Raw genomic sequence first — 115,343 nt, 5'->3', positions numbered from 1 at the left:
CTATAAGGGGATGTTCAATAAAATTAGGAATTGTTTGTATGGATTTCTTAGGTAAGGAGGAATTTCAGAATGGAACAAAATAAAAAAGCACCTGAACCCCAAGGTGATTTCTTTGATCAGCTTATGTTTGGGCCACCACCAGGGTCAATGACAGAGAACGAACAACAAGTAGCTCCGGAAAACGACGAGTCACCTAACCCAGAATTATCTGATTCAACTAATCCCAATACTGAGCAAATGTCCAATCAAGAAACTAGTCAATTAGAACATATCATCCAAATTGCTCAAGTGGTCGGTCCATATCTCTCAAAACTTTCACCCATGCTTTCAAATCTTCAATCCTTTTTCTCAAATAAAAAATAAGAAAAGGCTGACGCTAAAGTGTCGTGTCCCTCAGCTTAACTACCTTCTGAGGGACATGACACTTTTTAATAGCGCCAGCCTTTTACTCTAATTATTTATTTATTACCAGAAACCCCCGCCGAATTGTCCGCCAGGGCCGTATTGTGGACCGAAACCAGGACCGTACTGTGGACCGTAACTTGGGCCAAATTGTGGGCCGTATTGTGGTCCAAAGCCAGGGCCATATTGTGGACCATAATGAGGACCGGCAAAACCACCACCGCCTAATCCACCAAATAAGAAAGGACTTACTGCTAATCCAGCTAAAAACGGCAGTACAGGGAAATGACGATGGTGACCATGACCATACCCTGAACCATCTCTATACATCGGATAGTAGTTCATGAGACAAAACTCCTTCTTGTGTGTTTTCACTACTTATCCTATGTACTCGCCCTCTCGAATGAGCATGTCCAATTTATGCAAATTTTTATTTGTTGCTTTCTTCTTTACCTAGTTCGTATGCTTCATTCATTACTTTTACAAGCATGTTTACCATCGGTTGAAGATCATCCATATTCAACTCGATCCCTTTTTCGTCAAGCATCGCTTTTCCTTCAGGCATATACTTCATGGCAATTTGCATAAATTTCATTTGTAACTCTGGATTTACATTCATATTATTATTCACCTCGTCCATTAGTCTTCTATAGGTAATTTACCTGTATTTACATAGCTCTCAATCGCTGAATGAATTTCAGCTTGAAATTCTTCAGGGATAATCGAACTAAATTCACCTAACGTAATTACTTCATCCTCAAAATCATAAAAGAGATTTCCGGTATCTAATTCACCGCGATTAAAACGCTCTGCTACGACCTGATATAAATGATCCACATGCTGAACGGTACTCGTTAAAACGGTGGAGTCTCCTAGATCTGATTGATCACTTACAAAGCCTATAGCGAATTGGCCATTTTTCTTGATCTCCTCAATGACAGGAATATGAAAACCGTCACCCGCTGGGTAATACACATCAATACCATTCTCATGCATCTTTGCTAAAAGATGCAATGCTGTATCGACATCTGCCCAATCTTTAACATAATCAACACTCACATCGATTTTGTTATTTTGAAATTTTGCTCCTTCTATAAACCCCTCGATTTCAGGTTGCCAAGAAAATGCGGCAATTACACCGATTTTGTTTGACTGCGTCATCTCGGCTGCGACCATCCCTGCAAAAAAGCCCATCGCATGACTGTTGAAGTGTAAGCTAGTTACATTGTCCCCAGATACTGTTCCGTTAAAACTAACAAAATGAATATCAGGGTACTTACTATTAATCTCACTAAAATAATCACTGTATACACGACCATGACCAAAGATTAAATTAACACCTTGTTCTTGGTACTCTTTTACCGCTTCTAGTACTTTAGGAAGTGAGTCAATTTCTTCTTTAAAATAAACGTCAACATTAAGTTCAGAATGAATTTTTAACAACCCTTGATATCCTTTGAAATTCCAACCTTTATCATCAATCGTATCTTCAAGTAATAATCCAACCTTTTGTAAATTAGAAGTTGTTGTGTTGCTAGCACAACCGCTTATAATTAAAACGACAAGTAGTAATAAAATGAACCGCGTTTTTTTCATAATGTAGTCACCTTAAGTCAATAACTTAATCATTTTCATAGTATAGTATGTTAATGACTTGCTATAATCCTTTCTAGATCGTTTTCTTACGATATAAATATTCAATTAAAAATCCAACTGCTAAAGAAATAATAACTACAATTCCATCGTTTATATCAGTCATATAATCTATGAGGAGAAAACTAGCAATTGTAGTTATTGAGAAAAGCAAAAAACCTATAATAACTGTTTTTGTGTTCAATTGTTTCCCCCATTATTTTATTCTACTTCAATTTTACCTAATATTTTAATAGAAGGAAAGCTAACGAATGTACCAAAATTGTCCTATTGCTAAATCTATTGTTTTCGATTTAATCGTTTCTTTAAATATTCTTCTTGTTTCTTTATTCCTTCCTCAACCGTTGTACATGGGTTAAAGCCTAATTTATCCAAACTTTTTTGATTGGAAATGAACACTTCTTCTCTAGCATTTTTCCAGCCTTTATCTTTAATTCCCGTGATCATTTCTTTTCCTTTAAACCACTGCCTTTTTTTCCCTGATGAGAAATTATAAACTTCATTCACAAACTTTGTTCTTCCTGCCAATAGTAAACCTTCAACAACATCTTCAATATATAATATATCATAAGTTGACCGATCAACAATTTCTGGAAAAGGTTTGTTCTGGATTTTTGCTTCTAACAGCTGGTGAAAAGTCATATCTTCGCGTTGCAGGGGACCATATACAGTTGGTAATCTAACGATAACAACATCCAGATCACTTTTTTTACTCTCCTGGATTAATAGTGATTCTCCTGCCATCTTCGTCAGACCGTATGGGTTAATAGGATTAGATGGTGTTCGTTCTGTAATCATTCCCGTACGTTCCCCGTACACCTGAACCGTGGAACTATAAACAATTCTTCCTTTACCAGTTACAGCTTTAATGAGATGCTGGGTAGCCTCCACATTGTGATAGATCGTCTCTCTTAAACGATTCCACTGATGATCAGTTTGAGTAGATGCTGCTAGATGAAATACCACGGTATCTTCTTCTAACATAGAAGCAAAATCGACAGCTTCTATCGGTTGTTGAATATAATGGAATAAAGAATTTCTTCCAATATGAAGCAACCTTTCCTCCCCTTGTCTTTGTTGTGTATCATTAATCAAAGAATCGATCCCAAAGACTTCAATCCCTTCTTCTATTAATCTAGAACACAAGTGAACACCAATAAACCCAAGGGCTCCTGTTACGATTGCTTTTTTCATATAATTCCTCCATTCTTTAAGAAAAGCGCAATGTTTCACGCTTTTTACGGCTGACCGTAAAGGAAAAGTGCACGACTACTGGATGCTGAGCACCGGAGCTAGACATCACCGAAAAGCGCAAGGTGCCTGCTTATCGGCGACCAGCGCTCGAGGTCCAGCAATTAGTGTCCTGGGTTCGGACACGTTTGATGGACCGAAGCGACCTCGAGCCGATGGCGCCTGGAGCTAGACATCACCGAAAAGCGCAAGGCGCCTGCTTATCGGCGACCAGCGCTGGAGGGCCCGCAATTAGTGTCCTGGGTTCGGACACGTTTGATGGACCGAAGCGACCTCGAGCCGATGGCGCCTAGAGCTAGACATCACCGAATTTTATACTTTCTATCTTTGAACAAATCCTCTCTAATGAAAGCCATCAGAGAGGACTTGATAATTTTTGTTCATATTTACGTAAAAATGAGAATATGGGCTTACTAAAATATGAAATTGATTTTCCAGGTAAATATAATTTTAAATTGATAGGACTCTTTTCTTGTAATCGATACTTTTCATACCGTTTACTGTGTTCCTCAAACCTATACTTTCGGAAACTTGTTTCATGAAATATATACAGGGGGATATTATTGTGAAACTTCCATGCATTATTTTTCTTTAAAACTTTTTCCTCGACTAATTCTTTTTCGATTTGATGTGCAGCAGACAGTTCAGTGAGTAAACGCTTATAAAACAAACGATTGTTTCGTTCATTTTTATAATAACGATAAAGGTGTAAGCACGGGTTAATCATAATAGTGGAACGAATGTTATTCTTCATTTTTTCAAAAAGTTTCAGTGCTAAAAGTGCTCCCATTCCTTCTGCAATAATATGGATATGAGGATTTAATATTTCACGTTTTAAAATATAATAGTATAGGTTTTCTGCTAACTCACAAGCTTTTTTACTCCCCCAATGCCTTCCATAGAAATTTGAAGTAAAGATCGTATATCCTTCATTTCTTAACGTATCTATAAACTTTAAACGTTCTGGATGTTGCATCCACAATGACGTTTTTTCATTTACATAATGGTCCGTATCGCCTATTAAAAGGATTGCAAATCCATTCGGTTTTTCTGGTAAATGGACAACACTCCACTGTTCATGGATACAAAAAAACCGTTCGCTTACGCTCATTTTTTCCTCATCCTCATGAATTAATTTCTCGAAGCCGCTCTATTTAATTTATGCAATCTTTCGAGAAATGCAATAACAGAACGTCAAGATTGGTTATGAGGCTACTCTTCTTCACTGATTACTTCTTGTAAAAGTATCTCTAAACGATTCTTCCCTGTTTCCGTTAAATTACTTTCGCTTTGATTTAATAACGCATCTAATTCAGCTTTTAACTCTTCCATAAAACCCTCCACGCTATGTCCCTACTTCTTATTATTCATATGTATAATCCTTAATAAAATGCTCCTATTGTAAATTTTATGTTTTATTTTTGTGTTCTTAAAATTGATAGCGGTGACTCAATATTTTCCCACTCTCACTAATGGTCTAAATAATTAAGTCACCTGTTCTAGCCTATGGCTTACGTTTTGGCATCCATTTTCTGTTTTGGTTTGATGCTTGAGGGAACGTATCTCCAGCTTTTAATTTTATTGACTTTGGATTTTGTACCATGCTTCCTGTTTCCCCTATTTCAACGTATATACCGTTATTCGGAACTTTTTGTCCAGGTACAAATTGGTGGTTTTGTCCCATCATTTTCACCCCTTTTCAATGTACATTTTTAATATAACCACTTGCTGTTTGTTTTACGTACCGTGTTATAAATTAGCGTTTTTTACTAAAAGATCTCTTTGGGAATAAAAAAAGCGTAACGGACTGCTTAATCCGTTACGCTTTTCATTTACTTATCTTCTTGAGGATTGAATTCATTTAGAATTGATTCCATAAGATCCGGTAAAACTAACAGTATGCATGAGCACTGATATTACTTAATTACCGATGCAAGAATTGCCTTTTGAACGTGTAAACGATTTTCGGCTTCATCAAAAACGACAGAATGTTGACCATCGATAATATCTGCTGTTACTTCTTCTCCACGGTGGGCAGGAAGACAGTGTAAGAATATATAATCGTTCTTTGCATGGCTTACTAATTCACTATTTACTTGATAGGGTCCAAACGCTAGCTCACGGTCTTTTTGCTCTGATTCATAACCCATACTTGCCCAAACATCAGTATAGATAATATCAGCATTTGTTACAGCTTCAACAGGATCATTCGTGATTTTAATCGTTGAACCTGTTGACTTAGCTACTTCAAACGCTTTCTCGACGATGTCTTGGTTCATTTCGTACCCTGCCGGTGTTGCTACTGCAACATCCATCCCAACTTTTGCAGCACCAATAACGAGGGAATGTGCAACGTTATTCCCGTCTCCAACGTATACGAGCTTATTTCCTTTAAACGTGCCCTTTTGTTCATAAATCGTTAATAAATCCGCTAATGCTTGGCATGGGTGGTAATAGTCTGTCAGCGCATTGATAACAGGAACTGTTGAATATTTTGCTAGTTCTTCTACTTTTTCATGACTATTCGTTCGTACCATGATCGCATCAACATATCGTGATAAAACTTGTGCTGTATCCGAAATAGGTTCTCCACGCCCAATCTGTAGATCACGAGGACTTAAAAATAATGCATGTCCTCCTAGCTGGGTCATACCAACTTCAAAGGAAACACGAGTTCTTGTCGAAGCATTTTCAAAGATCATTCCTAAGGATTTTCCTTGTAAAACATTCGAACTCTTTCCTTCTTTTTGCTCTCTCTTCATTTGACTTGCCAATTCTAATAAGTAAAAAATTTCATCCGAACTAAAATCAAGTATTGTCAAAAAATCTTTTCCTTTTAGTTGATTAGCATCGATTTTCGTTTCATATTGAAGCATACGATCACATCCTTATACACTTGATTTTGTACGGTGCATCCATTCTTGAATGGAAATTACCTCGTCCGCTTTTCCATTTATACTATTTAACATCATCGCTAGCGTTGTCGTCTCTGTAATGACCGAAACCCTGTGCTTTAATGCTTGCTGCCTTTGTTCTTTCCATGTTTTATAACCCTTTTTTGGAATACTAATATAAGCTGCTGCATCATCCTGCTCCACCCACTCTTGGAAAGGAAGTTGTTTTTCTTCAACAATTGTAAAACCTAGTTCGATAATCTTTTGCGCAAGAGGTTGGAATTCCGCCAGTTCTTCCACAGCAACGTCAACAAACATCGTTCCTTTTTGACGATATACAGGTGGAATATGTCCCTCACTCCAAGCAAATGCTTTCTTCATTGCCTCTTCAACAGTATTACCGATACTGATTAATTCTCCAGTCGATTTCATTTCAGCTTCAAGTATCGGATCTAAACCGGAAAGTTTACTGTATGAGAAGATCGGTGCTTTCACAGTGTAGTAATTTGTTTCAGGCAGGTACCCTGTCGGTAAGCCGAGACTTCGTAACGATTGACCTAATAAAAGCTTTACAGTTACATCCACCATGTTCAATCCTGTTACTTTACTTAAGATCGGAACGGTTCTTGATGCACGCGGATTTATTTCAATTACATAGAGTTGATTTTCATAATGAACAAACTGAATATTGAAAATGCCTTTAAAATCCATACCTGCAGCAATCTTTTTTGTATAGTCATATACCAGCTGCTTTACTTGTTCAGCTAATGAAAATGGCGGTGTCACTGCCATACTGTCTCCTGAATGAACACCTGCTTTTTCAATATGTTCAAACATGCCTGGAATTAAAATATCATCCCCGTCTGTCAAAGCATCCACTTCAATTTCAATGCCAGGATAATAAGCATCGATTAAGATTGGAAAGACAATCGCTTGATCTTCTGAATTAATATAATCGATCATTTCTTCACGACTTGTGACAATCACCATTCCTTGGCCACCAATAACATAAGATGGACGCAGTAAAACCGGATAGCCGATTTTCACCGAATGCTCCAGCAATCCAACTTCATCGTAAGCTGTAACACCTGGGATATGCGGGACATTGACACGTTTCATAAAATCATAAAAACGTTTTCGGTCTTCAAGTTGGTCTATCGTATCCATCGTCGTTCCATAAAGCTGAACTCCAGCTTCCTCCAGCCCTTGAACAAGAGAAATTGCAGTTTGGCCGCCTAACTGTACGATGACACCTTCTACATTTTCTAGTTCCACCACATTTAAAACATCCTCAACAGTTAGCGGTTCAAAGTATAATCGATCTGCCATTTCATAATCCGTACTTACTGTTTCAGGGTTATTATTCATAATGATGGCTTCATAGCCGAGATTTTTTAAACTAATCGCACCATGAACCGAGCAATAATCGAATTCTATTCCTTGCCCTATGCGAATAGGTCCTGAACCCACAATTAATATTTTCTTCTTTGTACTTGAGACATCAACATCATGTTCACCATGCCAGCTCGAATAATAATAAGCTGTATTCGCTGTAAACTCAGCTGCACACGTATCCACCATTTTATAAGAAGGGAAAATACCGAATGCTTTCCTCTTCATTCGAACGTCGTGTAAAGATACATTCCAAACTTTACTTATCCATTCATCAGAAAAACCGTAGCGTTTATATTTGATAAGCTCATCTTCTTGGACTTCACTTAAAGATGTCTTGCTAATTTCTTCTTCAATCTCTATAAGTTGCTTAAAACTATTTAAAAAGTATAAATTAATCTTTGTTCTTTCATGTATACTGTCAATCGTAATTCCACGACGTAACAATTCTAATATGGAAAAGAAACGGCGATCATCTGCCTTTTCTACAACTTCCCACAACTCAGCATCCGACCATTTTTTTAGAGCCGGTAAAAGCAAGCCATCTGCTTTTATTTCTAAAGATCGAACCGCCTTTTGGATCCCGCTTTCTAAATTTCTTTCAATCGCCATTACTTCACCGGTTGCCTTCATTTGGGTTCCTAAGCGTCGGTCAGCATTGACAAATTTATCAAACGGCCATCGGGGAAATTTTACGACGACATAGTCAAGGGCAGGTTCAAAGCTTGCGTATGTGTGTCCAGTTACTGGATTAAGAAGTTCGTGAAGATGATAACCTATACTTAACTTCGCCGCCATACGAGCAATCGGATACCCGGTTGCTTTTGATGCAAGTGCTGATGACCTGCTGACACGCGGATTTACTTCGATTAAGTAATACTGTTTACTTTCAGGATCCAGTGCGAATTGAATATTACATCCCCCAACGATACCTAATGCTCGAATGATTTTAACTGAAGCAGATCTAAGCATCTGGTATTCAACATCTGTTAACGTTTGTGAAGGAGCTACAACGATGGAGTCACCTGTGTGAATACCGACTGGATCAATATTTTCCATATTACAGACGGTTATGCACGTATCGTTATCATCACGCATGACTTCATATTCAATTTCCTTAAATCCTGCAATACTTCGTTCGATTAAGCATTGCGTTATCGGGCTGGCAGCAAGACCACCTTTTACGATATACCGAAGCTCATTTTCATCTGCCGCGATACCGCCTCCAGCACCACCTAACGTATAAGCTGGGCGGATAATAATCGGGTATCCGACAGAATTGGCAAACGATACAGCATCCTTTTCTGTTGAAACGATTTGACTTTCAGGAACAGGCTCGTTCAGCTCATTCATTAAGCTGCGAAACTCTTCCCTGTCTTCTCCTTTCATAATAGAAGCAATAGGTGTACCTAATAGTTGAACATTATACTTTTCTAAGATCGCTGCTTTATGAAGAGCTAGTGCTAAATTCAGTCCAGTTTGACCACCTAGTGTTGCTAATAGACCATCTGGCTTTTCTTTTTGAATTATTTTCTCAATACTCTCAACTGTAAGCGGTTCGAAATAAACTACGTCTGCACACGCTTCGTCAGTCATAACAGTTGCTGGATTGTTATTTACGAGAATAACGCGGATTCCTTCTTCTTTTAGTGCGAGACATGCTTGTGTACCTGCATAATCAAACTCTGCTGCTTGCCCGATGACAATTGGACCTGAGCCGATTACAAGCACTGACGATATCGACGTAATTTTAGGCATAAGCTTTTTCTCTCCTCTTGCTGCTCATTTCTGTTATGAAAACCGAAAAAATTTCTTCACTATCAGACGGTCCAGGGTGTGCCTCAGGATGGAATTGTACAGACGCTACTGGTAACTCTGTATGAATAAGCCCTTCAACTGAACCATCATTAATGTTTTTATATCGTGCAATTAATCCCGTCCCTTGTAATGAAGCATCTTTCACTACATAACTGTGATTTTGTGACGTCATATATACTCTTTTCGAATATAAATCTTGGACAGGTTGATTCGCACCGCGATGACCGAAGCGAAGCTTCTCTGTATCAGCCCCGAATGCTAACGCTAACAGTTGATGTCCTAAACAAATGCCGAAAGTTGGATAGTCCATTGCAAGTTTTTTGATATCATGGAGTTGAGTTGCCATCTGTTTGGGGTTACCGGGACCATTGGATAATAAAATGCCGTCAGGTTTCAAACCTGCGATTGTTTCATACGTTGTATCATAAGGTACGACCGTCACTTTGCAGTCATATTTCAGCAAAGTATCCACAATTGATTTTTTAAATCCGAAATCAAGAAGAACGACATGTGAATCCCCTTCACCATAAGTAACAATCTCTTGAGTAGAAACTTCTTTTACAAGGTTTAAGTTTTCAATCGGCTCATATTGTTCAAAGTTCACTCGACTTAGATCTGTCGTTAAAATCGCTCCCATATCACCAAGTTCACGGATACGTTTAACAACTGCCCGCGTATCAACTCCAGTTAGCATAGGAATACTCGATTGCTGGCAATTGTCTTGGAATGAGGATTTTGATTCATAATGGAAACCACTTGAATTACATTCACTCATAATTACACCTGAAACTTGAGGTTGAAGACTCTCATTATCTATATCATTCACTCCGTAATTGCCGATCAGCGGATACGTAAATACAACAATTTGACCTTTAAATGAAGGGTCGGTTATTACCTCTTGATACCCAGTCATTCCCGTAAAAAAAACGACTTCTCCATACACATCCGCTTCCGTGCCGATCCATTCTCCTTCGAATGTTTCCCCTGTGGAGAGCACTAAATAGCCTTTCATTCCTTTTCCTCCTCAGCACACTCAATGTCCGTATATTTATTTCTGTTAAAGTATTTTTATTCAATTATCTGTAAAAAAAATTCTATTTCCCTCTAATTCTAGTCCTTCTTTATAACACTTCAGCTAGAACTGTTGCTGCTTGTTCTAGTTGCTCATTCGTCACTGTTAACGGCGGTAATAACCGGATAACAGTTGGACCAGCACTTAGTGCAAGAAATCCCTTTTCACGCATCTTTGTTATCAACGTTCCGACTTCACCGTCACATTCAATACCAATCATTAATCCTTTACCTTTAATTTCTTTAACAAAATTAGAAGAGGTTAATTTTTCATTTAATAATTTTTTAAAATAGTTGCCTTTTAATTCTACTTCCTGAAGAAATTCCGGTTGGAACACTTGTGACATAACCGCACACGCTGCTGCAGTTGCTAATGGATTCCCACCGTAGGTTGACCCGTGGCTTCCTGGTCCAAAAGCTTCCTTTAGTTTTTCTTTTCCGATAACTGCACCGATTGGAAAACCGTTTCCTAGTCCTTTCGCTGAAACGATAATATCCGGTGAAAGATTATAGTGCTCATAAGCGAACGCTTTCCCCGTTCTTCCGATACCTGTCTGTACTTCATCCACAATCAATAATAGGTCATGATCTATGCAAAGCTGTTGAAGTTCTGCCATAAATTGTGGATCTGCAGGGTGAACTCCACCTTCTCCTTGAATGACTTCAATCATAACGGCAGCCACTTTGTCATCTATTAAACTTTTAACTGATCCAATGTCATTGAATACGGCATATTCAAACTGCGGAAGTAACGGTCCATAACCTTCATGGATTTTTTCTTGTCCTGTTGCAGACATCGATCCGAATGTACGTCCGTGAAAAGACTGTTTAAAAGATATGATCTTCCACTTTCCTGTATATTTTCTAGCGAGTTTGATCGCTCCTTCATTTCCTTCAGCCCCGCTATTACAGAAAAAAACATAATCGCCGCAAGAGTGTTCCGTTAGCATTTGTGCTGCTTGCTCTTGAGTAGGTATATGAAATAAATTAGAAACGTGCCACACTTGATCTAACTGTTCTTTTACTTTTTGATGAACGACTGGATGGTTATGACCTAAATTACATACACCAATTCCAGAGGTAAAATCTAAATATTCTTTTTCGTTCGTATCAATTAATATTGCACCTTCTGCTTTTTGGACAGTTACATCCCATCTAGCGTACGTTGGAAAAATAGAACTCATGTTAAAGCCACCTTTTCTTTAATAACTTTCGTCCCAACGATTGAGCCGTGCTTCGTTAATGAAGTTCCTTTTCCATTGACAATCATCACCGCTTCAATCTTTCCTTGCAGACTTTTTATGGCTGCTTTCACTTTCGGAATCATGCCACCGTAGATCGTCCCAGTCTCAATTAAATGCTCAACCTCTTCTGTTGTCACTTGTTCAAGTAAAGTTCCATTTTTTAAAATACCAGGCACATCGGTTACAAACAACAGCTGTTTGGCATTTAAAGCGTCTGCAATCACTCCAGCCGCAGTATCGGCATTAATGTTGTAACGTTCTCCGTCTTCTCCTATTCCTATCGGTGCGATAACAGGAACTAAGTCGTTTTCGATAAGCTGTTCAAGCATTCCCTTATTTATTGAGACAGGTTCTCCGACAAATCCAAGCTTTTCTTTATCAATTGGTGCAGCTGTCATTAACTTCCCGTCACATCCTGATAATCCAATACTGTTTAATCCAGCAGCTTGTAATTTAACCACTAAATTTTTGTTAACTTTTCCGCAAAGAACCATCTCTGCCGTATCTAAAACATCTTTTGTTGTTTTGCGTAAACCGTTAATAAATTCACTTTCTATTTTCATTACTGTTAATAGCTTATTAATCTCAGGGCCACCTCCATGGACGATCACTGGTGCTTTTCCTGCATCTTTTAAAGATTTAATACTAAGAAAAAACTCATCTGAAAGTTCCCCGATTGTACTACCTCCACATTTAACAACGACAATCTCTTTCATAGTTCTCCCCTCATCGTTATCGCTTACGTACGATAACCTGCATTTATTCTGACGTAATCATACGTTAAATCACAACCCCAAGCTTTACCAAAACCATCGCCGACATGTAAATCTACTTTTATAATAATATGTTCATTGTTTAAGTAAGCCGTTGCTTCCTCTTCAGAAAACGAAACTGGTTGACTCATCTTCAATGTTTCAATCGGCCCTAACGCAATATCTATTGTTTCTGGATCAATGTCAGCACCACTGTAACCTATTGCACAAATAATACGTCCCCAGTTTGCATCCGTTCCGAAGATAGCTGACTTGACTAAGTCGGACCCTACGATTTGCTTTGCAACCTTCCCCGCTTCCTCGTCACTTTTAGCACCCTTCACTTCAACTTCAATTAATTTCGTTGCGCCTTCACCATCACGAGCAATCTTTTTCGATAATCCTTCACACGTCTTCTCTAGTGCTGTGAGAAAATCTGACCAATTTGGGTGCTCTTCAGTCAACGGATCGTTATTCGCTAAGCCGCTAGCCATAACAACGACCATATCATTTGTTGACGTATCTCCATCAACAGTAATTCGATTAAACGTTTTGTCTGTAACATACGATAATGCTTTTTGTAAATCTTTTGGTTCAATGTTTGCATCTGTTGTTACAAAACCAAGCATTGTCGCCATATTCGGATGGATCATTCCGGACCCTTTTGCCACGCCGCCAATCGTAATTTCCTTCCCATCGACAAGCGTCTTATAACACGCATGTTTCTTTACGGTATCTGTTGTTAAAATAGCCTCATTAAAACGATTCGCACCCTCAAATGATGCTTCAGGCTCTAGTTCTGCTATCCCTTTTCTAATCTTATCCATCTGTAAAAATTCGCCAATCACTCCAGTTGAAGTGACGGCTACCTGATGAACAGGTATTGAAAACTTCTCTGCTCCAAGTTGACGCATTTCGTATGCGTCTTCCAACCCTTTTTTTCCTGTACAGGCATTCGCATTTCCGCTATTTACAATTACAGCTCTAAGCTTTCCTTCAGTGGCAATGCTTTCTTTTGTTACTTTTAATGGCGCTGCTTGAACTTTATTTAATGTATAAACAGCTGCACTGCTAGCAGGTACTTCACAAATGATTGCTCCTAAATCGAGTCGTCTCTTTTTAACAGCTGTATACACTCCTGCTGCTGAAAATCCTTTTGGTGTAATAACTGTTCCACCGTCAACTGCAGTCACTGTTTCCACTTTATTACTTAACGTATTCATTCTGTAATCCACCTCTCGTTATTCCAATGGCTTAAGGGTATGTCGGGATATAGTTTAATCCTGAAGTCTCCTCAAATCCGTTCATTATATTTAAGTTTTGAATTGCCTGACCTGCCGCGCCTTTCATTAAATTATCAATGACTGAAACAACCGTTATTCTCCCCGTTCGGTCATCATATGTCACACCAATATCACAGTAATTAGTACCGTATACTTCTTTTGTCGATGGGTATTCCCCTGTTTTTCTAACTCTGACAAACGGTGCATTCTTATAGGTTTCTTCAAAGAGGTCGCGCAGCTCTTTTTCGGTTAATTGGCTGTTCGCACTATTCATATAAATAGTAGACATGATCCCTCTTGTCATTGGTACAAGATGTGTACTAAATGTAACAAACGGAACCTCACTTCCATAAACATTTAATCCTTGCTCAATTTCAGGGATATGTTTATGTTGATTGACTTTGTATATTTTAAAATTATCATTCATTTCACTAAAGTGAGTAACCGGTGAAGGTGACCTGCCTGCACCTGAGACTGCTGACTTAGCATCAATGATAATGCTTTTATTATCAATTAAATCATTTTTCACAAGTGGTAATAACCCTAGTAGTGTTGCTGTTGGATAACACCCTGGATTGGATATTAATTCAGCTGATTGTATCTTTTCTTTTTCCCATTCTGGTAAACCATATACTGCTTTTTCTAGTAGACTAGCATTTGCCGCATCAATTCCATACCATTGTTCGTAGACTTTTCCATCGACTAACCTTAGATCGCCAGATAAATCAATGACTTTCAGCCCCGCCTCTAACAGTTGACCGGAAATGTCCCTTGATACTCCTGGTGGTGTAGATAAAAATACAACGTCTGCCTGCTGTTTAATTAGTAACGGGTCAATGTCTTGTAAAACTAAATCTGTGATGCCTTGCAGATGCGGGTAACTTTCACTTATCTTAATTCCTTGTTGTGAGGAAGAGTGAACAGAACGTAACTCAACCTCTGGATGATTATGTAATAGCCGGATTAGATCTGCTCCGCCGTAACCTGTTGCTCCGATAATTGCTGCTTTCATTGGTTCTCCTCCTCCAAAAAATTGTTTAAAAATTTTCAACCAATTCCATATTCTTCACGTTGTGTATTATTATAATTATGAATAAAAATAAATGCAACTGTATTTTTATTTTTAGTTGAATTTTCTTACACTTGTTTTTATTTATCCTATACTAACAACAAAAAGTATGATGAACTCGGACATTTCTTGCCGATTTATCATCATACACTTCTATTCTTTTTCATAATTTATACAGAAGCACAAAAAAACGTGTAGAAATTCTCTACACGTTCTTTTAATAAATATAAATCTCTTAATGATAGCAAGTTAATAGTTTATAAGGTAGCGTTTAGAATTTGAGCCGTCAATGCCCTTGTAAATTATTGTTGTAAGTATCGTTTTATATCATTGATAATCGGTTCTGGGTCTGCTTTTAAACCATCGTACGATCGAATAACATTTCCTTCTTCATCCACTAAATAGAAACTCGTCCCATGCATAATATCCTCACCGTCTGGTAATGGCTGAACGATCGTTTGGAAAGATTGTTTGGCGATCTCTGTAATTTCCTCTTCTGAAAATCCAGTTAAAAACATCCAGCGTGAAAAATCAGCATCATTATTTTCACCATACTTGTTTAATCGTTCAGGGGTGTCAAATTCAGGATCAACCGTAAATGATACCATCTTTACGTCTAAGCCTTCTTCTTCAAGGGCATATTGCAAGACTCTAAAATTCGGTGTCATTAAATTACAAACAGTCGGGCAGCGTACGAAAATCATATTCGCAATCCACATGGTACCTTGTAAATCTTCATTTGTGACCGTTTCTTCAGATTGGTTCACAGCTGTAAAAGGGATAATTGATAATTCAGCTGGAGTAAGATCTACAACACTGGCATCCTTCTTGTCCGTGTGATAGATCCAACCACACCCACTCAGGAGAACAGCAAATGCTAGTACTGGTAAGAGTATCTTACATTGTTGAAATAGATGTTTAAAATGACGTTTCATAATAACAACTCCTATAATAAAACTTCAATAAGTGAGGACGTTACTCCCCACTCATTGACAAAATACTATAAATTAATTTTTAATCGTATGAGTAGCTGGAATATCACTGATTGAAGGTCCTTCAGATTGCTTTTCTTTCTTAATCCATTGCTTAAATACATAACCTAGTGTAAACCCGTACGTAATTTCCTGCATGATTTTCATCAATATCCCTGCTAACTGCTGATCAGATCTGGGGTTAATCGGTGAAAATGGATTGGCACCACTCGAAAATAAATTGTATGGAATTTCAGCACCTGCAGGTAAACAAAACGCCATTACTGTTGCCCATGTATTTGGATCGGTATATACACTATACATAGCTGTCGGCGCGAAGATAATTAGTGCACAAGCTGGTGTAATTAAAATACCATTAGCAAAGATATAACCCATTCTGCGTAAATCTGAAAGCTGCGCCTTGCTCGGTATCGGTGAAATCATATGCCACCACATTAGTGTTGCAGCAACAAACAACAGCATTTCATAACCACTATGAAGAACGATGTTTTTCATTAAGAAATCAAAGATGTTTGGTAAATGATAAACAGAGAAAAGAAAATTGAAAAATAGCACGCCAATAAGCGGGTTAAAAAATAACTTCCCTACTCTTGCAAAGATGGTGCCTTTTGCTTTTTGAATAATGGCACGAAAAACCCATTTAGGCATCCCTAAAATAAATAAAGGTACTGCTATAAAGTAAGCAAAAACCATTTGGGCCATATGGAAGCTAATCATTAAGTGGCCAGCAACATATAAAGGGCTTCCCCAACCAAGATAAAGAGCAAACAAACCAAGGATGAAATACGTTTTTTGGCTGGTTGATACAGGCTCTGACCCTACAAAGCGGTTTCTCCATTTGCCGACAAGTCTAAAATAAAGAAAACCGACTAAAATTAATATAATGATGAGCTCTGGTGTCCATAGCGCACGAAAACCAAAGTTTGTAAATAATTGTTGTAACACTTTGCCTTCCTCCTATCGAGTGCATTTCAAATTAAATTATAGGGAATAAAATAACCATAGATAGTTTAAATAGAAGATATATGATACTCTCGTTAATAACTATAGCACACTTTACTGCTTTTCCTAAGCTGTAAAGTGATGGCTAATTTCTAACAATATTTTGAACATAAAGGAGCTATATTATGAGCAATACTCATTTAATTGCCCTTGACCTAGATGGGACACTATTAAAGGACGATAAAACAATTTCAGAACGAACGAAACAAACGATTGAGTTAGCGAAAGCTCAAGGACATATTGTCTGTATCTCAACAGGAAGACCATACAGGGCGAGTGTACAATATTATAATGAATTAGCACTTACAACACCAATCGTAAATTTTAATGGGGCATTTGTTCATCACCCTTTAGATCATTCGTTTGGTTACTTTCATACTCCCTTAGATGTGAAAACAGCAAAGACGATTATTGAAACGTGTGAAGCATTCAGGGTCAATAATATTATGGTAGAAGTCATCGATGATTATTACCTTCGTTATTACGATGAAGTTTTTATTGAAAATTTTACATTAGGACAAAACCCTGTTGATTATGGAAATTTACTTAAAATCCTTCAAGATGATCCAACATCTGTACTTGTCCATCCGAAAGATGAGCATGTTAATGACCTTCGAAATTTATTAGATGAAGCTCATGCGGAAGTGGTTGATCAGCGATCTTGGGGTGCTCCATGGAACATTATTGAAATTATCCGTGCAGGAATGAATAAAGCAATTGGTCTGAAACGAATTGCGGATTATTACCACATACCGAAGGAAAGGATTATCGCATTCGGTGATGAGGATAATGACCTTGAGATGATTGAATTTGCTGGCACCGGTGTTGCGATGAAAAACGGCATATCTCAATTAAAATCGATTGCAAACGAAATTACGTTAAGTAATGAAGAAGATGGTATCGCCATCTATCTGGAAGAAAAGCTTAACCTTAAAACTACATAAGACGCGTGCTCCTCGGAAAAAATATGATTGCGTGAGAAGTATTTCTCTCTTCAATCTTTTAAAAAGGAGCAAACACACATGAGTAAACGATCACGATCAAAGCGCGAAATTCAACAAGGCAAAGATGCTGTTCAACCGAATAATGAACGCTACAATAACGTAACAACAATGGCTGAGGCTGAAAAAACAAATCGTAACACAGGCAGGGACTGCGATGAGTAATCAACTGTTACAAGAAGCTAGAACTGCTGTTGAATTAGCCGAGCAAATGACGCAGCACGCTGTTACACCAGAAGAAATGCAAGCTGCTCAAATTCAGGTTGAAAAAGCTAGAAATAATTTACTCTCAGCTTTTGCCAATTCAACGACAGCTCAAAAAGAGCAATTAGAAGAAATTCAACAGTCACTTAACCAAATTGATAATGAATATCAGTAAAAACTAGTCAGAACCTCACTTAATCTTGGTTTCCCCTGATATAAGTGAGGTTTTTTCATATTATAATGATAAACAACTTTTCACTTCCACATCTCAATACTGTTTAGATCATTTTCTGGGTAAAATGACACCAGACTATCACATCTTCATTATTAAAGCAGCTAAATGTAAATTAAATCCATTTTAACTAACAAGATTCGACTTATTACCCTACCCCCTCTATAAGTTTTATGTTAATCTATTAAATGGAGAATCGTTTAAAAGATGTGAACTAGTAGTAATTTATAGACTAGTATTGAATATACTTGTCTTGAATAGGGGGACTAGGGTTTATGAAAATTTTTGAAGTTCCAACAGATGCAGATCAATCTTTACGCATTCGTATCGCCGATCTTCTAATGGGACAAATGGAGACTTTGGGTAAAGAGGATGCTTATGATCTACTTTTAGAGGCTATTAATCTTGCTCTCCAAGAAGGTTCTTCTGCACATATTTTTGTAGCAGAATTGGAGGGGGCAATTATCGGTGCTGCATTTTTTAATATTGGAATTAGTATTACAAAAGGCGGCCATTATATATGGTTAAACGACTTATATGTTCATAAGGAATACAGAAATCGCGGAATTGCCAAAAAGCTCCTGCTCAAAATCATTTATTGGTCAGAAAATGAAGATATTAAAGGAATTGAGTTAGAAACAGGAATTAATAATGAAGCAACCAAGGCTTTATATAATTCTTTAGGCTTTTATGACATTATTTCAAAACGATACGGGTTTAGGTTTTAGAACTGTTGAATTCAAATTCAACAGTTTTATTTTTTACTTCTTTTTTATTTTCGTTGTTCATAGTATAGTAGCAACCTTTAGAAATCTCAGTCATGACAGCGATAAAGGAGTGTGGCCCGTGTCTTATTATTACTACGAAGCAGAATTTAGCAACCTTCATGTGGAACTGTCCAAGCATGCACTCCATCAGTTTATTAAAAAAATGATGAATGAAAATTTCTCACTCTTCTGGCGGTATGAAGACGATACGATCTTACTCATTATTGACAACCATGAAACACTTTACGAAATACCATTCATCCGTAACAATGATTTTCTTACATTGGATGTCGACTACTTGACTGTAAATGACGAAATCATTGTGGAAGCACTCGAAGTCATCATCTCTCGGTTCAATGGGAATGGAGTAGTAAAAAAGTTCACTGGTACTGGGGGCCCCCATTACATCACTAGTTATAAGACGGGGAGTATTCAGTCTATTATCGAAATTGATGGGAGTGAAAAAATTATTATGAATAGGAATGGTTCAATTGTAGAATATAGGGAGTATGGTCATAATCTAGAGCCTCAAACGGTTTACAACATTACAAAAATGGAGATTGATTACGAACTGATGGAATTACATGAGGCAATTCAAGAAAACGATGAACAAAAAATAAAAAACCATAAAAAACGACTGAGGAAATTACTTAACCGCAAAGAAGAAGTATCTCAACTTTTATAAGCTAGTATATACACCCTTAGATCAGCAACGTTTGTTAGAACTTCACTTCCAAGGTTTTTTCATTTAAACTTACCTTTACGTTCATTACATTCCATGGAACAAAAAAAGAGGCTGACTCTTAGTATGTGTCAGATTCCTCTTAAACAACGATAGCTGCTACATAAATGTAGGAACTATCTTTAATAGGAGGAACACATATTTCAGTCAGCCTCTATTTCCATCAAAGCTTCTCAGTGCTCTTTTTTAACTTCCCCTCGCAAGTTTTTTCATTTTACGCTTAGCTATAGCTGCGTATAGTGCAGGCACTAAAAGTAAGGTAAAAAACGTCGAGAAGAATATTCCTGAAATGATCGAAATCGCTAACGGTGTAAACAACACATCGCCGCTAAGTGCTATCGGAACTAGTGCCCCAATTGCCGTTAAAGCCGTTAGTAAAATTGGACGTAATCTTGCTCTCCCCGCCTCAATAACTGCTTCTTTTAATGACGAACCAGCTCTAATTCTCTGTTCGATAAATTCAATAAGAACAATAGAATTACGAACTACGATACCAGCTAACGAAACAACCCCCATCATCGCCATAAAACCTAATCCTGTTTGAGTGATGAACAGACCAATGACAGCACCTGAAATGGCCAGATACACCGTACTCATCACCAGTATTGGCGTAGATAAAGAATAGAATTGAAAAGCCATTACGATATAGATAAGAAAGACAACTACAATGAAAAGTTTTCCTACTTCAATAAAGAAATCACTTCTAGCTTCAGTTTCCCCGCCGACAATTATCGAATAATCTTCACTCAATGAATAGCCTTCAATAACGTCATCAATTTTTGCTTCTAGTGATGTTTTCATATCTTCTCTTGGATAAACTCTTAAAGTTACTGTTCTTTCCCCGTTCTCATGCGGGATGCGTTGTATTTCTTCTGAATATTTCTCAGTTAACAACTCATCGAAACCAATGAAAGCAGGCGGTCCTTGGGCTGTTTCAACTGGAACAAAAAGCTCAGATAAATCGAGATCACCATTTGTAGCAGCCCCCTCAATGATTAGCCTCATATCATAATAATTGAAACTATCGTCAAATTGACCTACTGGAATACCTTCTGTTACTAAACGAATTTGTTGACTGATTTCTTTCATTGTAATTCCGTATTCATCTAATTTACTACGGTCGGGGTCCAATACAGTTGTTGGCCAAGGCTGACCGACATCATCAACAACAATCCGTGTTTCTTCCATTTGAGCAATGGAGCTTCTTAAATCACCAGTGATTTCAAGAAGTGTTTCAATTTCCTTACCTGATACTTTAATAGCAATTGGCGCACCGACTGGTGGACCTGCCTCAATTGTTGTTAACTTTGTTTCAACTGATGGATACTCCTCTTGTAATATGTCACTCCACTTACTAATTGTTTCTTCTGCTGACTGCTCTTCTTTATCGACACGTACGAGTAATTGCCCTGTATTTTCACCAGGTCCTGTTAACACTGAACCGAATAATGGCGGAAGTCCCGTACCTGTAAAGCGAGATACTTCAATAACTGATTGATCTTCCCTCATTCGCTCCTCGATTGATGCTAACAGTTCATCTGTCTGTTCGATCGTCATTTGAACGGGCGCGATCACATCAACTGTCACTTCTTGACGATCTGCACTTGGAAAAAAGACAACCGGAATAAACGGAACCAAACCGTATACAGCTGTACATAAGATAAGACCCAATATTCCAATTCGTAAAGGTTTTCGTACAATGTTTCCGAGGACCTTATCTGCATACCAGTCGGCAAGCCGGTCAATAGGTTTGCCAAGTAAACCATTATCAAACTTTTCAACCCTTTTTCGCTTTTTCTGACGCCATACACGATAAATAGGTACTAGTGTTAGCGAGATGATGGTGGAAGCAATAATGGTAGTAATGAGTACACTTGGTAGTGCACGAATAAAATCACCGCCGCTTCCGGTAATAAAGACAAGTGGTAAAAATGTAAAAACAATCGCTAACGTTGATGTGATAATGGAGACTCTGACTTCTCTCGTACCATTTAAAGCCCCTTCTAGCGGCGAGTCACCGAGTTTATATCGACGTTCAATGTTATCATTTACAACGATCGCATCATCGACTAAGATCCCTAACGCTATAATAAATCCAATAATTGATATTTGATTTAAATCTACCCCTAAATAAGGTAATGGAATTAACCCTAATAAAATAGAAGTTGGAATTGCTAGCGCAACAATAACAGCTGAAGCAAAGTTTAATCCTAACAGCGTTACAATGATGACCACACCAACAGCGATTGCAAATGAAATTGCTAAATCAGTGAAAATTTCTGTGACAATATTATCTTGAGTATAAAAAAGATCGACCGACACAGAAGCTGGAAGACTTTCACTTAACTCAGATACTCTTTCATCAATCGTTCGGTGAAGAGAAGGTACATCAATTCCTTTCTCGGGAATAACTGTAAATGAGATCGCTCGTTTTCCTTCATACGTAATAATATCTGTTGGTTTTTCATACCGAAGTTCAACTTGACCAAGTTCATTCAACGCAATTGGGTCTCCTTCATTTGAAAACCCTACAACCAATTGACTGAGTTGATCAACATCTTTTACTACTGGCAGCTTTAATTGGGTTATACTACCGTTGCGTTCCTGTTTCCCCAGTGGAACTTGATCAAATTCACCTTCTAATGCTGCCAAAATACTTGGAAGGAATATACCGTTTTCATTCATCTTTTCTTGTTCAAGTGTTATAAGTAACTCTTGAACCGGTACTCCTTTTACTACCGTTCCTTTTATTCCTGGAACCGACTCAATTGTTCTTTGCCAATCCGCGATTTGCGGCTGCAAAGCATACAACTCTTCGTAACTCCCATCTGTAACGAGATGGTACGAAGATAACGCACCTAACGCTCGATCATCACTAATAGAAGAAGATAAGGCGCCTTCAGGAAATGAACCTGAGATATTTGCTATTGATTGACTGACTTTTGATAAAACCTTTTCTTGATCCATTCCTTCATCTAATTCTATGACGATTGTAGAAACACTAGCTGCTGAAATCGATGTGTGTTTATTAATCCCTTCTATTTTATCTAATTCTTCCTCAATCGGTACGGTTATCGATCGCTCGACTGTCTCTGGATCAGCCCCAGGATAAATCGTTGAAATCGAAGCTACAGGCAGTGAAATCTCGGGTATTTCACGTTGCGGCAATTGAAAGAAAGTAATTAAGCCTACCAGTGTTAAAAAGAATAAAAGCATTAACGTAATTTTTGATTTTTCGATTAACCAATCGAACATAGCTTCCGCCCCCTATAATAACAAACGTTATACATTTGTTATACAGCATGATCAACATAATTACAACTAATATTTCTCAACTAACAAAACAAAGGGCACGATAGCTTGTTACAGTGAATAATAAATAATCATTGTAGCTATCGCATCTTCTTCGCCTTTATTAGCGTAATTATGCTTATAATGGGCAGAAAAGCGAATTCCCTCACCCTCGCCTACTGTAAACGTTTCTTCAGCAATTTTAAGTTCCATCGTTCCCTTCTCAATGAATATATATTCCTCTACTCCATAAGCATGAGGGTCAGATTGATGATTACAACCCGGTTGGAGAATAAGAGAAAATATTTCGAAAGGTTTTTGATACTCCTTCGGAAACAGCGGGTAAACTTGTACAACTCCTTTTTCCTCGATTAACGGCTCAATTTCTCTTCGATTTACTTTTTGTATAAACGGTTTTTCTTCCTCTATGAACGTTGTAAACGGTACTTTTAAACCATTTGCAATCTTCCATAGTGTACTAACGGTAGGGTTGGATTCACCGCGTTCAATTTGTCCAAGCATTGGCTTACTAACTTCTGTTAACTGAGCAAGCTTATCTAGACTCAACCCTCTTTCCGCCCTTATTTGCTTTAACCTTTTACCTATAATTTGATTTAAATTCACTTTACTCATCTGGAAAAATTCTCCTTGAAATTATGTATATTATAGTTTACAATTCAGTATATCATAACGTACAGATCACTGCTTGTTATTCACATGCTTTACCATCCTAAATAAAACCTACAATTATATTATTCTAGAAGTGAGGGAATAGAATGGCAACATTAGTAAGCGCTAATCAGCCAAACAACTCTTTTATGAAGGGGATTTTCGCCGGTATTGGAATAGCCATCGGTTATACACCAGCAGCCATTACATTCGGTCTTTTAGCAAAAAGTACTGGCTTAGGTTTTACAGAGACCGTTGCGATGAGTATGTTTGTATTTGCTGGAGCCGCACAATATATGGCGCTTAATTTAATTGCAATTGGTACAGGTGCTCTTGAAATCATATTTACGACGTTTATCGTTAATATTCGTCACCTGCTCATGAGTGCTGCTGTAAGTGAAAAAGTAGAACACGAACATCCGATAAAAAAAGCATTGTACTCATTTGGAATTACAGATGAAGTATTTGCAGTTACGACAACCCAAGAAGGTACTGTTAAAACCGGCTTTATCGTCGGCGTAGCTTCTATTGCCTATGGTAGTTGGGTTATTAATTCCGCACTAGGGTATCTTGTCGGTTCAATCCTTCCTGAAACATTGCAACAAAGTATGGCGATTGCTTTATATGCCATGTTTATCGCTTTATTAATGCCTTCGTTGAAAAAGCATCGGAAGGTCGTCTCTTTAGCTGTCTTTGCTGCAATTCTTAATCTTATATTATCTCAATTCATCCCGAGTGGTTGGGCGATCATATTGGCAACATTAACCTCTTGTATTGTAATTGAACTCATTGTCGGAAAAGCGGAAGGGGTGTCAAACAGTAATGGAGACTAGTATTCTTCTTATTATTGCTGGGATGGCTCTAGTAACCTACATTCCTAGAATGTTACCGCTTGTGTTTCTTGATGCCAATAAAATTCCACCGAAGCTGCAGGCCATCTTGCGAAATGTCCCTTATGCAGCTTTAGGCGCTTTAATATTTCCAGGTATATTAACCGTACATGAAAATATCATGTTTGGTATTATCGGCGGTATTACAGCAGCTGTCATTGCTTATTTAGGTGCAAATTTAATCGTTGTTGTGCTTAGCAGTATTGGAATATTAACCATCATTTCTATGTTCTTTTAAATAGTATCTATAAAACTTTTAAGACTGACGGATAACCATCAGTCTTTTTCTATGTTCTTTAATTTTTGTACAGTTTGACTGGCTTGTCCCATTACTCGTTGAATAATTTGTTCAGCGCTTTCAGATTGAGCAAGTCGCAACCCTTGTCCCGCCCACATCGACAACCACTCACCCTTTCTTTGGTTAGCTGCCTCTTTCCGCAACGGTTGAGTTAGTGCATTTTGTATTGGATAATCAGGAACTTGTACGTTTGGTACATCGCTCAAACGCTCAATGTAAGCATTTTTTAGTCCTCTTGCAGCCTTCCCTGAAAATTTTATTGTAACTGTTGTCTCCTCTTCCGTTGCTTCCATGAGTGACTTTTTATATAAAGGGTTGGCTCCACTTTCTATAGCTGGCAAAAATACAGTTCCCATTTGAACGCCACTGGCACCAAGCGATAGACAGGCTATTAAGCCCCTTCCATCCATAATTCCACCGGCCGCTATTACAGGAACGTTAACCGCATCAACCATTTGCGGAACAAGTGCCATAGTCCCAATCATTGCATCTTCAGCCTGGCAAGCAAACGTTCCGCGATGACCACCTGCTTCACTCCCCTGAGCAACAATCGCATCTACTTTTATTTCTTCTAATAACTTTGCTTCTTTTACAGTAGTTGCTGTTCCGATAACTATTGTGCCATTTACTTTTAATTTTTCGATCCAATGATGGTCTAAAGTTCCAAAAGTAAAGGAAAACACAGGAACCTTCTCTTCTATTATTACTTCCATTTGTTGTTGGAACTGGCCCCCCCACTCAGTTGGCAGTTTCGGTTGTTCGATGCCTAACTCATCATAAAATGGTTGCAAAGTATGACGCATCTCTAATACTTTTTGTTCTTCCAGCTTGACGGTTTCCGGTATGAATAAATTAACTGCAAACGGTTGATCCGTTAATAGCCTGATGTTATGTATCGCTTTTCTCATATCTTCAGGTGTCATATAACCAGCACCTAGTGTTCCGAGTCCCCCTTGATTCGAAACGGTTGCGACCAATTCCGGTGTAGTCGGCCCGCCAGCCATACCCGCTTGAATGATTGGCAGTCTTATATTTAATATTTTTGTTAAACTCGTTTCATACCACATACTTATTCCCCCATATTTTTGCGCTTTAGCTAGTTGCAATTACAACAACTTAATAAAGAGATAGAAGGAATGTAATCAATTCTTCTACCTCTTTACTTCTATGTTAAAAGAACAGTAGTTCAGTTTAAGATTAACTGTTTATTTTCTTGAAGCTCTTTAATTGCTCGATTAACGGCTGCACGATGTTTCCATAATAGTTTTTTTACATCATCATCTTCTAGGATCGTTTCTGCGAGATCACAATATTTATCACCTTTTCCGTGAATAGACCAGCGACCTTCAGCTTTCATTAATGTAATCATTCCACCACGTTCTTTATCAGCAAATACAAAATAATTTTTAAATTGAATAGAGTCATATTCAGCCCAATCACAAAAAGACTCCAACAAACGTTCAATGTGCATCTTGTTACGTATACTCATTCTACACTCTCCTCTCTATTCATATTAAAATCATCATATGTTTTCATTCTTTATTCTTTAGGTAATTCCTTCTTTATTTTTAGGCATCTTACAAGCTTTTTTGTTACTATTGTTATATTGAAGTGGTTTTGACCATCCTAATAATTAGTTAACTAAAAGGGTTGATATAAATGCTTAATTTAAAACCATATGATAATTATGAAATAGACGACCTTGAAAGTGATATCCTTGATTTATATAAAAAAATAGCTGCATCCAATTACTTAAAGGATGTACAAATTTCTGAACTAGTAAATCAAACGATTGATAAACTCCTAATGCAAAGTTATGAACCCCTGTCTTTTGTCGATAAAGCTCTGATGATCATGAACGGACTGTTATCATTAGGAATAAAGTTTACGACGTATGATTCGTTTGAGCGGAGATTCGAACAATTTTTATCGATACTTGGCAATCGCGTCAATGGAATACTAGAAGAACAGCAATGTGAACTATCGTTAGAAGAAAAACAAGCAATTACTGAAGCTTTTGTCCTTTTGTACACGAGATATATGGACGTTGGAAGTTCCAGTTGGGCCGAAATGCTTGCAAAATGGTTCATACAAAATGAACAAGAACAGTGGGTTCATTCCTATTATTCATATTTCAAACAACTGCATGAAAAACACAATGCATCTTTTCACTTATCCATGATTACAAGTTTATTAGCATTAATTTGCCAAGATGGTGTTGGATCTCTTACTTACCTAAGAACTCATAAACAGAGACTAGCCGCCAATGATTTATACTTTCATTTCACTTTACTAAACCATCGTCAGGAATGGGATACGATGCAAAGATGGTTTGACCTCTTTTCAACGAGTTGGAACGGGGCATTCGGCAGCCTCCAGCCTTTTTATCATACATTAGAGAGGAAAAAAAGTAAGTCTTCCAATTTTTCGAGTCAATTAAACAAATGGATGACCCGTCCTGCGCTTGCATCCTATAAAGATTTATCTGCTTCACTAGAAGAGTCTGAACGAAACCTTTTATTTAATAAAGTCCAAGAAAGCCTAAATGATCAACTAGCCTATCCGCCGATACAAAATTTATGGACGCAAATTCTTCAATATGAAAGACGGTGGGATGTGGCTATCGATTATTTTTTAAACAAAGAGCATCTTCCATTTCAATTAAGCGAAGAAAAACAACAGTTACTAGCAGGGCTGGAAAAACAAGTTCCAAGTGAGACTATCCGAATTTACCACCAATTTATCGTCCGATTAGTCGAGAAAAAAACACGCTCTCACTATTCTGAAGCTGTTTTCTATATGAAAAAGTTGAAGAAATTATATGAGTTAATGGACCAACGTGAACGTTTTAACCAATATATCACCCTCTTTAATCAAACATATAAGACGTATCGTGCGCTAATCCAGGAGATGAAAACGATTGATGAGTAATTATAATCCAAATAACGTCCTTATTCATGGCGGGTGGTTAGGTGACTTGTTTTTTATATGGGGCGAACAAAAACAACATAAAAAATACAAAGACTACTTAAACTTCCAATATCCCTTTTTATATTCACCATTTGAGTTGAAGTTAACCCTTTTTCAAAATGATCCTGATACGTTTTATGGGACATTTGTACAAATGAAAAAAGCATCATTGAAAGCACCAGTTGAAGAACGTGTGTTTTATAGTGAAATCGATGAAACACTCGTATATCAGGCGAACACAACAGCCACTGAATTTGTATTCCCGCTTGAGGGAGTTGTCATTCATAAGAAAGACTTACCCCGCTATGTTGAACTTATGAAAAACTGGAGCAGCCTGCCAAAAATAACTTTGGCTCATGACTTTACCTATTGGTTAACTGTTTTTTCAACGATACAATCAAAAATTATTAACGGCAAGGTCATACTAACACGAACTGGCTCTTGGGAATTAACGAACTGGAATTGGAGTGATTGGGAAGGAACGATCCCCCCTGTTTCTCTTTCTTTAATGGAGTCTGGCTTGCATGTTCACCATTCACAGCCAAAGACCTACTCGTTTAAAGAACTAGCAAACGAAATTTGCAGTGACTTTATTCAACATTTAATTACCAGATATCCAGCTGTTCAAAAAGCATTTGAACAACTTCATATTTCTAAACACTACTTATTAAATAAAGCGGGACCAGCTACGGACGATAAGACATTTCTTGAGGAACTCGGTGCAATACCAGCTGTACCTTTTCAGACAACCCTAGTAATTGAAGAACCGATACAAAACGAAAAAGAAGAAAACTGGACGGTCTTGCTCTTCTTGCAAGACCGAAAAGATCCTTCTATTATTATTTCATTAGAAGATTTGCATGGGGGGCATCACCCTTGGAGGATGAATCCTATTACACGACTTAAAGAGGATATTTCAGAAATCATTCAACTCATTCCTGAACTATCTTCCTTATCAATTACGAATCCATCGTCAAAAGTTTCTAAAGATGTCATATACAACTTGTTAACTAATCAATATGATCAATTGCGTGGTCTAGGTATCGGTGTGGTTGTTCCAAACTGGCTCAAAAAGAGACCAAATCACTTTCAAACCAATGTTCACGTCAGCGATAGGCCTGCTGAATTTTCAAGCTCTATTGAGTCATTATTTAATTGGCAAAACATAAGTGACTTTAACTTTGAAATTGTCCTTAATGGTGAAAAGTTAACACATGAACAGTTTACGAAACTAGTTGATTTGAAAACACCTTTTATAAAGTGGAACGGAAAATGGCTGTATTGGGATCCTAAGGAAGCAAAGCATTTAAAGACCTACTTAGATCGAAAAAAAGATAATGAAACTTCTCTTCTTGAAACGTGGAAATCATATTTGGTAGAAGATAACGAAGAAAATGAAGGACTTTCTATTTCAATTCAATGGAGCGAGAAACTGTCTAGTGCTATTCATGCGACCTTGAATAAACAAATTCCATCCATACTTCCTCCTTCTACTTTAAAAGGCGAACTTAGACCTTATCAATTAGAAGGAATGTCATGGTTAGTTCATATGCGAAGTGTCGGATTTGGAGCTTGTTTAGCTGATGATATGGGGCTAGGAAAGTCTATTCAAACGATTGCTTATATGTTAGCCGTATTCGAGCATCGTACAGAAAATGGATCTTCGTCACCCTTTCTCATCATTTGTCCAACATCACTAATCGGAAACTGGGAAGAGGAATTAAAGCGATTTGCTCCCCACTTATCCGTATTTGTTCACCACGGTAATGAACGACTTACAGAAGAGGATGTGAAGGAGTGGGAGTATGATATAATCATTACTTCCTATGCACTTGCTTTTCGTGACGAAGATATTTTTTCAAATACACTTTGGAACGGGTTAATTCTCGATGAAGCACAACAAATCAAAAATGTGGAGACCAAACAACGAAAGGCCATTAAACGCATTAAAGCTAAACACAGAATGGCACTAACAGGTACGCCGATTGAAAACAAACTAAAAGAGCTTTGGTCCATCATGGATATGCTCAATGATAAATATTTAGGAAACTTCCAACAATTTCAGCGAGCTTTTATTAGAGAAATTGAGAACAATTCTCCAAACGAGAAAAAAATGGAACAGTTACGATTGCTCATCTCACCTTTTTTATTAAGAAGAAAAAAATCGGACGAAGCTTTAGAGCTTCAATTACCCGATAAAACTGAACAAACGTATATCGTTGGGTTAACTGCTGAACAAGCTTCCCTTTATCAAGCTGTCGTCAATCAATTACTAACTTCAATTGATGAAAAAAATTCAATTGAACGACGAGCAACGATTTTGAGCAGCATTACGAAACTCAAACAAATTTGTAACCATCCCTCTCAATTTTTAAAAGATCGCGGCCAGCTTCATCATCGGTCGGAGAAATGGGATTTACTGTTCACTCTTGTTGATCAAATTATGGACACCGGAGAAAAAATGTTAATCTTTACACAATATCGTGAAATGGGTGAGTTATTACAGGACGGATTGTCGGAACAACTAAATATAAAAGTCCCATTCCTGCATGGTGGTTTATCGCGAGCTGAACGTGAGAAACTAATTACAGAATTTAAGACAAATAAAGAAATACCCATCTTTATCTTATCTTTACGGGCTGGTGGAGTTGGGCTGAATTTAACCGCTGCAAACCACGTCGTGCATTATGACAGATGGTGGAATCCAGCAGTTGAAAATCAAGCAACTGACCGAGCTTATCGCCTAGGCCAAACTGAAAAAGTAACAGTGCACAAGTTAGTATCGAAAGGAACGATTGAAGAAAAGATCGACAGGCTGCTAGCGAAGAAACAGTCACTTTCTGACGATGTGTTGTCAGTTAATGACCAGAGTATTTCTGAACTATCAACGAATGAATTAAAATCTTTACTTGAGTGGAGTGAACCCTCATGAAAACTAAATTACCGCCAACATTTACTGAATATTGGAGAGGAAAAGCCGAAGTTATTGACATTCATTCAACTAAAACAGAACAAAAAGAAGTTCAGCCAGAAGACCTCGGGAGAGAATGGCGCGAATTACTTGAGGCTGTTCAAACGGCAGCAAAAAGAGAATGGGAATAAATAAAGATAAGCTATAGTGGGTGCGGTCAACATTCTTTTTAATGTGACCGCGCTTTTTTTGACTTTCATAACTCAACCTTAGGGCTCACCCAGCCAACTAAGCCCGCCCCATATCCCCTTGCTTTATCTTTCTTAATTTGCAGAATATATAATATTGAAAATAAAAAGGATACTGATCGAAATCAGTATCCTCCTAAATAGGTTAATTTAAGAAGCTTTATGTTCTTCAGATTGGTCTTGAGCAGGTGTTTGATTATTTTTACCGATTAATAGGAAGTACAGGACAAGTCCTGCTCCAATACCCCATGCTGGACCAACAAAAGCAGTAAGCATTCCGATCGCTAGTGCATAGCCGCGAGTCGTATTGTCATTAACCATCGACATAGCTACATATGCACACGCAAAACCAGTTAATAGTAGAGTTAAAGATAAAGCAACTGGTAGTAATGGCACGATAATCCCGATGATCGGCATTAAAAATCCTAATGGAAGTGCGAACAAGTACCAGCTCATTGTACCTGAAAAAATGGAATCCATTGCTTTTCTTCCCGTTTTGTACCGCTCCATAATGAAGACTTGAATTCCTGTCCACATTGGACCGTGAAGTGGAATTAGCACCCCGCCGGTGAACATTTGACCTAGGTTACGAATAGCTAATGCCCAGTGAGTACGAGTGTGATTGACGTCTACTTTTTCGTCTGGTCTTACTTTAGAAGCCTCTTTTAAAAGTGTATCTGCAACTAGCAAGTCACCAAATACTAGAACGTAAACCATAATGGAGATCGGGATTGCTGCCAAAATGATGGACCATGATGGCATTCCAACACCCCATGGTGAAACCGTTGCAAGTAATTCACCAAATTGTGGGATAAAGAAACCCCATTCAATGTTAAACGTAAGTTCTCCTGTCAACGTTCCGACAATACCTGCAGCAATGAAGCTGACAAGCATGGCGTTAGACATAACTAAAAGTTTTGCTTTTGTGTTTGGTAGTTTACCAAACGGGATAGAAAACATGAGTACTAATACGACAACCCATGACGTAATTAACGTAAATGGTAAAGTTTGAACTCGGTCGATTTCCGACATAAAGGCTGCGATCGCTGCCCCAAGAATAATCCCCGCTTTTAATGCGTTAGGTACAAGCTGATTGAACTTTTCCCCCAGACCGGTTATGGCAAAGAAAATGAATAAGAACGAAACAACCAATGTTATTGCAATCATTGCCTGTACGGCTTCAGGTCCCGGTGTAAATCCTCCTAAGAATACTAAAACGAGAGGTAAAGCTGGGGTTATCCACCCTGCTGCATATGCATCACCGAATAAAATGGTCTGTGACCATACCCAGAATAATTGAATCGTTAAAATTGACCATGCGACTTCAAACGGAATGTCAAAGAAATTCATCATTAAAGGTGCTAAAGCTCCACCTGTAGCTAAAGATAAAAATGCCCCCTGTATAGCCTCCGGCCAAGAGATTGGAGCATGTACTCCTGGTAATCTTAACGTAAAAGGTCCCCACTTAATACCTGGCTGAATACCGCCGTATGTACGCTTTTTCCCCATGTTATTCCTCCTAGATTAATAGATTAAGATTAGTTCTGCTGTTGGGAATTTCTTTATTATTTATCCTATAGGTAAATTTCTTGTACCGATATCGAACTACATTAAAGCAGTAGCTCGATACCGCAACTAGTTTCATAATTTTCTGAATACTAATTGCAAAATAAAATATCTTAGGATAAAAATAAAAAACCTCATTTCCACTACTTCAGTATTCTGTAGCCCTCCTCTCATACGTAAACGCTTTCAGTAAATGGAAATACTTACTAACCGGTTGGTATGTCCTTTTCTAAGTCAACTTTAAAATAAATTAGCACATAGTGTCAACACCTTGTTTGAAATTTCTGATAATTCGACAAAAGTATACAAATTACTGCTTTCTCTTTTCGTTTTTTCTCCTCACCTCCAAAGTTAAATCCATAGACAGTCCCTGTTGTCCCTGTTACCAAAAAATGAAAAAAGAGAGAGCCGCAACCCCCTCTTACTCGTTCATTATGTTAGAAACTTGAAGACATTTATTCAACATTGTTTTTTTAGGAAAGTGTTAAGCTTAAAGTTACTTCATTTCCTGCTCATTCTATAATAACATCTTCTTCGACTAGGAATTGTTCTCTAAAAGCCTCACTGCCATTGACCGTCATAATTGGCAGTTCACCGAGTACTCGATAACGACCAGGTGGAACTCTCTCGCCATTCATCATTAAATCCCACTCATCCGTAAATGTCATCGTTTCATTTGCACCTAATTGTTTTTGAACAATGGCCTGAGTGAACATCATTCCTTCTGAATATTTATAAACGACTTCACTTTTTTCATTGACGACGATAAAGTCAAACAGCTGCCCCGTTGGAAACTCTAAAGTTACTGTTTCATCCCCTTTATTTGTAAGTGACAATGTAAAAGCTAATTGATCTTCTTCTTTATCTACTCTTAATGAGGTTGCTAGTGTGCTCACTTCTTCTCCCCCTTGTTCTCCTTCACTAATTGTTTCCGTTACTTCATCAGACGTACCACAGCCGACTAGGGCTATCATCATGATTAACCATATGCAAAGGATTTTCTTCATATTCAACACCCTTTCTAACCTTCTTTTCTAAATAAGCCGAATATGCCTGCAGTTTCAACAATGTTTGTAAAAGCATTTGGATCTACTTCTTGAATGACTTTCTTTAACTCATACAATTCATATCTCGTAATAACAATCATTAACATCTCTTTTTCTTCTTGTGAATACCCGCCTTTAGCAGGTACCCGGGTAATTCCTCTAGTTATTTGGGTATGTATGGCGTCTTTTAGTTTATCAGCATTTTTCGTAATAATAAAAGCGGTCAGCTTCACATGACGTGTATATATCGCATCTATAACCCGTGAACTTACATATAAAGTGACAAGTGTATAGAGTGCTCTTTCCCAATCAAATAATAATCCTGAAGTTATAACGATTAACGCATTTAATACAAAGAAGTAAATACCGACGGGACGATCACTCTTCCGCGATAAAATAAGAGCAATAATATCCAATCCCCCGGAAGAAGCTCCAACTTTTAAAGTAACCCCCGCACCAAGCGCAAGGATCACACCTCCAAAAACAGCGTTTAAGAGAAGATCTGTTGAAATTTCAATGATAGGAATGATTTCAAGAAAAAACGTTGTAAGTACTACATTTATAAAACTATAGAGAGTAAAAGCTTTTCCAATTTTAATCCAGCCTAACACTGCTACTGGTATATTTAAGAGTAATAAAAGGATCCCCGTTGATAATGGGACGACAGTTGCGATAAGCTGAGCTACCCCTGTAAAACCGCTGGCGAACACATTCGCTGGAATTAAAAAGACGTTTAATGCTACTGCAATTAAAACTGCACCTACGACATTTACAATTAATTGTTTTGCAATTTCCATTCATCCACCTACTTCTAATTGCTACTTGTAGTTTTAACTTTTACTGTATATATTAAACACAAAACAAAGATAAAGCTCACCGAAATCAGCGAGCTTTGTCCTTTGTACGTATCATTTGCAAGTCAAGCCACTCAACTAGTGATAACAGCCCTTCTCTGGACACTTTATGATCAGCTAATGAATCGCTCATAAAGGTTAGGTTTCTTTCCTCTTCAGGTAATGTCTGTTCTACTCTCGCAATAAATTGCTTCGTCATTGAATACGGAACAACATCATCCTTTTCGCCGTGCCAAATGAACAATGGTTTATGACGGATTTTATCTAATTGCTTGCTCAGATCATAATCGGTTAAAATATTAATTTTCTCTTGAATTTGACTTAACAACTGATCGCTTACTTTATTTTGTTTTTCCAGTAGGCTCATATGCGTCTTGGCCAGGTCTTCATAATTGGGACAGCCCATCAAAGATATGCCGGCCTCGATCCAGTCATATTGTGTTAACGCACCGAAGGTTACAATTCCCCCCATCGATGTCCCGGCTAGTGCTATCTTATCTCTTTGGATGAGCCCCCTGTTATCAAGTTCTTCCTTAAGCTGCCCAATTTCTTCTATACTTCTCAATACTATATCCCAAAATAGTAATTCTCTTTGTTCATATGGAATATTATTTTCGCGTTCGCCGTGATGGATCGCATCTGGCAAGACCACGCGGAAGCCCTTTTCTGCTAATAAATACGCATAATGAAGGTTATGTTCTTTTGCACTTGTATAGCCGTGCTGAAATAAAATTAGCGGTAAGTTGTGATGAAAGTTTTCGGCTTTTGCTACATGTAATGTTGGTATTGAAGCTATTGTTTCACGGACAATTGAGTACATGGTAACCTCCATTTAGAAAATTTATTCTAATATACTTTCATTCATTTTACCGCATCTCAATCGAAAGGAGAAACAAAAAGAGCTGAAATCACTCAGCTCTAATTATGGTGGGAACGCTTTTTCTTTTTATAATCATCAACTTCTTCATTGTACCGTTGCACCGCATATAAGGCTCCTTCACTTACCATCGTGTTATCATTTATATCATAAGGGTCTGGGTGTCCGGCATTTTTATCAATCTCAACTGAGTTTGCAGACCGTTTTTTCTGCAGCTTATTTTTAGCCTTGTCTCGTTTACTTTTATCGTTTAATGCGTAGATGACTGTTCCTATTGCACCTGCTGCTACTGCTGTCGTCATAACCTTTCCAATCATTAATGATCCCTCCTAGTGATTTATTACTTTTCTAATACCCACACGATGAATCGTTAAACATTCGGATGAATTCATATCGCGTGGATACAATAAAAAAGAATCAATATTGAGGGAGTGAATTAAATGTCTGTGACAAAAGACGATGATAAAAAGAAAAAAGATAACAATGCCAAACGACAACAAAAGAACACCCTACGTGAGAAAAATGCAGAACACGGTAAAAGACAATACTCTAAAAAGACAGATCACCTGTAAGCCAATAGACAATAAAGAAAGGATGACTCCTATATGTCATCCTTCTTCTTTATTATTTATATAGTTCTTTCACATCAGAGACGACACGTTCCATTCCTGTTGCAAGCTCACCTTGCCAAGCAAGCATTCCACCTGCATAATTAGATACTTTTTCAAAACCGCGATCTTTAAAAAAGTGCGCTACATTTTGACTTCTATTGCCGCTGCGGCAAACGAAAAGATACTCTTTCTCCTTGTCAAATTCATCTATTAAAGCTGGTAAGTTATGCATCGGAATCAGAGGAATATTTGCGATATGCCCTTCCACATATTCTTCGGGTTCACGAACATCAATAACGATTGGTTCTGACTTTCCTTCATTTATAATTTCCTGCAATTCATTAAATTCAACCTGTTTGATACCATCAACTTCGTATGACATGAAATCACCTCACCGTTAGAATTAGATTATTTTACCACGTAGTATCTCTTTACTCAATCGGATACCTTTTCAGCTTCCATAATCGGTAAGTATGACTGACAATTACTTTTCCGACTGCGTAGGTTGGTACAGCTAATATTAATCCTAATAAGCCAGCAAAACGACTAGCCACTAATAAAAGTAATATAATCGTTAGCGGATGGACGGACAATTTTCTGCCCATAACTTGCGGTGAGATTAAATTACTTTCCACTTGTTGAACTATTACAATGACGATAATAACGAGGAATACCATTAAAGGTGAATGAAAAATGGCTACAATAACACTCGGTATTGTTCCAATCCAAGGTCCAACAAAAGGAATAACATTGGTGAACATGGCAATTAATGCTAACACAAGCGGATAATCAATCCCGATAATGAGAAAACCAATATAACATAACACCCCAACACAAATACTAACTATAATCTGCCCTTGTATATAAGAACTCAATGCCGTGTCCATATCACTTAAAATGTGTCGCCCTTCCTGTTGCTGCTTCCCAGGTAATAAACGTAACACTTGTTGTGGTGCCTTCTCTCCTTCTTTTAACATATAGAACAATACAAACGGTATAATGATCATAATTATTAGGATGTTCGTAATAAATCCGATAAAAGCAGCGACATTTGTTCCAATAGCTGCAACAATCTCATTTAAGTATTCAGCCAATCTTGAAGTTAATTCTTCTACCGTATAATTTTCATTTTGCTGAAACCTTGCAACCCATTCATTTTCTTGTAAAAGAATAAGGAGATCTCGGATTTCGTTAACAAATAAAGGCATATTTCGTACTAAGCTGTTAAACTGACGCTGTAGTTCAGGACCAATTAATAATACGAGTATTGTGACAATAGAAATGGCACTTAAGTATAAAATTAATATTGAAATTCCTCTTGGTATCCATCTCGACAGTAAGTTGACAAACGGACGAGACAAATAATACAACACACCTGCAATAATAATGGGTGCAAATAATGTCTGTACAAGGACCACAATCGGTCTAAAAATAAATTGTACTTTCGACCCTAAGAAGATAATTAAAAAAACTAAAATAACTCCATAACAAAAGTAGAAAAATTTGCCACGAGGCATATTCTCACCCCATATGAAAAATAGTAATAACAATAACCATTATATCACTTATACGGATAGATTTAGCAACTTACCACTATATTTCTCTTTATAAAATAATTTAAACCATTCTACGATATGTATTAAGATTTGTTTTATACTGTCTTTTATGGGGTAACAAGCTTAGTAAGCATTAAAAGAGCTTGGAGGGATTATGATGAATAAAAATGTTGATGTACAAAAGAGAAACATTGAGAAAAAAGAAAATGCTAGTATGGTTGTCGCCACTTTCATTAAATACTTTGCTTATATTGTTATCTTTTTTGGGTTTCTTTGGTTTCTTGTTCAATACGTATTTCCTCTTTTTCAAAACTAGTAAATTCTAAGCACTTGTGCCCAGCGCTACATATCAATTGCATAAAGCATAAAAAATACTGTGCCCCAAAACATTTGGATTTGTTCGAATAAAAGGATTGAATTTTAGCCCCTTTATTGTAAAATAGAGAAAAATTGGCTTTATTTATGGACTAACAAAGTCAATGTATCAGAAGTAGTAAACCAGGATTTACTCTACTTACTTCTAATAACTAGGGGGATTTACATGAAAAAGTCATTACAATTATTGCTTGTATCGATCCTTACTGCACTCGTTTTAACAGCTTGTGGACAAGGTGAAGGTCCGGTTGAGCCTGAGGAAAGCGGCAGTGGAATTGACTCAGATCACAATGAAGAACTAATTGAACAAGAAGAAATAGCAGCTGAAGAAGAAGTAGTAGTTGAACCCGTTACAGAAGATCAGGAAACAAATGATGAGGAAACTACAGAAGCAGTAACAGAAGAAACATTTCATCCAGTTGAATTATATTTTGCTGATACTCAAGTTGAGGATATGTATAAAGTAGAGACGACAGTTGAAGCTGCAAAAGACGAAGTTTCTGTTAAAACGCTAGAAGCTTGGATTGCCGGCCCTTCGAACCAGGAACTAGTCTCATTAGTACCATCTACCGTTAAAGTAGATTATGTGACAGAAGTGGACGGGGTCGCTCACGTTTCATTTTCAAAAGAGTTTCTTGAGACCAATGTAGGGTCAGGTCCTGAACAAATGTTACTTCAGCAAGTAGCACTTCTTATGAAGCAATTTGGCTATAATGAAACACAAATATTAATCGAAGGTGAAATTAGAGATATGTTATTTGGACATATAGATACTAATGTCCCAATTCAAGCTATGGATCCGAACCAAATTGAGAAATTAAATGAATAAATAGTGACTTTAAAATACGGTAGTATAATTTCTACCGTATTTTTTATTGTTATGATTTTGAAACACTCTATTTATATAACCAGTACCTGTTTTAAGCTAAAACAAGGCATTTATTGCTATAAATATATAATTTTCTAAAAATTCCTTAAATTTAGTAATTCTAAAGAAATTTGACAGAATACCCATCATATATATATATTATTAATGATTTGCTAAATATTATAAAAGGGGGCTTTTCTATGATGCAAATGAAAAAAATGCTATTTCTATTTGTGACTCTGTTAGCCATGTTAGTTTTTGCAGCATGTGGAGCAGCAGACGAAGGTGGAGAAGGAGCTGGAGAAGGTGCAGCTGAAGATACACCAGAAGTTACAGAAGACTTCAGAACAGATTTACAACTAGGAACAGGTAGTACAGGTGGTACATACTATCCACTTGGTACTGAAATCGCAACAGTACTAAATGCGAATGTTGATGTTGAAGGATTTAATGTAAGTGCCATTGAAACAGGAGCTAGTGTTGATAACTTAGCTCGTATCGCTCGAGGAGAAATTCAACTTGGAATGACGGTTCACCTTCCAGCACTTGATGCTTTAAATGGTCAAGGTGAATTTGAAGGTATGAACGTTGAAAACTTCGGTTTCATGGGACACATCTATCCTGAAGTAATGCAAATTATTACGGTTGATGGAACTGGGATTGATTCAATTGCAGACCTAGAAGGAAAACGTGTTGCCATTGGACCTCCTGGTAGTGGTACACAAGCGGCAGCTAAAGCAATTCTTGCAGCTTACGGTATCGAAGATGGAGACTATGACTCATTTGAAGAAGGTTTTGGGGACGCAAGAGATCGTCTACAAAACGGACAAATTGATGCATCATTCGGTCTTTTAGGATTACCTGCTTCTGCTGTTGAGGAATTAGCTATTCAACGTGATGTTAAAATTCTTTCAATTGATGATGAGCAACTAGCTCAAATTGAAGCTGACAGTGGTTACTTAGGATATGAAATCCCTGCTGATGCATATCCATTCTTAAATGAGTCTGTACAAACTGTTACAGCTTATGCTGTATTAGTTGGTTCAACTTCGCAAATTAGCGAGGAATTAGGTTATGAAATTACAAAAGCATTATTTGAAAATGCTGGAGACATTACACACGCGCAAGGACAACATTTAACAAAAGAAAATGCATTAAATGGAGCTGAAGGTTTACCGCTTCACCCAGGTACTGAGCGTTACTTTGAAGAAGCTGGGTTAAACTAATAACAAATGCCCTGAAAGAGGATGACACAAATCAAACGGTGTCATCCTCCTTCTTGGCTTTAAATCTTTAATAATACTTATTGAAAATGAGGAAACTACTAAGAAAAGTTTCACTTTATTTTTCTTACTCGACAATATCATGAAATTCTCGACGAAAAGGCAGGAACGTTCCTACCCTTTCGTCGAGAAATTTATTTATAAGGTGGTGACTTCCTTGGCAGAAAATAACAATAAAGAGTTAGAAAAAGAACAAGAACTTCTGGCTAAATATGATAAAGAATCAGCTTATAGGCAAGCTCTTGGCAAATGGGGTTGGATTGTAGCAGTTATTGCCATTTCAATGACGTTCTTCCATTTATATACTGCCTTCGTCGGTCCTTATCGTTCGATGATACAAGGAGCTATTCATGTTGGTGCCGGTCTTGCTCTAATCTTTCTTCTTTACCCTGTAAAACGAACATTAATTCAACGACCTGGAGTTGCTTGGTACGACATTGTCCTTGCAGGACTGGCCTTGTACGTAAACTTTTATCTCGTATGGAACTACGAACGCTTAACAACTCGAGCCATAGTCTTTGGGTTTGAAACGATTGACATTATCGTTGCTACGCTAGGGATTGTATTAGTCCTTGAAGGAACTAGGCGTGCTGTTGGATTACCAATTGTCATTATTGCTTCAGCTGCACTTGCTTATGGTGTATGGGGGCAGGGAATTCCTCATTTTGGGCACGCAGGATTTGATTGGTCTGTTTTATCGGTAAGAATGTATTTTAGCTCAAGTGCGATTTTCGGTACACCAATTCAAATTTCATCTACGTTTATCTTTTTATTCTTATTTTTCGGGGTCATGCTTGTTCATACAGGAATTGGGAAATTCTTCAATGATTTAGCATTTAGAGCTACAGGTAAATATACAGGTGGAACCGGAAAAGCTGCAGTAACAGCCAGTGCACTTCAAGGTATGGTTACTGGTAGTAGTGTAGCGAATACCGTTGCCTCTGGTTCATTTACAATTCCGATGATGAAACGTGCTGGTTTTAGACCAGAATTTGCTGCAGCATCAGAAGCTAGTGCTTCTACAGGCGGGCAAATTATGCCGCCAATAATGGGTGCGGCTGCATTTATTATGGCTGAATATACAGGTACGCCGTATAGTCAAATTATTATTATAGCAATTATTCCCGCACTATTATATTTCTCTGGTGTTATGATGGGTGTTCACTTTGAAGCTAAGAAACACAATATTTTAGGATTACCAAAAGAACAACTTCCACCTATTAAAGGTTTATTAAAAAAGCTGGACTTGATATTACCGCTAGTCGCCATTATCGGTATCTTATTAGCCGGCTATACGCCGACATTTGCCGGACTTGCTGGTATAGCAACCGCATTTATTGTCAGCTTTTTCCGCAAAGATACTCGACTTGGCTTCTGGAAAATACTTTACGTATTAGAACAAGGTGCCCGCGTCGCCCTTCCTGTAATTGCAGCCTGTGCTAGTGCAGGAATCGTCGTTGGTATCGTAACAATGACTGGACTTGGCGGTAAAATTGCTGGTGGTATTTTAGACCTTGCTGGCGGATCATTTTTCTTAATACTATTCTTTACGATGTTAGCATGTATTTTACTTGGGATGGGCCTTCCAACGACTGCAAACTACGTAGTAACGGCATCGATGGCTGCACCGGCTCTAATCATGTTTGGAGTACCGGATATTGCTGCCCATATGTTTGTCTTTTACTTCGGAATCGTTGCTGATATTACACCTCCAGTTTGTCTAGCTGCCTATGCTGGAGCCGGTATTGCCAGAGCGAATCCAATGAAGTCCGGGGTGACCGCCTTAAAGCTTGCTATCGCGGCGTTTATCATACCTTACGCCTTTGTTTATAATCCTGTCCTTGTGTTACAAGATGCTACATTTACGACATTATTACCGCCATTAGTGACCGCCTTTATTGGGATGATGGCCATTAGTGCCGGTATGATGAATTACTATATTACAAATCCAAAGCTTATTGAAAGACTTGCACTATTTGTTGCTGGAATTATGCTTATCTACCCTGGAAACTTAATGGTTTCATTCGGTGGTATCGGACTTCTCGCTGCGATTACTGTTATACAAACACTTCGTAAGAAAACAACAGTTACGAACACTCAATCATAAATAAGAAAAGCGCAAGCGCCCTGTTTAGCGACGTTCGGACTGGAGCCCACCGTATGAGATAAAGGAAACACGGTGATCGCTAGTGAGCCGATGTTGACTTATCGTAAGGAGGAGGGCGAAGTCTCGCTAGTCGCTGGGCGCTGAAGCTGAAGCTAGACAAAGAAAAGCGCAAGGTGCCTGCTTATCGGCGACAAGCGCTGGAGGGCCAGCCATTAGTGTCTTGCCCTTTAGACACGTTTGGTGGACCGAAGCGACCTCGAGTTGATGGCACCTGAAGCTTGACATCTTCGAATTTTATACTTTCTTATCTTTTCATAAGAAAGAGGCTGTTTAAAAAGTACTGTGTATGCAAGCATACAGTAACTTTCTAGCAGCCTCTTCTTCTTTATTCATCATAAAATACATCGAAGTTATCCCATAACTCTTCAAGTTGATTTAAACGTTTCTCAACTTTTTCGTGGTCTGAACGTGTGACGGCAGTGATCAGTGCACTTATCACACTGAATGGTGCGGAAAATGAGTCTATAAATGAATTGATCTCTGTTGCTGTAATAAGTGTTATATCCCCATATGGAACAAGTGGCGACATCAGATGGTCAGTAATTACAATTGTTTTGGCCTCGCGTTGCTTAACATATTTTAGTGCCTCAACCGTTCGCTTTGTATAGCGAGAAAATCCAAAACCGATGACTAAATCATCTTTTTTTATATCTAATAAATGTTCACTCATCCCATCAGATTGATTAATCATCTCTGTATTTTGTAAAATAAGATCTAAATAAAATTGTAGAAACATTCCTAAACTCGTTGCACTTCGATAGGCAATGATATAAATTCGATTTGCCTTCTTAATTTCTTGTACTGCTTGCTCAAAATTTTCAGGACTGATTTGATGTAATGTATTCTTAAGATTTTGGATATCATCAGATAACACTTCTTTTAGAGAGTTTTCAGGTGCATCTTTTTCATCGGTCGTTTTCATAAACACTTCAGCTGATGTCCATTTCCTCTTTAGTGCGTCTTGTAAATGTCGCTGAAAATCTGGATATCCTTTATAGTTAATAAAAACGGCAAAGCGAATGACTGTTGCTTCGCCTACTCCCGCATTTTTAGCTAATTTAGAAGCAGTTAAAAACGGTGCCGTTTCCGTATTATTAATAATGTAATTTGCGATCTTTTTCTGAGATTTACTCATTTTGTCGAGACTATCTACAATCCTTTGGTACACATCACTCTGAAGCATAAACCTCATCCCTTTGAGTACCGAGGTCCTCCGTACAACCTTTTCAATACTTTTTCATAAGCAAAAATCGTCATTTCTACTTCCTTCATCGTATGAGCAGTTGACAAACTATAGCGATTTAATGGTTTCGTATAAATCCCTTCCGCTAGTAAATAAAAATCGATCTCTTTTCTTGTCGTTAGATCGGTTTTTTGAAGGTCTCGATAATTTAGAATTTTATCTTTCTCAGTCAATATTACACTAAATATGGAACCCGTGCCAACCGCTTTCATTGGAATATTATAGGATTTAAATAACTTCTCTAACCGCATTTTTAATTCATCGGTTAACAAAATTACACGATCCAATTCTTTTTCTAAAATTTCAATGGTTCTTAGTCCTGCAGCTAAAATGGTTGGATGTCCATTATAGGTTCCACTATGGAACAGAACATCTTTAGCTGAAGAGTTCTTACTTTGGCTCGTATCGAAAACATCCGCTGCAATGGTTGGAGCGCTCTCCATCATAATTTCTTTCTTTCCTCCGACAATACCAATTGGATATCCCCCACCGACCACTTTTCCTAATGTAGTTAAGTCAGGTTTTACATTAAACAACTGTTGTGCACCACCAAGTGCTAGTCGATAACCTGTTTTAACCTCATCAAATATGAATACAATCCCTAATTGTTCGGTTAAATCTCTAAGTTGATGGACAAAGTCCTTTTCTGCTAACATAAATCCACCTTGAGCAGGTTCTAAAACAAGTGCTCCTATTTCATCCTTATTTGCCCTTAAAATCTTTTCACATGCTTTAAAATCATTAAATGGAAGAATAATCGTATTTGTTTGATGAAAGGTATCCATCCCTTTCGACTCCATAACTGCCTTTGGGTTCTTAGCGTCTCCTGCATCTTTTAGAGAAGGATTTACACTTAACAAAACTTGATCATAGCCACCATGATAGTGCCCTTCAAATTTAGCTATTTTATTCTTTCCTGTATATGCTGCCGCAAGTCTTAAGGCAAGTTGTGTAGCTTCAGTACCTGAATTGGTATAACGCAATAATTCAATACTTGGGTAATGTTCTTTTATTTTCTTTCCCATTTTTATTTCAAGACTGTGTGGAGTTCCAAACAGATTGGTTCCATTTTTATCTAATTGTTCAATAACAGCTTCATTAATTCTTGTATCCCCATGTCCGAGCATAAGTGCCCCGTAAGATAGTAAATAATCAATATACACATTTCCGTCTAAATCAGTAACATATGCACCATTTGCCTTTTCCATCACGATTGGATAAGGTGCAAAGTACTTGATGTTAGCAGTCACTCCACCTGGCATTACCTCTTTGGACTGCTCAAAAAACTCGTAAGACTTTTTTGTCTTCTTTGACAGTTCAACAATTGGATGTTGATCCACTCTTCTAATAGCCAAGGTATTTTCCCCCAATGTATTTTTTCACTTCACGACTTTTTAAAAATGAAGGGTACATTTCATAATTATATACTTCTTCAAAAGAATATGAATTATTTTATTCATTTCTATATATTATGAAGTAAAAAATTCAAACTTGAACAATCCGATTACATTTGGGCCTGAAATTTAGCCTATTTTATTTTGTACTCCAACACAATAATGCCACTACCCCACTCCAAATGAAATTTCACTTTCATCTATCATCTATTAATTTAAATGAATGTCAACTATCATTAAAAGCATTTCCTTTATATTATTTGAATTAAATCCTTCATTTCATTTATATTTCTAATCATTTCTTTCTTTTTTGACGTTTTTCTACTCCCCTTGCTATAATATTGCTAGAATACGAATATTGGAGGTTGATAGTTGTGGCTCAGCCAAAGTACATTATGAACATAGACAAACTTGAGCAAATTCCAAAAGAGGAAAGAGAAAAACTTAAACAAATTACTGATAAGTTTGTTTTCAGAGTTAATGAGTACTACTTAAGTTTAATTGATTGGAATAATCCGAACGATCCTATACGGAAGTTGGTCATACCGAACGAGAACGAATTAGATGAGTATGGGCGCTGGGATGCTTCCGATGAAGACACCAACTACGCAGTTCCTGGGTGTCAGCATAAATATAAAACAACAGCACTACTTATCTGTTCTGAGGTTTGCGGAGCGTATTGCCGATATTGTTTCCGGAAGCGTTTATTCCGTAACGATGTTAAAGAAGCGATGTCTGATGTAGATCCAGGGTTAGAATACATTGCGAATACTCCAGAGATTAATAATGTTCTACTTACTGGTGGAGACCCGTTAATTCTTGCGACGAAAAAACTTCGTTATATTTTAGAAAAACTACGTGCAATTGATCACGTAAAAATTATCCGTATCGGTTCTAAATTACCAGTATTTAACCCGATGCGTATCTACGAAGACGAAGAATTATTAAATTTAATTCGTGAATTCTCAACACCAGAAAAACGGATTTATATTATGGCACATATTAACCACCCAGTAGAAATTACAGATGAAGCGAGAAAAGGATTCCAAGCTCTTCATGATGCGGGTGCCATTGTAGTCAACCAAACTCCAGTATTAAGAGGAATTAACGATGACCCAGTCGTTTTAGGTGAATTACTAGATAAGCTATCTTGGGCTGGTGTAACACCATACTATTTCTTTGTAAACCGCCCGGTTGCAGGAAACAAAGATTTCGTATTATCACTCGAGGAAGTATATAATATCGTTGAAGGCGCAAAAGCTCGTACATCTGGTTTAGGTAAACGAGTTCGCTTATCAATGAGTCATACTTCAGGTAAAATCGAAATTTTAGCAATTGAAAATGGAAAAGCCTACTTAAAATACCACCAATCACGTGACAATGAGTATGGCAAATTTATGGTCCTAGACTGTCCTAAGGATGCTGCTTGGTTTGATGATCTACCTGGAAACGAGCAGTATTGGACCAAACCAACAAAGAGAACGGATAAAGTTGTCTCTGTTAATGAACTACCTGATGTACCACAAGCAAAAAAAGGTAAAGAACTCGTTAAATAAGTAAGAAAAGCGCTAGCGTCCATGAAGCTAGACATCTTTAAAAGGCTGACAAAAACTGTCAGCCTTTTTTCTATTATTTATTTACTATTCGACAAAAGCAGAAAATGATAGAATAGAACTATCTTTATTGTGAGAGGTGTGTGTCATGAAACTTCGGATTTATTCTTTTCTATTTATTCTGATATTCATCCTAAGTGGTTGTAACTTAGGGAATCCAACGAATGCATCTAAATCAACGGCCTCTCCTTCACATTTTGAAAATCAACATCTCTCAGTCACATATGACGGCCACTCTAGTACCCTTTTAAATGATGATAATGGGTTCTATCTGTCTTTTGAAGTTATACCGATTGGTCCGTTTCCAATTGATGAAAGTCATTTCTCATTTGCTTTACAACGAGTCCTTGAGGATGACTTAGGGAATCAATATGAAAGTATTAAAACAGAAATTATCTCGACCAACGATGCTGGGGAACCTTTTCCTGAAAATAAAGTTTATTTCAAACAATACTTCCAACCCGAATTAGACAAAGATAGTAAGGAATTGTCAGTGATATTCTATGCCAAACCTCTTTATTACCGCCAGTCTATCCTGTTTGAAAATTTGAACCATAACAGCGAACATAACATGTTAAATGATTTAAACATAGCTAAAGTTCAAACGGAAGGCAAGAAATTGACTCTCTATATTGAAGATGTGCATCAAATTCAAGGTCTGGAAACGACTATGATCCATTCAGGTGAAGAAGTCTATCCTGTTTTCACTTCTACAGAAGTTGGTAAATTCAATCATTCTCTAATAGCGAATTATGAATTTGCTATGGAAATTCCCGACCCATTCACTATAAAAATCAAAAGACACCGTCTCCAAGATCAACTTTGGGACTTTCCAATAACGATAACATTTAAATAGGCTAAATCCTTAGTCAGCCCCTCCTTCCTTTTGAAAATTGAATTACAAAAGAGTATGGGTCTGACTAGCTGGACTTAGCCTTCTATTAACGTCATTGAATTGTATTTGTTAAGACACCTAATTCATCTACACGAATTTCTATTTCATCACCAGACTTCAAGTATTTAGGTGGACTAAATCCACTTCCTACACCTGATGGAGTACCCGTTGCAATAATATCACCAGGCTCTAACGTCATTCCTTGGGAAATAACCGAAAGAATTGTCGGAATAGAGAATATCATCTGGTCTATACTTCCTTTTTGTCTCAATTCTCCATTTACTTTCGTTTCTATTTTTAGCACACTGTCCTTTACTAGGCTCGAGTGAGTAATCCATGGCCCCATAGGGCAAGTCGTATCTAAACTTTTTCCAAGAAAGAATTGTTTATGCTTCTTTTGAAGGTCTCTTGCAGTAATATCGTTAAGAAGTGTATAGCCAAATATGTAATCATACGCTTCTTCTTCCTTTATAGCCGTACCCTTCTTTCCAATGATGACAGCAATTTCGCCTTCATAATCCAATTGACTCGTTATATGTGCATGATTGAAGACGGTTTCTTCTGTCCCAATTACAGTAGTTGGCGCTTTCGTAAACATTAATAAATGTTCAGGGATATCAGCAGCACTTCCCATTTCGATCGCATGTGCTGCATAATTTTTACCTACGCAAAAAATATTTTTGCTCGGTCTAGGAATGGGAGCTAATAACCTCAATTCAGGATCTTTTAGATAGAACGAATAATCCTCGATGTTTCTTTTTTCAAGCCATTGAAAACTAGATGTAACTTCATCGATAAAAGTTTCCCCTAGGTCAATTGCTTCCAGTAGCGTACTTGGAATGTTAATAGTACTTCCTTTTTCATTTAACACGCTGGCAAGATCAATAACTCTCGTTTGATCGTCATTTAGCAAGCCTATACTTTGTTGCCCTTTATATTCGAATGTAACAAATCTCACAGTAACCACCTACTCTATAAATTTTGTTTATATCTCAAAACATTAGGTTTTCACTTACATCTTTCTTTTAACGGAATAAACTTTACCTGATTGTAAGGTTTCAGTATCATCACTTTCTTGAAGTAATTGCGTGACTGTTACAAAGTCATACCCTTCTACTTCAAGATGATTGATTATTTCAATTAATGCTTCATAAGTAGAGTAATAAATATCGTGAAATAAAACAATAGAACCATCTTCTACATCACTTAGCACATCCTGAGTAATTGTTTCTTTATGACGCGTTTTCCAATCCCGCGAATCAATCGACCACATGATAATAGGCAACGGTATCATTTCTGTCATCAATTGATTATACGTACCAAAAGGTGGCCGCATAAGAGTTGGAGTAACTCCTGTCGTTCGTTCAATTGCTTGTTGTGTTAAATGAATTTCGTCCTTAATTTCACTTCTAGTTAATTTGGTTAAGTCCGTATGACCCCATGTATGATTTCCAATCTCATGACCCTCTTCTACTATACGCATCATAATGTCAGGATATAAATCAACACTACTTCCAATTACAAAAAAAGTTGCTTGTGCACCCTTCTCTTTAAGAGCATCTAATATTAATGGCGTGACATCTCGGTGAGGCCCGTCATCAAAAGTCAAAGCAACTTGCTTCAGCTTTACCTCACTTGGTATTTCTACTTGATGATTAGACCTATTCTCTTTTATAAAGTTTTCATCAACATTATGACTTCCTTCAATTTTGCTTAATGGATAACCGCTTCTATCTGGTTCAGAAAGCAATTTTACAGCATCTAAAGTCTCTTCTCCTTCATTCTTAGATAAGATGTTACTTTCCTCAGTAGCTTCAACATTGTTACCTAAAATAGAGCACCCTGAACAAAACAAAATAATAATAGAAATAATATACAAAACTAATTTCCTAGTTAACATAGACTCAACCTCATTTAGTAATAATAACACCAGACTATTATACTAAATAAGTTTAAATAAATATGCTTATATTTTAGTAATATTAAATGAAAAGAGAGCCGACTCTAAAGTGTCTGCGCTCCCGTAAGAATGAAACCAAGATAATTTTTCTAAAATCAATTATTTACCCAAGGACAGCTCTATCACTTGCCATTTGCTCTCCACGGATACGTTGGAACTCGTTTAATAGCTTTTCAATCGTTAGATTTTGTTTATCTTCTCCTTGCACATCAAAGATAATTTGCCCTTTATCCATCATAATGAGTCGATTCCCTAAGTCTAACGCTTGTTGCATATTATGAGTAACCATTAAAGTAGTTAAATTAAAGTTACTGACAATCTCCCCTGTCAGACGGGTAATAAGTTCAGCTCTTGAAGGATCAAGCGCAGCTGTGTGTTCATCTAACAAAAGAATTTTCGGTTCAGTAAAAGTAGCCATTAAAAGAGACAATGCTTGGCGCTCTCCACCAGACAACAATCCTACTTTTGCTGTAAGGCGATCTTCTAAACCTAAATTTAACGTTGCTAAATACTCCCGAAACATGTCTTTTCTTTTTTTCGTTACTCCAAATCGAAGCGACCTTTTTTTATTACGTGAATAAGCCATCGCTAAGTTTTCTTGAATTGTCATCGTTGGCGCCGTTCCTGCCATAGGGTCTTGGAAGACACGGCCAATTAATGTAGAGCGTTTGTATTCAGGTAAGTGTGTAACAGGTTTACCGTCAATGACAACGTCACCGACATCTGGGGATAGTGTTCCAGAAATGGTATTCATCAAAGTGGACTTCCCAGCTCCATTACTCCCGATCACCGTAATAAAGTCTCCCGAATTTAATTCTAGATTAATATTTTGTAAAGCTTTTTTTTCATCCAGCGTACCTTCGTTGAAGGTAATGCTAATGTTATTAAGATGCAACATTTCCATTCCCCCCTATTTGTGAAAGTTCGGCACGCTTCTTTAATCGTCGCCGTTTTTCTCTACGAGCAGCAAGTATTTTCGGGGTAACGAGTGCTGCAACTACAATAACAGCCGTAATTAATTTCATATCTCCTGTTTCTAAAAACTCGACTCTTAGCGCTAGTGTTAAAACGATTCGATAGATGATGGCTCCACCTATAACCGCTAACGTTGTTCGAGCAATTGTCTTTGTTCCGAATAGAGCTTCACCGATAATTACGGATGCAAGTCCTATAATAATCATCCCAATACCCATCCCAACATCGGCAAAGCCGCCATATTGAGCAATTAAAGCTCCAGATAAAGCAACTAGTCCATTTGAAATACCTAAACCTAGAATGATTAAATAGTCGGTATTGGCTGAGAAACTGCGAATCATTCGTTTGTTATCCCCTGTTGCTCTAAGTGCTAAACCAACTTCTGTTTTTAAGAATAGGTCCAATAAAACTTTTACAGTTAACGTAACGATAAGGGCAAAGAATACGACTGCCCATGTACGTGGAAGCTGTGGTACGCCTAAAAACGTTATAATGCCATTAAAAAATTGGTCAAATCCGAGGTTTTGCCAAAACGCAGTTAGCTGTTTGACAAGTGTCGTTTCATTTAACAATGGTAAATTCGGTCGCCCCATAATTCTTAAATTAATGGAATAAAGAGCGATCATCATTAATATACCGGACAGCAACGGATTAATTTTACCTTTCGTATGAAGAATCCCTGTGACACAACCAGCAATAAAACCAGCAATAACAGCGGCTAATGTTGCGATGATTGGAGAATATCCATTGATAATCATCATAGCAGCAACTGCTGCTCCTGTCACAAAGCTCCCGTCTACAGTCAGGTCGGGGAAATCAAGGATGCGAAAGGTGAGGTAGACCCCTAGTGCCATAAGTGCATAAATGATTCCAGATTCAATTGAGCCGAATATTGCGATAAACATGGTGACCTCTTCCTCTCTAACTATTATTTCTTCTCTAGTAACGTGACTGACTCAAAGCTAATCCTATAGTGGATACATCTTGAGCCAGTCCCGCCTTTATAAGAGGTTGTTCAAAAAGTCCGGGAAAAATATCTGTCGAATTACTTCGTCAGCTTGCTCTTCCGCTCTTCACGTATTAACACCATACGCTCCAGTCCTTGGAAAAGAAGTACACTTTTCCGGCGTGCGAGGATTATGCTTACGGAGCAACCAGCTTTATGCTCGGAGACTGCGCTTCCTCGAACTTCTCGGATCTTTTTGTCCTCCTTTTTGAACACACACTATTTCTATTTTTTTATTAATTATTAATTACTTCAGCAGTTTCTTCCCATTGATCGTTCCACTCCACCCCTTGTTCTTCAGCAGCTTTTTTATTGATAAGCAGTGTAAGTTCTGGTGGAATTTCTACATTAATTTCAGAAGGTACTTTTTCCCCTTTTAGAATTTGTACTGCCATTTCACCTGCACGGTAACCAATGGAGAAGAAGTCAACTCCATAAGTTGCAAATCCACCGCCTTCTAATGACTCAGGATCACCTACAATTAACGGAATATCATAGTCATTAGCTACGCCAACTAAAGCACCAAGACCTTGAACGACTGTGTTATCTGTTGTCATTAGGAAAACATCTACGCGGTCAGCCAATGAACGAGCTGCCTCAGCTACTACAGCTGAAGAATCTACACTTCGCTCTACTAGAGTAAGGCTAGTACCTTCCATAGCTGCTTTTACCGCTTCTAATTGAGCGATTGAGTTTTGCTCACCTGAGTCAATAATGATACCTACTGTTGCCCCTTCAAAGTGTTCTTCAATGAATTGTACAGTTTTTTGTGTAAATTCAGGATGTAGATCGATAACACCTGTAATGTTTTCACCCGGCTCGTCTAATGCAGTTACAAGTCCCGCTGCAACTGGGTCTGAAACTGAAGCAAAGACGATTGGAATTTCGTTAGTAGCATTTAATGCACCTAATGTACTTACTGTTGAATTTGTAAAGATTAGATCTACATTATTCGCAACAAAGTTATTTGCAATCGTATGAACGTTGTTTTGGTCACCTTGTGCACTTTGGAAATCATAGGATACAGAAAGTCCAGCATCTTCTAGCGCTTTTTGGAAGCCTTCGTAAGCAGCATCTAGTGATGGATGCTCTACGATTTGAGTTGCCCCAATTTTAAACGTAATTTCCTCTTCTGCTGGTGCTTCTTCTCCAGCATTACTTTCTTCTGGTTCAGCTGGTGCACTACTTTGCTGCCCACCACATGCAGTTAGCGCCATTAGACCGACAGCCGCAGTCCCGACAAATTTCATCCACTTTTTCATCTTTGTTTCCCCCTATAATTTTTATAATTTTCTAATAGTTATGTATTATCATAGTATATTTATCAATGAATTGTAAACAACTTTTTTTACCGGTTTAAAGCGTTTGCGCGAATACGTATTAAAAGATTGAACAAACAAGATTTTTTCTCTATTTTGTCTACGAATATTTTATATATCTGTTGTTTATACTGTTTTTCAGAATAGCTTTGTTTAAGCCTATTCCTTATGATCTTGCTGTTTCATATACGACTTCCCTTAGTCTCTATCTCACATCAAGATCAAATTGTTCTTGCAAATCACTTTTCACTTCAATAGAGTAGGAAAAGATAACACCGTTGAAAAGGATCGATTAAGAATGGATGTATTGCAATTTATACTTTTTATTGCTTTATCAATTATTGGTGGAACAATCGGACAAAAATTGAAGCTTCCGGTCGGAACAATAATAGGTGCGATGTTTGCTGTTGGTTTTGCCAAAACATTCCATGTTCTAACATTAGAAACGACCTTACCTATGGCTTTTATTCTTCAAGTCATGCTTGGATTAATGGTAGGACTAACATTTATGAAACTATCTGTATATCAATTACGTCAATTAGCGACCAGTCTGGTAGCTGTTACATTTAGTGTCTTTTTTATTACTATCGGTAGTGGAATACTAATTGCGACACTATCACCTTTTGAACAAAGTGTTTCTATATTATCCGCTGCACCAGGTGGAATGATAGAAATGGCAACGATCGCTAAAACACTCTCATTACATGCTCCAGTCGTTATTATGCTTCATCTCATTCGAGTTCTGAGTGTGATGACGCTTTTCCCAATATTACTCGATTACCTGTATCGTAAAGAAATACAAAAAGGAGGCTCGCCTTATGAAACGTTGGGTCATCACTAGTATGTTAGCTTTAATAGGCGGCTGGCTTGGTTTCATGACATCGTTTCCTTTAGGACCCTTATTAGGTTCCTTATTAATGATTGCGATCGTACAAATAAAAACAAATAAGCTTCCTCCACTGCCTAAGAAGGCCAAACGAATCATACAAATGTTGCTAGGAGGAAGCATCGGACTTACCTTTAGTCAAGAGACGTTTTCTATTCTATCTACTGTTTGGCTACCCGCTCTCCTGCTACCTTTATTGCAAATAAGCGGGGCATTATTATTAGCACTATTCCTAAAAAAGGTTCTTAAATTCGATACATTAACTGCGGTATGTAGTTCGGCTCCGGCTGGAATGACTGAAATGATTGTCCTTGCTGAGAAATATCCCGTCTCAGTTCCGACTGTTGTCACTCTTCACCTTTTTCGTCTCATGCTCATTGTCAGTGTGATGCCATTTCTCATTTACTACTTGTTCATTCGCTAATATTTATATATGTTATGTCTACTAAAACTAATCCATAAAAATTGGGTGTCAGTGGTGCTGAGCCAAGGCCGAAATCTTCCTCACCTATCAAAACTGGTTTGTGCACCAACCGAGCATTTGGTTGGTGTATTCTTCTTGTTTCTTCCTCTTCCGCTCACTATTCCACGCTTTTCGTTCACGCTTTCTCCTAATTTTTCCCTATACCGCTCACGATCCCCGCCAGTTGTTGGTTACTGTATTCTCCTTATAATAAAAAAAACAAGGATGACTAATGTCATCCTCGGTCTTTCGTACAGGCTATTTCATATTCAAAATATTCTTCTTCTATTTTTTCTAATTCTTGCTCTAACGTAGGCATTAATTGCTCACAGGAATTATTTTGGTCTTGTTGCTGTATGATGTCTCTGATGATCCCGCGATGTTCACGCTCAAAATATAGATCAAACGGGAAATAATGCTGCCCAAATCGGTCAAAATCAACATCTTCGTATTCTTTCATATATTGCAAAAGTGGCTTGTAATCATTTATTTCTACAGCCACACGTACATTCCCCACCTCGGTATTACCTATTTCAAATTCTTCCCCATAGTTCATTTGAGTGAAAAGATAGTCAATAATGATAAAATCACTAAACGTAAAAAATTCTGCACTGGAGTAATTCACTTCTACTTCCTTTTCTTCTGTTACAATCATACTTCCTTCAAACGCGGTTACAAACATGTTTTCTTTGACAAACCAAGCACTTACGATAACGATAATAACAATTACAAAGGCGGCGATATTCTCAAATCTTTTATCTTTTACCTCTTTCTTTTTCAACCATTTCGATACAAAAAAAGAAAAAAGACCACAAAGGATTGCTACTAGAAAAACACCTAAAACTATGAAAAGCCAAGATGGAAATAAAAACACCATAATATCAAATCCTATCTATATAATTATCCATAGAAAATATGGTATCATACTTAACGTATAAAATACTCCTCATAAGTAAAACAATGAGCATGAGAGCTATTTTTTTCCATTAATTGTGGATCTTGTTATTATCACATGCTAAAACTTGAGTGCACGATGCTCTTCCATATTATTTGATATATAGAATAGAGGTAAAAGAAATGAAAGTCGTTCTTACAACATTAAACGCGAAGTATATCCACACATGTCTAGCGCTTCGCTGTCTGAAAGCTTATGCTGAGCCTGAATATCCGGTTGAAATGGTTGAATTTACAATAAAAGATCCTGTCATGAATATCGTTACAGATCTTTATCAAAGAAAACCTGACGTGATCGGGTTTAGTTGCTATATTTGGAATATCGAAGAAACCATTAAAGTCGTTGAGATGCTAAAAAAAATTATGCCAGACATTAAGATCGTCCTTGGTGGTCCTGAAGTGTCCTATGATACAGCTTATTGGCTTGAGCGAATTCCTCATGCTGACTTTATCGTAGTTGGCGAAGGGGAAGAAACGTTTAAACTTCTTTTAGATGAACTAAATGGTGAAGAGAAATTTCATATGGTGTTTGGCCTTGCTTATCGTAAAGACGGTAAAGAGATTGTTAACCCGCCAAGTGCAAAGCCGGACTTAAATGCAATTCCTTCCCCGTACCGTTTTCAAGAAGATTTACCTGCTCTTTCAAAACGCGTAACCTATTTTGAGACGAGTCGCGGCTGTCCTTTCAGTTGTCAATTTTGTTTATCTTCTATTGAAGTAGGCGTTCGTTATTTTGATATTGAGAGAGTCAAATCGGATTTACTGTTCTTAATCAAGAGTGGTGCGAAGTTAATTAAATTTGTGGATCGAACCTTTAATATTAAGCGGGATTATGCGCTTGAGATTTTTCAATTTCTCATTGATAACCATGAAGGATGTGTGTTTCAGTTTGAAATAACCGCTGATATCATGCGTCCAGAAGTTCTCGAGTTTCTAAACGAGAACGCCCCGGCTGGTATTTTCCGATTTGAAATTGGTGTTCAATCAACAAATGACGCAACGAATGAACTCGTTAAACGAAAGCAAAATTTTGAAAAACTCTCCAGAACGGTAACCCTCGTCAAAGAAGGCGGGAAAATTGATCAACATCTTGACTTAATTGCGGGATTACCTGATGAAAATTATGACTCCTTTAAAAAGACATTTAATGATGTGTTTGCCCTGCGTCCTGAAGAACTTCAACTCGGATTTTTAAAAATGTTACGAGGAACAGGATTACGTCTGAGAGCAGAAGACCATGACTATGTATATATGGAACATGCGCCATATGAAATACTAGGAAACAAAATCCTACCTTTCAGTGACATCGTTCGTATTAAGCGAGTGGAAGATGTATTAGAAAAATATTGGAATGACCATCGTATGGATGAAACGATCGAATATCTAGTTACTAAAGAATTTGATTCTGCTTTTGACTTTTTCCAACAGTTTGGAGATTATTGGGACAAGCAAGGCTGGTCTAAGATTGGTCATCAGCTTGAAGATTTATTCCGCCGTTTATATGAATTTTTACAAGCAAGGGAGACAAAAAATCTTAAGGTCATTCACGGTTTAATGGTTTATGATTATTTTGTACGTCATAAACATAAACCGAGAACAACGTGGTGGAATTTCTCGCTAACTAAAGAACAACAATCTCATTATTTAAAGTCGATTGCAACCGCACCAGATACTGTTTCTGAACAATTTAGTTCGTTAAGTTTGGCAGAAAAGGATCTTCATAAGCATACAATGATTGAAGTGATTGCTTTTGACCTCGACCATTATTTACAAACAAAAGAAGTGGTCGATAACAAACAGTTAATTATCGCCTACTTTAACCCTAAAGAACTCAATACTACACATTACACATGTGAAATAAACAAACTAGAACAAGGCGCCTTATCTTAAGGCGTTTTTTTTCTAATAAAGGAGAGGAAAAATTTTGATACGCTGGGCCTACTTAGCAATTGCTGCAGGGGCAGCTCTATGGGGTACAATTGGGTTATTCGTTCAAGAACTTTATAGCCTCGGGTTAACACCACTTCAAGTTGTAACATTACGTGTTAGTTGTGCGGTTAGTTTTCTACTAATCTATTCTCTTTTCGTCAATCGCCAATGGCTTCGAGTCCAATTGAAAGACAGTCCTCTTTTTATTGGTACAGGAATTATAAGTATCGTTTTTTTTAATTGGTGCTTCTTTGTCGCCATTCAAGAAACATCCATTTCCGTTGCCGCCATTTTACTTTACACCGCCCCTGCTTTTGTCCTGATTTTGTCTCGTTTTTTATTTAAAGAACTGCTTACTGCACGGAAAGTCCTGTCATTAATTTTGACTTTGTTTGGATGTATTCTTGTTGTTGAGCTCCTTCCAAATGGTTCAATGACAATGACAACTGTAGGGATCATTGCCGGTCTTGGTTCCGGTTTATTTTACGGCTTGTACAGTATCTTTGGAAAGTTCGCCTTGAGAAAGTATCATCCTATGACAGTGACCATTTACACCTTCTTATTCGCAGCCTTATTCACATTACCTGTAAGTCAAGTGTGGACTTGGATTGGTCACTTGAATGATGTAAAGTTGTGGATTTACGCGGGTAGCTTAGGTTTATTTCCAACTGTGTTAGCTTTCATATTTTATACGAAAGGGCTTAAGCAAGTTGAAGCAGGAAAAGCATCCATTGTCGCCACACTAGAGCCTGTTGTCGCTGCATTTATCGGGATGATATTTTACAGCGAAATCTTAACATTATGGCAATATCTTGGGGTTGTGTGCGTTATTTTTTCAGTAATCATTGTCCAGAATATTTCCTTAACTAAATGGCTCGAAAAACGGCGAGTAAAACAATCTGCCTAATTTCCATATAAGTTGCGTTCATTGATTTTCCCCTTTAAAAGCCTTATGCTTAGTGCTAATAGAATGGAGGGAAACATACAGTGAATCAAGTTATTGAAACCATAAAAAACCACAGATCGATCCGGAGTTATACGAATGAACCTGTAAGTGAAAATCACTTAGAAACGATTGTTGAAGCTGCTCAAGCCGCGCCCTCATGGATTAACGGCCAGCAAGTCTCGATCGTCGCTGTTAAAGATGACCAAACAAAAAAGAAATTGACCGAACTCGTTGGTAATCAAAAATATGTAGATGAGACTCCTGTCTTTTTTATTTTTTGTGCTGATTTTTATCGTGCTTCTCTAGCGGCTGAAAAAGAAGGGACATCCTTTGCAATTGAAGAGGAAATTGACTCACTATTAGTTGGTGCTACCGATGTTGGTCTAGCGATGGGGAATGCTATCGCTGCTGCTGAGTCACTCGGATTAGGCTGTGTTCCCATTGGTGGGGTTCGTCGTCATTCTTTAGAAGTGATTAAATTACTAAATCTTCCTAAGTACGTCATACCGATTTCAGGTTTATGTATTGGCTATGCTGCAGAAGATCCTGGTCAAAAGCCACGTTTTCCAAAAGAAGCAGTATATCATGAGGAAACCTATAATCCTGACCTTAAAGGCATTTTAGATACATATGATCAACAAATGGAACAATATATGAAAGAACGAACCAATGGACAAATGTCATCCAATTGGTCTACACGAGTGGCTTCTTTTTATAGTAAGCCATACTATGACAACATTGCAGAAATGTTGAAACAACAAGGATTTATTTGTAAAAATATAAAGTAAGTGATAATACAGAAAAGAGGTTGAACTTTATGGTTCAACTTCTTTTCCATTTCTATAACATTGCAAAAAAATGCTTTTAGTCCTCCTCTTTTATAAGTTGTTGTTCAATATAATAACGTTCAGCGCCTGGGTGAACATCAATTGGCATTCCCTCTAAAACTTCATCTAATGTTACATGTAACTTTAGTCGATCATTGTCAAAGTGTTCATGGTTTTCAAAGAGCGCTCTCGTCATCTCAAAAACAAAGTCATCATCGACACTTGAATTTACAATTAGCAAAGCTTTAGCGGCTAATGTCGTTACATCAGAAGTTGTTTCATACAAGTCTTTTGGAATGGTGTAAGTAACATAGTATGGATACTCCGCTTGTAATTCTTGGATTTTTTCGTCTGTGATAGAAATGAAGTTTATATCATCACTGAGCTCTTTTAACAACTTATCTTCATCCATTCCTAATCCTGCTGTAATAAACGCTGCATCAATTGTTCCACTTTGAAGTTTTTGTGCTATTTCAGTACGATCCATGTACTTTTCTTCAAAATCCTCGTATGTAATTCCATGTTTGTTTAGAATTTGCTTAGCATTTACTTCAACAATAGTGTCCTTATCTCCAACTGCTACGCGCTTACCACTGAGGTCTTCCACTGTTTGAATGCCACTTTCAGGTCGAGCGATGATTTGTATAACTTCAGAATATAACGTTGCTACACCATGGAACCCCGTTATTGGGACATCCCCTTCAAACAAATAAAGACCATGACTCGCATAGTAGGCAAGATCATTTCTAACTAAGGCTAAGTCTGCATGACCATTGACAAGATCATATATCGAAGTTAAAGAACTCGTGGAAGAATGCGTAGAGCCTTTAACACTTTCTAGGTTTGGATTAATGATATCATCGGCAAGTATCTTTCCCATTTCTAAAAAATTGGTATGACTTTCATCCAGTGAGATTACAATTTCAGTCGTATTCGTCTCTTCTGCACTATCGATTTTCTCGATCGCTGTTTCCTTCTTCTCCTCAATTATTTTCTCACTTTTCGTACACCCAGATAAGACAAAAATGTTAGTTAATATGAGTAGTAACAGGATTGTACATGTTTTCATAGCGCTCTCTCTCCTATTCTTTTTCTAGTTAAACAAAGGACAATCTGTAAGATAAGATGCTAGTTCTTCTACAAAGCTTGAACAACTCTCCTTAGTAACAATATGAAAATGGATACAGCTATTAGTACGACTTTTCAAAACTTATGTATAGGAACAGAGACCTTACTAGGCATAAGTCCTTAGTCTTAATTTTCAGAAATGGCGACATATTCCTTTACTGTATTGTAAATTTGTTATACATTCATTGTGTAGAAGTTATACAACTGAAAATTAGGAGGATGTACAATGCACAAATCAAAGGTTTTTGTCATGTCACTGGTTTTTATGTTACTTATGTCAATGTCGATGGGAATGGGGGTACTAGCTGACAATCATGAAGGTGATGATATTGTTGATACAGCAGTAGCTGCAGATGATTTCAACACACTAGTAGCCGCTGTTCAAGCTGCGGATTTAGTAGATGCTCTTAAAGCGGAAGGTCCTTTCACAGTATTCGCTCCTACTGACGAGGCGTTTGCAAATTTATTAGATGAGTTAGGTGTAACGGCTGACGAATTACTCGCTAGCGAAGACCTTACAGATATACTTTTATATCATGTTGTTGAAGGCAAAGTAATGTCTACTGATCTAGTAGATGGTATGGAGGCAACTACATTAAACGGCGAGAAAATTACAATTACATTAAACCCTGTACAAGTAAATGGAGTAAATGTTGTAACTCCTGACGTTGAAGCTTCAAACGGTGTGATCCATGTTATTGATGCTGTGTTACTTCCGGCAAGTAATGAAGAAGCTGCAGAAGAAGATGGAACTGAAGAAGAAGCTACTGAAGAAGAGACTAGTTTAGTTGACATCGTAGAAACGGCAGCTGCTGCTGGTAGCTTTGAAACATTATTAGCTGCTGCACAAGCGGCTGGATTAGTGGATGCTCTTAAAGGTGAAGGTCCATTAACGGTATTCGCTCCTACTGACGAGGCGTTTGCTGCTTTATTAGATGAGTTAGGTGTAACGGCTGAGGAATTACTAGCTAACGAAGATCTTGCAGATATTCTCTTATATCATGTTGTTGAAGGCAAAGTAATGTCTACTGATCTTGTAGATGGTATGGAAGCAACTACATTAAACGGTGAAAAAGTAAAAATTACATTAAACCCTGTACAAGTAAATGATGCAAATGTAGTGACTGCTGATGTTGAGGCTTCAAACGGTGTGATTCATGTTATTGATGCTGTGTTACTGCCAGGTGGAGATACTGATAATGGTACTAATGAAGGTACTGCAGAAGCTGGAGATGCAACTCCTGCTATTCCACAAACGAGTAATAATTCTGTACTTATCTATATTGTATTAGCAGCCCTTGCTGGTGCAGTTGCATTATTCTTTATCAGAAAAGAAAAGAGTGCTAGAGTCTAATCAGAAAGGCGCAAGGTGCCTGCTTATCGGCGAAAAGCGGTGGAGGGCCAGCAATAAGTGTCTTGCTTTTTAGACACGCTTGATGGACCGAAGCGACCTTGAGCCGATGGCACCTGAAGCTAGACAGTGAAAGGCGCAAGGTGCCCGCTTATCGGCGACAAGCGCTGGACATCTTCGAATTTTATACTTTCTTAATCTCAACAAAAGGGAGCTATTAGCTCCCTTTTGTCTAAAGTTAGGATGCTTAATATGAATGTTAGACGTATAATCATCGGTATAAGTGTTTCAATCTTTATATTTTCAATGTTTCATATCCTAGATTACTTTTATGGTAGTTATGAAAATCAACGGATGTATGCAGCAGTCCAAGAAACGTTCACAGACTCCTTGCCCAAAGCTGAAATGGTCAATAGACACTTAGAAACTCAAGAGCAACCTCTAATACGCGAAAGATTTCTGCCATTGCTAGAAATAAATGAAGATACGGTTGGATGGATTACGGTTCCAAACACTTCTATTGATTATCCGATCGTTCAAACAAAAGATAATGATTACTACCTTGACCATAACTTTCAACATTCCAAATCAGATGCAGGCTCGATTTTTATGGATTTTCGAAATGCACCAGACCTTTCCGACCGGCATTCAATTATTTATGGACACCATATGAGAGATGGTTCAATGTTTAAAGGGTTAATAAATTATCAAGATGAAGACTTTTTTGAACATAATCGTACCATTACCATTCAAACACTTACAGAAGAGACCGAATGGGAGATTTTTTCCGCATACGTTACGGCTACCGATTTTTATTATATCGTTACGGATTTTTCTTCTGATCAAGAATATCTTGATTTTCTTGAATTAGTTCAAAATAAGTCACAATATCAACCAAATGATGTTCCCTTCACACATCAGGATCAGTTACTAACCCTTTCTACATGTGCTTATGATTTTGAGGATGCCAGGTTTGTTGTCCATGCGCGGAAAATAAAGTAAAGCAAGCTGATTTCACATTTGAAATCAGCTTTTTCTTTTCTGTTTTTGTTTTAGGTTATAAATTGAATTCGTATTCGTAATCGTTTGCTGAATAACATTGCTTAGAGGGATTTGTTTCACATCTGCTATTTTCTCCGCAATAGGTTTAAGTAATAACGGCGATGTTTCTTCATTTTCAAATGGCCCATTAAATGGCCAAGGTCCATCTGTTTCGATTAATAATTGCGTAATCGGTACCATTTCTGCTAACTTTTGATCACGCTCACGGTAACAAATCTCTGGTGTAACCGAAATGAAGTGTCCTGCTGCGACAATCTCTTTTATGACTTGTTCCGGAGCCTTTAACCAATGGAAGTGTGCTTGAACTTCTGGTACCTTCTTAAGTAGTGTAAGAGCTTGTTCAGCTTGTGAATGTACAGCGTGAACCGCTAAAGGTAATTGGGTTTGTTTGGCAACTTCCACCCACCTAGCAAACTGTTCTAGTTGTAACCCTTGCTCATCCGCCGTTAGTTGGTCCAAAATATAATAAGGCAGACCAACCTCCCCAATGAACGAAACTGCTTCTTTTTCTGAATAAATAAGTTCTTCTAGCTCAGTCATGTCTCGCCGATTCATCGGCTTTTGTTCAGGGTGGTATCCAACACCAGCCATAATAAAATCAGGGTACCGTTGTTTTAACTCTAACGTTTCATAAGCAGACTTTAAATTATTGGAAACAGCGACTACGCACTCGATCCCTTCCTTCTGCCAGTGTTGTATTCTTTTTTCAATATCAGTGTATTGATAAAGATGGATATGTGCATCAATCATAGCAATTCCTCCATTACGTCCCCCCGCATTTTTTTCAGTATACCATTAGAAAATGCTTAATCTTCATATGTATGAGTTTTGTCATTTACTATTTTTTTGTACAAGAAAAAAGCAAACAGGTAGTACCCTTCCTCTTTGCTGAGTTTGAAGAACAGCCTTTAGAGAAGAATACTACTAATCAACTTTTAACTACAAGATTTAACGAGCTCTTTTTTATCTATTTTCCCGACAGGTGTTTTCGGAAGTTCTGAAACAAGTCTAATTTTTCTCGGAATTTTATAACCACCTAAATATTTTCGGCAATGATTTTCGATTTCCTGAACGGTGATGGAACCCTCCTGTTTAGGGACAATAAACGCAGCGACTACTTCTCCCCATTTTTCATCAGGCAATCCAACAACTGCAACTTCAGCGACTTGTTCATATTCAGCTAGAATATGTTCGATTTCAAGAGGATATACATTTTCTCCACCGGTTATAATCATTTCTTTTTTTCGACCAACGATATAAAAATAGCCATCCTCATCTCGCTTTCCTAAATCTCCTGTATACAGCCATCCGCTTCGGACCGCTTCCGAAGTAGCATCGGGACGATTCCAATAATGATCGAATACGTGATATCCATTTATTATAATTTCGCCAACTTCTCCAGGTTGTGCATCATTTCCTGTTTCATTAATAATTCTAACTTGATTATAAAGCATTGGTTTTCCAACGGAACCTCGCTTTTTATTTACTTCGTTAGGATCAATAAAAAAGTTGTTCGGGCCCGCTTCTGTCAAACCATACCCTTCTTTAAATTGTAAACCTTTCTTTGCAAAAGCTTCATAAACCTTGTATGAGCAAGGAGCCCCCCCTGACAGAAACGTATGCATCGTAGGAAATGTATTATTTTTAAACTCCTCGGTTTGGATCAACATATGGTACATTGTGGGGACAAACAATGCGATCGTACAACGATGTTCATTTAAAATGCGAACCGCTTCGATTGGATCGAATTGATCGACAATGACTACTTTGCCGCCCATATGAAGAAGCGGTAAAGAAAGCGCGTTTAGTCCACCTGTATGAAACATCGGTAAGTACGTTAACGTTGTATCTTCCCCTTTTAAGTTCCAACTTGTAATCGTGTTAATCACATTATAAAAGACGGATCGATGTGTTAGTACAGCCCCTTTAGGTTTGCCCGTTGTTCCTCCTGTATAAATAATCGCTAGCGGTGCATCAAAGTTCACCTTGCAGACTTCATCTTTCCCCCGCTTTAATAACCATTGGCTATACTCACTTCCGTTACGTCTGACAGCAACACTCTGAAATGAAGATGATATTAATCCCTCAAGTTTTTCATCAAAAATGAGTATTTTAGGCTGACAATCATTTAAAACAAAAGCGAGTTCATGACTTGCTAATCTCCAATTTAACGGGACAAAAATGGCACCGATTTTCGTACAGGCGAATAGGAGATCAAAGTAGCAAACGTGATTAGGAGAAAGAAGCGCTACTCGATCTCCTGGCTCTATGCCTCGCTCCACTAATGAGCTTGCAAGATTTTGTGCACGTATATTTAATTGCTCGTAAGTCCAATTTTCATTCGTTTCCCCATTGACTACCGCAATTCTCTCTGGGGTAATACGAGCTCGATTTGCAATCCAATCTGTTTCCCAGCTCATCTTACCACCCTCCTTCATCATAAGCATTTACATCTTGATCTTATTTGAGAGTGGTTGCAGGCGAGTTACAAATGAATGATCTATTTATCTATTAATATAGAATTTGATCTTCTTCTTTTTGACAGATATGTAGATTTAGTTACAATAAAACTATTACTAAGTGAATTACGAAAGGAAACTACGATGGATATATACGTTGTCGCTACCTCAATAATGGTCATGGGAATAATTATTGCAATAGGTGCAACATTAGCTTTTAAAGTGGAAATTACTACTGAAATTAAGCATGTGTTAATCCTGATCATTTTAAATATTGCTGTACCATCGATTATATTAAATGGAGTTTTTAATACAGAAGTTACAACTCAATTGTTACATCAAGTCGTTATCATATTTGGGTTATCGGTCATTTTCCATTTAGGAGCTCTATTATTTGCGTGGATCTTATCTAGACTATTACGGTTTGAAAGTACTTTCGCCAAAAAGATGACCATCTTAGCCGCTTTAGGGAATACCGGATTTATTGGCATACCGCTTTGTGCCACGATTTTTGGACCTGTTGGCGGACTATTGGCAGCTATTTTTGATGCTGGTTTAGACATCGTTTTATTTTCAGTTGTCATTTATATGCTTCAATCCGAAAAACGCTTTCAGTTTTCACAGCTAAAGGCGTTAATTAACATTCCATTATTAGCCATCATTATTGGATTAACAGCAGTTATTACCGGCGTTGAACCACCCCAATTCTTGAGGCAATTAACGAGCATGTTATCAGCACTTGCTGCACCATTAGCGATGTTATATATCGGAATGTTGTTACCCCCGCTTTTTCAAAAAAGAGGCTTTCTCTTTTACAAACAAATATGGTTTCCACTCGGGGTTCGCCTGTTGATCATTCCGATTGTAACGATGCTCATTATCTCTTTACTTCCGTTAGATTACTTGGTTAGTAACATTGTTATCATTCTTTCAGCGATGCCGACGATTATGCTTGCCACTGTCTTATTTGCCCGATATTCCAACGATGAAGAATTAGCCGTTATTACAACTGTGTATTCGACACTTCTATCGCTATTAACGATTCCGTTAATTGCTTTTATCGTTTCTTTACTTAATTAGTTACATCAAACTAAGAAGTGACCATACATTTTTGAGTATTATAAAATAAAGAAGGTTTCACACAGGAAACCTTCTAAAAATTTTTCATAATGAAATTATTTTTCTTCTTATTCCAATGATAGAATTAATTGAGGAGCAAAATCTTGACTACTACTACCATATATCTCTAGAAGGTTGCTTGTAAAAGATGCGGTCGTATTAGCTTTTATTCGAAATTGCGTTCTATCATTTTTATTAATATGGTCAAGGTAATTGCTAGGTATTTCAATATCAATGTACTCTTGATCATTTGATGGTACCTGAACAGTCATGAAGTTAGTGATCGTTGCTGTTGCTGCGTAATCTGTTTGCTCTAGTGTAGGGGATGAACCAAAGTAACCCGATTTTAAGTCAATTTCCAAACTGCGTATATTACCTGTTAATGATTTACGGTATAAACGCACTACCGCTCCTTTGATAATATCATTACTATTTAACGATGAAGTATTAAAGGAAAGGATCGTTCGATAAGTATCGGTATTAAACATCCCCTTATCTCCTACCTTTAAGACATTAATACCTAGTCCATCAGCAGAAAAGCGACCGACAAAACCGTCTTCCTGTGTGATAGAAGTCAATGTGACATGCTCACTAGAACCTTCGTCAATTATATATGACTCTGTCTGTATCTCTTCAACTAGTCCATTCGTATCGACAGAATAGAACTTTAAAGTTGTAGATTGTTCTATTTGTATAGGGCCAGTATACACTTGTGAATGTTCATCCGGTTGTGATTCATCTAGTGTGTAGTAAGTGGTTGCTTCCCTGTTTGTATGAAGCGTAACTTGTACTGGAGCGGTATAGGTACCTCCTGATGGTTCTGCAGATGTTACTAAAGGAATATTTTCCCCTGGTTCATCCTCTGGATCTTTATGTTCAGAGCTATTGAAGAACTCCCACATTAACTCACTTGCTCTAGGGCCAGCTGGGTCCGTGTAGCTTCCTTGTGAACTTCCTCCTGACCACGCATGGCCCATACCATCTACTATATACTTTTCCATTAATAAATTACCGGCATTGTCACGATAAATCGACCGTGTATAACTCCTTCCTCCAGACACTTGACCTTGAATTACTTCATCAGCAACATCGTAAAAGTACGTATTTTCTTGTCCATCATAAGCTAAGTCATTTGTTTTAGCCCATTGTGTAATTACTTGGTGACCATTGATTGATTGTACTGTAAAATCACTATCTCCATGGAATACCATGGTTGGGATTACTTGTGCGTATTGGCCCATTGCTTGATAAGCTAATCTTCCTTGTCGTATTGGATCAGGACCACCATTACTCATAGCTGTCCAAGCTTGTAATGAGCTTGTTGCTGCTTTGTATTCCAGCCCAGCGCCAACACCTACTCCAGAAAATACATCTGGATAAGTGGCTCCCATAATTACACTCATCGCTCCACCTGCAGATAACCCGGCAACATACACTTGACTTTGATCTATTGAATAATTATTTTTTACTTGCTGAACCATTCCAGCAATTACAGCAGGCTCTCCACTTCCTCTAGATTGATGAGCTGGCTCAAACCAATTCCAACATTTACTCGAATTTGCACTAGATGATTGTTCTGGATATAGAACGATAAACCCTTTTTCTTCAGCTACAATATTCATTTCTGTTCCAACCGAGAATTGATTTGCATCTTGTGTACACCCATGTAACATGACCATTAAGGATGTCTCAGTTGCTGGATCATAAGTACTTGGTACAAAAAGTTTGTATGTCTTCCCACCAAATGAGTGACTCGTAAATGTACTCGAAGCAAAAACGTGACTAGAAAAAACTAACAATACCCCAAACGTTATTAGGCAGTAACTCCAAAGACTTAGTACAAACTTTTTTTTCATCTTAAATAAAACCCCTTCCAACACTTTTTTGTAATCGTTTACATTTAACTCCTTTCAAAGGTTATGTGAGAAACTTTAACTCTTAGATCTCTCAGTGCCTTCTATAAAAGTGATAATTTCTAAGTATGTTACTTCAACCTCTCCATTACTACATTAACATTTGATGGTTTCACTTAAGTTACATTCCTTCTGAAACTAAAAAGACCGCTAACAGTAGTACTGTCAACGATCATTATTAATTACATCATAATACCGCCGTCTACATGTATAACGGTTCCATTTACATAGTCAGATTCATCTGAAGCTAAAAATAAATAAGCGTTTGCAATATCTGCAGGCTTACCTAGTCGGTTAAGTGGAATTGTCATTTTAAGCTTTTCAATGACTTTATCAGGTACTTTCGCTACCATGCTCGTTTCAACAAATCCTGGAGCGACTGCATTGACATTAATTCCTTTACCGCCAAATTCTTTCGCCCATGACTTTGTCATCCCAACAACACCGGCTTTCGTCGCCGCATAATTCGTCTGACCCACATTTCCGTAAACGCCAGAAACACTTGAAGTTGTAATTATCTTTCCTTTTCCTTGTTCCACCATTTTAGGAATAACAGCTTGTGTACAATAAAATACACCTGTTAAATTTACATCAATGACTTTTTGCCAATTTTCCGGAGTTAACTTGTGTAACATGGCATCCGCTGTGATACCTGCATTATTCACTAAAATATCGACGCTTCCAAAAGAATTTACCGCTTCTTGTACCATTTGAGTTACACTTTCTTGGTCCGCGACATTTACTTTTATCGCAATACCGTTGCCACCCTTTTCTTTGATTTCGGCTACAACGGCTTCTGCAGCTGCTTCATCAAAATCTGCAACGACCACATTTGCACCCTCTCGGCTAAATGTAAGAGCTGCTTCTTTACCAATTCCATTTCCAGCACCAGTTATAATAGCTGTTTTGTCTTGTAGTCTCATGATTATATCCTCCTAATGTTTCTGTAGAAAATTCGTTATCGCTAATTGTAATTGATCTAAATCATCAATGAGTGGAGAATGACCACAACCTTTTAAATACATCAGTTCTGCTTGATCATTTAAGTCTTCTTTTATTTCTTCTGTCATTTGTTGAGGAATCACAAGGTCATTTTCACCGGCTAAAATAAGAGTTGGATGTGTAATTTTTTTTGCTTCCCCAGATCCCTCAGCAACTCCATTATGAACATTACTAATATTAAAAATATTTAATGCATGATACACTTCAGATAAGTTTCGCTGTGTCAGCATATCTTCTAAATACTCGTCGTATTTTTGCTCATCAGGTTGGTTGTTGGTATAAATCAACGAATTCCATACCGCTTTTAAAAAGTCTTTATTTCGTTGTTCATACGCTTGAGATACTGGAATCGTTTTTGTAGAATCTTTTTTTATTTCTTCTAACGTTGTTAAACGAATAGACTCTCCAGTTTCACCAACACTCATAAACGGATAGCCCCGAGTGGAGCCTGAACACAATAACACCAGCTTATGAACATCGGCTGGATAATCAATAGCATAACGCATCGCTACCGTGCCGCCTGTAGACCAACCAAGAATTGAAAACTTATTTAAACCCACAGCATCAATAAAACTCTTAATGTCTTCTGAGAAATCTTTAATGGATTCAATTGGTTGACGATAGGAGGAACCACCAAACCCTCTCATATCGACTGCATACAGTTTATACTGCGGTGGTAGGGTTTCAAGTAAGAGGTCCCAATGTTTGGATGAAGTCATATTTCCATGGATAAGAAGAATGACCTCATCTCCGCCTGCTCTCTCACGATAAGTGATTGTTTCTCCATTTGGTATGTTCACCGATTGTAACTTGATGTTCTCCACTAGTTTACACCTCCATGCTAGCTTTTCCCCAACGGATCGTAGTTGCCCCCCAAGCATAGCCAATACCTGCACTGACGAGGACGACGACATCCCCGTCTTTTATTTTCCCTTGCTCAAGGGCTAACTCTAATGACAGGATCTGATCGATTTGACCAATATGACCAAACTCATCTAAATAAATCGATTGTTCGTCGGTAAGGCCTAATTCACGCAACACATAATCATGCGCTGATTTCTTCATGTGCAAAATTCCGAGATAATTAATATCCTTTTGATCGCAGCCACTTTTTTGTAATGATCGTTGAATGACTTCGATAAAGTTTTTCATCGATTTTTCTTCCAGACGTTGTTTCATTCCATCTGGATCGAGCACATCTAAATAGTTGAGCCTTTCCTCAATCGCCTCTTGACTAATTGGAGTTTTTGTTCCACCTGCTACAACGACGACATCCTCTGAAAACGATCCATCTGTAATGATATGACTATCTAGTAGATTGTTAGAGTCATAGCCTTTTTGTAAAACGATGGCTCCTCCCCCAGCAGCCAGGTTATACATAAACCTTGTTCTAGGGTTGGTATAGTCGATAAAATCAACGTTTCGGTAACCACCTGCTAATAGAACGGTTTGGATAGAAGGGTCTGCCAGCATCATATCCTTCGCTACTTTCATGGCCATAATTGTCGTGCCACACCGCAATGCTACGTCAAATGCCCAAGCATTTGTTGCCCCTACTTCCCGCTGGAGCATAATACCTGCTGTCCAGAGCGGGTATTCTTTGTGCTCCTCACCAATATAAATAACTAAGTCAATGTCTTTTGGGTCAATATTTCCTTTTTCCAATGCTTTTCTAGCTGCATAAATCCCCATCTGGCATGTGTGATCACCACTACCCGGGACAGGCTTTTTTGAAATGCCCATCTTTTCTTCAATGACTTTTACAGGTAGCCCCGATTGTTCAGCAATGTCGGTGCTCGTCATCCACTCATCTGGAATATAGACTCCAGTACTTACAATTCCGACGACTTCTTTTTTCATTCGACAAACACTCTCCTACTCCTGCAAACATATTAAATATCCTTATCCAGTCCAGACTGTTTTGGAATTGATTTTCGCAGTCCTTTTTTATACTGGTATTTAGCCCACCAATGTTGAATGGTGCCTACAATGCCTTTTGGGAAGAACATGACAACTAAAATAAACACCGTCCCAAACAAAATAATCCATCTTTCGAAAATCCAATGAACTTTGGCTAAATCCATTAGGCCATGCTTCGCAAATTCGATGAGTGCTGCTCCAACAATTGATCCAAATAGTGTACCAACACCGCCAATAATTGTAATAAGGAGCGCGTCTAAGGTTAATTCAACAGATAATACTGCCGTGTTAACAAAGCGTAAGCTCATTCCATATAAAATACCTGCCAACCCAGCTACAACACCTGCTACGACGTTCGCTGTAATCTTATAATGCATCACGCGATAACCAAGCGATTCTACACGTGGTTCGTTTTCTCTTATTGCTTGCAATACACGGCCCATCGGTGACTCTGTAAAACGTCTAAGAAGTAAATAAATAAGCACCATAAAAGCCAAACAAATAATATAAAAACTTACTCGATCTCTAAAAAGATCTGGAATGGTAAACGTAAACCCGTCATTCCCCATCGTTACTGACCGCCACTTTTCAGCAACGACAACGAACAAACTCGAGACAGCTAATGTCAGCATTGCAAAAAAGTGACCTTTTAAACGAAGCGTTAACATACCAACTAAGTAACTTACGACAGCTGTAAAAATTACAGTAATTAAAACAGCTAATAGAACAACTGGGATAGTTGCACCAAATGCTTTCAAACAAATACCGACTGTGTAGGCGCCAATTCCAAAAAACATCGCATGACCAAACGAAACAATACCTGAATATCCTAGTAAAATATCGTAACTCATTGCAAAAGCAGCAAAAATAAAGATTTGCGTTAACATAATAAGCATGGTTCTGGAATCATTAATGAACGGAAACAAGAATAAACCAATAGTTAAAACAGCTAACGTCAGCTTAAATCGTGACAGTTGTTTTAGACGACTCATTTCAACGCCTCCTTTGTCCCCATGAGACCTGAAGGCTTAAAGATTAAAATCGCCAGCATGATTAAGAAGTTTACAGCTAAAGCTAACTCTGGTACAAAATAGGCTGCATAAGCACCTAATACACCGACTAGTACTGCTGCCGTCATCGAACCGAGTACACTCCCCATCCCGCCGATGATGACGACGATAAAGGCTAGAATGCCGTACTCTAATCCAATTTCAGCATAGATCACACCGGAATACGGACCAAACAATAGTCCTGCTAAACCAGCCATACCTGAACCGAGCATAAATACAAATAAGAAAATCTTTCGAATGTTAATTCCTAATGCCTGAACCATTTCCTTATCAATAACACCAGCTCTTACAACTAATCCAAGTTTGGTTTTGTTTAGTAAGAATAATAAACCGAAAAAGACGATGAGACCAATTAGAATAATGAAAAGACGATATTTGATTAAATAGATATTTCCTACTTCCCAACTACCTTGCAGCCAACTTGGACTTTGCGCATGTATGATATTCGGCCCCCAAACAACCTTTACGAGTTCACTTAAAACAAGCATGGCACCGAGCGTAATGAGGATTTGTTGGATGTGGTTTCCGTAGACAGGTTTGATAATAAACCGCTCTAGTAAATAACCTAATATTGCTCCCGCAACTATGGCTGCGATAATACCGACAATGTAACTCTCAGTTGTAGTGAACGCCCAAATACCTGCATAAGCTCCCCAAAGGAATAAAGCACCGTGAGCGAAGTTTAAAACATCCATTAACCCAAAGATTAACGTTAGACCTGCTGCTAATAAAAATATGAGCATTCCCGTTGCCAATCCATTGATTGTAATACTAATTAATAAGTCCAACAGTTGTCCCTCCTTTAAATCAGTTCCTTTCTACCAACAAGACTCTGTCTGCATCAATAAGCTACAGAACAAACAACTACTTTTATGCAATCCCTAAGTATTGTCGCTTTAACTCTTCATTCTGTTTTAACTCTTCCATTGCGCCACTGTGTACGGAATGTCCATCATCGATAATATAAAAACGATCTCCAATCGTACTAGCCATCATGAAGTTTTGTTCAACCAGCACTACTGTCGTCTTTTCTTTCATTTGTTGGATCGACTCCATCACTTTCTCGACGATAATTGGGGCTAACCCTTTACTAGGTTCATCAATGAGAAGCATATCGTTTTCATTCACATAAGCTCTCGCAATGGACAGCATTTGCTTCTGACCGCCACTTAAGTGCCCACCGTTTTTCTTCCAAAACTTTTTTAAATCGGGAAATAAGTTTAAGATCCAATCTAGTCTTTCTAATGTTTCATCATCTTTCTTTTTCATCGCAACCTTAATATTTTCCTCGACAGTCAGTGTGCCAAAAATCCCTTGATCTTCAGGTACATAACCAATTCCTAAGTTGGCAATTTTATGAGTAGGCAGACTATGAATCTCTTGATCCTTGTAGGTGATCGTCCCTTCTTTAATCGGATTTAACCCCATAATGGAACGAAGTGTTGTTGTCTTCCCAGCACCATTTCTTCCTAGCAAAACCGTTACTTCTCCTGCGTTTACTTCAAAAGTAACACCTTGTAAAATATGATATTGTTGAATATAGGTTTGAATTTGTTCCACTTTAAGAAGCGTCATCTTGAAGCCCCCCCAAATAGGCAGATTGGACTTGTTCATTTTTCATAATTTCCTTCGGGTCACCGTCTGCTAACAGACTACCGTGGAAAAGAACCATAATACTATCAGATAAATCTAAAACCATATCCATCTTGTGTTCTATTAAAATGATTGTTCGATTACGTTCGTCACGAATGTTTCGGATAACATCAAGAATCATGGGTACTTCTTCTAACGACATACCGGCTGTCGGCTCATCAAGCAAAAGAACTTCTGATTCTAGCGCTAAAAGCATTGCAATTTCTAGTTTTCTCTTTTCACCATGCGCTAAGTTAACAGCTAATTCTTGAGCTTTACTTTCAAGTAAGACCGTACTCAATAGTTCATTCGTTTTTCTATCAATTTCTTTATAGTGCTTAAAATGCTTAAACATGTTATATCGGACTCCTGCCTGTGATTGAACCGCAAGACGAACATTTTCATGACAGGTTAAGTTCGGAAATACATTCGTAATTTGAAAGGAGCGACCAATTCCTAAACGAGTCCGTGCAGTAGGTGTTAACCCTGTAATATCCTCACCGTTTAAATGGACAGATCCTTTTGTTGGCGTTAATTGACCGCTTAACATATTAAAAAACGTTGTTTTCCCTGCACCATTCGGTCCTATAATCGACTTCAATTGATTTCGTTCAATTTGAATATTAACCTCATTTACAGCTACATGCCCTCCAAAAGCGATCGTTAAATCTTTCGTTTCTAAAATAACATCCACTTGCGCTCACCTTCCTCCTTTGATGGGTGAAGCTGACTCCCCCAAGTCAATTCCTATCGTACTGCACGCAGGAAATTGAAGCTTTGCTGTTGAGTCAGCTTCGTATGAATATTTACTTAATTTAAAATGGGTGGTGCTGTTTCGTCCGGTGAAAGTTCCCTAATAATGACTGGTACAGGGTAATCATATTCATCTGTACGCTCTAACGTAATAGCATACATCGTTTGCATCGCTTGATGATCTTCTGAACGGAAAGTCATCGGTCCTTTTGGGGTATCAAACGTCATTCCTCGCATCGTTTCGATTAATGTGTCTGAATCCGTTTCGCCATTGCTATTTTCTAACGCTTGAACAACAGCCATCGCTGCAGAGAAACCACCTGGTGTAAATAAATCTGGCATTTCACCGTTGTAGCGTTTCTGATGTTCTTCTACTAACCAATCATTTACTTCATTGTTTGGCAGACTGTGGTGGTAAACAGTAAACCCTTTCATACCAACAACGGCATCCATTGTGCGAAGAGCTGCAATATCCGGCGCTCCTGTTGATATTTGAATTCCACGATCCTGAATTCTCATATCAGCTAATTGACCCCAAGGAGAGTTGGCACCTGCCCATATGACAAACAGATAATCAGGCTCAGCATTAATGACGCGTTGGATATTAGCAGCAAAGTCTACACCTGCTGGATCTGCATACTCTTCATGAACAACATCAGCTCCTAATTCTTTGGCTGTCGTTGCAAAAGCTCCAACTCCGTCTCTTCCGAAAGCATTATCTTGAGCTAATGTCGCAATTTTTACGCCTTCACCCGCAATTGCCGCAGCACCTGCAATTGCATCTTGAGATGAGCTTCGACCAGTACGGAAGATGTGTTTATTCCAGTTGGCACCTGTAATACTATCTGCAACCGCTGGCTCTACAATCATAATCTTTTCATATTCTTCGACTAGTGGTAACACCGCTAACGTATCACCTGAAGAAGAAGATCCTATAATAAAGTCCACATTGTAATCTTCAAGTAATCTCGTTGCCTTTTGAACCGCTACATCTGGCTGTGTCTCTGTATCTTCAATAATGTATTCTATCTTCTTGCCTGCCACTTCCATCGTTCCATTCGTCGCATATTCGAGTCCTAATTCAAATCCTTTCACCGTTTGAGCACCGTATGCCTCTAATGCTCCTGTTAATGATGTTAGGACGCCTACTCGAACCACTTCTTCCGTTTCTGTATCGATGTCTTCAGGATCTACATTTCCCTCTGGTTCACTACTAGTATCATTTGACCCGCAAGCAGTGAGTAAAAATAAACCAAGGATTACACTCATTACACTAAGAAAAATTCTCTTTTTTCCCATTCTGTTTCCCCCTTAAAAGATAAATTAAATTCCTTTAATTGTAGTATGAATGACAGTAGTTACATTTTAGTTGCATGTAACTTTCCTACACTTACTTCGTGTAAGTAATCGAGGATTTCAGAAGCTGTCTGTTGATACTCGTGAAATAAAATGGAAAAGTGATTAGCTCCTCTAATTTCAACAAACTTTCCTCCGTCTATCATTTGAGCCAGTTTCATCCCATTGTCTTTACTTATTAAATAAGCCGTTGGATGAAATAAACAATTCGGCGCCCACAATATTAATGTCGGAACTTGAATAGCAGCATGACAATCGTTAATCATCGGTTTAGTTAAGTTGATTAGTTCTTCATTAATAATTTTCTTTTTTGTTTTCGACACAACCGAACCATCATCACAATGTGTAACATCAGCATAAAAATACTGTTCTAAGTAATCATTCCAAGGGCTGAAGAAAGGAATCTCACTTACTTGCGCTTTATAGCCAGCAAATGTTTCATACTGTTTTTCAACTCGTTCAATAGAAGGCTTCAGTAGATCAACAACTTCAGGTCTTAAGTCTTCACCTCCATCGATTAAAATGAGTGAAGAAACCATTTTGGGATACATAGATGAGAAAACAACACCAATCATTGCTCCTAATGAATGTCCAACTAAAATCACTTGGTCTAGATTTAACTGTTGAATAATCTTGTTAATATCCTCTGCATGTTGTTTTACAGAATAGCCCGATTGCGGTTTTTCACTATCACCTCGGCCTCTCAGATCTATGGCTAACACACGATAACGATGTATTAACCGTTCAGCAATAGCATCCCAGCACCGAGCATTGGCTGTTAATCCATGTATACAAAGAATAGTTTCTTCACCTTGTCCCCCATAATCAACGATGTGGAACTGTAGTCCATTGGCTTCAATTTTCTTGTTTTTCATAATCCACCTCCTCCTTAGGTTTAATTGCTTAATTACACTGTAATCGTAAACAGTTGCACTCCAGTTACAAAACTAAAAAAGCACTAGTATGAATGGTATTGGGTAACTTAGACGGTTCATGATGAGATACAACAAAAAGAGGTACCAATCCTATAATGATTGACACCTCTTTCATGTTGTTCAAAACGGAAGCGGACCCAAAGGTTGATTTATGCGTGTTGTCTGGAAATATAATCATTTTTTTCGGTTATGTTGTTAATACACTTACACCCATTGCTGTTTAATTATACAATTTGGTCTATGCTTTCCGGTTCCTTGATAATATCTAGCATACGAAGAGTTGATTCCATCGGCTCTACTCCAAGCTCTTCCTCTAGATTTCTTTTACACTTTTCAAACATTCTCAATGCATATGAGCGGTTATGTTTTCGATAGTAACAATACATTAATAATCGATAGGCTTCTTCCCAACAACGATCGATGAGAAGAATAGACTCACATAAAGCTATCGTTTCATCAAACTGTTCTTCGGCTACATACAACTGTGCCAGTTTTTCAGACCCACGCAAATATAAAAATGAATAGCGCTCTCTTTCTTCACTGCACCAATCGTTATACTTTCGAGATGGTAAAAATTCTTCGACATATAATTCTAAGCCGCGTTTTAATTTATCTTTCGCTAGGAAAGCATCCGTTTCCTCCATTCCTTCTAGAACTAATTCTTGAAAAGCCACACAATCAATATCAAATGCCGCTTCTTCATTTAACCCGTACATACTTCCTTCACGAATAACAAAGAAAGGAACTTCTCTCGGTTTTCGCTCTGGCTCTAAAACTTTATTTAGTGCATTTAGCGCTACCTTAAAGTCTCGATTGGCTGCTTCTTCCTCAACCTCTCCCCATAAATGCGACATCAGTTCCGTTTTTGAAAGCATCCTCCCTTTCTTCGTTAAGAACAGCTGGAATAATTCTTTTGCCTTTTCCCGCTTCCACATCTTATCTGCTACTTTTTTATCACCTAACCAAATTTGAAAATCTCCAAAAAGCTGAACCTTTACTGTATAACCTGGATGGAACGTCAATTGTTCATATCCGAGCCTCGTAAGTATTGATGAAATTTGATCGGTTTGGACGTTTTGTTTTTTAGCTTCTAATAGCATCGGGATTACTTCTTGTACATCTTTTGGACCGTATAAAGAGGAGGTAGTCAACAAAAATTCATATTGATAGTGGTTCATACATTGTAAAAAATCGTTCATATAGGCAAGAAAGTTTTCTTTCTCGTTATTGGCAAAGCTGAGTTTACTTAACCAAAATAAGCTAGCCGTTTCTCCAAATCGGCATCCACACTTGTTAAACCCATCACAGCTCAATAAAAGCTCTTTTTTAGCATCCATAAATTTTTCCTCATAAAATGCTGCTATTCCCAATGCTAAATGAACATAAGACGATAACCATACATCCTTTACTCTTGTCGGTTCTTCCAATGCCATAATTCCTGCGTTTTTAGAAGCATCGTATTTCCCCAGTTTTCCATTTAACAAACAAAGACCTAAGTACGCTTCTGACTTACCTCTAGACATCTTAATTTGATCCATTAACTCTAAAGCTGTCTCATAGCAATGAACAGCTAATTCAGGATTATATCGCTTTTCGATTTGAACAGCGTGCCCCATCCTGATCCAACCACACGCTTCAACAAATGGCGCTTTTCTTGAGGTTCCTCTTAATATCCCTTGTTCAGCTAATCGCTTGGAACGCTCCGCTTCCCCCATATACGAGTAAACGATCGATAATATTAAATCTGTTTCGCGGTGGGATCGTGATAATTCATTAAGAATTTCTGTTTTTTCTTTTGATTTTTCAAGTAACTGCCTTGCTTTTTCAAGACGTCCCGTTCGTAAATACAGTCTAGACTCTAATTCTTCTTTTTCATAATTAAAATCTAACTGTTTACACTTATTCAGCCATTTCTCGGCCTCATATGCTTTTCCTAAGTTAACGAGATTTTCTGCCATCAAACTATAGAGATGTAGGATTCTCATTTCCTTTTTATCGCTTTTTTCCATTAGAGAGATAGCCCGAGCTAAGTAATCATCAGCTTTAGCTGGTTGGATCGTATCAAGGAAGATTTTTGCCTTTCCTTCATTTCCTAGACTTTCACATACTACATCATCTTCTTCACTTGCAATTTGAATTAATTGGTTATAATTTGTAAGCGCTTTCTCGTAATGGCAAAAATAGCGACTAATTTCTCCCTCTATAAACCAAATAAGTGGATATTGATTTTTTAATGAGACGGATAAATGCTCTATGAAACTAGACAACAAATCAATCTTACCATTGGCTAATAAACCTAGACCGTGTGCTTGGATGGTCCTTGCTGCTCTTTCATATTTTTTAATTTCTGAATAATGGTATATTGCTTTTTCGTATTCCGCACATTGTTCAAAGTACTCCGCCAATTTATAATGAAGTGACTCATACAAACTATACTCTTTGTGTAATTGCTGTAGTAAGAAATCCTTGAATAAGGCATGATATCTGTACTGATCTTTTCCAACTTGATAGATAAATAAATTTTGTTGAACTAAGATATTTAACAACTCACTTGCATTATTAATTTCTAAAATCTTTTCTAGTAAGTTAGGATTCAAGTCTTCAAAAATACTTGTTTTTAATAAAAAGTTCTGTATGTTCTTTTGCTGTTTCGAAAATACCTCCAATGCTAAATAGCGAAACAACTCTTCATTCGTATCAGCTTCCCATTCATTTTCTCTTATTTGATCAACAAACTTCATTTGCTGCCAAACCATTTGTATGGCGATAATCCAACCTTCTGTTTTTCTATAGATTTGTTCAACTTCTTCATCTTTAATTGATATTTGATAAAAGTCAGAAAACAGAACCTCCACTTCATCTTTGGTAAAGGCTAATTCACTTTCTGTGATCTCTACCAAATCACCATGAACAATCATTTTTGTGAAAACTTCCCATGTTGGCCGAATACGGCTTGAAATCATAAGGTGAACATGCTTCGGTAAGTGCTGAATGATAAATAATAACCAATTCTTTATTGGCTTACTCGCCTCTACAAGATGAAGGTCATCAATCACGATAATAAATGGTTCTCTTATTTTCATTAACTCATTTACGTATTCTGAAGCGAGATAATCAATTTCTTCTTCAAGGTTGAGGACACTTTCTGTCACCAAATAGTCTAATAAACGCTGACCAAAATCACCAAATTGTTGTTGAACCGAATAAATCATATGAATAATAAATGGATGGATATGATCTTCATCTTTTGTAATTGAATACCAACAGTAACGTTTTTCTTGATGTTTTAAGTAGGTGGCAAGCGATGTACTCTTTCCATAGCCAGGTCCTGAATGAATCAGAGTTACACGACTTCCTTCCATTTCTCGCATTTTTCTCATTAAGTGAAGGCGCCCTATATTTGTTTCCTTAAGAATTGGAGGAGTAAACTTTGTTTGTACAACCGGTATTCTTTTTTTCAACACATAAAACCTCCTCTTTTTTCGAATATTCTTATTTTATCATAAAGCCGCTGCAAATCAGGACACTAAATTGTAAAATTTGCTACTTTACAAAAGTATACGTATCATTCCGTATCAATTAGAACACAACAAAAGAACACCGTCATTATTAATAAAGCTGTTGATTAACTCAGAAAAAAATTAAAAACATAAAAAAGAGGTGAAAATCAAATCACATGATTTCCACCTCTTTTACTATTTACCGCATATTAACAATCAGTCTTAACTATTAGTTAGTAATGTATTTGATATAGGATGAGCTGAAGGTCTCGCAATTAAATAGCCTTGGGCAAGGTCAACTCCTATTTCTTTACAGTACGTTAATTCTTCTTTTCTTTCAATCCCTTCCGCTAAAAGGATGATCCCATTCGCGTTTGCTACTTCTTGGATCGCTTTTAATTTTTGTTGCTTTTCTTTGTCCATGTCACAATGATCGACTAAATGACGGTCAATTTTAGCAAAGTTAGGGTTGAGCTCTTTTAGAACTTCAATCGTTGAATAACCAGTCCCAATATCATCTAATGCAACATGAACCCCATGCTGTTTATAGGTGCTGAAAATCTTCTTTAAATGATCAATGTCTTTAATCTTCTCTGTTTCAACTACTTCAAAAACTAAGTCACTCGGATTTACATTAAATTGTTCTACGACTTTAAATGTACTCTTTAAACAATGATTGGGATCATAGATTGAAGAAGGTAAAAAATTTATAAATCGCTTCTGTCCTTCTTGTAAAAGCTTGGCACTCACTTCAATTGAACCAATTCTTGCTTGACTGTCTAATAATGATTGCAAGCCTGCTCGTTGTGAAAACGCAAATAGTTCTCCAGGGAAGAATGGAAAATGATTATCTGTCGGTCTTAATAAAAATTCATATCCGAAGACCTTCCCATCATTTACTTGGATAATGGGCTGAATATGATGCGTAAACTTACGCTGATTAATAACGGTTACATAGTCGCGATGGCGAATCCGTTCGTGCAGTTGATCAAATGGTGTCATCGTTGGAAAGAGAACCGGTTGTTTTTCTAGTTGCTCATCAATCCAGCTTCCAAACATCCCGGTTGAATTTCCTTGTAAAAGCAGATCAATATCATTGACGATTTGTTCTAGCATTGTAAAAGAATCATATCGTATTTTTAAAACTTGCTTATCTGACTCAACCTTATACTTTTGTTTTATACGATTCTCTAAGTCTAGAAAATCAGCTTCTATTTTGCAATAAATGAGTAGTGCTCCTTGCTCACTAAGATCAGGAAAGGAAGAGCAACTCGAACATACTGTCATCTTATAATCCTCCAATTTTAACACTTTATTAAAGAAAGCTCTGTGCGATATATTCTAAAATCTGAAATCAACACTTACTCTTAAGAATCATACTAATCAAATGGTTCCTTTCACTAGTACATAATTCCAGTTACTAATGACCTAAAATAAGGTTTATATAAGTATTTTATCCTATTTATATAGTAAAAACCATCAGTGTTTTTAGCGAATTACGTAAGATAAAGTAGAAATTTTATTACTGAGTTGCTATATCCTAACTAGATTAGCCGTAAATGCTGGAATAAAAAATGCGAGATATCTCTTGGAAGAGACATCTCGCATTTGAATGAACTAAAAATGGACTTAAACCTTTATTTAGTTCTGTTGATCATATATTTCGAGCAGTGACTGAACAGCTAGTGTTGGTGACGTTTGACCCTTGATTAGCTGTTTTTCAATTAAAGGAAAGTTTTCTTTTACTTTTTCATTTTGATAAAAGCGCGTTTTTAACTGATCTTCAATTAACGTCTTCACCCAATCTAGCATTTGTTGTTTCCGACGCTCATCGAACACACCTGAGGATTTTGTCTGCTGCTCGTATTTTTGAATGACTTCCCATATATTAGGTACACCTTCACCTGTTAAAGCAGAGACTGTATAAGCTTGTGTTTCCCATCCTTTTGTTGCCGGTTGAAGAAAATGGAGTAACCGATTGTATTCGGCTCTTGCGTTTAAAGCCGCTTGCTTATTGCTTCCATCTGCTTTATTAATAAAAATGGCATCAGCAATTTCCATAACGCCTTTCTTCATTCCTTGCAATTCATCACCAGCCCCGGTTAGCATAATCACAAGAAAGAAGTCTACCATTGAACGGACGGTGATTTCACTCTGCCCAACACCTACCGTCTCAACAATAATCACGTCATAGCCCGCTGCTTCACATATTAGTAAAGTTTCACGGCTTTTTCTAGCTACCCCGCCTAATGTTCCACCAGCAGGAGACGGACGAACGTAAGCGTTTTGATTTCTTGAGAGATTTTCCATCCTCGTTTTATCTCCTAAGATACTTCCCTTCGATAAACTACTAGATGGATCAACAGCTAGTACAGCGACCTTATGTCCTTGGTCACATAACATGGTGCCGAATGCTTCAATGAGCGTACTTTTTCCTGCACCAGGCACACCTGTAAAACCAATACGAATGGATTTTCCCGTATACGGCATTAATTTTTTCAACACTTCTTGACCGAGCTGGATATGCTTTTGTGAGTTACTTTCAACTAGAGTAATGGCTTGAGCAATAATCGCGCGGTTACCTGCTAGTACTCCCTCTACATAGTCGTCGACAGAAAGCTGACGGCGACGAGGATACGTACTCCCCGCCACCGTTTTTTTATTGCTTGTCATACCGTCATGGCCCCCTTCAGTTCCTTTTAGGTAGTGACTCGCATAACCTTCAGCTTGATCTGTCGCCCATTCAGGTCTAGATCTGTCATTACTCATTGCTATCCTCGTAACCGAGTCTACGATTTACTTCTACTAATACTTTTTCCGCTGCTACAGGAATGACTGTTCCAGGTCCGAAAATAGCAGCAGCACCTTTTTCTTTCAAGTAATCGTAATCTTGCGCTGGAATTACCCCGCCAATTACAACTGCGATATCACCGCGTCCTAGACGTTCTAACTCAGCAACTACTTGTGGTAAAAGTGTTTTATGACCAGCTGCTAACGAACTTACACCTAATACGTGTACATCGTTTTCAACTGCTTGTAACGCTGCTTCTTCCGGCGTTTGGAATAACGGTCCGATATCAACGTCAAACCCTAAATCAGCAAATGCAGTTGAAATAACTTTTGCACCTCGGTCATGTCCATCTTGGCCCATTTTAGCAACCATAATTCTCGGTCTGCGTCCTTCGCGCTCTTCAAACTCGTCCGTCATTTCACGAACAACTTTTACTTGTTCTGCATCTCCAAACTCTGAACTATATACTCCGCTAATCGACCTAATCACCGCCTTATGTCTTCCTGCTACTTTTTCAATCGCATCAGAAATTTCACCTAAGCTGGCACGCACGCGAGCTGCTTCAACCGAAAGCTCTAGTAAGTTTCCTTTACCCGTTTCCGCTGCTTGAGTAATGGCATTTAAAGCAGCATCCACTTTTGCTTGATCGCGTTCAGCTCTTAATTTTTCAAGTCGACGGATTTGCGCTTCTCTAACTGCCGTATTATCAATATCAAGAATTTCAATTGGATCTTCTTTTTCTAGTCGATACTTGTTTACACCGATAATCGATTCTTTACCCGAGTCAATATGAGCTTGACGTCTTGCTGCGGCTTCTTCAATACGCATTTTCGGAAGGCCTGTTTCAATCGCCTTTGACATACCGCCAAGTTCTTCGATTTCTTGAATATGAGCCCATGCTTTTTGAACGAGTTCAGCTGTTAACGACTCAACGTAATATGAACCACCCCAAGGATCTAATACATTCGTAATTCCTGTTTCATCTTGAAGATAGAGTTGCGTATTACGAGCGATTCGAGCTGAGAAATCTGTTGGTAAGGCGATCGCTTCATCTAATGCATTGGTGTGTAAAGATTGTGTATGACCTAATGCTGCAGCCATCGCTTCAATACAAGTTCGTGTTACGTTATTAAATGGATCTTGCTCCGTTAAGCTCCATCCTGATGTTTGTGAATGAGTACGGAGTGCTAATGCTTTCTCATTTTTCGGATTAAACTGTTTCATCAGTTTCGCCCAGATGAGTCGTCCTGCTCTCATCTTAGCTACCTCCATGTAATAGTTCATTCCGATTGCCCAGAAGAACGATAAGCGTGGTGCGAATTTATCGACATCAATACCTGCTTTTAATCCCGTCTTAACGTATTCCAAACCGTCTGCTAATGTATAGCCTAATTCGATATCAGCTGTAGCACCAGCTTCTTGCATGTGGTAACCCGAAATACTAATACTATTGAATTTAGGCATATACTTGGACGTGTATTCAAAGATGTCTGCAATGATTTTCATTGACATTTCAGGACCGTAAATATACGTATTACGGACCATATATTCTTTTAAAATATCATTTTGGATCGTTCCAGAAAGTAGCTCCTGCTTAACCCCTTGCTCCTCAGCCGCAACGATATAGAAAGCCATAACAGGCAGAACAGCACCATTCATCGTCATCGAAACAGACATTTGATCTAATGGAATACCGTCAAATAAGATCTTCATATCTAAGATCGAGTCAACAGCAACCCCGGCTTTACCTACGTCACCTACAACACGAGGGTGATCTGAGTCGTAACCGCGGTGAGTGGCTAAGTCAAAGGCAATCGATAAACCTTTTTGTCCAGCTGCTAGGTTACGCCTGTAAAACGCATTACTTTCTTCTGCAGTTGAAAATCCTGCATATTGGCGAACGGTCCAAGGACGTGCTTTATACATCGCTGGATACGGTCCTCTAAAGAAAGGTGCGATCCCTGCTACATAGTCCAGGTGTTTCATTCCATCTGTATCTTCTTTTGTATAAAGAGGCTTCACATCGATTTTTTCTGTCGTGTGAAACGTTAACTCTTCTAATGAAGCGCCTGTCGTCTGTTCGGCTTGCTTGCGCCAGTTGTCTAAATTAGAAGCAGGTTTGTCTGCTGTAAAAGAAATATTCGTAAAATCTGGCTTCGTCATCCTTTAACAACTCCTTTCTCAACTTGAAGCTTACGTAAAACTTCATAACAGTTGGAACGAAGATGAACGAATTCGTCTACACCAGCATTACGATAATTCACTTCATCTTCCTCAGCCGGCTTACCAGCAATCATTACTGAAACCTCTTTGTTATCTTGTTTTATAGATTGAGCAATATCAGCAGCTTGTTCTTGATAGCTTTCATCCTTACCACAGATGACAACAACACTTGCCTTTGAGTCAACCGCTGCTTGAGCTGCTTCAGCACTTGTCATAAAGCCATTATTTCGGATCACTTCAAACCCGCCTACCTCAAAGAAACCTGCAGTAAAATCTGCACGAGCCTTATGGCTAGGAATTGGTCCAAGGTTTGCAAGGAATACTTTAACTGTTTCACCTTGTTTTTTTGCATGCAGTTCATTGGCTTGGCGAAGTTCTTCAAACAGTTCTGCACCTCTGCTAGCAACGATCGGCTCAATCACTAGACTGCTTTCTGTTTTCCCTAAACCGCTTGCAAGATCAGCTACCGATGCACCGTTAAGGGCAAACTGAAGCGCTTGTTCAACCGTATTTGATTCGTCTGTAAATTGAACAGGTACTACTGCAGCATTTAATTTTTCACTCACATATTGCTCGATGTACTTTGTGTCATCTTCTGGTACGACATCAATTGCTTTTTCAGTAGTGTTAGCGTACATATTTGTCCCAACAAAAATGTCTTTTCGTTGTGAAATGTTATTTAAACGATTCGTTTTCGTTTCTGCCACTTTTTGTTGCGGCATTCCAGCTTTTAATGCCTCGATAACCCCGCCTGTTTGTTCAACTTGTTGGAAAAGTGCCCATGCTTTTTCTGCCAGCTCATTCGTTAACACTTCAACGTACCAAGAACCTCCAGCTGGATCGGCCGTTTGTCCGATATGAGACTCTTCTTGTAAAATAATTGAGATATTACGAGCAATCCTACGAGAAAATGGTGTAGATTTTTGAATCGGCTCATCGAATGGACTAACATGGATACTATTTGCACCGCCAACTGCAGCAGCAAATGCTTCTGAAGTCGTTCTAAGCATATTTACATACGGATCGTATTTTGTTTTCGTCCACGAAGATGTTCGTGCATGAATCGTAAGCTTTCCATCACTTTCTTCTCCGCCAAATGCCGTTACAATTTTAGACCAAAGGATTCGTGCTGCTCGCAGCTTACTAATTTCCATAAAATAATCTGAGCCAACTGAGAACACAAAACGAATTGATTTCGCTGCATCCTTAACTGAAACCCCGCGAGAAGTAAGTGCCTGTAAGTACTCAACTCCAGTAGCTAAAGAAAATGCCAACTCTTCAACAGCACTGCTTCCACCATTATGATATGGCGTTCCTTCTACAAGTACAGTCTGAAGAGACGGTGCGTTTTCAGTTGACCATTTCACTGTATCTGCCATCACGTTATAGCATTCTTCTAAAGAATATTCGATTGAACCATTTTCAACTAACTGTCCAATCGGGTCCATTCCAACAACACCTTGTAGTTGTGAAACTTCGATATTGTTGTTTTTCGCTGCACCTACAAGAACAGCTAGGACTGGTAATGAATTAGCTCCAGCGTGAATATGAACTGGAATATTTGCTAAATCAATGTCTTCAATTGCCGTTTTCATGTCTTCTACGCTAGTGACATTTAATCCTGATTGACCAACCATTTGTTTAGCTTCTTCTATGTTCAGTCCTTTTTTAGTAACCTCATCTAAAACGATATTTAAGACTGTTTGGCCACGAGCTAAATCATGTTTTGCCACAAGATTAAACTGTTTAGGTGTTGATGTTGTCAGCTCTTGGCTTATTTCCCATGCCTTTTCTTTAGAAGGGACAGCCCCAGCTCCTCTTAAGAATGGACTTTGTCCAGGAAGCGAATCGATAAAAGGGAGATCTTGTGTATCTTTTTGCTGATACATCGGTTGCAAGGAAATTCCTTCATACGTTTTTGTTACTAACTTTTTTTCAAAAGAAGCACCTTTTAACGACTTTTCCGTTACTTGACGCCATTCATCATAGGATGGTACTGGAAATTCCCAAAATGGTTCTAATGCTTTTTTATCTTCCATAATAGTTGCGGTAAGCACTCCAAAGAATACTTACCGCTCTCTCCCTTCTTATTATGATACTATCAAACGATTTACTCCGTCCGACCGAGTCGGCTCTCTCCACGTGTTCTATCTATTATATATAAACTACTTCAGGTCCCTCTCCTGCCCGCACTCTTTTTTTATAGCGGGATGTTTCCATGTTTTTTCTTCGGTAATGATTTCTTTTTATTTTTAAGCATATCTAGTGCATTTGCTAAGCTCTTTCTCGTATCACGCGGATCGATAACATCATCGACAATTCCGTTAGCCGCTGCAACATACGGATTAGCAAAACGCTCGCGATACTCTTGAATTTTTGCTGCTCTCGTTGCTTCTGGGTCATCACTTTCACGAATTTCCTTTGCGAAAATGATATTTGCCGCACCTTCCGGACCCATTACCGCAATTTCAGCATTCGGCCAAGCAAACACAAGGTCGGCTCCAATTGCTTTACTGTTCAGTGCAACATACGCACCACCAAAAGCTTTACGAAGAATGACTGTAATCTTTGGTACTGTTGCTTCGGAATAGGCGTATAAAATTTTTGCACCGTGACGAATAATTCCGCCGTGTTCTTGTTGAACACCTGGAATAAATCCACTAACATCTTCAAACGTAATGATAGGAATATTAAAGCAATCACAGAAACGAATGAAGCGTGAACATTTATCAGAGGAGTCGATGTCAAGTCCACCAGCCATCATTTTTGGATTGTTTGCTACAATCCCTACTGTTTCACCGTTAATACGGCCAAAACCATTTACGATATTCTTCGCAAACTTAGGCTGAACTTCCATAAACTCACCGTCATCAAGGATTAAAGTAAGAACCTTACGAACATCGTAAACCTTTGTTCCATCAACAGGAACAACTTCAAGTAATTCATCGATGCGCTCATTTAAAGGCTTCTTCTCTTTCGGCTCTACTACTGGTGGTTTTTGTTCGTTATTCGGTGGTAAATAACTGATTAATTTACGAACTTCTTGTAAAACTTCCTCTTCAGAAGATGCTGTAAAATGAGCATTACCACTTACTGAGGAGTGAACACGAGCTCCACCTAAATCTTCCGCATTAATTTTAGCTCCTGTTACACTTTCAATAACTTTTGGACCTGTAATAAACATTTGACTTGTTTTTTCTACCATGAACACAAAGTCTGTGATCGCAGGAGAATACACAGCTCCACCTGCACAAGGTCCCATAATGACTGAGATTTGTGGAATAACGCCAGAATAAATAGAATTTCGGTAGAAGATATGACCGTATCCATCAAGTGAAAGTACACCTTCCTGAATACGAGCTCCACCTGAGTCATTTAAACCGATGAACGGCGCACCGTTTTCAGCAGCTAAATCCATCACTTTTGCGATTTTTTGAGCATGCATCTCACCTAAAGCTCCGCCAAATACGGTAAAGTCTTGAGCAAATAAGAAAACGAGACGACCATCCACTTTTCCGTACCCTGTTACAACACCTTCACCAGGTGCTTCCGTCATACCAAATTCAGCACTTCTTGTTTCTGTGAAAGGATTAATTTCTACAAATGTATCCTCATCAAGAAGAAGGTCGATACGCTCACGAGCCGTTAACTTGCCTTTTGCATGTTGCGCTTCAATTCGATCTTCACCACCACCAAGTCTAACCTTTTCGCGGCGTTCTTCCATAATATCGAGTTTATCAAACATGTCCATCGTCTATTCCTCCATTCTGATCAGTATTTATGTTGTGCTATTACGATAGTTTAACGAGGAATAAAGGTTGACCATACTCTACTAATTGGCCGTTTTCTACTAATACTTCAACAATTTCACCGTTAATTTCTGCTTCTAATTCGTTCATTAACTTCATTGCTTCAACGATACAAACAACACTTTCTTGTGTTACTTTATCACCAGCTTTTACATATGGATCAGAGTCAGGTGATGGAGCAGAATAGAATGTTCCTACCATTGGTGAAGTAATCTTATGAAGGTTTGCATCTTCTACAACTGGTGCTACTGCTTCTGGTTGTTTCTCTTCTTGAACTGGTGCTGCCGGAGCTGGTGCTGCTGGTGCAGGCGTTGGTGCTGGTGCTGCTGGTGCAACTGTTTCAGCTGGTGCTACGAATTCTGTTGTAGTACCACGTTTAATCGTAACTTCTTGTTTTCCTTCACCTTTAATTGTTAATTCTGTAATAGTAGATTTGTCAACCGCACGGATAAGTTCTTTAAGATCAGTAATTTTAAACATGTAAAACACTCCTTAGTATTAGTTTGATTGATTTTTTAAGAAAAAGCGTTGATATTCTTGTTTCTCAAGCGCTTCTTTTGTAAGTATTGAATGCATAACAAAATCTGCATAAATGGAGGCTATTTCCTCAATGGAATAGCGCCCATTCGATTTATACCATTTATAGGTCCAGTTAATCATCCCGAAAATCCCCATCGACGTAATAGGTACAGGAAGTTCTGGTCTAAATTCACCTTTATCTATTCCTTCTTGTACAACCTTAAACATCATTTCTTTATAGCGATCACGCTTTTGTTTTATCGATTGAAAGTAATCTGGTGCTAAATATAAGCTTTCTTGATAAAACACCGTAACATGTGGTCTGTACATATCAAACATCATTACAAAAGATTTAACAGTTTCGTATAAAATTTCAGCTGGAGTATTAAAGGTTTGGTAGGCTTCTTCCGCTTTGTCTAATACATACGTAATAAATGAATCATGGATGGTATAAAGTAATTCGTCTTTTGATTTAAAATTGTGATAGAAACCACCCTTTGAAGTGCCACTCGCTTTTGCAATTTTATCAACTGTAACTGCATGAAATCCATTTTCCTCAAATAAATGAAGAGCTGCTTCAGTTATTCGCTCCTTAGTTGATTGTGTCATTACTATTCACCTACCATTTCTAACGGCCGACCTAGGAAGCAAATATTAAACTTTATTTTTTTCTAAGAACTTTGTATCAAAGTTACCAGAAATAAAGTCTGGATGTTCTAATAGTCGAAGGTGAAACGGTATCGTCGTTTCAACACCATCTATAACGAATTCATTAAGTGCTCGTTTCATTCTCGCGATCGCTTCCTCGCGGTCTCGACCATGAACGATTAACTTGGCAATCATTGAATCATAGAATGGTGTTATCGTATATCCTGGATATACGGCACTATCAACACGAACACCTAATCCACCTGGTGGTAAGTACATATCAATTGTTCCTGGCGATGGCATAAAGTTTTTGTCCGGGTTTTCCGCATTAATACGGCATTCAATTGACCATCCATCAATCTGAATGTCTTCTTGAGTAAATGAAAGTTTTTCACCACTCGCTACTAATATTTGTTCCTTTATTAAGTCTACCCCTGTTACTAATTCAGATACAGGATGTTCAACTTGAATACGAGTATTCATTTCCATGAAATAGAAGTTTTTATGTTTATCTAATAAAAATTCTACCGTCCCAGCACCGCAGTAGTTAACAGCTTGAGCTGCTTTTAAAGCGGCTTCACCCATCTTTGTACGTAGTTCTTCATCAAGTGCTGGTGATGGTGCTTCTTCAATTAATTTTTGATGACGACGTTGAATAGAGCAGTCTCGCTCTCCTAGGTGGACAACATTTCCGAAACTATCACCAATAATTTGGATTTCAACGTGACGAGGCTCTTCAACAAATTTTTCTAAATAAACACCAGGGTTACCGAAAGCGGTTTCAGCTTCTTGCTGAGCCATTGAAACTGCCTTCTTTAAATCATCCTCAGTCTGAGCTACACGCATTCCTTTACCGCCGCCACCTGCTGTTGCTTTAACCATAACAGGGAAACCGATATCTCTAGCAGTAACCATTGCATCGTCAATATCATCAATTATTCCATCCGTACCAGGTACGATCGGAACACCTGCTGCTTGCATCGTATCACGAGCAACTGCTTTTGCACCCATTTTATTAATCGCTTCTGGTGAAGGACCGATAAATGTGATATTGTGCTCTGCACATTTCTCAGCAAAATCAGCATTTTCTGCTAAGAACCCGTATCCTGGGTGGATAGCATCTGCACCAGTATTCACTGCAACACTTAATAGATTAATCATATTTAAGTAACTCTTACTTGAAAGGTGTGGTCCAATGCAATATGCTTCATCTGCTAAGTGGACGTGTAATGCTTCCTTATCTGCTTCTGAATAAACAGCTACTGTCTCTATACCTAATTCTCTACAAGCACGGATAACTCGGACAGCGATTTCTCCTCGGTTGGCAATCAATACCTTTTTAAACATTCTCTCACCCTTTTTCCGCTTATATAGCCTTCTTTTTATCGAGACCGACTAGTCAGTCTGTATACCTGAATTTTAAGAAAATTAACGAGATTTGTCAAGATATTGTTTAAAACTAGTTCTCCCTCCATTATCGTTAACTTTATTATTTCATTGAGTTAACATTAATTCGTTTGTAAAGCCTAGTTACAGGAAAAGGTAATCTTCATAAACTAATTGCAACTTATTAGTTAACATAGTTTTTAGATCTGCTCATTTTTTCGCATTAATTTTTTTTAGTTTTTTAGCTTATTACGGTAAAAGTTTGATGTATTTGTAACCTTTTAGCAAGACAATCTTCTTAAACATTTAAAGCTTCAAACAAATGATTTCCCGGAAACCGATAAAAGACTTCCCGGGTTTCTTAGGGAAGTCTTTCTTTACTTTTAATGTGTCTATTATGCGCGGATCAATTGTTTTCTTGTTTACTAACTATTTAATTGATTTTAAACTGTTTCATTAAATCTTGTAACTCTTCTGCCAAGTCAGCTAAGCTTTGTGCATCTCCCGCGATCTTTCGTGCTGATTCTGCTTGCTCGTAACTTGTGGCACTTACTTCCTGTGCACCTGCTGAAGCTTGTTCGGTAACCGCAGAGATGCTTTCCATATCTTGTCCAATCTCTTGGCCAATAGTTGTTAGTTGTTGAACAGCATCGTGAATTTGTGTGTTTTTAGACAATACGCTCTCAACATAAGTTGCAATCTCACGAAATGCTTCACCGGCCTCTTGTACTGTCTTTTTGCCGTCTTGTACTACATTAGACCCGCCTTCAATCGCTTCAACTGCACGGGAGCTTTCTTCTTGGGTTTCATGAATTAACGTTGCAATTCTAGTTGCAGACTCATTTGTTTCATTAGCGAGTTTTCTTACTTCATTGGCAACTACAGCAAAGCCTTTACCTTGTTCACCAGCTCTAGCTGCTTCAATAGAGGCATTGAGTGCTAATAAGTTCGTTTGTTCCGCAATGTTTGTAATTATTTCGATAATATTACCAATCTCTCTCGATTGCTGGTCTAGTTTTCGAATGATCATTTTCGCTTGATCGACGGATTGATGAATATCATTCATACTGACAATCGCAGCTTCTGCTGAACCTTGTCCTTTAAAAGCAACACCCTTACTTTGAGATGATGTTGCAATGACATCATCTGTATAACTTGAAATTTTATTAACCGTATCCAGCATCGTATTCATACGATCTGTCGTATTCGTAACTGAATCTGCAATATCTGTTGTACCCGATGCTAATTCATTAATCGTTACTGCTACTTGTTCAGCTGAACTTTTCGTTTCCTCACTTGATATAAGCATTACATCCGACGACGTTTTTACTGTCGTTGATACTTTTTCGATACGTAATAATAGTTCCTGAATTTTTTTGATCATAGCATTAAAGTTGGAGCCAAGCGTACCGACCTCATCTTTTGACTCGTATTCAGAAGCAATCGTTAAATCTCCTTGTGCAACCTTTGTCGTTAGTTCACTAAGCCTTTGGATAGGTGTAACTAACCTTCTCGCAAAGATAATAATAATGATAAACGTAAAGCCCAGTACGACTGCAGTAGTCACAAAAGAAAGCATGGCTAAATAAGATAGATTACCTGTAATTTCTTTGACGGGAGCGGAAATGATTAACCCCATTTGTGTAGCTGGAATTAACGTATAGTAGGCAAAACTATCAAGCCCGTTATCTATAAACTGATCAGATCCAGGTTCGCCTCGCAAGGTGGAGGCAACAATACTAGCTAATTGTTCATTATCTGTTTCTAGTAAGTTTACTTCACCAATTAATTCTTGATTAGGATGTGCGATAATTGTTCCTAAGTGGTTAACGAGAAAAGCATATCCATTTTCCCCTATTTGTAATTCAGATACTAATCGAACAATTTCTCCGATTGGAATTGTTGCTATAATTACGCCAACATTTCTTTGACCATTATGAACAGGAACCGCAATGGCTACTACATGTTGACCGCTTGCCCTTGATACGATTGGCTCTGAAACTGCAGTTTCATTGGTTTCCAATACTTCAATAAAATAATCACGGTTTGATACGTCAGCTTCCGTTCGACCTTGTGAAATTGCATTTCCTTTCAGGTCTGAATATAAAATCATTTCATAATCATTCGTACGATTAAACTCTGAAATTATATAGTTTACAATATCTTCTCTGTCATTAGACTTTAAGGTATCCGTATTCGCCATTACTTCAACTTGTCTAATTCGCTGTTCAAAGTAGTGATTAATGTATCTTTGTGCATTCTCCAAACTAATCTCTGATTTTTCATTAAATTCCACTTCTAAGAAATCTTTTGCCTTATCCTGATTGATGTAGGCTACGACGATTAATGCAACTGCAACGATCGGCAGCATGACGAATAGTAATTTCATTTTTAAACTTTTCATGATGTCCCCCCAGCTTTTTTATGTATTCTCTCTATAGCGCTGTAACTCATTAGTGTTCATTTTCCTATTATTAACAGCACTCCAAAAATGAAGCGGTTTCAAGAATATCGTTTTAAAATCCTTTCAAGACAATGAGCACAAGTCATTAGACCTAATTATTGAATACCAATGACTAACGACTGAGTTAAGCGACCTCCTCTATATGTCTATCCAAAAATCTACAACAACTTCTTTCCCCTTTAAAATCGCTTCATTTATTCTACTATCGACTATGTTTTTGTAATTTTCAATAGTTTTGTGTGAAAAGTTTAAATTTTTTAAATGATTTGTTTAACTGAGTATTTTTACCTATATATATACGATTGATATATTGAAATAATTTCTTGCGTGGTCTATGGAAAAATTCGCATTTTTTTAATTAGAAGAACTTCTGTGCTTTAAAGTTTTCCTTAAATAACTTTTACATTAACTTTATATTTCAATTGCCCCTTTTTTTCATAATTGGTGTCGAATTTACATAAATTTAAACTGTAAACCCTTTCACCATTTCTTTTAACAGCTAATACATATATAATACATATACTTATTGATGTTCTCTTGTGGTCTTTAATTGGATTTTTCTTCAAATATATTGATCACATATATAGACTATTTCGACATCATATGCTAATAATAGTTACAAAAAGTAAAGGAATTAATTTTATTTATGAATAATAAAGGAAAGGTGATGACTGTGGGCTATAATGCTATGAAAATGAAAAAATTGTTGGAAGTGGACCGATTTTTACATGGTACGTATGAAGATGTGAAAGAAAAAGTAGGCTGTGAAGATACTGCACTTGAAATGGTCTTTCAAACTTACGTCATGAAAGAAAAAATTCTTCAAAATGCTTACGTTCATCTTACGTAATCCTGAGTATATTTTATGAATGACACCGTTAAGAGCAACCTCTCAAACGATATAAACAAAGAATAAAAAAGCATCCAAACTCTTCAAAAAGTTAGGATGCTTCTTATTTTTGTTGTTTTTCCTATAATTACTTTCCAGTTTCTGCAAACGTCTGAATACGTTCGCCTATTTCATCACGAACTCTTTGGAAAAAAGCCCACTTTTCTTCTTCCGTTCCTTCTGCTTTAGCTGGATCATCAAACCCCCAATGAACTCTTTCTCTATTTGGCGGTGTCGCTGGGCATACATCATTGGCATGACCGCAAAGAGTCACAATCATATCTGCCTTATTAAGAATTTCAGGATCAATGATATCAGAAGTTTGCGATGTAATATCCACATCGATTTCTTTCATTGCTTTGATTGCGTTTGGGTTAACACCGTGTGCCTCAATCCCAGCTGAATATACTTCCCACTTGTCTCCTAAATATTTTTTTCCAAAACCTTCTGCCATTTGGCTGCGACAAGAATTCCCTGTACAAAGAAAATAGATAATTGGTTTACTCATGATTGAAACTCCTTCAGAATTAAATTTAAATTTTTAGTGTAATTATAAATATCTTTAACCTATTAGTAATAACCATAGGTACAAGCCTAGTAACGTAATAAACAATGTAGGTATTGTAATGACAATTCCTACTTTAAAATAGTAACCCCAGCTAATTTTCACTCCTTTTGTAGCAAGAACATGAAGCCAGAGTAACGTTGCTAATGAACCGATCGGGGTAATCTTTGGTCCAAGGTCAGATCCAATTATATTTGCATAAATTAATGCTTCTCTCAATACACCTGTCGCTTGTGTGTCAGCAATCGCTAACGCATTAATCATTACCGTTGGCATATTGTTCATAAAGGATGAGAGGATCGCTGCAATAAAGCCCATTGACATTGTCGCTGCAAACAACCCTTGGTCTGCACTCGCATCTAACACTTGAGCTAAAACATCTGTTAGTCCAACATTTCGTAAACTATAAACGACGACATACATACCGATTGAGAATACAACAATGGTCCACGGTGCTCCTTTCATTACAGAAGTTGTGTTAACGGCCGGACTTCTTCTAGCCATAATTAAGAAGAAGATCGCAATAACTCCTGCAATAAATGAAACTGGGAAGTGTTCTACTTGGCCAGTCACCGGATTCGTCCACGAAATAAATTCACTTACGAAATAACCAACTAAAAGAAGTCCTAAGACGAACCAAGATAATCGAAACATTTTATGATCTTTAATTGCTTCATGCGGGATCTTTAATTGATGCATATCATACTGTTTCGGTATATCTTTTCTAAAATACAAGTACAGAACAATAATACTTGCTGCAAGTGAAAACAAATTCGGTACGACCATACGAGTTGCATACTCTACAAAGCCAATACCAAAGAAATCGGCTGAGACGATGTTTACAAGGTTACTTACTATTAAAGGTAAACTCGTTGAATCCGCAATAAATCCACTCGCCATAATAAACGGTAAGATCATCGCTTCTTTGAAGTTCAATGCCCGCACCATCGCTAATACAATTGGAGTTAAAATAAGTGCTGCTCCGTCATTCGCAAAAAATGCGGCCACCAATGATCCGAGCAAGGCTACGTACACGAACATACGGACCCCGTTACCATCAGCAAATCTCGCCATATGTAACGCGGACCATTCAAAAAATCCAATTTCATCGAGAATTAGTGAAATAATAATAATCGCTATAAATGTTAATGTTGCATTCCACACAATGCCCGTTACTGTTAATACGTCTCCAAAATCAACGACACCAACAAGTAATGCTAACGCTGCTCCGATCGAAGCTGACCACCCGATCGATAACCCTCTCGGCTGCCAGATGACTAGCGTTAACGTGAATAGAAATATCACTGTTGCTAAAATAATGGGTGTCACGTTTCTTCTCTCCTTTTAAAATGGTTAATCACATTGAATAATACGTAATCCGCACGCTTCCAATTGATCTATTTTCTCTCTTTGTGATGGAACGTGCTTTAACAAACTTTCAATCACAGGGTAATACGTGTTCGTTTCATCTAAAGAATAAAAAATCCATTGTCCTTTTCTTCTTTCCTTTACTAATCCCGCATCTCTTAATTTCCTTAAATGTTGACTGATGGACGGTTGGCTCATTTCAAAAATTTCAACCATCTCACACACACAGCATTCACTTTCAAATAGGAGTGCGATCATTGTAAGTCTTGTTTTATCCCCTAAAAGCTTTAGAACATTGGCTAGCTTATCTATTTCAACCCCTTGAGATAATTCATTCATGAACGGTACCCCTTTCCCTTAATAGCAATTGAAATTCTAGAGAAAATAAAGACATAAACTTTTCACAATACAAGCGTTGTAAAATTAACCTACAACCATTATTATATAAGCATATACTTATATGTCAATTTATTTATTTGTAAAGGAGATGTAAATATGTCGTTAAAACTTGAAATTTTTGACCCAGCACTCTGTTGTTCCACTGGGGTATGCGGACCGAGTGTTGATCCTGAATTAATCCGAATTGCAAAAGATATTCATACGTTGCAAAAAAACAACATTGATGCTGTTCGCTATAATTTATCTCAAAATGCCGAACCTTATGTAACTACCGAAGTAGTGAGCCAGTTATTAGATGATGAAGGAACCGATGCCTTACCTGCTACACTCGTTAATGGAGAGCTGAAGAAAAAAGGCAGCTACCCTACAGCAGCCGAGCTGTCAGAATGGACGGGGCTCCCAATCGAGACATTCGTTACAAAACCTAAATCATTTAAAATCGATTTAGAAATCAAATAATTAAGCTCATCAAAAAGGAGTTTTTTAAATGGAAGCATTTCAGCCGAATGTCGCTGTCAATACAAGATATTTGTTTTTCACCGGAAAAGGTGGTGTTGGAAAAACAACGACAGCTGCTGCTACAGCTGTTCATCTTGCACAATCTGGCAAAAAAGTTCTTATTATTAGTACTGACCCTGCCTCCAACCTGCAAGATGTATTTGAAACCGAACTATCTCAAGACCCTTTAGAACTTTCAGCTTGCCCCGGTCTTTTTGCAGCAAACCTAGATCCTGAACAGGCTGCTGCCACTTATCGTGAAAGTGTGATTGGTCCCTATCGTGGAAAGTTACCTGAAGCGGCGATTACCAATATGGAGGAACAATTGTCTGGAGCATGTACAGTCGAGATTGCAGCATTTGATGAGTTTACGAATGTGCTTGCAAACAGTGAACTAACAAACTCTTTTGATCATATTATTTTTGATACGGCTCCAACGGGACATACGTTACGATTACTGCAATTGCCAACGGCTTGGAGTTCTTTTTTAGATGAGAGTACTCACGGCGCTTCATGCTTGGGTCCTCTTTCTGGTCTACAAGAAAAAAGGGCATTATATGAGCAAACTGTTAATGTTTTATCTGATAAGGACAAGACTTCGATCTACCTAGTCGCCCGCCCAGATTATTCTTCATTACAAGAAGCTTCTCGGGCTGCCATCGAGCTTAAGGAGATTGGTATATGTAATCAAAGATTTATCGTCAATGGCGTGTTTCAACCTAAACAAGAAGATGATTTAATTGCTAACGCATTACATGCAAAGCAACAAAAAGCATTACAGTCACTGCCAGAACAAATGGCTCAACATGAGACCTTTTATTTACCACTCGTCCCATTTTCATTAACAGGGATGAGTTCGTTAACCAAGTTATTTTCTAATGAAACACCAAACACTTTAAAAAGAGAAGTAGGTACTAAGCCTGCTATTCCACCGCTAAGTGAACTAATTGAAGGCCTTGCCAAACAAGAGAAAGGTGTTATTATGACAATGGGTAAAGGTGGAGTTGGCAAGACAACGACAGCTACAGCTATCGCACTTGGTCTAGCTGAAAAAGGGTTCCCAGTTCATTTAACCACAACCGACCCAGCGGCTCACATCCAACTCATATTGAATAATCATACTGCTTATGAAAATTTATCCGTCAGTCGAATTGATCCACAAGTCGAAGTGGAGAAATATAAACAAGAAGTGTTGAGCAAGGTAGCAAATGATTTAGATGAAGATAGCCTCGCTTATATTAAAGAAGACCTTGAATCTCCTTGTACCGAAGAAATTGCCGTATTCCGTGCCTTTGCAGAAGTCGTTCATAAGGGACAAGATGCGTTTGTTGTCGTTGACACTGCACCAACTGGTCATACTTTACTGCTATTAGACGCTGCTGAATCCTATCATCGTGAAGTGACACGTTCTAGCGGGGACATGCCTGAATCGGTTCGTTCCCTATTACCACGATTAAAAGATCCAAACGAAACAACGGTAGTTCTTGTAACACTTCCAGAAGCAACCCCAGTTTTTGAAGCCTCTAGACTTCAAGCTGATTTAAAGAGAGCAGATATCATTCCGAAATGGTGGATCATTAATCAAAGTTTCTATGGTACCGATACAAGAGATCCTATTCTTTTTGAACGCGCCAATTCTGAATTAACGTGGATCGACCGTGTTAGTGAAGAATTAGCTGAGCAAACTGTACTCATTCCTTGGCAAAAGGAAGAGCTCGTTGGCTTAGAGCAACTGAAAGCACTGATAAAATAGTCGTTAGCTTAAAAGCAAATTATTCTTCATTCAAACTGGAGGTCATCAACGACTGTTGGTGCTTCCCCTCTAATTATGATACTCACTTTGGAGCTAGTGTAAGAGTGAGCTTAATCAACCAAGTCATGTTAACTCTATAAAAAATCGTATTGGAGTAATCCAATACGATTTTTTTACTATTCCAATTCTATTTTTTGCACACAACAATCTGCTCTTCTTTTACGTCAACTTTTACAGCCTTTACATCTTCCTCATCGATAATTAAATCGACAATTAGATCTTCAATCTTTTCTTGGATTGCTCTTCTCAAAGGACGAGCCCCAAAGTTTGGATCGTATCCTTTTTCTACAATCATTTCTTTTGCTTCGTTTGTAACTTCAATATTCAATGATTGTTCTGCTGCTTTTTTATACACATCTTCGAGCATTAGATCAACAATTTGCATTAGATGGTCTTTTTCTAGCTTATTAAAGTGAACTGTGGAGTCAATTCGGTTTAGAAACTCCGGTTTGAAGTACTGATCGAGAAGTTTTGCATTACTTGTCATAACAATAACTGTATCTTTAAAGCTCACCGTTCGCCCATGACTGTCTGTAAGTCTTCCATCTTCAAGAATTTGTAAAAAGAGGTGTTGAACTTCAGGATGTGCTTTTTCCATTTCATCTAATAAAACGATGCTATAAGGCTTTCTCCGAATTTGTTCCGTTAACTGGCCCGCTTCTTCATGCCCTACATAACCTGGTGGTGAGCCAATCAATTTAGAAACCGTGTGTTTTTCCATATACTCGCTCATATCTAATCGAATAAGAGCGTCTCTATTTCCAAATAGTTCTTCAGCCAAAACTTTTGTTAACTCTGTTTTTCCTACCCCGGTTTGACCTACGAACATGAAAGAGGCAATCGGACGATTTGAACGACTAAAGCCTGCACGGTTTCTTCGGATCGCTTTCGCTACTGCTTCGACAGCTTCGGCTTGACCAATAACTTTATTTGCGAGTTGAACTTGTAAATTTCTTAGCTTTTCTTGTTCACTTTGTTGTAATTTTCGAACAGGGATGCCCGTTTTCTTTTCAATTAAAAGTTGAATGTCTTCAACCGTTACCACAGAGTCATTGTTTTCTGCATGTTTCAGCTTTTCTTCTAATTGTAGTTCTTCTTGACGTAATTTCGCGGCTGTTTCATAGTCTTCTTTTTCAGCAGCTTTTACTTTTTCCTTTTGAATAACTTCTAGCCTTGCTTCAATATCTGCTTGTTTATTGTTCGCATCTTTTAAATTGCGTTTTGAACCTGATTCATCCAGTAAATCGATGGCCTTATCTGGTAGCTGGCGGTCTTGTATGAAACGATGTGATAGTTCAACGCAAGTCTTAATGACTTCTTCAGGGTATTTTACACCGTGGTAAGCTTCATATTTTGGCGCTAATCCTTTTAATATCGTAATCGCATCATCTACAGACGGTTCATTGACAATAATCGGTTGAAAACGTCTTTCAAGTGCGCCGTCTTTTTCAATATCTCGGTACTCTTTAAGAGTTGTTGCTCCAATGACTTGAATTTGTCCGCGGGCTAACGCAGGTTTTAGTATATTTCCTGCATCCATTGAACCTTCTGTCTTTCCTGCACCAACGAGCTGATGAATTTCATCAATAAAAAGAACTGTATTTTGGTTTGCTTCTAACTCAGCTAAAAGCTGCTTCATTCGTTCTTCAAACTGTCCACGATAAGAAGTTCCTGAGATAAGTGAAGCGACATCCAGTGATATGATTTCTTTATTTCGTAATTTTGATGGTACATCTCCTTCAATAATCTTTAGGGCAAGACCTTCACCAATCGCTGTTTTTCCGACTCCAGGCTCCCCAATAAGGACTGGGTTATTTTTATTACGGCGATTTAAGATTTCTGTCACTTGTTCGATTTCATCTTCTCGTCCTATTACTGGATCAATCATTCCCGTTTTAGCAATGTCAGTTAAGTTTCTTCCAAATTGTTTGAGTACACTCGTTTTTTCAGGTTCGACATTGCATGATCCTGTTGAGCAATTCTCACCGTCGCTATTTGCACCGTAATCAAAGTTAGACGTTGAAAACATGGCACCTCTTTTAGCTCCCTTACGAATTTCCTCATAACATGGAGAACATACCGTTAATTCTTTTCTTTGACCATTCACTTCTACTAGTAAAAAAATATTCGCTTCACGGCTTTGGCATTTTGTACACTTCATTTTTATCACTCCTTTTTAGTGTGGTCATTTTTTATGTTTGACTTTGACTAACTTTGACCTTTTACTGATTTTAATATATAACAAGTGACTATAAATGGCAACTACTTTTTTGACCAATTTTGACCTTCCTTTTTTATTTTGTTATTTTCTGAATTTTGTTACAATGTTTATATAATCGTTTAAAAAGGATGTGAGTTTGTGCTTACTGTCGGCTCTTTCTTCAAACAAAATGCTTCTAAATTCTGCCAAAAACCTGCTGTCATCTTTCACAATCAAACACTTACATACGAAGAACTCAATACAAGAACAAATCAATTAGCAAATGCCTTTACGAAAAGAGGATTTCAGAAAGGTGACAAAGTCGCCGTACTGATGAAAAATCATTCTAGTTATATTGAAACCATTGGTGCACTAGCTAAAATTGGTGTCATCCTCGTTCCCATTAACTACCGCTTACTAAGTAAGGATATTGAATATATTCTAAACCATTCTGAATGCCGCGCTGTCATAACGACTGGTGAATATGAATCTATCGTTCGTAACGTTATCCCTTATACTCCTGCTCTAGATACACTTCTTGTCGTAGATGGTCAAGCCGACTATCCATTCTATCAATATGAGGCATTCCTTCAGTCTGGTTCTTCAGAAGAACCTCAAGTACACATTGACGAAACCGATCCCTTTTATTACGGCTATACATCAGGGACAACTGGAAAACCAAAAGCGGTTGTCATCTCACATCGTTCACGTGTTCTTACTGGAATAGTTGCTGCTTATGAGTACAAAATTGATGAGTCTGATATTCATATTGTTGCTGGACCGATCTACCATGCAGCACCATGGATATTCTTACTGATGCAACTCTTTGTTGGGGGTACGGTCGTTATTCAAGAAAGCTTCGATGCCGAAGAATTTCTACAATTAACGGAAAAGTATCAAGTGACTAATACCTTTATGGCACCGACGATGTTTAATTTTATTCTTAACCTTCCTTCTGAAACAAAAGCTAGCTACAATCACAAGACTATGCGTGTACTCATTTCGGCTGGAGCACCCTTACCTACACAAACAAAAAATGAAATACTAGAATATTTTAATGGTACTGACCTTCACGAATTCTATGGATCTACAGAAAGCGCAATAACGCTAAATATTAAGCCAAAAGACATTAAAGAAAAAGATGCTTGTGTTGGACAGCCGTTTCCACTAGTAGAATGCTTGCTATTAGATGAACAGAAAAATCCAGTTGCTATTGGCGAAGTTGGTGAACTTTATATTAGAGCTCCTTATTTATTAGATGGATATTACCAAAATGAAGAAGCTAATCGAGAGTCTTTTTATGGTGAATTTTTTACGGTTGGCGATATGGCCCGCCAAGACGCTGACGGCTATTATTATATTGTGGATCGAAAAAAAGATATGCTGATTAGTGGCGGTGTTAACATATATCCCCGTGAAATTGAGGAGTTTTTATATACACATGCAGGCATTTTAGAAGTTGCTGTTATCGGTATCCCTGATCCGGTTTGGGGTGAGTCTGTGAAGGCGATTGTCGTCCCTAAAGAAGGTGTTTCTTTAACCGAAGAAGAGATTCTCTCCTACTGTGAAGGCAGGTTAGCTAGTTACAAGAAGCCGAAATCAGTAGACTTCGTTTCAGCTTTGCCTCGAAATCCGTCTGGTAAAATACTAAAAACAGAACTCCGTGCCCCTTACTGGCAAAGTCAAGGAAAGAGAGTCTAAATTTGCATAAAACAAGTAACCGTTAAGTTTGGACGCCCCACTCAAGCTAGGAAAACAACGAAAAACTGTACTTTAATCTAGTTTCTCTATTTTACTTAACTCATAGGAAGCTAAATTGTGTGCAAGATAAACAGATCTGCATCGACTGAACACTGCGGCAACTAGAAACAAAAAACAGCAGGCCTATCTTTGGCCCGCTGTTTTTGAATAGCGCTAATCGATATCTTTATATATTCGACTTCCAACAGCTTGACGTTGTCCTTGGTATTTTCCTTGATAGGGGGTTTTGGCTTCTTGATCCATTAGTGCAAAAACGAGTTGACAAATTCGACGACCAGACTTCAATTTTATAGGAAGTCGATTGGCATTATATAGCTCTAAAGTAATTTCACCTTCAAATCCTGGGTCAACCCAGCCGGCATTTTGAATGAATAACCCCATCCTTCCAATGGAACTTCGCCCTTCTACAAATGCGGTTACATGATTTGGGAGCTTTATATATTCTTTCGTTGTAGCTAATAGAAAAGAGTTTGGTGGAATGACGACTTCATCGCTTTCAAATTCAATATACTTCGCTTCTTTATCAAGTGATATTGATTCGATGGCATTTTCATCAATTTTTAAAAAGTGCGTTCCTAAACGAATGTCCACAGAAGCGGGTTGCACTTGTCCATCCACTAAAGGCTCTATCGAAAGCTCTCCTTTGTTTAACATTTCATATATCGTCTTATCTGATAAGATCATCACTTTCTCCTCACTATCACTAAAAAATTATTTACTACACTACAAAACGTAATTATTACGATTTGTAGTGTACCATATTCTAGGCCATTATAAAAGAATACATTGCATAATAAACTGTATTTTTGTATATTAAATAGTAATGATTACGATTATAGTTTTGGAGGTTACATCATGTTTGACTGGCTAATTATTGGCGGTGGTATTCAAGGTTGTACCGCAGCGGTTTATCTCTTAAAACAGAAAAAAGTTGCAATTGAAAACTTAGCCATAATCGATCCAAATGAAAAGCCATTAACAATGTGGCATCATTGTACATCAACTATTGAAATGCCTTATTTACGTTCCCCGTCGATCCATCATCTGGCTCCCGCTCATTTTGACCTCGAAAAGTTTTCGAAAACGTCAAGCGGAAAGCCTTACGCTGCTTTCTATAAACCTTATGATCGACCTGGTTTACATCTTTTTAACACTCACTGTGAGCATCTATTTCAAGAAACTAGACTATATAGTAGTTGGATTCAAGGAAGAGTCGTTCAATTAAAGAAAAACAGCCAGAGTTGGCAAGTTGTTCTAAAGGATGGGAAGCAGCTTGAAAGCAAAAATGTAATATTAGCCATTGGATTAAGTGAACATCCATACTGGCCTGAGTGGGCGATTACAGCTAAGGAAAACGGTGCGTCTATTTCACATGTGTTTGACCGTGAACACCAGGTACCAGAAACTATTAATTCCTTAATGATTGTCGGTGGTGGGATTACTGCTGCTCATGCTTCCATCAAATGGAGTCGTCATCTTCCAGGAAACGTGACTCAGATTTCAAGACATTCCCTTCGAGTCCACCAGTTTGACTCGGACCCAGGATGGCTAGGTCCAAAATTAATGAGACGCTTCCAAGCCGTTTCGAGTTATGACAAACGACGGGATATAATTCGTCAAGCCAGGCATAGAGGTTCATTGCCCCTTGACCTTAAAGCGAAAGTTAGTAAGCAAATAAAATGCGGCGCTCTCTCTTTTTTACGTGATGAAGTGGAGGGTCTGCAAATAAGTGACTCCATGAATGAAGTTAAGTTACTGTCTGGTGATACAGTTAAAAGTGAACATATTCTTCTTGCAACTGGTTTTCATCAATCACCGCCTGGTATTGAATGGCTAAGTTCAACGATTGAAGAACACAAACTGCGATGTGGTACGTGTGGCTATCCGATATTGTCCAACTCCTTACAATGGGATGAAGGGTTGTATGCCATTGGTGCTCTTTCTGAACTTGAAATTGGACCTGTCGCCAGAAATATATCCGGTGCACGCCGCGGAATTGAAAAGATACTGCAGTCAATTTAACTGTGCTATTTTTATTTCTCAGTAGCTACCTCACCAAATTATTAATAAAAAAAAACAAAAAAAGCAGAGTGCACAAGACACTCTGCTATAATTAATCAACAAATTGTATATTTAGTTCATACCCTTTTTCAAACAACGTTTTTCCTGGACGATAACGATCCAACAACTCATTGTAATGTGTTGATAATACGAAAAATCTTTTTTCATCCTTTTCCTCTAGTGCCTCATCAATTTGGTTGCAAATTGCATTTTTCTGATACTCGTATATGGAATATTCAAGCATCGCTTGGGCATACAGGGAATTCAGAATTTCTTCTGAAGGCTTCTTCTTATTACGAATCGCGGCTAATTGTTTCATAAGCTTTTTATCAATGGCAAATTTGTTCATAGAAGTTACCTCCTTTTTTTTATTTTACATTAAATTTTCAAATAATTCAAACATTTTTAATGTCCAATTTTGACCAATTTTATCTAATCTTAATTTTCATTGGTATTACATTCTGTCTTCCCTAGTTTATTCACCTCTAAACCTCTCCGAAGATTTAAATAAGCCTTTTTTTCGGGTAAATAAAAGCACCCTATTTATCCAATGCGGCAATGCATTAGTAATATAATAGAGTGCAAAGAAAGCGGTCATATTCAGTTAGTTTGTTTGTGAATCGCGAATCGCTTCAATCATTAGTGCTAAACCTCTTACTTGATCACTCATGGACATACTTGGAACATTTGGACGGTTTACGACCATATCTGGAGTAGCAGGAAAGTGAACAAATCCAGCTTTTATCTGGAGTTGTTTCTTATGCATATGATGTAAAATTCCATATAATGTGTTATTACAAATATATGTACCGGCTGTATTTGAAATTTGTGCCGGGATCCCTTCTTGAACTAATCGTTCTACCATTAGTCTGATGGGCAGCGTTGTAAACAATCCATCTGGCCCCTCCGTAATAATCGAGCGGTCTACCGGCTTATCTCCCTGATTATCTCCTTTATCACCCTCCCCTGCAGTATCTTGGATGTTAATTCCAATTCGTTCGGGAGTAATTGCAGCTCGTCCAAACGCAAGTCCACAAGACAGAACAACATCAGGGTTAACTTCTTCCATTTTAGCTAAGAGTTGATCTACACATTTTCCATAAACGACTGGCAAACCGATTATTTCTATTTCTACTCCTTCTACACCTAGCTCTTGAACTTCTTTTACCATCTCTAACGTTGGATTTACTTTAAACTCTCCAAATGGCTCAAATCCAGATAATAAAACTTTCATAATTAAATTACGCCTCCCTCATAGCTGTATACTTATATTTTAAAGGTCAAACCGTCAAGTCGCAATTTTCTTAAGCATTTAAACATAAATTAGTTTTATTACCAAATTGTTATTCTTTCATTATCAACTCCTTCTGTCTATAATGAAAAAGGCTATAAGGAGTGATCATTATGAACCCGCCAAAAGGTTTACTAGATAGCATTAACATATTTGAAGACCTCATCAAACAAGCTCCTGACACTCGGGCATCTGTCCCAGATTTTTTAAAATTTATTCGTTATTTCTTACGTACTAAAGACCCCAAACATTCATTACCAACAATTGAAGTAATGTCACTATTAAAGCACCACAAACCGAATGTATTTGGATATGTACGGAAACAAGCGAGTTTGGATGCAAATTTAAAATTAATTACTCAATTACAAATGGACGTTCACAGAGCGGAACAGCGTCTGCAGGAATTAAAAACTAAATTACATTAAAAAACCGAGGGCTCAATTTTGCATCCTCGGTTTTTTGTTCCAGAAATTAATAGTTGTAAAGGAACATTTGTTTGCATATAATAAATACAAACGAACGTTCTCAGATTGGAGCTTGATAGCTTATGATGATTACTACAGATGAGCAAAAAGCGATACATCATTATGTGCTATTAACAATTGCACGAAAAGCGTTAGAAAAAGATTTAGAGCGGCTAAAAGCATTACCATTGAAGCTGCAACCTTCCTACCTAACACTTACAACGACTGTACTTGATCAACTCAGTAAAGAATTAGGAGTGATTAAGCGTTATATGAAGCAAAATGAATTACAGGTTCATCCGGGAAAAAATGATGGAACCTTTTCACATTACAACTATTTTTGCCGCGGATATGAAGGACAAAACCACTATTTAAATGTCAACTTAAAAAATCAAGTAACAGAATACATTACAAACTGTTTTGCAAATGGAGTGAAGTAAATTGTTCACAAATGACCGTATCTGTTAATCATCTGATTATGATAAACTTGAATTATCTTAATGATTAAAAAGGGGTTTCTAACGTGGACAAAAACATAATTATCGTACCTGTAGACGGCTCTACATATGCACTTGAAGCTGTTCATTACGCTGTAAAAACAGCGAAAGCATTTAACTCTAATCTTTTACTATTAAATGTCCAACCCAAGTATAACGAGGCTACAGCTCATTTGCTTTCAGAAAAAGAGATGATTCAAATTCAAGAAGATGAAGCGAACCGAATTTTTCAGAAAGTGGAACCTATTCTTAAAGATGAAACTATCTCGTACCAAACTAAAATTCGAGTTGGCTTGCCGTCGATAGAAATTACGAGTGAAGCAAAAGAACAACAGGCAGAAGCCATTATAATGGGAACGCGTGGTATGGGACCTGTTGTTGGGCAAGCCTTAGGAAGTGTTAGTTATAGCGTTTCTCATTTAACCCCTTGCCCATTAATACTTGTCCCTGCGAAAGTTTAGATGGTAAATAAGAATGAGCGAATCGATAAATTTGCTCGTTCTTTTTTTGTGCAAATTTATTGATGATCAAGAATGATGAATGAGACTTTTTTTAGAGGAAGGTCATATTTTTCTCCTTATTTTATATTATTTATATAATAGTCAGTTTTAAAAAGTATTAGGGGAGGTGAAGAAGATATTACTCACTGAATTTAATTTTGAAATACTTATAAAGTTAAGTTTCGCCGCTATAGCTGGGTTAGTTATTGGATTAGAACGAGAGCTAAAAGGTAAACCGTTAGGCTTAAAAACTTGTCTAATTGTCTCTGTAATATCTTGTTTACTTACCGTAGTATCGTTTGAATCCGCTTTCTTATATTCTAAGGAATATTCACGCCCAATGGACCCCGGTCGTATACCATCTTATATTATTAGCGGGATCGGTTTTTTAGGTGCTGGTGTCATTCTGCGCCGAAGCAATGAAGCCATTTCAGGACTAACTACAGCTGCACTAGTCCTAGCCTCAGCAGCATTAGGGATAACAATTGGTGCGGGGTTTTATTTCGAAGCTCTTACTGGTGTATTTTTTATTATTTTAGGCATGAAAGTAATCCCATATTTCTTTAATAAGCTAGGCCCCAAAAAACTAAATGAAAAAGAAATTAAAGTCAAACTGTACATCAAAGAAACGACAGATTTAACAACACTACTCAAGGAAATTAAAGCAAAAAGTTTTGGAATAAAACAAGTCAAGATAAAAGAAGAAGCGGACGATCTGATTATCACATGTATTGTATCTGCTCATAAAAAATTTTATACGACAGATATATACTATGCCGTCAAATCGTTAAATGGGGTAATTAAAGTAGATGCTGAGAGTTTACAATAAGGGGCGGTAGGAATATCTCCATTCATTCCAAGTCATTTGGCGCTGTTTACAGTTAGGGCGATATTGAATTTTGTGTATTCAGCCATGCTGGTGGCTGCCGCAAATAGATTTAGGTAATCCCGTTACCAATACAGTGGATTAGTGCGCACTTTAGGAAATATCTAGGAGGACTGTACAGCCAATACCCTTTGCTAACCCCTTCCTTCAGCTAGAACTTTATGAAATATAGCAAAAGTACAAAAAGAGATGGTGCGACGCACCATCCCTTACTCTTTTCCTAATCACAAATATTGAAGCATCAAACTTGCAATTGAGAAATAGATGAACAATCCAACAATATCATTAATAGTCGTAATAAATGGACCTGAAGCAACTGCTGGATCTACTTTAAAACGATGAACGATCCAAGGAATAATCGTCCCTGTTATCGTTGAAATAACGATCGTACAAAACAAAGAAATACCAACAATTATTCCAAAATACATTCCACTAATATCAAAAAGTAAGGCGATAAAAAAAGCAATGATACCACATGTAGTTCCCATCAACAGTCCGGTTATCGCTTCTCTTTTCAGTAATTTACGAAATACATTATGTTGTTCTAAACTACCAAGTGCAATACTTCTAACGACAACTGCTAAAGATTGAGTACCTGTATTTCCTCCCATATCGGCAATTAGCGGAATAAATATTGCTAAAATGGCCATCTCAGCAAGGGTGCTTTCAAATTGACCGATGATACTTGCTGTACCAATACCAAGTATCATCAAGATGATTAACCAAGGCAGGCGACGTTTGGCCGCTAATAATGGACTGACTTCAATATCAACCGAACCCCTTGTAGCCATTAAATCCTCAATATCTTCTGTTGTTTCTTCTTCAACTATATCCATTACATCATCTACAGTTACAATTCCTAAAATGACATCTTTTTCTGTTACAACAGGCACCGCAATTAAATCATAGTCTTTAATAATATCAGCTACTTGCTCTTGATCGGTAGTAGGCAAAACAGAAATAAATTGCTTCTTCATCAGGTTTTCAACAGCTATTGCAGGTTCAGCTAAGATTAATTCTCTTAAAGACAGAACACCTTTTAAGGTTCTTTTCTCATCAATAACGTAAATGTAGTAAATGGTTTCTGCATCTTTTGCTTCTATCCTTAACCTTTGAAGAATACTTTGTGCGGTTTCCGTTTCTAATGCGGTAATAAATTCTGTTGTCATTAAGGACCCTGCTGTATCATCATGATAAGATAATAGCCTTTTAATGTTATCCGCATCCGTTTTATTCATACGGTCAAGAAAATAATTGGCAATATGATCAGGTATTTCGCTTAAAAAATCGGTTACATCATCTGCTGATAGTTCCTCTAACAACGTTAAAACACGATGTTCATCATATTCTGCAATAACGATTTTTTGTTGCTTCACAGGCAAACCAACAAAAATCTCCGAAAATTCTTCTATGGTTAAATAATTGTAGACTACTTGCCGTTTCATCTCACTAAACTCTTGAAAAATTTCAATTTGATCCGTTGGATGAAGTTCCAGGAAATCTCTACGGAATTCTTCTTTCTTTTCTTGTTTTAAATATAAATGTAAATAGAACGTGTACTCTTCACGGTTTTTTAAATTAAGCATCACCATATTTGGTACCTCCCCTCACAGAGGCTTATTTTTTACCCATTAATAACTTATACATTGTAAGCAATAAAGTATTTTCGACTCGTCAATAGTATTAAAAATTGAGATAAGGCAACTACACCTCTGCCTTCGCTTAAAGGCTAAGCTCCCCAATAAGCATTTTGCTTTATAAATGTTCCACGTCGACAGTTAATACATGATCGATTTTTTTAAATAAATAGTAAATTTCAGTCGTGTATTGCTTTTCAGGCGCTGAAATCGTTAAATCAATTTGTTGATTTCCATTTTCTAAATCTCTAATTTTTATATTTCGGATATCAATTTCATATTTTTTTTGTTGCTTTAAGCTATCCCCTTTTCGTTCAATCGCTTGCAGGAGCTCTGTCATTTTCATGTTTGGTTCCATCACGATTTTAACAGCGACATCACGTTTGCTTAATGTGCTTGGTCCCAACCGCTTAACAAATAGAGGTAATATATTCACCGCTGCAATCAATAGAATAACTACATAAAAGGCCTCCGCATAAAACCCTGCTCCTATTGCAATTCCTAAACCAGATGCTGCCCAAATCATCGCAGCTGTCGTTAAACCAGAAATGACATCATTACTTCTTCTTAAGATAACACCGGCCCCTAAAAAACCAACACCACTAACAATTTGTGCTGCTAATCGCATTGGGTCCATAGCGTTAAAGGTAGGTGATGCATAACGATGGAACGACTCAATAGATACAATGGTAATAAGGCAACTAGCAACACAAATGACCATGCTTGTCTTTAATCCAAGAGGTTTATGTTTGAGTTGTCGATCAATCCCTATTAGAAGCCCAAGCATAAGAGCAACCGACAGTTTGATAAATACTTCATATGGCAGCACCATCAACACCTACCTCCCATCTCTATATTTTTGCTTATTATTCTCTGTACATACACCGGTGCCAGGCACCTTTAGTTCGCTAAAGGTGCCTGGCACCGGTTTTTTTATTATAGGTAATTGATTAAAGATGTTGCGATTGAGAAGTAAATAAGTAAACCTAAAATATCGTTTACTGTTGTAATGAATGGCCCTGAAGCAATCGCCGGGTCGAGTTTTAATTTATTAATAATGACAGGAACAACCGCCCCGATGATTGTTGAAACACTTAATGTAAAGAATAGTGAAATACCTACGATAAACGCTAGCATATAACTTCCATAAATGAATGGGACTAATACCATTAACACAGCTGCACAAATTAAACCTAACATTAATCCTGTACCAAATTCACGCTTGATCGTTGACCAAAGACCTTTCTTTTCTAGAGCACCTGTCGCTAATGCACGAACCATAACTGCTAGTGACTGTGTACCTGTGTTTCCAGCCGAGTCCATAATTAACGGTATGAATACCGCTAATAAAACAATTTCTTCTAACGTTTCTTCAAACTGACCGATAACACCTGCTGTTATAAGACCGAAAAACATTAATAAAATAATCCATGGTGAACGTTTTCTAGCAGATGTAAATGCAGTTGCGTTCACATCTGTTGCACCTCTAACTGCAGAGATTTCACCTAAGTCTTCTGTTGCTTCTTCCTCTAAGACGTCCATAACATCATCAACTGTGACGATACCAATTAACTCGCTTGTACTTGTAACAACAGGAGCCGCAAGGAAATCATATTTCTTAATTAATTTTGCTACTTCTTCTTGGTCCATATGTGCTTCAACCGAAACAACACGTGAACTCATAATGTTTTCAATTTTTTCATTGGTTGGTGCAATGATCAGGTCACGAAGCGAAATTACCCCAACTAATTTATCTTTCTCATCAACGACATACAGATAATAAACTGTTTCAGCATCAGGGCCTTGTTCACGTAGAAGTTGAACTACTTCAGCTGCTGTTTGTGTCGCTCTAATTGAAATATATTCTTTTGTCATAATCGCACCAGCGGTTTCTGGCGGATACGATAATAGTTCTTTTACGTCATCAGCATCTTCTTTATCCATTGCACTTAAGATGGCCTTCGCCTTGGCATCTTTAATTTCAGCAAGGTAATCCGCTACATCATCGGCATACATGTTGTTAAACATTTCTGCAATGAAGTCATCTTCTAATTCAAGTGCAATTCTTTTTTGATCCTCAATTTCTAACTCTTGGAATACCTCAGCAAATTCAGCCGCTGAAAGATAGACATAAACTAGTTGGCGTTGGTCTTTCTCTAAGTTAGAGAATATATCCATTTGATCTGTTGGATGTAATTCAAGAAACGCCTCTCTAAATTGCTCTTTGTCATTTTCTTTTAATACTTGAAGAATATGGTTTACGTATTCTTCTCGTGTTTGTTCGTTTAGTCTAACCACGGTCGTTTCCTCCTTGTGAGGAGAACTAATTCCACCATACTACTACTACTTGGGGGTGAAGTGGGGCTCTCCCTTTTTTTTGTATTATTCCTTTTGTCTGTATTAATAAACCACAATTTGTCGAATCAGGTTCGGGACTACTATCCATTCCACAACACCTCCCATTTTTATGTATTTAGTAATAAAACAAAAAACACCTTCTACGAGAGAAGGTGTTAATTCAACAAAAATTACGCATACTTATTATATAAGCATACCAAAAAAAATGTTCATTACCATTCCTTCAATCGTAGAGCTTTAGCACTGTACGGCATAGGTCTATGACCAGCTACATTAAAAACCACCTTAATTCGATGGTTCCTGTTGACCCATTGGCGTCTTTGGACATTTTTGGGCAGCAGCGTATCTCCGTACAGGAGCCTCACCTAACGAGGAACATTATTCAATTACCTTGTTGATGTTACATGAAGTCAGACTACCTGTCAACCACACAAATAAAAATTTAATAAATAAATATTTCTCCTTTTTCCCCTTAGAAGATCTAATAAAACATCATATCGTTCTGTTTTTATTAACCTTTTAAACAGCCACTTCCATGCACAATTTGTTTCTAAAACTTTCAAATTCAATTTTAAGCTAAGACTTTTTTAATAGTATAATTTGTTTATACTAGTGAAAGTGAGCCATTTTTTTATGTTGAAAAAAAACGTAATTTATTCACTGCTCTTAATGACTATTGTAACACTCATTGGTGCGGTAGGATTTATGTTAACAGAAAGACTTCATTTCTACGATGCGCTATGGTTAACGGTAGTCTCCTTACTAACGATTGGTTATGGAGATATCTCACCAGAAACTCCAGGTGGGAAAATTATTACTTTTATCATCATTCCGATTGGAATCGGCCTGGCAACTTACATACTTGCAGTTATTGCAGCATTTGTTATTGAAGGGAAAATATTTAATAAAGTAGGTAAGCGTAAAATGGAAAAAAAGTTATCAAAATTGACAGACCATATTATCATTTGCGGATACGGTCGTGTCGGCATACAAGTAGCTAAACAACTGGAACACGTCGGAATTGATTTTGTTCTAATTGAAATGGATGATAAGATCGAGCAGGAGCTTGACCATGGAAGATTATTTATTAAAGGGGATAGCAGAGAAGATCAAACTTTACTTGATGCGGGAATCCAACATGCTAAAGGATTAATAGCAACTCTTCCCAATGATGCAGACAATGTGTTTATTACATTAACAGCTAAAGGGCTTAATCCAAACGTACAAGTGATTTGTCGAACAAATAAACAAGAATCTGAAGCGAAGTTATATCGAGCAGGTGCTGACAAAGTCGTTAACACAGCCAGCATCGGTGGACAAAAGCTCGCCTTATCTTTATTGAAGCCAATCAGCATAGAATATATTGAAACGATCTTTCACGATCATGAAAATGAATATAACGTTGAAGAAATTTTATTAGGATCCTCTTCACTTTTCCTAAATCATTCAATTGCTGAATTAAATGTCAGAGGGACATACGGTATTACAATTGTTGCTGTAAAACGGGAAAGAGATTTCTTTGGCAATCCTAAATCTGACTTTCGCTTTAAATCAAGAGATCTATTAATTGTATTAGGTACGTCAGAAGAATTAGAGAAGTTTAAAAAAATTATTAACTAAAAAAATGCTTAAGTACATGCGAAGAGTATTATTAATAACATTACAAAGAAGCTGACATCACTTTCGATGTCAGCTTCTCTTATGAGTAGTACTTTCCTTCTAATTGCTACTATGAGTTCGCAACTTTTTGCAGAGCTTCAATTACGCGGTCCGCTTGAAATGGTTTAACGATAAAATCTTTGGCACCCGATTGAATCGCATCGATAACCATGGCTTGTTGCCCCATCGCAGAACACATAATTACTTTAGCATTTGGATTAATATTTTTGATGTCGCGTAACGCTTCAATACCGTCTTTTTCAGGCATTGTTATATCCATTGTTACAATATCTGGATTTAGTTCTTTGTATTTTTCTACTGCTTCTTGACCATTAGCAGCTTCACCGACAACGTTAAAATCATTTTTAGATAAAATGTCTTTAATCATCATTCTCATAAAAGCAGCATCATCTACAACTAATACAGAAGTCATTTTAACACCTCACACTATTTTTCCTTGCTTAAAATATCAACATTAGCAATTACTTTATCTATGTTTAATAATGTAAATAAACGGTTTTCAAGCTTTACGACTCCCCTTAAATAGTCTGCTTCTACACCGCCGACTACTTCAGGAGTAGGTTCGATTTTCTCTATAGGAATATCGATCACATCATTAGCCCCGTCTACAATAAAACCAATTTCAATATCATCTTTAGAGATGACTAGAATTCGTGTAGCATCATCCGATTTTTTCGGCTCAATACCGAATCGTTTTCTTAAGTCGATAATCGGAGTAATAACCCCGCGTAAATTCATAACACCTGTAATAAAATGAAATGTTCTAGGAATACGCGT

At 37.7% G+C, this 115,343-nt stretch carries 106 protein-coding genes and 1 riboswitch (1 of these 107 cut by a window edge); of the genes, 36 read left to right on the top strand and 70 right to left on the bottom strand.

What is annotated here, in order from left to right:
• Positions 1-69 precede the first annotated feature (69 nt).
• Positions 70-363, top strand: coding sequence for a hypothetical protein (locus N7Z68_RS04325; protein ID WP_275117230.1), 294 nt, complete (start codon positions 70-72; stop codon positions 361-363).
• Between the two features lie 102 nt (positions 364-465).
• Here N7Z68_RS04325 and N7Z68_RS04320 read toward each other — a convergent pair whose 3' ends face one another.
• From N7Z68_RS04320 to ctaG, 16 genes are all read right to left on the bottom strand, one after another.
• On the bottom strand, positions 466-747 hold the full coding sequence (locus tag N7Z68_RS04320) for a penicillin-binding protein (RefSeq protein ID WP_275117229.1): 282 nt from the start codon (positions 745-747) through the stop codon (positions 466-468).
• An 85-nt stretch (positions 748-832) separates the two neighbouring features.
• A complete protein-coding gene (locus tag N7Z68_RS04315; protein ID WP_275117228.1) occupies positions 833-1,021 on the bottom strand; it encodes a ComZ family protein in 189 nt (62 codons plus the stop codon).
• 20 nt (positions 1,022-1,041) lie between these two features.
• Positions 1,042-1,998, bottom strand: a complete 957-nt coding sequence (locus N7Z68_RS04310; protein ID WP_275117227.1) for a BMP family ABC transporter substrate-binding protein — start codon at positions 1,996-1,998, stop codon at positions 1,042-1,044.
• Positions 1,999-2,071: 73 nt separating this feature from the next.
• Positions 2,072-2,239 (bottom strand): hypothetical protein, encoded by a 168-nt coding sequence (locus N7Z68_RS04305; RefSeq protein ID WP_275117226.1) that lies wholly within the window; start codon positions 2,237-2,239, stop codon positions 2,072-2,074.
• Positions 2,240-2,334: 95 nt separating this feature from the next.
• Positions 2,335-3,249: an NAD-dependent epimerase/dehydratase family protein gene (locus N7Z68_RS04300; protein ID WP_275117225.1), complete on the bottom strand. Its 915-nt coding sequence runs from the start codon at positions 3,247-3,249 to the stop codon at positions 2,335-2,337.
• 412 nt (positions 3,250-3,661) lie between these two features.
• Positions 3,662-4,417, bottom strand: a complete 756-nt coding sequence (locus N7Z68_RS04295; RefSeq protein ID WP_275117224.1) for an alpha/beta hydrolase — start codon at positions 4,415-4,417, stop codon at positions 3,662-3,664.
• 393 nt (positions 4,418-4,810) lie between these two features.
• Complete coding sequence (locus tag N7Z68_RS04290) at positions 4,811-4,990, bottom strand: YjzC family protein (protein WP_216828324.1); 180 nt, start codon at positions 4,988-4,990, stop codon at positions 4,811-4,813.
• 232 nt (positions 4,991-5,222) lie between these two features.
• Entirely contained in the window at positions 5,223-6,182 is a 960-nt protein-coding gene (gene argF, locus N7Z68_RS04285) for an ornithine carbamoyltransferase (RefSeq protein WP_275117223.1), read from the bottom strand.
• A gap of 12 nt (positions 6,183-6,194) precedes the next feature.
• On the bottom strand, positions 6,195-9,350 hold the full coding sequence (gene carB / locus N7Z68_RS04280) for a carbamoyl-phosphate synthase (glutamine-hydrolyzing) large subunit (RefSeq protein ID WP_275117222.1): 3,156 nt from the start codon (positions 9,348-9,350) through the stop codon (positions 6,195-6,197).
• Positions 9,343-10,422, bottom strand: coding sequence for a carbamoyl phosphate synthase small subunit (locus N7Z68_RS04275; protein WP_275117221.1), 1,080 nt, complete (start codon positions 10,420-10,422; stop codon positions 9,343-9,345). Before N7Z68_RS04275 ends, carB begins: the two co-directional genes overlap by 8 nt.
• Before the next feature lie 109 nt (positions 10,423-10,531).
• On the bottom strand, positions 10,532-11,665 hold the full coding sequence (argD, locus tag N7Z68_RS04270) for an acetylornithine transaminase (protein WP_275117220.1): 1,134 nt from the start codon (positions 11,663-11,665) through the stop codon (positions 10,532-10,534).
• Positions 11,662-12,441, bottom strand: a complete 780-nt coding sequence (argB, locus tag N7Z68_RS04265; protein WP_275117219.1) for an acetylglutamate kinase — start codon at positions 12,439-12,441, stop codon at positions 11,662-11,664. Before argB ends, argD begins: the two co-directional genes overlap by 4 nt.
• Before the next feature lie 23 nt (positions 12,442-12,464).
• A complete protein-coding gene (gene argJ, locus N7Z68_RS04260) occupies positions 12,465-13,700 on the bottom strand; it encodes a bifunctional ornithine acetyltransferase/N-acetylglutamate synthase (RefSeq protein ID WP_275117218.1) in 1,236 nt (411 codons plus the stop codon).
• A 31-nt stretch (positions 13,701-13,731) separates the two neighbouring features.
• The gene (gene argC, locus N7Z68_RS04255) at positions 13,732-14,772 is read right to left on the bottom strand and encodes an N-acetyl-gamma-glutamyl-phosphate reductase (RefSeq protein ID WP_275117217.1); all 1,041 of its coding nucleotides are present in this window, start codon (positions 14,770-14,772) and stop codon (positions 13,732-13,734) included.
• 359 nt (positions 14,773-15,131) lie between these two features.
• A complete protein-coding gene (locus tag N7Z68_RS04250; protein WP_275117216.1) occupies positions 15,132-15,764 on the bottom strand; it encodes an SCO family protein in 633 nt (210 codons plus the stop codon).
• Positions 15,765-15,836: 72 nt separating this feature from the next.
• A complete protein-coding gene (gene ctaG / locus N7Z68_RS04245) occupies positions 15,837-16,766 on the bottom strand; it encodes a cytochrome c oxidase assembly factor CtaG (RefSeq protein WP_275117215.1) in 930 nt (309 codons plus the stop codon).
• 182 nt (positions 16,767-16,948) lie between these two features.
• Here ctaG and N7Z68_RS04240 point away from each other — a divergent pair, with 182 nt between their 5' ends.
• The 5 genes from N7Z68_RS04240 to N7Z68_RS04220 all read left to right on the top strand — a co-directional run bounded on the left by N7Z68_RS04240 (position 16,949) and on the right by N7Z68_RS04220 (position 19,712).
• Positions 16,949-17,767: a Cof-type HAD-IIB family hydrolase gene (locus N7Z68_RS04240; RefSeq protein WP_275117214.1), complete on the top strand. Its 819-nt coding sequence runs from the start codon at positions 16,949-16,951 to the stop codon at positions 17,765-17,767.
• A gap of 78 nt (positions 17,768-17,845) precedes the next feature.
• Complete coding sequence (locus tag N7Z68_RS04235; RefSeq protein WP_275117213.1) at positions 17,846-17,989, top strand: competence protein; 144 nt, start codon at positions 17,846-17,848, stop codon at positions 17,987-17,989.
• The gene (locus tag N7Z68_RS04230) at positions 17,982-18,203 is read left to right on the top strand and encodes a DUF3813 family protein (RefSeq protein WP_275117212.1); all 222 of its coding nucleotides are present in this window, start codon (positions 17,982-17,984) and stop codon (positions 18,201-18,203) included. The genes N7Z68_RS04235 and N7Z68_RS04230 overlap by 8 nt, the downstream gene beginning before the upstream one ends.
• Before the next feature lie 332 nt (positions 18,204-18,535).
• Positions 18,536-18,988 carry a GNAT family N-acetyltransferase gene (locus tag N7Z68_RS04225; protein ID WP_275117211.1) on the top strand — a complete coding sequence of 151 codons (453 nt, stop codon included), beginning with the start codon at positions 18,536-18,538 and terminating at the stop codon, positions 18,986-18,988.
• Between the two features lie 118 nt (positions 18,989-19,106).
• Positions 19,107-19,712, top strand: coding sequence for a YkzI domain-containing protein (locus N7Z68_RS04220; protein WP_275117210.1), 606 nt, complete (start codon positions 19,107-19,109; stop codon positions 19,710-19,712).
• A gap of 243 nt (positions 19,713-19,955) precedes the next feature.
• Here N7Z68_RS04220 and N7Z68_RS04215 read toward each other — a convergent pair whose 3' ends face one another.
• Positions 19,956-23,024 (bottom strand): efflux RND transporter permease subunit, encoded by a 3,069-nt coding sequence (locus N7Z68_RS04215; protein ID WP_275117209.1) that lies wholly within the window; start codon positions 23,022-23,024, stop codon positions 19,956-19,958.
• Positions 23,025-23,132: 108 nt separating this feature from the next.
• Positions 23,133-23,693, bottom strand: coding sequence for a helix-turn-helix domain-containing protein (locus N7Z68_RS04210; RefSeq protein ID WP_275117208.1), 561 nt, complete (start codon positions 23,691-23,693; stop codon positions 23,133-23,135).
• A 143-nt stretch (positions 23,694-23,836) separates the two neighbouring features.
• On the opposite strand from N7Z68_RS04210, the gene N7Z68_RS04205 reads away from it, so the two are divergent.
• Entirely contained in the window at positions 23,837-24,562 is a 726-nt protein-coding gene (locus N7Z68_RS04205) for an AzlC family ABC transporter permease (protein ID WP_275117207.1), read from the top strand.
• The gene (locus N7Z68_RS04200) at positions 24,552-24,857 is read left to right on the top strand and encodes an AzlD domain-containing protein (RefSeq protein ID WP_275117206.1); all 306 of its coding nucleotides are present in this window, start codon (positions 24,552-24,554) and stop codon (positions 24,855-24,857) included. Before N7Z68_RS04205 ends, N7Z68_RS04200 begins: the two co-directional genes overlap by 11 nt.
• A gap of 38 nt (positions 24,858-24,895) precedes the next feature.
• Here N7Z68_RS04200 and N7Z68_RS04195 read toward each other — a convergent pair whose 3' ends face one another.
• Together N7Z68_RS04195 and N7Z68_RS04190 are read right to left on the bottom strand one after the other, a co-directional pair.
• Positions 24,896-25,984 (bottom strand): NAD(P)H-dependent flavin oxidoreductase, encoded by a 1,089-nt coding sequence (locus N7Z68_RS04195; RefSeq protein WP_275117205.1) that lies wholly within the window; start codon positions 25,982-25,984, stop codon positions 24,896-24,898.
• A gap of 119 nt (positions 25,985-26,103) precedes the next feature.
• Positions 26,104-26,406, bottom strand: coding sequence for a hypothetical protein (locus N7Z68_RS04190; protein WP_275117204.1), 303 nt, complete (start codon positions 26,404-26,406; stop codon positions 26,104-26,106).
• Positions 26,407-26,576: 170 nt separating this feature from the next.
• Between N7Z68_RS04190 and N7Z68_RS04185 the strand changes: the two genes are divergently transcribed.
• From N7Z68_RS04185 to N7Z68_RS04175, 3 genes are read left to right on the top strand one after another with little or no spacing between them, the layout of a single operon-like run.
• Positions 26,577-27,848, top strand: coding sequence for a hypothetical protein (locus tag N7Z68_RS04185; RefSeq protein WP_275117203.1), 1,272 nt, complete (start codon positions 26,577-26,579; stop codon positions 27,846-27,848).
• Positions 27,841-30,819 (top strand): DEAD/DEAH box helicase, encoded by a 2,979-nt coding sequence (locus N7Z68_RS04180; RefSeq protein ID WP_275117202.1) that lies wholly within the window; start codon positions 27,841-27,843, stop codon positions 30,817-30,819. Before N7Z68_RS04185 ends, N7Z68_RS04180 begins: the two co-directional genes overlap by 8 nt.
• On the top strand, positions 30,816-30,989 hold the full coding sequence (locus tag N7Z68_RS04175) for a hypothetical protein (RefSeq protein WP_275117201.1): 174 nt from the start codon (positions 30,816-30,818) through the stop codon (positions 30,987-30,989). The genes N7Z68_RS04180 and N7Z68_RS04175 overlap by 4 nt, the downstream gene beginning before the upstream one ends.
• A 207-nt stretch (positions 30,990-31,196) precedes the next feature.
• Here N7Z68_RS04175 and N7Z68_RS04170 read toward each other — a convergent pair whose 3' ends face one another.
• The 5 genes from N7Z68_RS04170 to N7Z68_RS04150 form a co-directional block, all read right to left on the bottom strand.
• Positions 31,197-32,555, bottom strand: coding sequence for a hypothetical protein (locus N7Z68_RS04170; protein WP_275117200.1), 1,359 nt, complete (start codon positions 32,553-32,555; stop codon positions 31,197-31,199).
• A 569-nt stretch (positions 32,556-33,124) separates the two neighbouring features.
• Positions 33,125-33,619, bottom strand: a complete 495-nt coding sequence (locus N7Z68_RS04165; RefSeq protein ID WP_275117199.1) for a BsuPI-related putative proteinase inhibitor — start codon at positions 33,617-33,619, stop codon at positions 33,125-33,127.
• A 14-nt stretch (positions 33,620-33,633) separates the two neighbouring features.
• The gene (locus N7Z68_RS04160) at positions 33,634-34,455 is read right to left on the bottom strand and encodes a YitT family protein (RefSeq protein ID WP_275117198.1); all 822 of its coding nucleotides are present in this window, start codon (positions 34,453-34,455) and stop codon (positions 33,634-33,636) included.
• Between the two features lie 85 nt (positions 34,456-34,540).
• Positions 34,541-35,332 (bottom strand): prolyl oligopeptidase family serine peptidase, encoded by a 792-nt coding sequence (locus N7Z68_RS04155; protein WP_275117197.1) that lies wholly within the window; start codon positions 35,330-35,332, stop codon positions 34,541-34,543.
• A 98-nt stretch (positions 35,333-35,430) separates the two neighbouring features.
• Entirely contained in the window at positions 35,431-35,706 is a 276-nt protein-coding gene (locus tag N7Z68_RS04150) for a YbyB family protein (RefSeq protein ID WP_275117196.1), read from the bottom strand.
• 123 nt (positions 35,707-35,829) lie between these two features.
• Here N7Z68_RS04150 and N7Z68_RS04145 point away from each other — a divergent pair, with 123 nt between their 5' ends.
• Positions 35,830-35,961 carry a DUF3941 domain-containing protein gene (locus N7Z68_RS04145; RefSeq protein WP_275117195.1) on the top strand — a complete coding sequence of 44 codons (132 nt, stop codon included), beginning with the start codon at positions 35,830-35,832 and terminating at the stop codon, positions 35,959-35,961.
• Positions 35,962-36,013: 52 nt separating this feature from the next.
• On the opposite strand, the gene N7Z68_RS04140 is transcribed toward N7Z68_RS04145, so the two are convergent.
• Both N7Z68_RS04140 and N7Z68_RS04135 read right to left on the bottom strand, forming a co-directional pair.
• Entirely contained in the window at positions 36,014-36,382 is a 369-nt protein-coding gene (locus N7Z68_RS04140) for a rhodanese-like domain-containing protein (RefSeq protein WP_275117194.1), read from the bottom strand.
• 49 nt (positions 36,383-36,431) lie between these two features.
• The gene (locus tag N7Z68_RS04135) at positions 36,432-37,517 is read right to left on the bottom strand and encodes an AI-2E family transporter (protein ID WP_275117193.1); all 1,086 of its coding nucleotides are present in this window, start codon (positions 37,515-37,517) and stop codon (positions 36,432-36,434) included.
• Between the two features lie 193 nt (positions 37,518-37,710).
• Here N7Z68_RS04135 and N7Z68_RS04130 point away from each other — a divergent pair, with 193 nt between their 5' ends.
• From N7Z68_RS04130 to N7Z68_RS04115, 4 genes are all read left to right on the top strand, one after another.
• Complete coding sequence (locus N7Z68_RS04130) at positions 37,711-37,872, top strand: hypothetical protein (RefSeq protein ID WP_275117192.1); 162 nt, start codon at positions 37,711-37,713, stop codon at positions 37,870-37,872.
• A 225-nt stretch (positions 37,873-38,097) separates the two neighbouring features.
• The gene (locus tag N7Z68_RS04125; protein ID WP_275117191.1) at positions 38,098-38,760 is read left to right on the top strand and encodes a GerMN domain-containing protein; all 663 of its coding nucleotides are present in this window, start codon (positions 38,098-38,100) and stop codon (positions 38,758-38,760) included.
• Positions 38,761-39,002: 242 nt separating this feature from the next.
• Positions 39,003-40,025, top strand: a complete 1,023-nt coding sequence (locus tag N7Z68_RS04120; protein ID WP_275117363.1) for a TAXI family TRAP transporter solute-binding subunit — start codon at positions 39,003-39,005, stop codon at positions 40,023-40,025.
• 214 nt (positions 40,026-40,239) lie between these two features.
• Entirely contained in the window at positions 40,240-42,189 is a 1,950-nt protein-coding gene (locus tag N7Z68_RS04115; protein ID WP_275117190.1) for a TRAP transporter permease, read from the top strand.
• Positions 42,190-42,574: 385 nt separating this feature from the next.
• Here N7Z68_RS04115 and N7Z68_RS04110 read toward each other — a convergent pair whose 3' ends face one another.
• Positions 42,575-43,432, bottom strand: coding sequence for a MurR/RpiR family transcriptional regulator (locus tag N7Z68_RS04110; protein WP_275117189.1), 858 nt, complete (start codon positions 43,430-43,432; stop codon positions 42,575-42,577).
• A gap of 5 nt (positions 43,433-43,437) precedes the next feature.
• Complete coding sequence (locus N7Z68_RS04105; RefSeq protein ID WP_275117188.1) at positions 43,438-44,847, bottom strand: aspartate aminotransferase family protein; 1,410 nt, start codon at positions 44,845-44,847, stop codon at positions 43,438-43,440.
• 413 nt (positions 44,848-45,260) lie between these two features.
• On the opposite strand from N7Z68_RS04105, the gene N7Z68_RS04100 reads away from it, so the two are divergent.
• Positions 45,261-46,442 carry a KamA family radical SAM protein gene (locus N7Z68_RS04100; RefSeq protein ID WP_275117187.1) on the top strand — a complete coding sequence of 394 codons (1,182 nt, stop codon included), beginning with the start codon at positions 45,261-45,263 and terminating at the stop codon, positions 46,440-46,442.
• Positions 46,443-46,587: 145 nt separating this feature from the next.
• A complete protein-coding gene (locus N7Z68_RS04095; protein ID WP_275117186.1) occupies positions 46,588-47,355 on the top strand; it encodes a hypothetical protein in 768 nt (255 codons plus the stop codon).
• Positions 47,356-47,446: 91 nt separating this feature from the next.
• Here the strand turns inward: N7Z68_RS04095 and N7Z68_RS04090 are convergent, their stop codons facing one another.
• The 5 genes from N7Z68_RS04090 to N7Z68_RS04070 form a co-directional block, all read right to left on the bottom strand.
• A complete protein-coding gene (locus N7Z68_RS04090; protein WP_275117185.1) occupies positions 47,447-48,352 on the bottom strand; it encodes a fumarylacetoacetate hydrolase family protein in 906 nt (301 codons plus the stop codon).
• Positions 48,353-48,406: 54 nt separating this feature from the next.
• Positions 48,407-49,294: a polysaccharide deacetylase family protein gene (locus N7Z68_RS04085; protein ID WP_275117184.1), complete on the bottom strand. Its 888-nt coding sequence runs from the start codon at positions 49,292-49,294 to the stop codon at positions 48,407-48,409.
• A gap of 163 nt (positions 49,295-49,457) precedes the next feature.
• Positions 49,458-50,252 (bottom strand): ABC transporter ATP-binding protein, encoded by a 795-nt coding sequence (locus N7Z68_RS04080; RefSeq protein WP_275117183.1) that lies wholly within the window; start codon positions 50,250-50,252, stop codon positions 49,458-49,460.
• Positions 50,239-51,234 carry an ABC transporter permease gene (locus tag N7Z68_RS04075; RefSeq protein WP_275117182.1) on the bottom strand — a complete coding sequence of 332 codons (996 nt, stop codon included), beginning with the start codon at positions 51,232-51,234 and terminating at the stop codon, positions 50,239-50,241. The genes N7Z68_RS04080 and N7Z68_RS04075 overlap by 14 nt, the downstream gene beginning before the upstream one ends.
• A gap of 337 nt (positions 51,235-51,571) precedes the next feature.
• On the bottom strand, positions 51,572-52,597 hold the full coding sequence (locus N7Z68_RS04070) for an ABC transporter substrate-binding protein (RefSeq protein ID WP_275117181.1): 1,026 nt from the start codon (positions 52,595-52,597) through the stop codon (positions 51,572-51,574).
• Positions 52,598-52,880: 283 nt separating this feature from the next.
• On the opposite strand from N7Z68_RS04070, the gene N7Z68_RS04065 reads away from it, so the two are divergent.
• Positions 52,881-53,495, top strand: coding sequence for an AbrB family transcriptional regulator (locus tag N7Z68_RS04065; RefSeq protein ID WP_373323097.1), 615 nt, complete (start codon positions 52,881-52,883; stop codon positions 53,493-53,495).
• Positions 53,473-53,964, top strand: a complete 492-nt coding sequence (locus N7Z68_RS04060) for an AbrB family transcriptional regulator (protein ID WP_275117179.1) — start codon at positions 53,473-53,475, stop codon at positions 53,962-53,964. The genes N7Z68_RS04065 and N7Z68_RS04060 overlap by 23 nt, the downstream gene beginning before the upstream one ends.
• Positions 53,965-54,238: 274 nt before the next feature.
• On the opposite strand, the gene N7Z68_RS04055 is transcribed toward N7Z68_RS04060, so the two are convergent.
• Entirely contained in the window at positions 54,239-54,880 is a 642-nt protein-coding gene (locus N7Z68_RS04055; protein WP_275117178.1) for a hypothetical protein, read from the bottom strand.
• A gap of 200 nt (positions 54,881-55,080) precedes the next feature.
• Here N7Z68_RS04055 and N7Z68_RS04050 point away from each other — a divergent pair, with 200 nt between their 5' ends.
• The 3 genes from N7Z68_RS04050 to nfsA all read left to right on the top strand — a co-directional run bounded on the left by N7Z68_RS04050 (position 55,081) and on the right by nfsA (position 58,620).
• Positions 55,081-56,847 (top strand): B12-binding domain-containing radical SAM protein, encoded by a 1,767-nt coding sequence (locus N7Z68_RS04050; protein ID WP_275117177.1) that lies wholly within the window; start codon positions 55,081-55,083, stop codon positions 56,845-56,847.
• 34 nt (positions 56,848-56,881) lie between these two features.
• Positions 56,882-57,793, top strand: a complete 912-nt coding sequence (locus N7Z68_RS04045; protein ID WP_308447207.1) for a DMT family transporter — start codon at positions 56,882-56,884, stop codon at positions 57,791-57,793.
• Between the two features lie 80 nt (positions 57,794-57,873).
• Entirely contained in the window at positions 57,874-58,620 is a 747-nt protein-coding gene (nfsA, locus tag N7Z68_RS04040; RefSeq protein WP_275117176.1) for an oxygen-insensitive NADPH nitroreductase, read from the top strand.
• Between the two features lie 76 nt (positions 58,621-58,696).
• On the opposite strand, the gene N7Z68_RS04035 is transcribed toward nfsA, so the two are convergent.
• On the bottom strand, positions 58,697-59,728 hold the full coding sequence (locus N7Z68_RS04035) for a TAXI family TRAP transporter solute-binding subunit (protein ID WP_275117175.1): 1,032 nt from the start codon (positions 59,726-59,728) through the stop codon (positions 58,697-58,699).
• 285 nt (positions 59,729-60,013) lie between these two features.
• Here N7Z68_RS04035 and N7Z68_RS04030 point away from each other — a divergent pair, with 285 nt between their 5' ends.
• Positions 60,014-61,141, top strand: coding sequence for a fasciclin domain-containing protein (locus N7Z68_RS04030; protein ID WP_275117174.1), 1,128 nt, complete (start codon positions 60,014-60,016; stop codon positions 61,139-61,141).
• A 249-nt stretch (positions 61,142-61,390) separates the two neighbouring features.
• Entirely contained in the window at positions 61,391-62,140 is a 750-nt protein-coding gene (gene srtB / locus N7Z68_RS04025) for a class B sortase (RefSeq protein ID WP_275117173.1), read from the top strand.
• 24 nt (positions 62,141-62,164) lie between these two features.
• On the opposite strand, the gene N7Z68_RS04020 is transcribed toward srtB, so the two are convergent.
• Positions 62,165-62,950 (bottom strand): TatD family hydrolase, encoded by a 786-nt coding sequence (locus N7Z68_RS04020; protein ID WP_275117172.1) that lies wholly within the window; start codon positions 62,948-62,950, stop codon positions 62,165-62,167.
• A gap of 185 nt (positions 62,951-63,135) precedes the next feature.
• Positions 63,136-64,620: a class I adenylate-forming enzyme family protein gene (locus N7Z68_RS04015; RefSeq protein WP_275117171.1), complete on the bottom strand. Its 1,485-nt coding sequence runs from the start codon at positions 64,618-64,620 to the stop codon at positions 63,136-63,138.
• A 75-nt stretch (positions 64,621-64,695) separates the two neighbouring features.
• On the opposite strand from N7Z68_RS04015, the gene N7Z68_RS04010 reads away from it, so the two are divergent.
• Positions 64,696-65,739: an AEC family transporter gene (locus tag N7Z68_RS04010; RefSeq protein ID WP_275117170.1), complete on the top strand. Its 1,044-nt coding sequence runs from the start codon at positions 64,696-64,698 to the stop codon at positions 65,737-65,739.
• Positions 65,740-65,846: 107 nt separating this feature from the next.
• On the opposite strand, the gene N7Z68_RS04005 is transcribed toward N7Z68_RS04010, so the two are convergent.
• The 20 genes from N7Z68_RS04005 to N7Z68_RS03910 form a co-directional block, all read right to left on the bottom strand.
• The gene (locus N7Z68_RS04005) at positions 65,847-67,634 is read right to left on the bottom strand and encodes an extracellular catalytic domain type 1 short-chain-length polyhydroxyalkanoate depolymerase (RefSeq protein WP_275117169.1); all 1,788 of its coding nucleotides are present in this window, start codon (positions 67,632-67,634) and stop codon (positions 65,847-65,849) included.
• Between the two features lie 239 nt (positions 67,635-67,873).
• Positions 67,874-68,614, bottom strand: a complete 741-nt coding sequence (gene fabG / locus N7Z68_RS04000; protein ID WP_275117168.1) for a 3-oxoacyl-ACP reductase FabG — start codon at positions 68,612-68,614, stop codon at positions 67,874-67,876.
• A 12-nt stretch (positions 68,615-68,626) separates the two neighbouring features.
• Positions 68,627-69,517, bottom strand: coding sequence for an intracellular short-chain-length polyhydroxyalkanoate depolymerase (gene phaZ / locus N7Z68_RS03995; protein ID WP_275117167.1), 891 nt, complete (start codon positions 69,515-69,517; stop codon positions 68,627-68,629).
• A 4-nt stretch (positions 69,518-69,521) separates the two neighbouring features.
• On the bottom strand, positions 69,522-70,553 hold the full coding sequence (locus tag N7Z68_RS03990; RefSeq protein ID WP_275117166.1) for a 3-oxoacyl-ACP synthase: 1,032 nt from the start codon (positions 70,551-70,553) through the stop codon (positions 69,522-69,524).
• A 32-nt stretch (positions 70,554-70,585) separates the two neighbouring features.
• The gene (locus tag N7Z68_RS03985) at positions 70,586-71,605 is read right to left on the bottom strand and encodes a branched-chain amino acid ABC transporter permease (protein ID WP_275117165.1); all 1,020 of its coding nucleotides are present in this window, start codon (positions 71,603-71,605) and stop codon (positions 70,586-70,588) included.
• Positions 71,602-72,471, bottom strand: coding sequence for a branched-chain amino acid ABC transporter permease (locus N7Z68_RS03980; protein WP_275117164.1), 870 nt, complete (start codon positions 72,469-72,471; stop codon positions 71,602-71,604). Before N7Z68_RS03980 ends, N7Z68_RS03985 begins: the two co-directional genes overlap by 4 nt.
• 82 nt (positions 72,472-72,553) lie before the next feature.
• The gene (locus tag N7Z68_RS03975) at positions 72,554-73,258 is read right to left on the bottom strand and encodes an ABC transporter ATP-binding protein (RefSeq protein ID WP_275117163.1); all 705 of its coding nucleotides are present in this window, start codon (positions 73,256-73,258) and stop codon (positions 72,554-72,556) included.
• Positions 73,245-74,009, bottom strand: a complete 765-nt coding sequence (locus N7Z68_RS03970) for an ABC transporter ATP-binding protein (protein WP_275117162.1) — start codon at positions 74,007-74,009, stop codon at positions 73,245-73,247. Before N7Z68_RS03970 ends, N7Z68_RS03975 begins: the two co-directional genes overlap by 14 nt.
• A 116-nt stretch (positions 74,010-74,125) precedes the next feature.
• Positions 74,126-75,367, bottom strand: a complete 1,242-nt coding sequence (locus N7Z68_RS03965) for a substrate-binding domain-containing protein (RefSeq protein WP_275117161.1) — start codon at positions 75,365-75,367, stop codon at positions 74,126-74,128.
• Between the two features lie 59 nt (positions 75,368-75,426).
• Positions 75,427-76,299, bottom strand: coding sequence for an alpha/beta fold hydrolase (locus N7Z68_RS03960; protein ID WP_275117160.1), 873 nt, complete (start codon positions 76,297-76,299; stop codon positions 75,427-75,429).
• A 284-nt stretch (positions 76,300-76,583) separates the two neighbouring features.
• Positions 76,584-79,820, bottom strand: coding sequence for an AfsR/SARP family transcriptional regulator (locus N7Z68_RS03955; protein ID WP_275117159.1), 3,237 nt, complete (start codon positions 79,818-79,820; stop codon positions 76,584-76,586).
• A gap of 261 nt (positions 79,821-80,081) precedes the next feature.
• On the bottom strand, positions 80,082-81,146 hold the full coding sequence (locus tag N7Z68_RS03950) for an EAL domain-containing protein (protein WP_275117158.1): 1,065 nt from the start codon (positions 81,144-81,146) through the stop codon (positions 80,082-80,084).
• Positions 81,147-81,500: 354 nt separating this feature from the next.
• Positions 81,501-82,628, bottom strand: a complete 1,128-nt coding sequence (meaB, locus tag N7Z68_RS03945; RefSeq protein WP_275117157.1) for a methylmalonyl Co-A mutase-associated GTPase MeaB — start codon at positions 82,626-82,628, stop codon at positions 81,501-81,503.
• Positions 82,621-84,813, bottom strand: coding sequence for a methylmalonyl-CoA mutase (gene scpA, locus N7Z68_RS03940; RefSeq protein ID WP_275117156.1), 2,193 nt, complete (start codon positions 84,811-84,813; stop codon positions 82,621-82,623). Before scpA ends, meaB begins: the two co-directional genes overlap by 8 nt.
• Positions 84,810-86,930 carry a methylmalonyl-CoA mutase family protein gene (locus N7Z68_RS03935; protein WP_275117155.1) on the bottom strand — a complete coding sequence of 707 codons (2,121 nt, stop codon included), beginning with the start codon at positions 86,928-86,930 and terminating at the stop codon, positions 84,810-84,812. Before N7Z68_RS03935 ends, scpA begins: the two co-directional genes overlap by 4 nt.
• Positions 86,931-87,073: 143 nt before the next feature.
• The gene (locus N7Z68_RS03930) at positions 87,074-88,618 is read right to left on the bottom strand and encodes an acyl-CoA carboxylase subunit beta (protein ID WP_373323107.1); all 1,545 of its coding nucleotides are present in this window, start codon (positions 88,616-88,618) and stop codon (positions 87,074-87,076) included.
• A 46-nt stretch (positions 88,619-88,664) separates the two neighbouring features.
• On the bottom strand, positions 88,665-89,162 hold the full coding sequence (gene accB / locus N7Z68_RS03925) for an acetyl-CoA carboxylase biotin carboxyl carrier protein (RefSeq protein WP_275117153.1): 498 nt from the start codon (positions 89,160-89,162) through the stop codon (positions 88,665-88,667).
• 18 nt (positions 89,163-89,180) lie between these two features.
• Positions 89,181-89,810 carry a TetR/AcrR family transcriptional regulator gene (locus N7Z68_RS03920; protein ID WP_275117152.1) on the bottom strand — a complete coding sequence of 210 codons (630 nt, stop codon included), beginning with the start codon at positions 89,808-89,810 and terminating at the stop codon, positions 89,181-89,183.
• Positions 89,811-89,855: 45 nt separating this feature from the next.
• Positions 89,856-91,196: an acetyl-CoA carboxylase biotin carboxylase subunit gene (gene accC / locus N7Z68_RS03915; RefSeq protein WP_275117151.1), complete on the bottom strand. Its 1,341-nt coding sequence runs from the start codon at positions 91,194-91,196 to the stop codon at positions 89,856-89,858.
• A gap of 472 nt (positions 91,197-91,668) precedes the next feature.
• Positions 91,669-93,639: a methyl-accepting chemotaxis protein gene (locus N7Z68_RS03910; RefSeq protein ID WP_275117150.1), complete on the bottom strand. Its 1,971-nt coding sequence runs from the start codon at positions 93,637-93,639 to the stop codon at positions 91,669-91,671.
• Between the two features lie 706 nt (positions 93,640-94,345).
• Here N7Z68_RS03910 and N7Z68_RS03905 point away from each other — a divergent pair.
• On the top strand, positions 94,346-94,549 hold the full coding sequence (locus N7Z68_RS03905) for a hypothetical protein (RefSeq protein WP_275117149.1): 204 nt from the start codon (positions 94,346-94,348) through the stop codon (positions 94,547-94,549).
• A 127-nt stretch (positions 94,550-94,676) separates the two neighbouring features.
• Here the strand turns inward: N7Z68_RS03905 and arsC are convergent, their stop codons facing one another.
• Genes arsC through N7Z68_RS03890 form a run of 3 tightly spaced genes read right to left on the bottom strand, consistent with a single transcriptional unit; the run spans position 94,677 to position 96,860 of the window.
• Positions 94,677-95,096: an arsenate reductase (thioredoxin) gene (gene arsC / locus N7Z68_RS03900; RefSeq protein WP_275117148.1), complete on the bottom strand. Its 420-nt coding sequence runs from the start codon at positions 95,094-95,096 to the stop codon at positions 94,677-94,679.
• A 54-nt stretch (positions 95,097-95,150) separates the two neighbouring features.
• Positions 95,151-96,482 (bottom strand): arsenic transporter, encoded by a 1,332-nt coding sequence (locus N7Z68_RS03895; protein WP_275117147.1) that lies wholly within the window; start codon positions 96,480-96,482, stop codon positions 95,151-95,153.
• 24 nt (positions 96,483-96,506) lie between these two features.
• Positions 96,507-96,860: an ArsR/SmtB family transcription factor gene (locus N7Z68_RS03890; RefSeq protein ID WP_275117146.1), complete on the bottom strand. Its 354-nt coding sequence runs from the start codon at positions 96,858-96,860 to the stop codon at positions 96,507-96,509.
• Positions 96,861-97,016: 156 nt separating this feature from the next.
• On the opposite strand from N7Z68_RS03890, the gene arsD reads away from it, so the two are divergent.
• The gene (gene arsD, locus N7Z68_RS03885) at positions 97,017-97,379 is read left to right on the top strand and encodes an arsenite efflux transporter metallochaperone ArsD (RefSeq protein WP_275117145.1); all 363 of its coding nucleotides are present in this window, start codon (positions 97,017-97,019) and stop codon (positions 97,377-97,379) included.
• 28 nt (positions 97,380-97,407) lie between these two features.
• Positions 97,408-99,171, top strand: a complete 1,764-nt coding sequence (gene arsA, locus N7Z68_RS03880; RefSeq protein WP_275117144.1) for an arsenical pump-driving ATPase — start codon at positions 97,408-97,410, stop codon at positions 99,169-99,171.
• 187 nt (positions 99,172-99,358) lie between these two features.
• Here arsA and N7Z68_RS03875 read toward each other — a convergent pair whose 3' ends face one another.
• The gene (locus N7Z68_RS03875) at positions 99,359-101,392 is read right to left on the bottom strand and encodes an ATP-dependent Clp protease ATP-binding subunit (RefSeq protein WP_275117143.1); all 2,034 of its coding nucleotides are present in this window, start codon (positions 101,390-101,392) and stop codon (positions 99,359-99,361) included.
• A gap of 198 nt (positions 101,393-101,590) precedes the next feature.
• Between N7Z68_RS03875 and N7Z68_RS03870 the strand changes: the two genes are divergently transcribed.
• Complete coding sequence (locus tag N7Z68_RS03870) at positions 101,591-103,132, top strand: class I adenylate-forming enzyme family protein (protein ID WP_275117142.1); 1,542 nt, start codon at positions 101,591-101,593, stop codon at positions 103,130-103,132.
• A 213-nt stretch (positions 103,133-103,345) separates the two neighbouring features.
• On the opposite strand, the gene dcd is transcribed toward N7Z68_RS03870, so the two are convergent.
• A complete protein-coding gene (gene dcd / locus N7Z68_RS03865) occupies positions 103,346-103,876 on the bottom strand; it encodes a dCTP deaminase (RefSeq protein ID WP_275117141.1) in 531 nt (176 codons plus the stop codon).
• 171 nt (positions 103,877-104,047) lie between these two features.
• On the opposite strand from dcd, the gene N7Z68_RS03860 reads away from it, so the two are divergent.
• Positions 104,048-105,214, top strand: coding sequence for an FAD/NAD(P)-binding protein (locus tag N7Z68_RS03860; RefSeq protein WP_275117139.1), 1,167 nt, complete (start codon positions 104,048-104,050; stop codon positions 105,212-105,214).
• A gap of 91 nt (positions 105,215-105,305) precedes the next feature.
• On the opposite strand, the gene N7Z68_RS03855 is transcribed toward N7Z68_RS03860, so the two are convergent.
• Both N7Z68_RS03855 and pcp read right to left on the bottom strand, forming a co-directional pair.
• Positions 105,306-105,602, bottom strand: coding sequence for an IDEAL domain-containing protein (locus N7Z68_RS03855; protein WP_275117138.1), 297 nt, complete (start codon positions 105,600-105,602; stop codon positions 105,306-105,308).
• Positions 105,603-105,857: 255 nt separating this feature from the next.
• On the bottom strand, positions 105,858-106,487 hold the full coding sequence (gene pcp, locus N7Z68_RS03850; protein WP_275117137.1) for a pyroglutamyl-peptidase I: 630 nt from the start codon (positions 106,485-106,487) through the stop codon (positions 105,858-105,860).
• Positions 106,488-106,657: 170 nt separating this feature from the next.
• On the opposite strand from pcp, the gene N7Z68_RS03845 reads away from it, so the two are divergent.
• The 4 genes from N7Z68_RS03845 (at position 106,658) to N7Z68_RS03830 (ending at position 108,834) form a co-directional block, all read left to right on the top strand.
• Positions 106,658-106,969 carry a hypothetical protein gene (locus tag N7Z68_RS03845; RefSeq protein ID WP_275117136.1) on the top strand — a complete coding sequence of 104 codons (312 nt, stop codon included), beginning with the start codon at positions 106,658-106,660 and terminating at the stop codon, positions 106,967-106,969.
• Between the two features lie 122 nt (positions 106,970-107,091).
• Positions 107,092-107,448, top strand: a complete 357-nt coding sequence (locus tag N7Z68_RS03840; RefSeq protein ID WP_275117135.1) for a YhjD family protein — start codon at positions 107,092-107,094, stop codon at positions 107,446-107,448.
• A gap of 83 nt (positions 107,449-107,531) precedes the next feature.
• Positions 107,532-107,966, top strand: coding sequence for a universal stress protein (locus N7Z68_RS03835; RefSeq protein WP_275117134.1), 435 nt, complete (start codon positions 107,532-107,534; stop codon positions 107,964-107,966).
• A gap of 166 nt (positions 107,967-108,132) precedes the next feature.
• Positions 108,133-108,834: an MgtC/SapB family protein gene (locus tag N7Z68_RS03830; protein ID WP_275117133.1), complete on the top strand. Its 702-nt coding sequence runs from the start codon at positions 108,133-108,135 to the stop codon at positions 108,832-108,834.
• A 281-nt stretch (positions 108,835-109,115) separates the two neighbouring features.
• Here the strand turns inward: N7Z68_RS03830 and mgtE (N7Z68_RS03825) are convergent, their stop codons facing one another.
• The 3 genes from mgtE (N7Z68_RS03825) to mgtE (N7Z68_RS03815) all read right to left on the bottom strand — a co-directional run bounded on the left by mgtE (N7Z68_RS03825) (position 109,116) and on the right by mgtE (N7Z68_RS03815) (position 112,826).
• Positions 109,116-110,483 carry a magnesium transporter gene (mgtE, locus tag N7Z68_RS03825; RefSeq protein ID WP_275117132.1) on the bottom strand — a complete coding sequence of 456 codons (1,368 nt, stop codon included), beginning with the start codon at positions 110,481-110,483 and terminating at the stop codon, positions 109,116-109,118.
• A 163-nt stretch (positions 110,484-110,646) separates the two neighbouring features.
• Positions 110,647-111,360 carry an MgtC/SapB family protein gene (locus N7Z68_RS03820; protein ID WP_275117131.1) on the bottom strand — a complete coding sequence of 238 codons (714 nt, stop codon included), beginning with the start codon at positions 111,358-111,360 and terminating at the stop codon, positions 110,647-110,649.
• Between the two features lie 104 nt (positions 111,361-111,464).
• The gene (mgtE, locus tag N7Z68_RS03815) at positions 111,465-112,826 is read right to left on the bottom strand and encodes a magnesium transporter (protein ID WP_275117130.1); all 1,362 of its coding nucleotides are present in this window, start codon (positions 112,824-112,826) and stop codon (positions 111,465-111,467) included.
• 275 nt (positions 112,827-113,101) lie between these two features.
• Positions 113,102-113,266, bottom strand: a riboswitch (M-box (ykoK) riboswitch).
• 253 nt (positions 113,267-113,519) lie between these two features.
• On the opposite strand from mgtE (N7Z68_RS03815), the gene N7Z68_RS03810 reads away from it, so the two are divergent.
• Positions 113,520-114,506, top strand: a complete 987-nt coding sequence (locus tag N7Z68_RS03810; RefSeq protein WP_275117129.1) for a potassium channel family protein — start codon at positions 113,520-113,522, stop codon at positions 114,504-114,506.
• Between the two features lie 109 nt (positions 114,507-114,615).
• Here the strand turns inward: N7Z68_RS03810 and N7Z68_RS03805 are convergent, their stop codons facing one another.
• Positions 114,616-114,978 carry a response regulator gene (locus N7Z68_RS03805; RefSeq protein WP_275117128.1) on the bottom strand — a complete coding sequence of 121 codons (363 nt, stop codon included), beginning with the start codon at positions 114,976-114,978 and terminating at the stop codon, positions 114,616-114,618.
• 14 nt (positions 114,979-114,992) lie between these two features.
• Positions 114,993-115,343: the 3' portion of a chemotaxis protein CheW gene (locus N7Z68_RS03800; protein ID WP_275117127.1), read on the bottom strand. It continues 117 nt past the right edge of the window; the window shows 351 of its 468 coding nt (coding positions 118-468); the start codon falls outside the window, past its right edge; it ends in the stop codon at positions 114,993-114,995.

Source organism: Alkalihalobacterium chitinilyticum (assembly GCF_029028005.1).
Taxonomy (GTDB): domain Bacteria; phylum Bacillota; class Bacilli; order Bacillales; family Bacillaceae_F; genus Alkalihalobacterium; species Alkalihalobacterium chitinilyticum.
Note: the sequence above shows the minus strand (reverse complement) of the source record. Positions and strands in the feature narration are given on the sequence as shown.

Excerpts from the sequence above, each read along its gene's own strand:
- N7Z68_RS04325 (WP_275117230.1), top strand. The coding sequence starts at position 70 with ATGGAACAAAATAAAAAAGCACCTGAACCCCAAGGTGATTTCTTTGAT.
- N7Z68_RS04320 (WP_275117229.1), bottom strand. The coding sequence starts at position 747 with ATGAACTACTATCCGATGTATAGAGATGGTTCAGGGTATGGTCATGGT.
- N7Z68_RS04315 (WP_275117228.1), bottom strand. The coding sequence starts at position 1,021 with ATGAATGTAAATCCAGAGTTACAAATGAAATTTATGCAAATTGCCATG.
- N7Z68_RS04310 (WP_275117227.1), bottom strand. The coding sequence starts at position 1,998 with ATGAAAAAAACGCGGTTCATTTTATTACTACTTGTCGTTTTAATTATA.
- N7Z68_RS04300 (WP_275117225.1), bottom strand. The coding sequence starts at position 3,249 with ATGAAAAAAGCAATCGTAACAGGAGCCCTTGGGTTTATTGGTGTTCAC.
- N7Z68_RS04295 (WP_275117224.1), bottom strand. The coding sequence starts at position 4,417 with ATGAGCGTAAGCGAACGGTTTTTTTGTATCCATGAACAGTGGAGTGTT.
- N7Z68_RS04290 (WP_216828324.1), bottom strand. The coding sequence starts at position 4,990 with ATGGGACAAAACCACCAATTTGTACCTGGACAAAAAGTTCCGAATAAC.
- argF (WP_275117223.1), bottom strand. The coding sequence starts at position 6,182 with ATGCTTCAATATGAAACGAAAATCGATGCTAATCAACTAAAAGGAAAA.
- carB (WP_275117222.1), bottom strand. The coding sequence starts at position 9,350 with ATGCCTAAAATTACGTCGATATCGTCAGTGCTTGTAATCGGCTCAGGT.
- N7Z68_RS04275 (WP_275117221.1), bottom strand. The coding sequence starts at position 10,422 with ATGAAAGGCTATTTAGTGCTCTCCACAGGGGAAACATTCGAAGGAGAA.
- argD (WP_275117220.1), bottom strand. The coding sequence starts at position 11,665 with ATGAGTTCTATTTTTCCAACGTACGCTAGATGGGATGTAACTGTCCAA.
- argB (WP_275117219.1), bottom strand. The coding sequence starts at position 12,441 with ATGAAAGAGATTGTCGTTGTTAAATGTGGAGGTAGTACAATCGGGGAA.
- argJ (WP_275117218.1), bottom strand. The coding sequence starts at position 13,700 with ATGAATACGTTAAGTAATAAAGTGGAAACAGTGACTGCAGTTGACGGT.
- argC (WP_275117217.1), bottom strand. The coding sequence starts at position 14,772 with ATGAAAGCAGCAATTATCGGAGCAACAGGTTACGGCGGAGCAGATCTA.
- N7Z68_RS04250 (WP_275117216.1), bottom strand. The coding sequence starts at position 15,764 with ATGAAACGTCATTTTAAACATCTATTTCAACAATGTAAGATACTCTTA.
- N7Z68_RS04240 (WP_275117214.1), top strand. The coding sequence starts at position 16,949 with ATGAGCAATACTCATTTAATTGCCCTTGACCTAGATGGGACACTATTA.
- N7Z68_RS04235 (WP_275117213.1), top strand. The coding sequence starts at position 17,846 with ATGAGTAAACGATCACGATCAAAGCGCGAAATTCAACAAGGCAAAGAT.
- N7Z68_RS04230 (WP_275117212.1), top strand. The coding sequence starts at position 17,982 with ATGAGTAATCAACTGTTACAAGAAGCTAGAACTGCTGTTGAATTAGCC.
- N7Z68_RS04225 (WP_275117211.1), top strand. The coding sequence starts at position 18,536 with ATGAAAATTTTTGAAGTTCCAACAGATGCAGATCAATCTTTACGCATT.
- N7Z68_RS04215 (WP_275117209.1), bottom strand. The coding sequence starts at position 23,024 with ATGTTCGATTGGTTAATCGAAAAATCAAAAATTACGTTAATGCTTTTA.
- N7Z68_RS04210 (WP_275117208.1), bottom strand. The coding sequence starts at position 23,693 with ATGAGTAAAGTGAATTTAAATCAAATTATAGGTAAAAGGTTAAAGCAA.
- N7Z68_RS04205 (WP_275117207.1), top strand. The coding sequence starts at position 23,837 with ATGGCAACATTAGTAAGCGCTAATCAGCCAAACAACTCTTTTATGAAG.
- N7Z68_RS04200 (WP_275117206.1), top strand. The coding sequence starts at position 24,552 with ATGGAGACTAGTATTCTTCTTATTATTGCTGGGATGGCTCTAGTAACC.
- N7Z68_RS04195 (WP_275117205.1), bottom strand. The coding sequence starts at position 25,984 with ATGTGGTATGAAACGAGTTTAACAAAAATATTAAATATAAGACTGCCA.
- N7Z68_RS04190 (WP_275117204.1), bottom strand. The coding sequence starts at position 26,406 with ATGAGTATACGTAACAAGATGCACATTGAACGTTTGTTGGAGTCTTTT.
- N7Z68_RS04185 (WP_275117203.1), top strand. The coding sequence starts at position 26,577 with ATGCTTAATTTAAAACCATATGATAATTATGAAATAGACGACCTTGAA.
- N7Z68_RS04180 (WP_275117202.1), top strand. The coding sequence starts at position 27,841 with ATGAGTAATTATAATCCAAATAACGTCCTTATTCATGGCGGGTGGTTA.
- N7Z68_RS04175 (WP_275117201.1), top strand. The coding sequence starts at position 30,816 with ATGAAAACTAAATTACCGCCAACATTTACTGAATATTGGAGAGGAAAA.
- N7Z68_RS04170 (WP_275117200.1), bottom strand. The coding sequence starts at position 32,555 with ATGGGGAAAAAGCGTACATACGGCGGTATTCAGCCAGGTATTAAGTGG.
- N7Z68_RS04165 (WP_275117199.1), bottom strand. The coding sequence starts at position 33,619 with ATGAAGAAAATCCTTTGCATATGGTTAATCATGATGATAGCCCTAGTC.
- N7Z68_RS04160 (WP_275117198.1), bottom strand. The coding sequence starts at position 34,455 with ATGGAAATTGCAAAACAATTAATTGTAAATGTCGTAGGTGCAGTTTTA.
- N7Z68_RS04155 (WP_275117197.1), bottom strand. The coding sequence starts at position 35,332 with ATGTACTCAATTGTCCGTGAAACAATAGCTTCAATACCAACATTACAT.
- N7Z68_RS04150 (WP_275117196.1), bottom strand. The coding sequence starts at position 35,706 with ATGATTGGAAAGGTTATGACGACAGCAGTAGCAGCAGGTGCAATAGGA.
- N7Z68_RS04145 (WP_275117195.1), top strand. The coding sequence starts at position 35,830 with ATGTCTGTGACAAAAGACGATGATAAAAAGAAAAAAGATAACAATGCC.
- N7Z68_RS04140 (WP_275117194.1), bottom strand. The coding sequence starts at position 36,382 with ATGTCATACGAAGTTGATGGTATCAAACAGGTTGAATTTAATGAATTG.
- N7Z68_RS04135 (WP_275117193.1), bottom strand. The coding sequence starts at position 37,517 with ATGCCTCGTGGCAAATTTTTCTACTTTTGTTATGGAGTTATTTTAGTT.
- N7Z68_RS04130 (WP_275117192.1), top strand. The coding sequence starts at position 37,711 with ATGATGAATAAAAATGTTGATGTACAAAAGAGAAACATTGAGAAAAAA.
- N7Z68_RS04125 (WP_275117191.1), top strand. The coding sequence starts at position 38,098 with ATGAAAAAGTCATTACAATTATTGCTTGTATCGATCCTTACTGCACTC.
- N7Z68_RS04120 (WP_275117363.1), top strand. The coding sequence starts at position 39,003 with ATGCAAATGAAAAAAATGCTATTTCTATTTGTGACTCTGTTAGCCATG.
- N7Z68_RS04110 (WP_275117189.1), bottom strand. The coding sequence starts at position 43,432 with ATGCTTCAGAGTGATGTGTACCAAAGGATTGTAGATAGTCTCGACAAA.
- N7Z68_RS04095 (WP_275117186.1), top strand. The coding sequence starts at position 46,588 with ATGAAACTTCGGATTTATTCTTTTCTATTTATTCTGATATTCATCCTA.
- N7Z68_RS04085 (WP_275117184.1), bottom strand. The coding sequence starts at position 49,294 with ATGTTAACTAGGAAATTAGTTTTGTATATTATTTCTATTATTATTTTG.
- N7Z68_RS04080 (WP_275117183.1), bottom strand. The coding sequence starts at position 50,252 with ATGTTGCATCTTAATAACATTAGCATTACCTTCAACGAAGGTACGCTG.
- N7Z68_RS04075 (WP_275117182.1), bottom strand. The coding sequence starts at position 51,234 with ATGTTTATCGCAATATTCGGCTCAATTGAATCTGGAATCATTTATGCA.
- N7Z68_RS04070 (WP_275117181.1), bottom strand. The coding sequence starts at position 52,597 with ATGAAAAAGTGGATGAAATTTGTCGGGACTGCGGCTGTCGGTCTAATG.
- N7Z68_RS04060 (WP_275117179.1), top strand. The coding sequence starts at position 53,473 with ATGAAACGTTGGGTCATCACTAGTATGTTAGCTTTAATAGGCGGCTGG.
- N7Z68_RS04055 (WP_275117178.1), bottom strand. The coding sequence starts at position 54,880 with ATGGTGTTTTTATTTCCATCTTGGCTTTTCATAGTTTTAGGTGTTTTT.
- N7Z68_RS04050 (WP_275117177.1), top strand. The coding sequence starts at position 55,081 with ATGAAAGTCGTTCTTACAACATTAAACGCGAAGTATATCCACACATGT.
- N7Z68_RS04035 (WP_275117175.1), bottom strand. The coding sequence starts at position 59,728 with ATGAAAACATGTACAATCCTGTTACTACTCATATTAACTAACATTTTT.
- N7Z68_RS04030 (WP_275117174.1), top strand. The coding sequence starts at position 60,014 with ATGCACAAATCAAAGGTTTTTGTCATGTCACTGGTTTTTATGTTACTT.
- srtB (WP_275117173.1), top strand. The coding sequence starts at position 61,391 with ATGAATGTTAGACGTATAATCATCGGTATAAGTGTTTCAATCTTTATA.
- N7Z68_RS04020 (WP_275117172.1), bottom strand. The coding sequence starts at position 62,950 with ATGATTGATGCACATATCCATCTTTATCAATACACTGATATTGAAAAA.
- N7Z68_RS04015 (WP_275117171.1), bottom strand. The coding sequence starts at position 64,620 with ATGAGCTGGGAAACAGATTGGATTGCAAATCGAGCTCGTATTACCCCA.
- N7Z68_RS04010 (WP_275117170.1), top strand. The coding sequence starts at position 64,696 with ATGATCTATTTATCTATTAATATAGAATTTGATCTTCTTCTTTTTGAC.
- N7Z68_RS04005 (WP_275117169.1), bottom strand. The coding sequence starts at position 67,634 with ATGAAAAAAAAGTTTGTACTAAGTCTTTGGAGTTACTGCCTAATAACG.
- fabG (WP_275117168.1), bottom strand. The coding sequence starts at position 68,614 with ATGAGACTACAAGACAAAACAGCTATTATAACTGGTGCTGGAAATGGA.
- N7Z68_RS03990 (WP_275117166.1), bottom strand. The coding sequence starts at position 70,553 with ATGAAAAAAGAAGTCGTCGGAATTGTAAGTACTGGAGTCTATATTCCA.
- N7Z68_RS03985 (WP_275117165.1), bottom strand. The coding sequence starts at position 71,605 with ATGAGTCGTCTAAAACAACTGTCACGATTTAAGCTGACGTTAGCTGTT.
- N7Z68_RS03975 (WP_275117163.1), bottom strand. The coding sequence starts at position 73,258 with ATGACGCTTCTTAAAGTGGAACAAATTCAAACCTATATTCAACAATAT.
- N7Z68_RS03965 (WP_275117161.1), bottom strand. The coding sequence starts at position 75,367 with ATGGGAAAAAAGAGAATTTTTCTTAGTGTAATGAGTGTAATCCTTGGT.
- N7Z68_RS03960 (WP_275117160.1), bottom strand. The coding sequence starts at position 76,299 with ATGAAAAACAAGAAAATTGAAGCCAATGGACTACAGTTCCACATCGTT.
- N7Z68_RS03950 (WP_275117158.1), bottom strand. The coding sequence starts at position 81,146 with ATGACAGTATGTTCGAGTTGCTCTTCCTTTCCTGATCTTAGTGAGCAA.
- meaB (WP_275117157.1), bottom strand. The coding sequence starts at position 82,628 with ATGAGTAATGACAGATCTAGACCTGAATGGGCGACAGATCAAGCTGAA.
- scpA (WP_275117156.1), bottom strand. The coding sequence starts at position 84,813 with ATGACGAAGCCAGATTTTACGAATATTTCTTTTACAGCAGACAAACCT.
- N7Z68_RS03930 (WP_373323107.1), bottom strand. The coding sequence starts at position 88,618 with ATGTTTGATAAACTCGATATTATGGAAGAACGCCGCGAAAAGGTTAGA.
- accB (WP_275117153.1), bottom strand. The coding sequence starts at position 89,162 with ATGTTTAAAATTACTGATCTTAAAGAACTTATCCGTGCGGTTGACAAA.
- N7Z68_RS03920 (WP_275117152.1), bottom strand. The coding sequence starts at position 89,810 with ATGACACAATCAACTAAGGAGCGAATAACTGAAGCAGCTCTTCATTTA.
- accC (WP_275117151.1), bottom strand. The coding sequence starts at position 91,196 with ATGTTTAAAAAGGTATTGATTGCCAACCGAGGAGAAATCGCTGTCCGA.
- N7Z68_RS03910 (WP_275117150.1), bottom strand. The coding sequence starts at position 93,639 with ATGAAAAGTTTAAAAATGAAATTACTATTCGTCATGCTGCCGATCGTT.
- N7Z68_RS03905 (WP_275117149.1), top strand. The coding sequence starts at position 94,346 with ATGAATAATAAAGGAAAGGTGATGACTGTGGGCTATAATGCTATGAAA.
- arsC (WP_275117148.1), bottom strand. The coding sequence starts at position 95,096 with ATGAGTAAACCAATTATCTATTTTCTTTGTACAGGGAATTCTTGTCGC.
- N7Z68_RS03890 (WP_275117146.1), bottom strand. The coding sequence starts at position 96,860 with ATGAATGAATTATCTCAAGGGGTTGAAATAGATAAGCTAGCCAATGTT.
- arsD (WP_275117145.1), top strand. The coding sequence starts at position 97,017 with ATGTCGTTAAAACTTGAAATTTTTGACCCAGCACTCTGTTGTTCCACT.
- arsA (WP_275117144.1), top strand. The coding sequence starts at position 97,408 with ATGGAAGCATTTCAGCCGAATGTCGCTGTCAATACAAGATATTTGTTT.
- N7Z68_RS03875 (WP_275117143.1), bottom strand. The coding sequence starts at position 101,392 with ATGAAGTGTACAAAATGCCAAAGCCGTGAAGCGAATATTTTTTTACTA.
- dcd (WP_275117141.1), bottom strand. The coding sequence starts at position 103,876 with ATGATCTTATCAGATAAGACGATATATGAAATGTTAAACAAAGGAGAG.
- N7Z68_RS03860 (WP_275117139.1), top strand. The coding sequence starts at position 104,048 with ATGTTTGACTGGCTAATTATTGGCGGTGGTATTCAAGGTTGTACCGCA.
- N7Z68_RS03855 (WP_275117138.1), bottom strand. The coding sequence starts at position 105,602 with ATGAACAAATTTGCCATTGATAAAAAGCTTATGAAACAATTAGCCGCG.
- pcp (WP_275117137.1), bottom strand. The coding sequence starts at position 106,487 with ATGAAAGTTTTATTATCTGGATTTGAGCCATTTGGAGAGTTTAAAGTA.
- N7Z68_RS03845 (WP_275117136.1), top strand. The coding sequence starts at position 106,658 with ATGAACCCGCCAAAAGGTTTACTAGATAGCATTAACATATTTGAAGAC.
- N7Z68_RS03840 (WP_275117135.1), top strand. The coding sequence starts at position 107,092 with ATGATGATTACTACAGATGAGCAAAAAGCGATACATCATTATGTGCTA.
- mgtE (WP_275117132.1), bottom strand. The coding sequence starts at position 110,483 with ATGGTGATGCTTAATTTAAAAAACCGTGAAGAGTACACGTTCTATTTA.
- N7Z68_RS03820 (WP_275117131.1), bottom strand. The coding sequence starts at position 111,360 with ATGGTGCTGCCATATGAAGTATTTATCAAACTGTCGGTTGCTCTTATG.
- N7Z68_RS03810 (WP_275117129.1), top strand. The coding sequence starts at position 113,520 with ATGTTGAAAAAAAACGTAATTTATTCACTGCTCTTAATGACTATTGTA.
- N7Z68_RS03805 (WP_275117128.1), bottom strand. The coding sequence starts at position 114,978 with ATGACTTCTGTATTAGTTGTAGATGATGCTGCTTTTATGAGAATGATG.